The organism is Sphingopyxis witflariensis (genome assembly GCF_002205635.1).
Classification (GTDB): domain Bacteria; phylum Pseudomonadota; class Alphaproteobacteria; order Sphingomonadales; family Sphingomonadaceae; genus Sphingopyxis; species Sphingopyxis witflariensis.
The window spans coordinates 224,085-337,406 of the sequence record NZ_NISJ01000001.1 but is presented as its reverse complement, the minus strand read 5'-3'; the positions used below and the strand labels follow the sequence as shown (position 1 = coordinate 337,406).

Annotated in this window: 108 protein-coding genes, 3 tRNA genes, 1 other RNA gene and 2 pseudogenes (2 of these 114 running past the window's edge); 59 read left to right on the top strand and 55 right to left on the bottom strand. The window is 62.8% G+C overall.

Translation table 11 applies throughout. From position 1 onward, the window contains the following. The 10 genes and pseudogenes from CDQ91_RS01705 to CDQ91_RS01665 form a co-directional block, all read left to right on the top strand. Positions 1–613: the 3' portion of a sensor histidine kinase gene (locus CDQ91_RS01705; RefSeq protein ID WP_201791846.1), read on the top strand. The gene continues 410 nt to the left of window position 1, outside the view; the window shows 613 of its 1,023 coding nt (coding positions 411–1,023); its start codon lies off the left edge, out of view; the stop codon is at positions 611–613. Positions 614–787: 174 nt separating this feature from the next. Then, positions 788–1,513, top strand: coding sequence for a response regulator transcription factor (locus tag CDQ91_RS01700; RefSeq protein WP_088470969.1), 726 nt, complete (start codon positions 788–790; stop codon positions 1,511–1,513). Between the two features lie 202 nt (positions 1,514–1,715). Next, positions 1,716–2,497: pseudogene (locus tag CDQ91_RS01695) on the top strand (IS5 family transposase). Between the two features lie 195 nt (positions 2,498–2,692). Then, a complete protein-coding gene (locus CDQ91_RS21190) occupies positions 2,693–10,204 on the top strand; it encodes a peroxidase family protein (protein ID WP_158213589.1) in 7,512 nt (2,503 codons plus the stop codon). Between the two features lie 77 nt (positions 10,205–10,281). Continuing rightward, a complete protein-coding gene (locus tag CDQ91_RS01685; protein ID WP_088471392.1) occupies positions 10,282–12,039 on the top strand; it encodes a type I secretion system permease/ATPase in 1,758 nt (585 codons plus the stop codon). Then, positions 12,036–13,394 carry an HlyD family type I secretion periplasmic adaptor subunit gene (locus CDQ91_RS01680; RefSeq protein ID WP_088470968.1) on the top strand — a complete coding sequence of 453 codons (1,359 nt, stop codon included), beginning with the start codon at positions 12,036–12,038 and terminating at the stop codon, positions 13,392–13,394. Before CDQ91_RS01685 ends, CDQ91_RS01680 begins: the two co-directional genes overlap by 4 nt. Positions 13,395–13,879: 485 nt before the next feature. Further along, positions 13,880–14,590, top strand: coding sequence for an RNA polymerase sigma factor (locus tag CDQ91_RS21620; RefSeq protein WP_158213588.1), 711 nt, complete (start codon positions 13,880–13,882; stop codon positions 14,588–14,590). Further along, the gene (locus tag CDQ91_RS21615) at positions 14,482–14,898 is read left to right on the top strand and encodes a FecR domain-containing protein (protein ID WP_419722532.1); all 417 of its coding nucleotides are present in this window, start codon (positions 14,482–14,484) and stop codon (positions 14,896–14,898) included. Before CDQ91_RS21620 ends, CDQ91_RS21615 begins: the two co-directional genes overlap by 109 nt. Positions 14,899–15,015: 117 nt before the next feature. After that, complete coding sequence (locus tag CDQ91_RS21610) at positions 15,016–15,387, top strand: FecR family protein (protein ID WP_237245769.1); 372 nt, start codon at positions 15,016–15,018, stop codon at positions 15,385–15,387. Positions 15,388–15,575: 188 nt separating this feature from the next. Then, positions 15,576–16,229 carry an STN domain-containing protein gene (locus CDQ91_RS01665; protein ID WP_144036656.1) on the top strand — a complete coding sequence of 218 codons (654 nt, stop codon included), beginning with the start codon at positions 15,576–15,578 and terminating at the stop codon, positions 16,227–16,229. A gap of 2 nt (positions 16,230–16,231) precedes the next feature. Here CDQ91_RS01665 and CDQ91_RS01660 read toward each other — a convergent pair. The 8 genes and pseudogenes from CDQ91_RS01660 to CDQ91_RS01625 form a co-directional block, all read right to left on the bottom strand. Next, positions 16,232–16,435 (bottom strand): annotated as a pseudogene (locus CDQ91_RS01660) (IS3 family transposase); the annotation flags it as partial. Next, positions 16,436–17,239: an FkbM family methyltransferase gene (locus tag CDQ91_RS01655; RefSeq protein ID WP_088470964.1), complete on the bottom strand. Its 804-nt coding sequence runs from the start codon at positions 17,237–17,239 to the stop codon at positions 16,436–16,438. Beyond that, positions 17,236–18,390, bottom strand: coding sequence for a hypothetical protein (locus CDQ91_RS01650; RefSeq protein ID WP_088470963.1), 1,155 nt, complete (start codon positions 18,388–18,390; stop codon positions 17,236–17,238). The genes CDQ91_RS01655 and CDQ91_RS01650 overlap by 4 nt, the downstream gene beginning before the upstream one ends. A gap of 4 nt (positions 18,391–18,394) precedes the next feature. After that, positions 18,395–19,144 carry an HAD family hydrolase gene (locus CDQ91_RS01645; RefSeq protein ID WP_158213587.1) on the bottom strand — a complete coding sequence of 250 codons (750 nt, stop codon included), beginning with the start codon at positions 19,142–19,144 and terminating at the stop codon, positions 18,395–18,397. A gap of 228 nt (positions 19,145–19,372) precedes the next feature. After that, positions 19,373–21,493 carry a prolyl oligopeptidase family serine peptidase gene (locus CDQ91_RS01640; RefSeq protein WP_174688453.1) on the bottom strand — a complete coding sequence of 707 codons (2,121 nt, stop codon included), beginning with the start codon at positions 21,491–21,493 and terminating at the stop codon, positions 19,373–19,375. Between the two features lie 67 nt (positions 21,494–21,560). After that, on the bottom strand, positions 21,561–21,983 hold the full coding sequence (locus CDQ91_RS01635) for a DUF4112 domain-containing protein (protein ID WP_088470960.1): 423 nt from the start codon (positions 21,981–21,983) through the stop codon (positions 21,561–21,563). A 41-nt stretch (positions 21,984–22,024) separates the two neighbouring features. Then, a complete protein-coding gene (locus CDQ91_RS01630) occupies positions 22,025–23,530 on the bottom strand; it encodes an ABC transporter substrate-binding protein (RefSeq protein WP_088471391.1) in 1,506 nt (501 codons plus the stop codon). 94 nt (positions 23,531–23,624) lie between these two features. Beyond that, positions 23,625–23,711, bottom strand: a tRNA-Leu gene (locus CDQ91_RS01625). Between the two features lie 91 nt (positions 23,712–23,802). Between CDQ91_RS01625 and CDQ91_RS01620 the strand changes: the two genes are divergently transcribed. After that, positions 23,803–24,759 (top strand): ABC transporter ATP-binding protein, encoded by a 957-nt coding sequence (locus CDQ91_RS01620; protein ID WP_088471390.1) that lies wholly within the window; start codon positions 23,803–23,805, stop codon positions 24,757–24,759. Next, positions 24,756–25,523 carry an ABC transporter permease gene (locus CDQ91_RS01615; protein ID WP_088470959.1) on the top strand — a complete coding sequence of 256 codons (768 nt, stop codon included), beginning with the start codon at positions 24,756–24,758 and terminating at the stop codon, positions 25,521–25,523. The genes CDQ91_RS01620 and CDQ91_RS01615 overlap by 4 nt, the downstream gene beginning before the upstream one ends. 155 nt (positions 25,524–25,678) lie before the next feature. Here CDQ91_RS01615 and CDQ91_RS01610 read toward each other — a convergent pair whose 3' ends face one another. From CDQ91_RS01610 to aroA, 5 genes are all read right to left on the bottom strand, one after another. Further along, a complete protein-coding gene (locus CDQ91_RS01610; RefSeq protein ID WP_167836658.1) occupies positions 25,679–25,990 on the bottom strand; it encodes an integration host factor subunit beta in 312 nt (103 codons plus the stop codon). 167 nt (positions 25,991–26,157) lie between these two features. Further along, positions 26,158–27,870 (bottom strand): 30S ribosomal protein S1, encoded by a 1,713-nt coding sequence (gene rpsA, locus CDQ91_RS01605; protein WP_088470958.1) that lies wholly within the window; start codon positions 27,868–27,870, stop codon positions 26,158–26,160. Positions 27,871–28,171: 301 nt separating this feature from the next. Beyond that, positions 28,172–28,801: a (d)CMP kinase gene (locus CDQ91_RS01600; protein WP_088470957.1), complete on the bottom strand. Its 630-nt coding sequence runs from the start codon at positions 28,799–28,801 to the stop codon at positions 28,172–28,174. Continuing rightward, a complete protein-coding gene (locus tag CDQ91_RS01595; RefSeq protein WP_088470956.1) occupies positions 28,798–29,436 on the bottom strand; it encodes a hypothetical protein in 639 nt (212 codons plus the stop codon). The genes CDQ91_RS01600 and CDQ91_RS01595 overlap by 4 nt, the downstream gene beginning before the upstream one ends. Beyond that, positions 29,433–30,773, bottom strand: a complete 1,341-nt coding sequence (aroA, locus tag CDQ91_RS01590; RefSeq protein WP_088470955.1) for a 3-phosphoshikimate 1-carboxyvinyltransferase — start codon at positions 30,771–30,773, stop codon at positions 29,433–29,435. Before aroA ends, CDQ91_RS01595 begins: the two co-directional genes overlap by 4 nt. Positions 30,774–30,897: 124 nt before the next feature. Between aroA and CDQ91_RS01585 the strand changes: the two genes are divergently transcribed. Continuing rightward, the gene (locus CDQ91_RS01585) at positions 30,898–31,224 is read left to right on the top strand and encodes a TIGR02300 family protein (protein ID WP_088470954.1); all 327 of its coding nucleotides are present in this window, start codon (positions 30,898–30,900) and stop codon (positions 31,222–31,224) included. 121 nt (positions 31,225–31,345) lie between these two features. Beyond that, positions 31,346–31,421: transfer RNA gene (locus tag CDQ91_RS01580), tRNA-Ala, on the top strand. Between the two features lie 148 nt (positions 31,422–31,569). Here the strand turns inward: CDQ91_RS01580 and CDQ91_RS01575 are convergent. Continuing rightward, positions 31,570–32,016 carry an RrF2 family transcriptional regulator gene (locus CDQ91_RS01575; protein WP_088470953.1) on the bottom strand — a complete coding sequence of 149 codons (447 nt, stop codon included), beginning with the start codon at positions 32,014–32,016 and terminating at the stop codon, positions 31,570–31,572. Between the two features lie 148 nt (positions 32,017–32,164). On the opposite strand from CDQ91_RS01575, the gene CDQ91_RS01570 reads away from it, so the two are divergent. The 3 genes from CDQ91_RS01570 (at position 32,165) to CDQ91_RS01560 (ending at position 34,111) form a co-directional block, all read left to right on the top strand. Then, the gene (locus tag CDQ91_RS01570) at positions 32,165–32,734 is read left to right on the top strand and encodes a hypothetical protein (RefSeq protein ID WP_237245768.1); all 570 of its coding nucleotides are present in this window, start codon (positions 32,165–32,167) and stop codon (positions 32,732–32,734) included. Continuing rightward, positions 32,718–33,443, top strand: a complete 726-nt coding sequence (locus CDQ91_RS01565) for a COG3904 family protein (protein WP_237245767.1) — start codon at positions 32,718–32,720, stop codon at positions 33,441–33,443. The genes CDQ91_RS01570 and CDQ91_RS01565 overlap by 17 nt, the downstream gene beginning before the upstream one ends. Positions 33,444–33,508: 65 nt before the next feature. Further along, on the top strand, positions 33,509–34,111 hold the full coding sequence (locus CDQ91_RS01560) for an HD domain-containing protein (protein WP_088470952.1): 603 nt from the start codon (positions 33,509–33,511) through the stop codon (positions 34,109–34,111). Between the two features lie 81 nt (positions 34,112–34,192). Here CDQ91_RS01560 and CDQ91_RS01555 read toward each other — a convergent pair whose 3' ends face one another. From CDQ91_RS01555 to CDQ91_RS01540, 4 genes are all read right to left on the bottom strand, one after another. Further along, positions 34,193–34,993: an enoyl-CoA hydratase-related protein gene (locus tag CDQ91_RS01555; RefSeq protein ID WP_088470951.1), complete on the bottom strand. Its 801-nt coding sequence runs from the start codon at positions 34,991–34,993 to the stop codon at positions 34,193–34,195. Positions 34,994–35,313: 320 nt separating this feature from the next. Continuing rightward, a complete protein-coding gene (locus tag CDQ91_RS01550) occupies positions 35,314–38,010 on the bottom strand; it encodes a TonB-dependent receptor plug domain-containing protein (protein WP_088470950.1) in 2,697 nt (898 codons plus the stop codon). A 758-nt stretch (positions 38,011–38,768) separates the two neighbouring features. Continuing rightward, positions 38,769–39,776, bottom strand: coding sequence for a FecR family protein (locus tag CDQ91_RS01545; RefSeq protein WP_088470949.1), 1,008 nt, complete (start codon positions 39,774–39,776; stop codon positions 38,769–38,771). After that, positions 39,773–40,285, bottom strand: a complete 513-nt coding sequence (locus CDQ91_RS01540; protein WP_088470948.1) for an RNA polymerase sigma factor — start codon at positions 40,283–40,285, stop codon at positions 39,773–39,775. The genes CDQ91_RS01545 and CDQ91_RS01540 overlap by 4 nt, the downstream gene beginning before the upstream one ends. Before the next feature lie 334 nt (positions 40,286–40,619). Here CDQ91_RS01540 and CDQ91_RS01535 point away from each other — a divergent pair, with 334 nt between their 5' ends. From CDQ91_RS01535 to CDQ91_RS01525, 3 genes are all read left to right on the top strand, one after another. Continuing rightward, positions 40,620–43,913 (top strand): TonB-dependent receptor, encoded by a 3,294-nt coding sequence (locus CDQ91_RS01535; RefSeq protein WP_088470947.1) that lies wholly within the window; start codon positions 40,620–40,622, stop codon positions 43,911–43,913. Positions 43,914–44,102: 189 nt separating this feature from the next. Continuing rightward, positions 44,103–44,660 (top strand): hypothetical protein, encoded by a 558-nt coding sequence (locus CDQ91_RS01530; protein WP_088470946.1) that lies wholly within the window; start codon positions 44,103–44,105, stop codon positions 44,658–44,660. A 400-nt stretch (positions 44,661–45,060) separates the two neighbouring features. Beyond that, a complete protein-coding gene (locus tag CDQ91_RS01525) occupies positions 45,061–47,592 on the top strand; it encodes a TonB-dependent receptor (protein ID WP_144036655.1) in 2,532 nt (843 codons plus the stop codon). A gap of 31 nt (positions 47,593–47,623) precedes the next feature. Here CDQ91_RS01525 and CDQ91_RS21185 read toward each other — a convergent pair whose 3' ends face one another. Then, positions 47,624–47,782 carry a hypothetical protein gene (locus tag CDQ91_RS21185; RefSeq protein ID WP_158213586.1) on the bottom strand — a complete coding sequence of 53 codons (159 nt, stop codon included), beginning with the start codon at positions 47,780–47,782 and terminating at the stop codon, positions 47,624–47,626. 4 nt (positions 47,783–47,786) lie between these two features. Then, the gene (copC, locus tag CDQ91_RS01520; protein ID WP_088470944.1) at positions 47,787–48,170 is read right to left on the bottom strand and encodes a copper homeostasis periplasmic binding protein CopC; all 384 of its coding nucleotides are present in this window, start codon (positions 48,168–48,170) and stop codon (positions 47,787–47,789) included. Between the two features lie 125 nt (positions 48,171–48,295). Between copC and CDQ91_RS01515 the strand changes: the two genes are divergently transcribed. From CDQ91_RS01515 to CDQ91_RS01490, 6 genes are all read left to right on the top strand, one after another. Next, positions 48,296–48,562 (top strand): hypothetical protein, encoded by a 267-nt coding sequence (locus CDQ91_RS01515; protein WP_088470943.1) that lies wholly within the window; start codon positions 48,296–48,298, stop codon positions 48,560–48,562. A gap of 2 nt (positions 48,563–48,564) precedes the next feature. Continuing rightward, the gene (locus CDQ91_RS01510) at positions 48,565–49,002 is read left to right on the top strand and encodes a Spy/CpxP family protein refolding chaperone (protein ID WP_088470942.1); all 438 of its coding nucleotides are present in this window, start codon (positions 48,565–48,567) and stop codon (positions 49,000–49,002) included. Further along, positions 48,999–49,574, top strand: coding sequence for an RNA polymerase sigma factor (locus CDQ91_RS01505; protein ID WP_088470941.1), 576 nt, complete (start codon positions 48,999–49,001; stop codon positions 49,572–49,574). Before CDQ91_RS01510 ends, CDQ91_RS01505 begins: the two co-directional genes overlap by 4 nt. An 88-nt stretch (positions 49,575–49,662) precedes the next feature. Continuing rightward, complete coding sequence (locus CDQ91_RS01500) at positions 49,663–51,459, top strand: copper resistance system multicopper oxidase (RefSeq protein ID WP_088470940.1); 1,797 nt, start codon at positions 49,663–49,665, stop codon at positions 51,457–51,459. Beyond that, positions 51,456–52,607 (top strand): copper resistance protein B, encoded by a 1,152-nt coding sequence (locus tag CDQ91_RS01495; RefSeq protein ID WP_088470939.1) that lies wholly within the window; start codon positions 51,456–51,458, stop codon positions 52,605–52,607. The genes CDQ91_RS01500 and CDQ91_RS01495 overlap by 4 nt, the downstream gene beginning before the upstream one ends. Beyond that, positions 52,604–53,110, top strand: coding sequence for a DUF411 domain-containing protein (locus CDQ91_RS01490; protein WP_088470938.1), 507 nt, complete (start codon positions 52,604–52,606; stop codon positions 53,108–53,110). The genes CDQ91_RS01495 and CDQ91_RS01490 overlap by 4 nt, the downstream gene beginning before the upstream one ends. Positions 53,111–53,229: 119 nt before the next feature. On the opposite strand, the gene CDQ91_RS01485 is transcribed toward CDQ91_RS01490, so the two are convergent. From CDQ91_RS01485 to hutI, 5 genes are read right to left on the bottom strand one after another with little or no spacing between them, the layout of a single operon-like run. Further along, positions 53,230–53,808 (bottom strand): HutD/Ves family protein, encoded by a 579-nt coding sequence (locus CDQ91_RS01485; RefSeq protein WP_088470937.1) that lies wholly within the window; start codon positions 53,806–53,808, stop codon positions 53,230–53,232. Further along, positions 53,805–55,472, bottom strand: coding sequence for a urocanate hydratase (hutU, locus tag CDQ91_RS01480; protein ID WP_088470936.1), 1,668 nt, complete (start codon positions 55,470–55,472; stop codon positions 53,805–53,807). Before hutU ends, CDQ91_RS01485 begins: the two co-directional genes overlap by 4 nt. A gap of 19 nt (positions 55,473–55,491) precedes the next feature. Next, positions 55,492–56,298 (bottom strand): N-formylglutamate deformylase, encoded by an 807-nt coding sequence (gene hutG / locus CDQ91_RS01475; RefSeq protein WP_088470935.1) that lies wholly within the window; start codon positions 56,296–56,298, stop codon positions 55,492–55,494. Next, positions 56,295–57,824: a histidine ammonia-lyase gene (gene hutH / locus CDQ91_RS01470; RefSeq protein WP_088470934.1), complete on the bottom strand. Its 1,530-nt coding sequence runs from the start codon at positions 57,822–57,824 to the stop codon at positions 56,295–56,297. Before hutH ends, hutG begins: the two co-directional genes overlap by 4 nt. Further along, the gene (hutI, locus tag CDQ91_RS01465; protein WP_164499226.1) at positions 57,821–59,020 is read right to left on the bottom strand and encodes an imidazolonepropionase; all 1,200 of its coding nucleotides are present in this window, start codon (positions 59,018–59,020) and stop codon (positions 57,821–57,823) included. The genes hutH and hutI overlap by 4 nt, the downstream gene beginning before the upstream one ends. Before the next feature lie 90 nt (positions 59,021–59,110). On the opposite strand from hutI, the gene CDQ91_RS01460 reads away from it, so the two are divergent. From CDQ91_RS01460 to CDQ91_RS01440, 5 genes are all read left to right on the top strand, one after another. Beyond that, positions 59,111–60,490, top strand: a complete 1,380-nt coding sequence (locus CDQ91_RS01460) for a formimidoylglutamate deiminase (RefSeq protein ID WP_088470932.1) — start codon at positions 59,111–59,113, stop codon at positions 60,488–60,490. Continuing rightward, complete coding sequence (hutC, locus tag CDQ91_RS01455) at positions 60,487–61,209, top strand: histidine utilization repressor (RefSeq protein ID WP_088470931.1); 723 nt, start codon at positions 60,487–60,489, stop codon at positions 61,207–61,209. Before CDQ91_RS01460 ends, hutC (CDQ91_RS01455) begins: the two co-directional genes overlap by 4 nt. A 254-nt stretch (positions 61,210–61,463) precedes the next feature. Further along, positions 61,464–64,163 (top strand): TonB-dependent receptor, encoded by a 2,700-nt coding sequence (locus tag CDQ91_RS01450; protein WP_088470930.1) that lies wholly within the window; start codon positions 61,464–61,466, stop codon positions 64,161–64,163. A 10-nt stretch (positions 64,164–64,173) separates the two neighbouring features. Further along, positions 64,174–64,878, top strand: a complete 705-nt coding sequence (locus tag CDQ91_RS01445) for a PepSY domain-containing protein (RefSeq protein WP_088470929.1) — start codon at positions 64,174–64,176, stop codon at positions 64,876–64,878. Continuing rightward, positions 64,875–65,609, top strand: a complete 735-nt coding sequence (locus tag CDQ91_RS01440) for a PepSY domain-containing protein (protein WP_088470928.1) — start codon at positions 64,875–64,877, stop codon at positions 65,607–65,609. The genes CDQ91_RS01445 and CDQ91_RS01440 overlap by 4 nt, the downstream gene beginning before the upstream one ends. Positions 65,610–65,615: 6 nt before the next feature. Here CDQ91_RS01440 and hutC (CDQ91_RS01435) read toward each other — a convergent pair whose 3' ends face one another. After that, positions 65,616–66,392 carry a histidine utilization repressor gene (gene hutC / locus CDQ91_RS01435; protein WP_088470927.1) on the bottom strand — a complete coding sequence of 259 codons (777 nt, stop codon included), beginning with the start codon at positions 66,390–66,392 and terminating at the stop codon, positions 65,616–65,618. Between the two features lie 386 nt (positions 66,393–66,778). On the opposite strand from hutC (CDQ91_RS01435), the gene CDQ91_RS01430 reads away from it, so the two are divergent. Then, a complete protein-coding gene (locus CDQ91_RS01430) occupies positions 66,779–67,399 on the top strand; it encodes a PilZ domain-containing protein (protein ID WP_088470926.1) in 621 nt (206 codons plus the stop codon). Between the two features lie 107 nt (positions 67,400–67,506). On the opposite strand, the gene CDQ91_RS01425 is transcribed toward CDQ91_RS01430, so the two are convergent. The 5 genes from CDQ91_RS01425 to CDQ91_RS01405 all read right to left on the bottom strand — a co-directional run bounded on the left by CDQ91_RS01425 (position 67,507) and on the right by CDQ91_RS01405 (position 72,221). After that, on the bottom strand, positions 67,507–68,211 hold the full coding sequence (locus tag CDQ91_RS01425; protein ID WP_088470925.1) for an FABP family protein: 705 nt from the start codon (positions 68,209–68,211) through the stop codon (positions 67,507–67,509). A 22-nt stretch (positions 68,212–68,233) separates the two neighbouring features. Beyond that, positions 68,234–69,085 (bottom strand): N-carbamoylputrescine amidase, encoded by an 852-nt coding sequence (gene aguB, locus CDQ91_RS01420; RefSeq protein WP_088470924.1) that lies wholly within the window; start codon positions 69,083–69,085, stop codon positions 68,234–68,236. A gap of 1 nt (position 69,086) precedes the next feature. Beyond that, positions 69,087–69,440 carry a TonB family protein gene (locus CDQ91_RS01415; protein ID WP_088470923.1) on the bottom strand — a complete coding sequence of 118 codons (354 nt, stop codon included), beginning with the start codon at positions 69,438–69,440 and terminating at the stop codon, positions 69,087–69,089. Next, positions 69,437–70,420, bottom strand: coding sequence for an agmatine deiminase family protein (locus CDQ91_RS01410; RefSeq protein ID WP_088470922.1), 984 nt, complete (start codon positions 70,418–70,420; stop codon positions 69,437–69,439). Before CDQ91_RS01410 ends, CDQ91_RS01415 begins: the two co-directional genes overlap by 4 nt. Positions 70,421–70,532: 112 nt before the next feature. Continuing rightward, the gene (locus CDQ91_RS01405) at positions 70,533–72,221 is read right to left on the bottom strand and encodes a M28 family metallopeptidase (protein WP_088470921.1); all 1,689 of its coding nucleotides are present in this window, start codon (positions 72,219–72,221) and stop codon (positions 70,533–70,535) included. Between the two features lie 244 nt (positions 72,222–72,465). Here CDQ91_RS01405 and CDQ91_RS01400 point away from each other — a divergent pair, with 244 nt between their 5' ends. Next, positions 72,466–74,388 carry an alpha/beta hydrolase family protein gene (locus tag CDQ91_RS01400; protein WP_201791845.1) on the top strand — a complete coding sequence of 641 codons (1,923 nt, stop codon included), beginning with the start codon at positions 72,466–72,468 and terminating at the stop codon, positions 74,386–74,388. A gap of 57 nt (positions 74,389–74,445) precedes the next feature. On the opposite strand, the gene rpsD is transcribed toward CDQ91_RS01400, so the two are convergent. Then, positions 74,446–75,057 (bottom strand): 30S ribosomal protein S4, encoded by a 612-nt coding sequence (rpsD, locus tag CDQ91_RS01395; protein ID WP_088470919.1) that lies wholly within the window; start codon positions 75,055–75,057, stop codon positions 74,446–74,448. Between the two features lie 214 nt (positions 75,058–75,271). Between rpsD and CDQ91_RS01390 the strand changes: the two genes are divergently transcribed. Next, a complete protein-coding gene (locus CDQ91_RS01390) occupies positions 75,272–75,598 on the top strand; it encodes a chorismate mutase (protein WP_088470918.1) in 327 nt (108 codons plus the stop codon). On the opposite strand, the gene CDQ91_RS01385 is transcribed toward CDQ91_RS01390, so the two are convergent. From CDQ91_RS01385 to rpiB, 6 genes are all read right to left on the bottom strand, one after another. Next, on the bottom strand, positions 75,595–76,314 hold the full coding sequence (locus CDQ91_RS01385) for an RNA methyltransferase (RefSeq protein ID WP_088470917.1): 720 nt from the start codon (positions 76,312–76,314) through the stop codon (positions 75,595–75,597). The genes CDQ91_RS01390 and CDQ91_RS01385 overlap by 4 nt on opposite strands. A 52-nt stretch (positions 76,315–76,366) precedes the next feature. Further along, positions 76,367–76,597 (bottom strand): hypothetical protein, encoded by a 231-nt coding sequence (locus tag CDQ91_RS01380; protein WP_088470916.1) that lies wholly within the window; start codon positions 76,595–76,597, stop codon positions 76,367–76,369. A 111-nt stretch (positions 76,598–76,708) separates the two neighbouring features. Further along, complete coding sequence (nrdR, locus tag CDQ91_RS01375) at positions 76,709–77,170, bottom strand: transcriptional regulator NrdR (RefSeq protein ID WP_088470915.1); 462 nt, start codon at positions 77,168–77,170, stop codon at positions 76,709–76,711. A 3-nt stretch (positions 77,171–77,173) separates the two neighbouring features. Further along, positions 77,174–77,392, bottom strand: coding sequence for a hypothetical protein (locus CDQ91_RS01370; protein WP_088470914.1), 219 nt, complete (start codon positions 77,390–77,392; stop codon positions 77,174–77,176). Positions 77,393–77,397: 5 nt separating this feature from the next. After that, positions 77,398–78,705, bottom strand: coding sequence for a serine hydroxymethyltransferase (gene glyA, locus CDQ91_RS01365; RefSeq protein WP_088470913.1), 1,308 nt, complete (start codon positions 78,703–78,705; stop codon positions 77,398–77,400). Beyond that, entirely contained in the window at positions 78,702–79,166 is a 465-nt protein-coding gene (rpiB, locus tag CDQ91_RS01360; RefSeq protein WP_088470912.1) for a ribose 5-phosphate isomerase B, read from the bottom strand. Before rpiB ends, glyA begins: the two co-directional genes overlap by 4 nt. A gap of 112 nt (positions 79,167–79,278) precedes the next feature. Here rpiB and CDQ91_RS21435 point away from each other — a divergent pair, with 112 nt between their 5' ends. Then, positions 79,279–79,443 (top strand): hypothetical protein, encoded by a 165-nt coding sequence (locus CDQ91_RS21435; protein ID WP_164499222.1) that lies wholly within the window; start codon positions 79,279–79,281, stop codon positions 79,441–79,443. A gap of 142 nt (positions 79,444–79,585) precedes the next feature. On the opposite strand, the gene CDQ91_RS01355 is transcribed toward CDQ91_RS21435, so the two are convergent. After that, positions 79,586–80,242 (bottom strand): alpha/beta hydrolase, encoded by a 657-nt coding sequence (locus CDQ91_RS01355; RefSeq protein ID WP_088470911.1) that lies wholly within the window; start codon positions 80,240–80,242, stop codon positions 79,586–79,588. Positions 80,243–80,381: 139 nt separating this feature from the next. Here CDQ91_RS01355 and CDQ91_RS01350 point away from each other — a divergent pair, with 139 nt between their 5' ends. From CDQ91_RS01350 to ffs, 4 genes are all read left to right on the top strand, one after another. Then, positions 80,382–81,467: a cysteine desulfurase family protein gene (locus CDQ91_RS01350; protein ID WP_088470910.1), complete on the top strand. Its 1,086-nt coding sequence runs from the start codon at positions 80,382–80,384 to the stop codon at positions 81,465–81,467. Then, positions 81,464–81,802, top strand: a complete 339-nt coding sequence (locus tag CDQ91_RS01345) for a 2Fe-2S iron-sulfur cluster-binding protein (RefSeq protein WP_088470909.1) — start codon at positions 81,464–81,466, stop codon at positions 81,800–81,802. The genes CDQ91_RS01350 and CDQ91_RS01345 overlap by 4 nt, the downstream gene beginning before the upstream one ends. Further along, on the top strand, positions 81,802–82,689 hold the full coding sequence (gene bla / locus CDQ91_RS01340; protein WP_088470908.1) for a class A beta-lactamase: 888 nt from the start codon (positions 81,802–81,804) through the stop codon (positions 82,687–82,689). Before CDQ91_RS01345 ends, bla begins: the two co-directional genes overlap by 1 nt. 43 nt (positions 82,690–82,732) lie before the next feature. Then, an RNA gene (gene ffs, locus CDQ91_RS01335) (signal recognition particle sRNA small type) lies at positions 82,733–82,830 on the top strand. On the opposite strand, the gene CDQ91_RS01330 is transcribed toward ffs, so the two are convergent. Beyond that, a complete protein-coding gene (locus tag CDQ91_RS01330; RefSeq protein ID WP_158213585.1) occupies positions 82,829–83,278 on the bottom strand; it encodes a hypothetical protein in 450 nt (149 codons plus the stop codon). The two genes, ffs and CDQ91_RS01330, sit on opposite strands and share 2 nt — an antisense overlap. Before the next feature lie 58 nt (positions 83,279–83,336). Here CDQ91_RS01330 and CDQ91_RS01325 point away from each other — a divergent pair, with 58 nt between their 5' ends. From CDQ91_RS01325 to CDQ91_RS01290, 8 genes are all read left to right on the top strand, one after another. Further along, the gene (locus CDQ91_RS01325) at positions 83,337–85,070 is read left to right on the top strand and encodes a DNA polymerase III subunit gamma/tau (protein WP_088470906.1); all 1,734 of its coding nucleotides are present in this window, start codon (positions 83,337–83,339) and stop codon (positions 85,068–85,070) included. Next, positions 85,067–85,402 carry a YbaB/EbfC family nucleoid-associated protein gene (locus CDQ91_RS01320; RefSeq protein WP_088470905.1) on the top strand — a complete coding sequence of 112 codons (336 nt, stop codon included), beginning with the start codon at positions 85,067–85,069 and terminating at the stop codon, positions 85,400–85,402. Before CDQ91_RS01325 ends, CDQ91_RS01320 begins: the two co-directional genes overlap by 4 nt. 159 nt (positions 85,403–85,561) lie before the next feature. Then, a complete protein-coding gene (lon, locus tag CDQ91_RS01315; RefSeq protein ID WP_088470904.1) occupies positions 85,562–87,946 on the top strand; it encodes an endopeptidase La in 2,385 nt (794 codons plus the stop codon). Positions 87,947–88,114: 168 nt separating this feature from the next. Then, positions 88,115–88,387, top strand: coding sequence for an HU family DNA-binding protein (locus CDQ91_RS01310; protein ID WP_088470903.1), 273 nt, complete (start codon positions 88,115–88,117; stop codon positions 88,385–88,387). A gap of 160 nt (positions 88,388–88,547) precedes the next feature. Then, positions 88,548–88,622: transfer RNA gene (locus tag CDQ91_RS01305), tRNA-Val, on the top strand. A gap of 75 nt (positions 88,623–88,697) precedes the next feature. Then, entirely contained in the window at positions 88,698–89,006 is a 309-nt protein-coding gene (locus CDQ91_RS01300) for a hypothetical protein (RefSeq protein WP_088470902.1), read from the top strand. Positions 89,007–89,123: 117 nt separating this feature from the next. Next, on the top strand, positions 89,124–89,789 hold the full coding sequence (locus CDQ91_RS01295; RefSeq protein WP_088470901.1) for a response regulator transcription factor: 666 nt from the start codon (positions 89,124–89,126) through the stop codon (positions 89,787–89,789). Positions 89,790–89,902: 113 nt separating this feature from the next. After that, on the top strand, positions 89,903–91,207 hold the full coding sequence (locus CDQ91_RS01290; protein WP_088471386.1) for a sensor histidine kinase: 1,305 nt from the start codon (positions 89,903–89,905) through the stop codon (positions 91,205–91,207). 326 nt (positions 91,208–91,533) lie between these two features. Here the strand turns inward: CDQ91_RS01290 and CDQ91_RS01285 are convergent, their stop codons facing one another. Next, a complete protein-coding gene (locus tag CDQ91_RS01285; RefSeq protein ID WP_088470900.1) occupies positions 91,534–92,226 on the bottom strand; it encodes a glutathione S-transferase N-terminal domain-containing protein in 693 nt (230 codons plus the stop codon). After that, on the bottom strand, positions 92,223–92,510 hold the full coding sequence (locus tag CDQ91_RS01280) for a chorismate mutase (RefSeq protein WP_088470899.1): 288 nt from the start codon (positions 92,508–92,510) through the stop codon (positions 92,223–92,225). The genes CDQ91_RS01285 and CDQ91_RS01280 overlap by 4 nt, the downstream gene beginning before the upstream one ends. Positions 92,511–92,615: 105 nt before the next feature. On the opposite strand from CDQ91_RS01280, the gene CDQ91_RS01275 reads away from it, so the two are divergent. The 4 genes from CDQ91_RS01275 to CDQ91_RS01260 all read left to right on the top strand — a co-directional run bounded on the left by CDQ91_RS01275 (position 92,616) and on the right by CDQ91_RS01260 (position 96,837). Continuing rightward, the gene (locus tag CDQ91_RS01275) at positions 92,616–93,629 is read left to right on the top strand and encodes a polyprenyl synthetase family protein (protein ID WP_088470898.1); all 1,014 of its coding nucleotides are present in this window, start codon (positions 92,616–92,618) and stop codon (positions 93,627–93,629) included. Between the two features lie 16 nt (positions 93,630–93,645). Then, entirely contained in the window at positions 93,646–94,029 is a 384-nt protein-coding gene (locus CDQ91_RS01270) for a DUF1801 domain-containing protein (protein WP_237245803.1), read from the top strand. Continuing rightward, on the top strand, positions 94,029–96,491 hold the full coding sequence (gene hrpB / locus CDQ91_RS01265) for an ATP-dependent helicase HrpB (RefSeq protein WP_088471385.1): 2,463 nt from the start codon (positions 94,029–94,031) through the stop codon (positions 96,489–96,491). The genes CDQ91_RS01270 and hrpB overlap by 1 nt, the downstream gene beginning before the upstream one ends. Positions 96,492–96,558: 67 nt before the next feature. Further along, positions 96,559–96,837, top strand: a complete 279-nt coding sequence (locus tag CDQ91_RS01260; RefSeq protein WP_088470896.1) for an ETC complex I subunit — start codon at positions 96,559–96,561, stop codon at positions 96,835–96,837. Positions 96,838–96,946: 109 nt separating this feature from the next. Here CDQ91_RS01260 and CDQ91_RS01255 read toward each other — a convergent pair whose 3' ends face one another. From CDQ91_RS01255 to CDQ91_RS01235, 5 genes are all read right to left on the bottom strand, one after another. Further along, positions 96,947–97,162, bottom strand: coding sequence for a DUF4170 domain-containing protein (locus CDQ91_RS01255; RefSeq protein ID WP_088470895.1), 216 nt, complete (start codon positions 97,160–97,162; stop codon positions 96,947–96,949). Between the two features lie 78 nt (positions 97,163–97,240). Next, on the bottom strand, positions 97,241–97,657 hold the full coding sequence (locus CDQ91_RS01250; protein WP_088470894.1) for a hypothetical protein: 417 nt from the start codon (positions 97,655–97,657) through the stop codon (positions 97,241–97,243). Next, positions 97,641–98,030, bottom strand: a complete 390-nt coding sequence (locus CDQ91_RS01245) for a hypothetical protein (protein WP_088470893.1) — start codon at positions 98,028–98,030, stop codon at positions 97,641–97,643. The genes CDQ91_RS01250 and CDQ91_RS01245 overlap by 17 nt, the downstream gene beginning before the upstream one ends. After that, positions 98,027–98,479, bottom strand: coding sequence for a phage holin family protein (locus CDQ91_RS01240; RefSeq protein WP_088470892.1), 453 nt, complete (start codon positions 98,477–98,479; stop codon positions 98,027–98,029). Before CDQ91_RS01240 ends, CDQ91_RS01245 begins: the two co-directional genes overlap by 4 nt. A 15-nt stretch (positions 98,480–98,494) precedes the next feature. Further along, a complete protein-coding gene (locus CDQ91_RS01235) occupies positions 98,495–99,046 on the bottom strand; it encodes a hypothetical protein (RefSeq protein ID WP_088470891.1) in 552 nt (183 codons plus the stop codon). Between the two features lie 204 nt (positions 99,047–99,250). On the opposite strand from CDQ91_RS01235, the gene eno reads away from it, so the two are divergent. From eno to CDQ91_RS01200, 7 genes are all read left to right on the top strand, one after another. Further along, the gene (gene eno / locus CDQ91_RS01230; protein ID WP_088470890.1) at positions 99,251–100,525 is read left to right on the top strand and encodes a phosphopyruvate hydratase; all 1,275 of its coding nucleotides are present in this window, start codon (positions 99,251–99,253) and stop codon (positions 100,523–100,525) included. Positions 100,526–100,746: 221 nt separating this feature from the next. Next, complete coding sequence (locus tag CDQ91_RS01225) at positions 100,747–101,073, top strand: FtsB family cell division protein (RefSeq protein WP_088470889.1); 327 nt, start codon at positions 100,747–100,749, stop codon at positions 101,071–101,073. Between the two features lie 130 nt (positions 101,074–101,203). Then, a complete protein-coding gene (gene pdhA, locus CDQ91_RS01220; protein ID WP_088470888.1) occupies positions 101,204–102,274 on the top strand; it encodes a pyruvate dehydrogenase (acetyl-transferring) E1 component subunit alpha in 1,071 nt (356 codons plus the stop codon). Between the two features lies 1 nt (position 102,275). Further along, positions 102,276–103,664 (top strand): pyruvate dehydrogenase complex E1 component subunit beta, encoded by a 1,389-nt coding sequence (locus CDQ91_RS01215; RefSeq protein ID WP_088470887.1) that lies wholly within the window; start codon positions 102,276–102,278, stop codon positions 103,662–103,664. A gap of 146 nt (positions 103,665–103,810) precedes the next feature. Continuing rightward, positions 103,811–104,455 carry an isoprenoid biosynthesis enzyme family protein gene (locus CDQ91_RS01210; protein WP_088470886.1) on the top strand — a complete coding sequence of 215 codons (645 nt, stop codon included), beginning with the start codon at positions 103,811–103,813 and terminating at the stop codon, positions 104,453–104,455. Between the two features lie 81 nt (positions 104,456–104,536). Further along, positions 104,537–105,259: a serine O-acetyltransferase gene (gene cysE, locus CDQ91_RS01205; protein WP_088470885.1), complete on the top strand. Its 723-nt coding sequence runs from the start codon at positions 104,537–104,539 to the stop codon at positions 105,257–105,259. Next, positions 105,259–105,606 (top strand): DUF2794 domain-containing protein, encoded by a 348-nt coding sequence (locus CDQ91_RS01200; protein ID WP_088470884.1) that lies wholly within the window; start codon positions 105,259–105,261, stop codon positions 105,604–105,606. The genes cysE and CDQ91_RS01200 overlap by 1 nt, the downstream gene beginning before the upstream one ends. On the opposite strand, the gene CDQ91_RS01195 is transcribed toward CDQ91_RS01200, so the two are convergent. From CDQ91_RS01195 to CDQ91_RS01185, 3 genes are all read right to left on the bottom strand, one after another. Next, on the bottom strand, positions 105,584–106,654 hold the full coding sequence (locus CDQ91_RS01195; protein WP_088470883.1) for a hypothetical protein: 1,071 nt from the start codon (positions 106,652–106,654) through the stop codon (positions 105,584–105,586). The two genes, CDQ91_RS01200 and CDQ91_RS01195, sit on opposite strands and share 23 nt — an antisense overlap. 77 nt (positions 106,655–106,731) lie before the next feature. Continuing rightward, on the bottom strand, positions 106,732–107,385 hold the full coding sequence (locus tag CDQ91_RS01190; RefSeq protein ID WP_088470882.1) for a DUF4328 domain-containing protein: 654 nt from the start codon (positions 107,383–107,385) through the stop codon (positions 106,732–106,734). Between the two features lie 60 nt (positions 107,386–107,445). Next, complete coding sequence (locus tag CDQ91_RS01185; RefSeq protein ID WP_088470881.1) at positions 107,446–108,348, bottom strand: SDR family oxidoreductase; 903 nt, start codon at positions 108,346–108,348, stop codon at positions 107,446–107,448. Positions 108,349–108,540: 192 nt separating this feature from the next. Between CDQ91_RS01185 and CDQ91_RS01180 the strand changes: the two genes are divergently transcribed. Then, a complete protein-coding gene (locus CDQ91_RS01180; protein WP_088470880.1) occupies positions 108,541–109,905 on the top strand; it encodes an OprO/OprP family phosphate-selective porin in 1,365 nt (454 codons plus the stop codon). Between the two features lie 242 nt (positions 109,906–110,147). Here the strand turns inward: CDQ91_RS01180 and map are convergent, their stop codons facing one another. From map to pstB, 5 genes are all read right to left on the bottom strand, one after another. Then, entirely contained in the window at positions 110,148–110,927 is a 780-nt protein-coding gene (map, locus tag CDQ91_RS01175; RefSeq protein ID WP_088470879.1) for a type I methionyl aminopeptidase, read from the bottom strand. A 1-nt stretch (position 110,928) separates the two neighbouring features. Then, positions 110,929–111,135, bottom strand: a complete 207-nt coding sequence (locus CDQ91_RS01170) for a ParD-like family protein (RefSeq protein WP_088471384.1) — start codon at positions 111,133–111,135, stop codon at positions 110,929–110,931. Positions 111,136–111,231: 96 nt separating this feature from the next. After that, entirely contained in the window at positions 111,232–111,930 is a 699-nt protein-coding gene (gene phoB, locus CDQ91_RS01165; protein ID WP_088470878.1) for a phosphate regulon transcriptional regulator PhoB, read from the bottom strand. After that, a complete protein-coding gene (gene phoU / locus CDQ91_RS01160; protein ID WP_088470877.1) occupies positions 111,930–112,649 on the bottom strand; it encodes a phosphate signaling complex protein PhoU in 720 nt (239 codons plus the stop codon). Before phoU ends, phoB begins: the two co-directional genes overlap by 1 nt. 25 nt (positions 112,650–112,674) lie before the next feature. Then, positions 112,675–113,322: the 3' portion of a phosphate ABC transporter ATP-binding protein PstB gene (gene pstB / locus CDQ91_RS01155; protein WP_088470876.1), read on the bottom strand. Its footprint extends 135 nt past the window's final position; the window shows 648 of its 783 coding nt (coding positions 136–783); the start codon falls outside the window, past its right edge; it ends in the stop codon at positions 112,675–112,677.

Here is a 113,322-nt window from a genome sequence, read left to right as displayed (position 1 = left end):
CGCCGATGTGGCGCATGAACTCAAGACCCCACTGGCGGTCGCGATGCTCGAACTCGGGAGGCTAAAGAGCGCTGAAGCTGATAGGGTTATCGATGACCTTGCGGCGATGAACCGCCTGATCGAGCAGTTGCTGGTGCTGGCTCAACTCGACGCTTATGCGGCGGCCCCCCAACCTTTCCGGCCTATCGATCTGAAAGATCCGGCGCTGGACGCCATCAAGCTCTGCGCCGTCAATGCCGCACAGAAGGGGGTCGCGCTGGCGTATCGGGAGGAGGGCGGATCGCCCGTCATGGGCCGCGTCGAAGCGGTGACCGCGGCGCTTCGCAATCTCGTCGACAACGCCGTCCGGGTGACCGCGACAGGCGGGGAAGTGGCCATCGTGCGCGGGCCGGGGGCCAAAATCCGGGTGATCGATGGTGGACCCGGCATCGACCGCGAAAGACTGCTGGCCTTGTCGGATCGCTTCCGGCGCGGCGAGCATGCCAGCTATGGCGGCGCCGGGCTCGGGCTGTCGATCGTCGCGCGGATCATGGAAGTCCATGGTGGAGCGATGGGCAGCCATCCCGGCGAGCCATCGATCGAGCTGGACTTCGAACCGGATGTAACGATTTGACACAAGTCCGATACCCGTCAGCTTTCTGTCAGCAAATTCCGCTACCTTGCGAAATGAAGGATCGGTGGGGCCGAGCTTTCCGACGGACTAGCTCAACAGATAAATAGAAAATGGGGAGCAGCTATCCGGCGTTCACAGCGGGTCGCAACCGTTGATGAACTTGGGGGAAATATTTTGTCCGCTGTATCGAGGGCACTGGTTTGGGATCGGCAACTTCTATGCCGAAGCGGTCTCGCTTCCATCATCCGGCGCGAATTTCAGAATGTCGAGGTTGCGATCGCAGAGGATGCCGATCAGGCTCTAGTCTGGCTGGCCGCGACCGGAGCGTTGGGGTTGCTGGTTCTCGACGGTGGGATCGACTTGGCCGCGGTTGCGCCGGGTGGCATTCGCGGATTGCGCCACCGCTATCCACAACTCTGCTTGGTAATTGTCGATTGGCGGCGCGACCGCGGCGCGATGCTCCGGGCGATCGACGAGGGTGCGCATGGCTTTATTCCGAAGGATATGGAGCAGGACGAAATGCTTCAGGCCTTCCGGCAGGTCATGGCCGGCCAGGTCTATGTTCCGCCCCTCGTCAGCTACGTCGATGTGGAAACACTGGACAAGGGCTCCGATCGCTCGCGCCTGGCCTCGATATCCAGCCTGACCGAACGACAGCGCGAAGTGCTGACGCATATGTCGATGGGCAAATCGAACAAGGAAATTGCCCGCTCGCTGCGTATCTCCGAAAGTACGGTAAAAGTCCATGTGGCCGCGGCATTCCGCCTGCTTGGCGTGCATAACCGGGTGGGCGCCGTCGCTGCGCTTCAGAGCCGCGGCGATGCGTCGGCTTCCATGCGCGACCAGCTAGTCAGTCGCGGTCAGCTCGGCGTTGACTTCAGAACGCGCGCGTTCGGCTGAAATTGCCAAAACAGATGTTTGCCGCGCTCGTTTGAGTGCGCAAAACGCGCGTGCTCAAAGCATGTCCAGAAGTACTAGACATTTCGACTGTGGTTATAGAGATGAAGACTCATGGAGTCCCATATCGGACTAGGCCGTGTTGACAAAAGGGATTCCCAAACCCGCCTTGTTCTGATTCAAGACTGCTTTTTGAGGGGCAGTCATGGGTCGCGGGGATTTGTCGGACGCGGAGTGGGATCTGATCGGGCCGCTACTGCCGCCTGAGCGCGGTCGCTGGGCGCGGCCGGCGGGCGATAACCGGCGCTTCCTCAATGGAATGCTTCACGTGCTGCGGGTCGGCTGCCCCTGGCGCGACATGCACGAGCGCTACGGCAAGTGGAACTCGGTCTATGTGCGCTTCCGTCGCTGGGCCGAACAGGGTGTCTGGGATGCCCTGCTGCAAACACTGGTCGATCTGGGTCTGACCGACGACTGGCAACACATGATCGACAGCACCAGCGTTCGCGGCCATGTCTCGGCAGCGGGCGGAAAAGGGGGGCTTGTGCGAACGCTCTTGGTCGATCACGCGGCGGCTTTACGAGCAAAATCCACGCCCGCTGCGACAATCAAGGACTGCCTGTCGGCTTCATCCTCACCGGCGGCGAGGCTTCCGATTACACCGCTGCCGAACCGCTGATGGCGATCCCCGCCGCCACGCCCAAGGCGCTGCTCGCGGACAAGGGTTATGATGGTGATCACTTCCGGGAAAGCCTGCTGACCCGGGGCATCCTGCCGATCATCCCGCCTCGCTCGAACCGCAAGGTGCCAGAGCATCCCGACTATCGCCGCTACAAGGACCGAAACCGCGTCGAGCGCATGTTCGGCAAACTCAAACAGCAACGACGCATCGCAACCCGCTATGACAAAACCCTGCTCTCGTTCGAGAGCTTCCTCAACCTCGCCGCTACGCGCCTATGGCTGAAGTCTTTTGTCAACACGGCCTAGTAACTAAAGCTCAGTCGACTCTTCCTCCCGTTTCAAATTAACTTGTTTTTAAGTCGTACGGGTGAGTCGATTCGATTCGCGATGTCCGACAATGCTGGCGGGGGGCCGCACCAGCGCAATGTTCAACCTTTCATCCGCATGTTTTTGCGGAGCGGTCCGTTGCGCCCTGCGTCACGGACAGACCGGAGACGTGACATGGTGCAGCTGACAAAACACGACCTGACTTTCATCCTCAGCCAGATCAAGATCGCGGAGGCGCACGCTGCAGGCGGCGACCTCGCCACGCTGGTCGCGGGCGATAACGGCAATGACGGGTTCGCGCAGGCGCATCTGCTGCCATACGGCCTGCGGACCGTTGACGGCAGTTACAATAATCTGCTGCCAGGACGCGAAAATTGGGGCGCGTCGGACCAGTCCTTCCCCGGAATCTTTACACCGCAATATATGAACGACGCCGATGGCGATCGCTATGATTTCAACCCCGCTCCTGACGGACCGGGCCTCGACGGCATCATGGGTACGGCCGACGACACGGGGGTGAGCTGGTACACCAATAATAGTTACGCCAACGCCGGTACCCGCACCGGGTCGCTCCCCGGCCCGGGCAGTGGCACCGTGATCGATGCCGACCCGCGCATCATCTCGAACTTGATCGTCGACCAGACGCTGAAGAATCCGGCCGCCATTGCCGCCGCGCTGACGCATGCCGGACTGTCAGGCCAGCCATTGATGACCGCGCTTGCCGAGATCGTCGCCGCCCGGGACGCGCTTGATGCCGCCATCGCAGCGGCCGAAGTGGCCGACGGCACGGTCAGTGGGCTCGCCGCTGCCGTCGCGGCCGCCCAGTCGGCGCTGACCGAGGCTCAGGGCATTGCTGCCACGATCGCGGCGCAGGCCGCGACGGACCAATCCGCCTTTGAGAACGCCGAGGCGGAGGTCGCTCCGGCTCAAGCGGTTCGCGACGCGAACCTCGCCGTTTATACCGCGCTTCTCGGCGACAACATTCCAAATGGTCAGCAACCCGAATTTGCCGCCGCCGAAGAGGCGTATAATATGGCCGAGGCTGCTTATCAGCTGACACTGAGTGCCGCTGACGCGCTTGAAGCCATTGCGACCACGTCTGCAGCCGCATCTGCCGCCGCCGCTGCGGCTGTTCTGACGGCGCAGGCCGCACTGACCGGAGCCGAGACTGCGTTGTCGGATGCGCAGGCGGTCGCCGCATCCGACGACGCTGCCAGCGCTGCGCTCGACGCGGCGCTGGCAGAACATGGCGTGGAAATGGACGGCAACACCGTCTATCTGCCCAACGTCTCACCGGACGAAGGGCTATCGTCGCCGTTCAACGGCTGGATGACGATCTTTGGACAATTCTTCGATCACGGCCTCGATCTGGTCGCGAAGGGCGGCAACGGCACGGTCTATGTGCCGCTGGCGGAGGATGATCCGCTCTATGTTCCCGGCGGCCAGAATTATATCCCGCTCACCCGCGTGTCGGTGAATCCCGGGGTCGACGGCGTCCTCGGCACCGCCGACGATGGTCCCGGACCCAAGAACCTGACCACCCCCTGGGTCGACCAGAACCAGACCTATTCCTCCTCCGCGTCGAAGCAGGTCTTCATGCGCGAATATATCCCGGGGCCGGACGGCAAGCCTGTTTCAAGCGGCCTGCTGCTGGAAGGCAGCAACGGGGGTCTCGCGACCTGGGCCGATATCAAGGCGCAGGCCCGCGCCATGCTGGGGATCGAGCTGACCGACCTCAATGTCGGCAACATCCCGCTGATCGCGACCGATCCTTATGGCAATTTCATCCCCGGCGCGAACGGCTATCCGCAGTTGGTCGCCGGCATGGGTGCCGATGGCCAGCTGGGCACCGCCGACGACGTTCTGCTTGAGGGCAATCCGGCCGCGCCTGTCAGCGCTCAGAACGTCGTGCTGACCGGCCATGCTTTCCTCGACGACATCGCGCATGCTGCTGCGCCAGTCGTTGTTGGCGGTGTGTTGCAGGCAGACGCTGACTCGGCGCTTGGCTATGCCAATGCTGATGGCTCGCCCGGACCGCAGGGTCCGCGCGGTCCGACGGCCTATGACAATGAGTTGCTCGACCGGCATTTTATCGCCGGTGATGGCCGCGCGAACGAGAATATCGCGCTGACGGCGGTCCATCAGGTGTTTCACGCCGAGCATAACCGCATCGTCGAGCACACCAAGGATGTGACGCTTGGGTCGATGGACCGCGCCTTCATCAACGAATGGCTGCTGACCGACCTGACCGATGCGCAGTTCGCGATGCTGACGAGCGGCAATCCGGCGGCGATCGCGACGCTCTCGGAAACGCTGGTGTGGGACGGAGAACGCCTGTTCCAGGTCGGCCGCTTCACCAACGAGATGGAGTATCAGCATCTGGTGTTCGAGGAATTCGGCCGCATGATGCAGCCGGATATCGATATCTTCCTGTTCGAGCCGTCGGCCGACATCAACCCCAGCATCGCCGCCGAATTTGCGCACGTCGTTTACCGTTTCGGGCACTCGATGCTGCGGCAGGATATCGCGGTCATCGAAATGGATGAGGACGGTAATCCGGTTCAGAACGACATTTCGTTGTTCGACGGCTTCCTGAATCCCGTCATGTATGACTCGCTTGGCTCGGCCGAAGAGGCGTCAGGCGCGATCATTCGCGGCATGAGCCGGCAGACGGGCAGCGAGATCGACGAATTCGTTACCGACGTGCTGCGCAACCAGCTGCTCGGTATCCCGCTCGATCTGGCGACGATCAACCTCGCCCGTGGCCGCGACGTCGGCATGCCCTCGCTGCAGACCGCGCGCGAGACATTCTATGATGCGACCGGCGACACGCTGCTGAAGCCCTATGAAAGCTGGGCCGATTTCGCGCTCAACCTTAAAAACCCGGCGTCCGTCATCAATTTCATCGCCGCCTATGGCACGCATGAATCGGTGCTCAATACGCCTGACGACCCGAAGACGGTCGAAGAATTGCGCGAAGCCGCGACGTTGCTCGTGCTCGGTGGGGCGGGAGCGCCGGCGGACCGGCTCGACTTCCTCAATGCCGAGGGCATCTATGCCAATGATGCGAAGCTCGGTGGGCTCAACGATATCGACTTCTGGATCGGCGGCCTCGCTGAAAAGAAGATGGCGTTCGGCGGCATGCTCGGCTCGACGTTCAGCTTCGTGTTCCAGATGACGATGGAAAATCTGCAGGACGCCGACCGTTTCTATTATCTGTCGCGCACCCAGGGGCTCAACCTGCTCAACGAGCTGGAAAACAACAGCTTCGCCGAACTGGTGATGCGCAACACCGATCTGGGCGACGATCATTCGACCGCACTGCCGGGCAACCTCTTCTCGGCGTTCGAGATGCCGCAGCTGGAAATGGACATCAGCAAGCAGCTGGGCGCCGATCCGGTGACCGACGACCCCTTCATCGGCAACTTCACCAGTTTGGTTGAACGCGTCGATGCCGACAATGACGGCGTCGCCGAATATCTCCGCATCAACAGCAACGAGCATTTCGTCGTTGGCGGCACCGAAAACGCCGACCATATCGTCGCGGGCGGCGGCGATGACGCCATCTGGGGCAAGGGCGGCAACGACCGGATCGAGGCGGGTTACGGCGTCGACAAGGTGTTCGGCGGCGAGGGTGACGACATCATCACCAACGCCGGCACCGACATCGGCGAGGCCGATTTCCTTCACGGCAATGAAGGCAACGACGTCATCCACGGCGGATCTGGCCTGTCGCTGCTGTTCGGCAACCAGGGCAGCGATTTCATCATCACCGGCCCCGACGGCAAGGAAGCCTTTGCTGGCACCGGCAATGACTTCGTGCTCGGCGGCACGGGTATCGACTTCCTGCTCGGTAACGAAGGCGACGATTGGCTGGAGGGCGGTCAACGCTTCGACACGCTGGCCGGCGAGAATTCGGAACTCTTCTTCAACTCGTCGATCATCGGCCATGATGTGCTGAACGGCGGCAGCGGCGATACCGATTATGACGCCGAATCCGGCGACGACATCATGTTCCAGAACAATGACGGCATTCAGCGCTCGAACGGGCAGGCCGGTTTCGACTGGGGCATCCACAAGGGTGATGTCACGGCGGCCAATTCGGACCTCGGAATCCCGATCTTCGAGACGCAGGAAGCCTTCATCCTGCGCGACCGCTTTGACCTGGTCGAAGGGCTGTCAGGCTGGAATCTCGACGACACGCTGACGGGGCGCAGCCGCAGCACCAATGCGCGCGGAGAGTTGCAGAACACAGCCGCGATCCCGGGGCCCAACTCCCCGCTCGATTCCTATTCGAATGACCTGCTGGCGAAGAATGTCGATCTGATCGACGGGCTGGGCGCGCTGGTCGCGCATCTTGGCGCGGGTATTCCGGTGACAAGGGTCGTCGACGGGCAGACCGTCCCCGTGCTCGACGAGAATGGCGTGCAGGAACGCATCATCTTCAGCACCTCGGAGGCTGGCGATATTCTGCTCGGCGGCGGCGGCAACGACACCATCAAGGGCCTAGCCGGCAACGACATCATCGACGGCGACCGCTGGCTTAACGTCCGCATCCTTGTCACTCCCAAGGAGGGCGACAGCTGGGCCGCGTTCAGCGTCGACAGCATGACCGAAATCGCCGCGCGCATGGTCGCCGGCGAGATTAATCCCAGCCAGCTGTCGATCGTTCGTGAACTTATCGATGGCGATCTGGCGAATATGAGCACGGACACCGCCGTCTACACCGACGTGCGGGCGAACTATACGATCACCCGCAATGCCGACGGCAGCTTCACGGTCGATCATACCGGCTTCACCGATCCTGGGGACGGCGAGGATGAGAATGGCGAGGATCTCCCCGAGGAGACGATCCAGAACCGACCGCTGTCCGACGGCACCGACCGGCTGTTCAATATTGAAAAGCTGCGGTTCACGGACGGAGAGGTTGATCTGAGAGGGCCGGCGCTTGCGCTGCAAACTCCCAGCGGGCAGTATCAGGACGAATTCACGTCGGCGAGCTTCGGCAATAGCGATGGGCCGACGAACTGGGTTCCGGACTGGATCGAAAGCGGCGATTCGGGCGGGGTAACGACCGGCCAGATCCGCATTGATGACGGTGGTGGCAACGGCAGCAACATATTGCGCTTCATTGGCGGCGGCGGTGCCGATGGCGCCCAGATCAGCCGGACTGTCGACTTGGCCGGCGCGGTGACCGCGACGTTGCGCTTCTCGGCAGACCCCGCCAGTCTGGAAACCGGCGAAAGCGTCATGGTGCAATTCGCTGCCGACGGCGTGAATTTCGTTACGCTGCGGACGATAACCGGCAATGGCCCCGACACCGATTATCAGCACAGCCTGACCGGACCCTTTACCGCCAACGCCGCGATCCGCTTTGTGGCCAGCGCGATGGACCAGACCAATGACGTGGTGACCATCGACGATGTCACGATCGACTTCACCATGCCGCCGGTGCGGGATTTTGAAACGACCTTTACCGAGAATAATGCCGAGGTTGCGATCGCGAGCGGCCCGGTCATCTTCGAGAGCGACGGCCAGCTCGTATCGGCGCGTATCGTGCTGACCAATGCGCAGGCCGACGACCAGTTCGTCATCCCGAATGATCTGCCGGGCAATATCAACAGCCAGGTGGACACATCCGTGCCCGGCCGCATCACCGTCATCCTGACTGGTGCGGAAACGATCGCCAACTATCGGGCGGCGATCCAGGCGGTCGAGTTCGAAAACACCTCCGAAAATCCGAACACGGTCGATCGCGTGGTCGAAGTGACCGTCAACGGCGGCTTCATGGACAGCAATGTTGCGACAACGACGATCAATGTCGTCGCGGTCGATGATGGCGTGAACGCGAACAGCGACAGCATCATCACGAACATCAGCGGGACGAGCATTGTCGTTCCCAAATGGGCGCTGCTGCTGAACGATGTCGATCCGGATAGTCCGATCAGCATAACCGCCGTGAGCGGTGCCAGCAGCCTGACGAGCATCGCGAACAACGCGACGTCGGTCAGCTTCATTGATCCGACCACGGGCGGGGCTGGTGGTTCGTTCACCTATACGGCGACCGGAGCGCCCGGCAACAGCGACAATGCCACCGTTAATGTCACCCGTGATACCGCGGGCACGATCGATGGCACCAACGCAGCGAACATCCTTATCGGTAGCGACGCTGCTAACATCTTCGACGCTGGCACCGGCGACGACATCGTCTTTGCCGGCGGCGGCGATGATACGATCCTGTGGAACGCCAATAGTGCGGCCGCGGCGAGCAACAACAACAGCGACGGCCGCGATTTCGTCGATGGCGGTGCGGGGACCGACGACACGTTCGTCGTCAACGGCAACACGGCGAATAACGTCGCCGAAACCTATCGCATCTATTCGCGTGCCGCGGCGAATGCGGCCGGGCTGACAGTGCGCAATCCCGACACCGAAATCGTGATCACGCGTGGCGGCACGACGAATGCCGCGATCATTGCCGAACTCGACAATATCGAGGAGATCATCGTCAACACCGACAATGGCAATGACACGGTCCAGGTGATCGGCGACTTCGCGCCGACCAGCCTCGCCGTGAACACCATCACGATCAATGGCGGCGCGGGCGACGATACGGTGGACATCAGCGCGCTCCAGTCGGCGCATCGCATTGTTTTCCGATCGAACGGCGGCAATGATGTGATCATCGGCGAGATGCGTGCGCAAGACCGCTTCGAACTGGCCGACGGAAAAACCATTGCCGACTATACGGCCACCGAAAATGACAATGGCAGTACGACGATTGCCACCGCGGGCCACAGCGTAACCTTCTTCGGCTCGTTGTCGAACGCCCAGTCGGCCCCGGGAGCGCATGACGACGACGATGATGATCATGAGGATGATCACGGCAACGACCATGACGATGACGACGCGGTTGTTACGCCGCCTTCCTATGACGACGCGCTGACCGGCACGGCGTCCCGCGATGTTCTGAAAGGCGGATCCGGCGACGATCTCGTGCAGGGACGCGGCGGTGACGACGTGGTGAGCGGTGGCTCGGGTGATGATCAACTCGACGGCGGTGACGGCGACGACACTCTGTCCGGCGGATCGGGAGATGACACGCTGCTGGGCGGTGCGGGCGACGATATGCTGTCGGGCGGTTCTGGCGATGACCGTATCGACGGCGGCGCTGGCGATGACATCATGACGGGTGGCAGCGGTGACGATGTTTTCGTCTTTGGCTCAGGCGATGATCAGGTCGCAGATTTTACGCTTGGCGACGACCTCATAGACCTCAGCGGCCTTGGCGTGACGGCGCAGAGTTTTGCGTCCCGCGTGGTTATCAGCCAGTCGGGGAGCGACACCCTCGTCCGCCTCGATGGACATGTGCTGCGCCTCGATGGCGTTTCAGCCGCCGACATGCAGAAGGCGTCGTTCGTCTTTGCGTCAGGAGGCAGCAACGCGGCGAATGATGGCGCGCTGCCGTTGGAGAGTGGGCCGTTGGGAAGTGGAACGACGCCGAATGTTTCGGCGCCGCAGCCGATCGACCCGGGCGGCGCGGGTTCGGCGTCCGGGCTGCCCGAGTTGGCCCATGATCGCTGGGCCGGAGCATCTCATTTCGACGTCACGCCATGGTGGGAATATTCGCGGTTCGAATCGAATGGCTACCGGGAGATGGTCAGTCATGAATGGGATTTCCGCTAAGTTTCCGTATTTCCCCCGGGGCATCCGGGTCGGCCTTGGCCGACCCGGATGCGACCGAAAACGAAAGTGTCAGGATCATGAAAATAGATCCCGCGATGCCGGACCCGATCAAGCAGGCATTTGCCGCCTGCCGTCAGCATTTTGTGGCTGCCGCAGTTTTCAGTGCGCTCGTCAACATCCTCTATCTCGCGCCTACGATCTATATGATGCAGGTCTATGATCGCGTCGTTCCGACCGGTGGCGTGCTGACGCTCTTCTGGATCACGGTCATTGTCGCCATCGCGATTGCGTGTCTGAGCGCGCTTGATGTGGTCCGGAACCGGTTGATGCTGCGCGCCTCCTTGCGGCTCAATCGCCAGCTCGCAACGCCGATCCTCGACCGTCTGCTCGCGCGCGCCAAGGGCAATGCCGATCCGGCGGCCGCGCAGGCGATGCGCGATTTCGACAGTTTCCGCGGCGCGGTCGCCAGCCCTTCGGCGATTGCCTTGTTCGATATTCCCTGGACACCGCTGTATTTTGCTGTTGCCTTCCTCATTCATCCGCTGCTCGGGATGATGATCCTCGGGGCGGGCATGGTTCTGCTTGGGCTTGCACTCCTCAATGAACGCGCGACCAAAAAGTCGGCGGCAGCGAGCCATAAGGCGATGGCGGCTGCTTATGCCGGGCAAGAGGCGATATTTGCCAAGGCTGAGATCGTCCGCGCGCTCGGCATGCGGCGGGCGCTCGTCGCGCGGCAGATCGGCGACCGCCGCGTCGGTCTCGAAGCCAGCGCGCGCACGCAGCTGACGGCGTCGCGCTACACTGGTCTCGTCAAATTCGCGCGTATGTTCATGCAATCGCTCTCGCTCGGTGTAGGGGCCTGGCTTGCTATCAAAGCCGAAATATCTGTGGGTGCAATCATTGCCGCCTCGGTGCTGCTCGCGCGTGCGCTTCAGCCAATTGAACAGATGGTGCAGGCTTGGCCGGCAATCGGGCAGGCACGGCAGGCGAAGGCGTCGATCGAGGCGCTGTTTCGTTCGACCGACGATCTCGTCGGCGACCGGGTCGCGCTACCGACTCCCGAGGGCTATGTTCAGCTGTCGAATATCCTTCTTCGCACAGCGGACAACAGCGCGCTGATCCTGCGAGGCGTATCGACCTGGCTGATCCCCGGTGAGGTGCTTGGGGTGATCGGCCCGTCGGGTGCCGGCAAGACGACGCTGGCGCGTATCGCGGCGGGAGCGATCCCTCCCGACAGCGGTGAAATCCGGATCGACGAGGCGCAATATGGCGACTGGGATGCTGAACGCCTTGCCGCGCATATCGGTTATCTGCCGCAGGAGCCGACGCTGCTGCCCGGCACCATTGGAGAGAATATTTCGCGCTTTGCGGCGGTGCGCGGCGAACATGCCGCGGACGTCGATGCTCAAGTCACGCGTGCCGCGATCGCTGCGGGTATTCACGACCTGATCCTTCACCTGCCCGGCGGCTATAACGCCCGGATCGGCGACGGCGGCCTGCTTCTTTCGGGCGGACAGGCCCAGCGCATTGCGCTCGCTCGCGCTCTTTACGGCGATCCCAAGCTGCTGATCCTCGACGAACCCAACGCGTCGCTCGACAGCCAGGGCGAAGAGGCGTTGAGCGAAGCTATTGCAAAGGCAAAGGCGCGCGATGCCGCGATCATGATCGTCACGCATCGGCAGTCGGCGCTCCGCTGCGCCGACCGGCTCGCGGTGATGAAGAATGGAATGATCGAGCATCAGGGCCCGCGCGAGGAGGTGCTCGAGTTGCTGCGGCACAGTGCAGCCATGGCGGCCGCGAATGTCGTGAAGATGAAGAGGAATGTGAAACCATGAATGCGACAGGCTTTGACGACGATCTGCATGGCGCTCCTCTTCCGATTGAGACCATTGATTCGCCGAAGCGTGAACTGCGCATGGGCATTTTGATCGCCGGGGCGTTTTTTGCCGGACTTCTCGGTTGGGCTGCGATTACGCCGCTGGATGCCGGGGCGCTTGCCCAAGGGTCGGTCTCGGTTTCGGGCAATCGGCAGGCTGTCCAGCATAAGGACGGCGGCATCGTCACCGCGCTTATGGTAGCGGAGGGGGGAGCGGTACGTCGCGGTGACATCCTGCTCAAAATCTCCGCTTCCGACGTGGTTGCCGCCGAGCGCGGTCTGACCGGTGAGATTGCCGCCTTGCTGGCGCAGCGCGCAAGACTGATTGCCGAGCGTGACGGCTCTTCGCACATAGCCGAACCGGCCGAATTTTCTTCCTATCTGGCCGGCGACCGCGTATTTTCCGATGAAGCGATGCGCGGCCAGCGCCTGCTTTTCGAAGCGCGGCAGCGAGCGAGCGGGACCGAGCGCGGAATGTTGGGCCAGCGGATCGCGCAGCATAATCAGCAGATCGGGGGCTATGGCGCCCAGATGGAATCGAACCGCATTCAGCAGCGATTGATCAATGAAGAACTGGCGGGGCTACGCACGCTTTCCGAGCGCGGTTTCGTCTCCACCAACCGGCTGCGCGCAATGGAGCGTAGCTCGGCGCAACTCGATGGCGACTTTGGCTCGCTGCGTTCCGACGTCGCGCGGCTTCACGAGGCGATCGGCGAATCCCGCCTACAGATGGTGTCCCTCGATCGCCGGATGCTCGAGGAGGTCGCGACCCAGCTTCGCGAGGTTCAGGTTCGGCTCGATGAATTGCAGCCACGCCTGTTCGCCACGCGCGAGCGGTTGACGCAATCGGTGGTGCGGGCCCCGTCAAGCGGTCGGGTCGTCGGGCTGAAGGTCTTTACGGTGGGCGGCGTCGTCGCGCCGGGTGAGATGTTGATGGAAATCGTGCCGCAGGACAAGGCGCTGGTCGTACTGGCAAAGGCGTCACCGAATGATGCCGACGACCTCTCGCCGGGAATGGCAACGCAAGTGCGCTTTTCGGGCATTCAGGAGCGCAGCCTTCCCATTCTGAAAGGGAAGATCAGCAAGGTTTCCGCCGACAGCTTTGAGGACAATCGCACGGGAATGGAATATTTCGAGATCGAAGTCCTGGTCCCGCCCGCCGAAATGAAAAAGATCGCGGTCTTGCGGGGGAACAGCAGCCTGCGCGCCGGGATGCCAGCCGAGATAATGGTGCCGCTGCGCCAGCGGACCGCGCTAGGATATCTGGTGGAGCCGCTTACGCAAACTCTTTGGAAGGCCGGCCGGGAACATTAGAGGCGAACCTCGCATATCGAATAGCATTGATCTTACTGTTCGATACGTCCGCGATGTTCCGCCGTCCCGGGGAAGAGTCTGCCCATATGTTGAAGTTGTCGGAAAGAGGAAACCTGACGCTGACACCTGTCAGAAACTCCGAATCCGCAACGCTGCAGCAACCTGTTCGCGTCCGCTCTCTGCATTCTTCGGTCAAATGCCGAAAATTCGCATTCGGTCGGAAGCCGTCGCTGTTGGTGCCCTCTGTGTTCTCGGGCACACCGACGCTATGACTCACTCTATGCAGCCATTTGAGTTACGGCCGCTCGCAGACTTGGGAGCATCACCCGCCATTCGTGCTTTTTGGGCGGCCCTCGTGCCCAATAATTTTGGCGATGGTAGAGGAAAAATCTCGCTGGTGGCTCTTGGGACGACAAGACGAAAATATCTCGGGAGAGGGAGGGAGGCTCACGACGAAGGGCGTCAAGTTCGAGCGGCGACGCCGCATGGCCGCGTGGGTGACCGAGCATGTCATTCTCCACGAACGCGCCGTGCGTTCCTGGCTGGCCCGCGCCCGCGCCTCGCAAGAGGATATCGACGAATTGATCCAGGAATCTTATTCGCGGCTGGCGGCGCTGGACAGCGTTGATCATATCGATCGCTCCGACGCCTATTTCTTTTCGATCGCCCGCAATCTCCTCATTCGCCGCTTGCGTAGGGCGCAGGTGGTTCCGATCGAGGCGATCGCCGAGATTGACGCCTATCGCGACGATATCCGCCCCTCGCCTGAACGCGAGGCGAGTAGCCGGCTCGACTATCGGCGTCTGCTGGCGCTGATCGACGCTTTGCCCGAGCGCCGTGGCCGGATCGTCCGGATGCGCAAGCTCGAAGGTTATTCGCAGCGCGAGATCGCGGCAGCACTTGGAATCAGCGAAAGCATTGTCGAAAATGAAATCTATCAGGGCGTCCAGGCGGTTCAGCGTGCCTGGCAGGACGGCGAGGCGGTGAGCGCTGCGCGCCTTGTTGCCTTCGAGAGCGGAGGAGGCGGCGCATCACCCAGCGGCGCGCCGGGGACATCGATGCCGAAGCCGCGCGCTATGTCGCGCGGATGGACAGCGACGCCTGGTCCGATGCAGACGAGGAGGAACTTGACGCCTGGTTGGCGCGCGATGCCCTGCATCCGGGGGCCCTGCTGCGCGCACAGACGGCGTGGATGACGCTCGATCGCCCGTTTGCCGCGCATGCCGCGTCGCGCGAGGTCGCCGCGCTTGTGCCCCGGTTCAGTCGCAGGGGGCTGCTAGCGGGCGGCGGCGCGGCGATCGCGGCGTCGATTGCCGGGGGCGTGCTGCTGTTGGGCGGGACCAGCTATGCGACCGCGGTGGGCGAAGTGCGGCGAGTGCCGCTGGACGACGGCTCGATCGTGGCGATCGATACCGCAAGCGCGATCGACGTTCGGCTGGACAAGGCGGACCGCCAGGTGCGCCTCGACCGTGGCGAAGCCTGGTTCCAGGTCTCCAAGGACTAGGACCGGCCGTTCGTCGTCGCTGCGGCGCGCGCGCGTTCGCGCGGTCGGCACCGCCTTCTCGGTGTGGCGCAGTGACGGCGGGGCGCATGTCCTGGTCACCGAAGGCGAGGTCGAGGTGTGGAGCGAGGGCGCCGAGGAGCATCGCGTCCGGTTGACGGCCGGATCGCGCGGCTTCATTGTCGGCAATGCCGCGATCGAGAAGGCGCCTGCTGCGCTATCGTCGATCGACCGCTCGCTCGCTCGCTCGCATGGCGCAACGGCAAGATCTATCTCGCGGGCGACCGCCTTGACGTCGCTGTCGCGGAATTCAACCGCTACAACCGGCGCCAACTCGTCGTTGGCGACGCCGCGATCGCGGGCGAGCGGCTCGACGGCGTGTTCCGGACCGACGATCCGGAGGGTTTCGCAAAGGCGGTCGAGGTCGGCCTGACGGTACCCGTCGATCTGTCCGACCCGGCGCAGATTCGCATCGGAAAGCCTGATAATTGAGGAGACCGGTGCGGCGCGGAAAAGGAAATCGCCAACTTGGGTCTCTTGCTGGTCAGGGGCGAAAAAACGCCTGACAGGGGAGAGACGATATGGGGAATGGAATCGGCCGCGGTGCACTTCTGGCATCGGTCGCGATCGTCTGGGTTGGGGCGGCAAGCCCGGCAGCGGCGCAGAGCAAGACGTTCGCGGTGCCCGCGCAGGCCGCCGCCAGCGGCATCGCCGAACTCGGCAGGCAGGCCGACATCCAGATAGTTGCCGCGCGGCGCTATACGCAGAACAAGCGGGCCAACGCCGTCCGCGGCGCGATGACGGTCGATCGCGCGCTGGTCGTCCTGCTCGACGGCACCGGGCTGGTTGCACGGCGCACAGACCTATTCGGTAGTTCCGGCATCGCCCGCCGCCCAGCCGCGCGAGGGAAATGCAGCTTCAATACCATGCGCGCGAGCGGGATGCTCAACGTGCCGATCACCGACACGCTGGGCATCCGCGTTGCGGGTGCGTGGACCAGTCGCGAAGGCTTCGACTACAATAGTTTCACGCAGCCGCGCGTCAACGGCCGCGACCTTTGGTCGACGCGCGCAACGCTGGCGTGGGAGCCGAGCGACCGGTTCCGCGCCAACGTCATCTGGCAGCATTTCATATCGCTGCATCTGGGGCAATCGACCGTGACCGCCCCCCAAAGTCGACGTCGAATCATCGCACGAGCTCGACAAAAATGCGCGACTGCGATACTTCCATTTCTGATCCCGCTAAACCACCGTTCGATTATTTGGTGCCCACGTTCCGCAAAATGTGGGGGAATATGTGGGGGAGAAATTTTGAGTCGGCGTCCTAAGTGTTGAAATTAAAAGCGAGAATTCTCTCGTTCGATGCAAGCCCTGCCACCAGGGGTTTTCCCCTTGAGCCCCTTGCGGCGCGAGAGGTGTTCGACCCGCTTGCGGTTCACATGCCACTCTGCATTGTGCAGTAAAGTCGTCACACGTCGATAGCCATCACGAGCATGTTGCCGAGTCAGCGCAATTATATCTTCGGTGAGTGCCGGTAAATCTTAGCGTTCGGCCAGCACGTCATAGTGGCGGCCGAAACCGAAGCGCGCGAAGCGGGTGAAGCCCGCGGCGCGCAGATGCGCCTCGATCGCGGCGGCGTCGGTCCAGCGACTGTCGATTTCATAGAAGATTGCGGCGATGCGGCCGAGGTGGGCCGAGGCGACAAGTGCTTCGACGACGGTTTCCTCATGCCCCTCGACATCGATCTTGATCACGAGCGGCAGCGTGCCGGTGAGCATATTGTCGACCTCGGCGATGCCGAGGATGCGGATTTCTTCGGTGCCCGCAGCGCCAGCTTCGCCCGAATCGCGCAGGCTGGCGGTGCCGCTGTGCGCGGCGTCGGTGGCGATCGTTGCGGTGCCCGATTGCAGCGAGACGGCGGCATGGATCGGCTGAATCTTTTCCGACAGCCCGTTGAGCGCGATATTGTCGCTGAGCAGCGCAAAGGTCGCCGCGACGGGTTCAAAGGCGATCGCCGACGCGCAATGGGGATTCTGCGCCGCGAGCAGGCTGTAGAGCCCCTGATTGGCGCCGATGTCGGCGAAGGTGAAGGGGATATCCTGCCGGGCAAGATAGTCCGACAATACGCGGCCATAGGTGGCGTAGCGGCAATATTGGAAGGTGCGGTCGGGCCAGTTTGCGCGCATCTTGACGCCATAGCGCGATGTCACGACCCCCTTCTCGTCAGACTGCTGAAAGGAGGAGGCGAGGCGCGCCGACCATTTGTGCAGCGTCTTCTTAACCCCATAGTCGAGGAAGGCGGCGAGGGGCGATGGCGCGGGCGGGCTGTAGGGCATGACGGTCATTTGCGGTCCAGATATTCGAGGATGGCCTTTGCCGCGCGTTCGGATGAGGGGCGGCTGTCGAGATTGAAGCTGTAGTTGACCAGTTCCTGCTGCCGTTCGCGCAGCGTGTCCGAGAGCAGCGGCGGCTCGGCGAGTTCGGCGGCGAGTTCGTCCATCGTTTCGACCACCGGCCCCGCGGTCCAATGGGTGAAGTCGCGATTGCCTTGCCACGCCAAGTGGCGCGGGTTGAGGAAGATGCACGGCCGCGGACGACGGATGAATTCATACACCTGGCTGCTCGCGTCGCCGAGATAGATGTCGGCGGCGTCGGTGTAGGTCATATCGAGGCTGGCCGGGCTGCCGATGTCGATCAGCATATGATCCTGCGGATATTGATCGGGGCGGGGCGGATTGTTCCAGCCAAGCGCGAAGGGCGACAGTGACGCGGTCACTCGCTTGGCGAACAGCATGATATGCGGCGCGAAGATCAGATTATAGCGGTCGCTGGCGGAAAACCAGTCGAGAATTTGCGGTCCCATGCGATACCAGGAGGACAGTGCGGGCGAGGGGTGCGGATTATAAACCACCGTCGGCCGGTCATTGTCGAACAGGCGGGGCGGTTCGCTGCGCGTGGTGACGTCGAATTTGGGATAGCCGGTGATCGCATAGCCGCCGGGGTTGAGAAGCCCCGCCTCGGCGAGTCGGTCGCGGATCTTCTCGCCCGACAGCAGGACAAGGTCGAACTGCCCGCTCGCCTTGTCGAACCCGATCGCGCGGTCGCCGGCGCCGTGGCGGGTATGGACGATCTTCAGCGATTGGAGGCCGAAGCGGGTCTTCAGCATCAGCGAAGTCTTCTCGGGCACGACAAGCGCGTCGAGATCACGAAACAGGTCGAGATTGCGCCCGAGCGACGAAATGGTGTCGGCGGGGATGGCCCGGCCCGTTGCACGGTGGATCGCACGCGCGAGGGTCGATGCCGGCTGGAGGCGGATGATGTCGGGCGCGGGGCCGTCAAAGGTCGCGGCGAGGCGGCGGACTTCGGCCTCGGTTCCCTCGGCGGTGAAGACGCTGACCCGTGCATCTGGCGCGAGCCGTCGCAGCTGAAACGCGATCGGCAGCGCATGCGCGACCTGATGCCCGCCATGATGGTTGAAGAGAAAGCCGATGTGCATGATGTCAGCGGGCGTCCTTGTCCCAGTCGAGGAGCGACCAGCCGCGCGCCGCCGCGATGGCGCGCAATTTGGACGACGGATTGACCGCAAAAGCCTCGTCGGCAAATTCGAACAAAGGCAGGTCGGAGGCGTGGTCGGAGTAAAAGCGGATATGCGCGGCGGTGCGGTCGATCCCGGCGCTGTCGAGGAATGCGCACAGCATCCTCAGCTTGTCGGCGCCATAGCAGTTGGTGCCGCCGAGTTCAGGGAGCAGTTGGTCATCGCGCCAGCTTGATGCGGTCGCAACGACGTCGTTGATCCCGAGCCGCTCTGCGATCGTAGCAGCATAGAAATGCGGCGCCGCGGTCGCGAGGATGGTACGGCGTCCCGTGGCCTGTTCGGCGGCGATCAGCGCGCGGCCTTCGGCATAGAGGCCATTTTCGAGCAAGCGGTCGGCAAAGCGGTCGGCGAGCGCCTGCGCATCGGCCTTCGGCAGCGCGCCGCCAATCATCAACCGGTGCATCAGCGGCTTCATCGTCCGGCGCGGGATCAGCTTCAGCGCATAGAGCAGCGCGGCGGGGATCAGCAGCGGTGCGAGCAGCAACCGCCACGGCGCACGGGTGCGCGCCGCGAACAGCAGGAAGGGGGTGTAGGTCGGCATGATCGTCAGCGTGCGGTCGAGGTCGAAGACCGACAGCGCGATGGGGCGCGACGCGGCGGCGGGTGCGGGCGCATCCGTCATCACTTGCCACTGTTCCATCATATCGTCTTTCATCGTGGCGCCCGCCGATCGCGGCATGTTCGCCGCGGCCGCACGATTATGAGTTTTTTGCCGTCGCCGCTAGAGCATCACCCACAAATATGATGGCATCCCCGCGCCCGTTCGTGCTGAGCTCGTCGAAGCACCGTCCTTCTTCTGCGGCGCTGAAAAACAGGGCGGCCCTTCGACAAGCTCAGGGTAAACGGATATTCCAGGTCATTTATGGACGCGCGGCGACGAACGTCATTTCGGCTGTGGTTTTTCGACCAGTTCGCGCTGGAGGAAGCCGTGGAGCATCGCGGCGCGTACCGCATCCTCGGCATGGTCCGCGCCGACCGAATGGCCGCCCTCCAGATATTCGTGATAATAGACGCTGTTGCCATATTCCTGCAGCCGCGCGGCAAATTTGCGTGCGTGGCCGGGGTGGACGCGGTCGTCCTTGGTCGACAGATAGAGGAAGATCGGCGGATATTTCACGCCCTTGCGGACATTTTGATAGGGCGAATATTTCGACATGAACGCCCAGTCGGCGGGATTGTCGGGATCGCCATATTCGGCGACCCATGATGCGCCCGCGAGCATCTTGTTATAGCGGCGCATATCCTTGAGCGGCGATCCCGAGATCACCGCGCCATAAAGATCGGGGCGCTGGGTCATCGCCGCGCCGACGAGGACGCCGCCGTTGGAGCGACCCGAAATTGCGATCCTGCCCTTGGCGCTCACCCCGGTCTTCACGATATCCTCTGCCACCGCATGAAGGTCGTCGAAGCTGTTCTGGCGTTTTTCGCGCAGCGCCGCCTGATGCCAGCCGGGGCCATATTCGCCACCGCCCCGGATGCCCGCGAGGACATAGGCGTTGCCGTCCTCGACCCAGAAGAGGCCCAATGGCCCGGCGCGATAGGGCTGGCCGGTGAGATATCCCGGGGTCTGCGCGGCGCGGAACCCGCCATAGGCGTGGACCAACGCGGGCACCCGACCCGTGCTGCCTTTTTCGCGGACGAGGAAATAGGGGACTTGCGTGCCGTCCTTCGATGTCGCGAAACGCTTTTCGACCTGCATGCCCTTGGCGTCGAAGGTCGCGGGCAGGCTCTGCACGCTCTGGGGCGCGCCGCTTTCGCCGACGGCATAGAGCGTCGGCGGCGTCAGCATCGTCTCGGCAGTCGCGAGGACAAGGTCGCGTTTGCCGACCGTGCCGGCGATCTGCACCGTCGCATTGGTGGCGAGCGGGACTTCCTTGCGGCTCCATGTGCCGGTCGCAGCGTCGCGGCGCAGCGCGAACAGCTTGCCCTCGACATCGTCGAGCGCCTTCACCCACAAAATATTGTCGCTCGCCGAGACACTCTCGATCGCCTGCGCCTTGGTGGGCTCCATCACCTTGACGATCGCGACCTTGCGGTCGGCGGACATGTCGGCGAGCGACAGGGAGACCAGCGAGCCTGCGCCGATCCCGGCATAATCCTTGTTGAGGAAGATGATCGCCTGTCCGCCCAGCACATCGCGGAAGTCGGCGGTGTCGGGAATGATCGTGCTGATGTAGCGCGAGCGATCGATGTTCGGGATTTTATAGTCAGTGGTGTAGAAGGTTTTGGCGCGGCTGATCACCGGCCAGCGCGTGTCGCCGTCCATTGCGGCAAAGACGCTCATCCCGACATCTTCGGCTTCGCCCTCGGCCACCGTTTCTGCGGCCGACAGGGGCGTGCCGCGCTTCCAGCGCTTGACGATGCGTGGATAACCCGACGCGGTCATGCTGCCTTCGCCATAATCGGTGGCGACGAGCAGCGTGTCGGCATTTTCCCATGTCACGCTGCTTTTTGCCTGCGGGACGGTGAAGCCGTCCTCCACGAAGCTTTTCGTCGTGCGGTCCCACTCGCGCACGATATCCGAATCGGTGCCACCGGGGCTCAGCGAGACAAGGCAGCGTGTATATTCGGGGGCGAGGCAGTCCGCGCCGTGCCAGACCCAGCTTTGCTTCTCAGTCTTGCCGAGCGCGTCGACGTCGATCAGCGTCGTCCATTCGGGCTTGCCGGCGAGCCAGGCATCGAGCGGGCTCTGCCGCCAAAGCCCGCGCGGGTTGGCGGCATCGCGCCAGACATTGGTGATGGTGTCGCCCATCACCGCATCGGGCATCGCGATCTGCCGGTCGTCGTCGAGGATTTGGCGCGCGCGCTTGCGGTCGGCTTCGAAACCCGGGCGATTGAGCAACAGCTTGTCGGCGGCCGCATTCTCCATTTTCACCCAGCCGAGCGCCTTTGCGCCTTCGATATCCTCCAGCCACAGCCAAGGGTCGTTGTCGTCCTGCGCGGCGACCGAAACGGCGGCGATCGAACAGCTAAGGGCAAGCGCGGCAAGGCTGGCGCGGATCATGTCATTCTCCAAAGGGGTGTCTCGGCGCTGTGCTAGCACCACCGGACACCCCAAGGAAAGCCACAGCCTATTGGTCGATGATGATCGTTCCCGGGTGATGCTTGTCGAGATGCTTCTTGATGATCTTCAGATTGCGGGTGTTCGACCGGAACATGAAGTCGAACGCATCGCCGACCAGCGGGATCGCGCCCAGCGCGGTATCGATACCCAGATTGCCCATCATGCGTATGATTTTCCATTTCGGCATGCCCAGGTTGCGCGCCTCCCAGATCAGATAGGCGCCCATCGCCGCGGTGATCAGGTCGCCGACCACGGGAACGAGCCCGACGATCGCGTCGAGACCGATTGGGCGATTGATGCCGGGGACAATGAAGCTGCGTTCGAGGATGATTTCCAGCATCTCGACGCGCTTGCGCAGCGCGGCGGGATCGTTCCGGTTCTGGATCAATGCGTCGAAAATGGCTTCGGGATTTGGGGACGAAGGGGCCATTCGGGTCCTTTCAGGTGCGGGCCAACGGGCGCGCTTGCCAATTAATTGGGTGCGGCGATCATGCGATTCAATGGGTGGATAGCACGGGGGTTGGCGCGCAGGCCGGTCAGTCGCTGCGCTGCGACCGACCAGCGGAGCGGCGTTGCGAGCGGAATGAAGGGCGCATAGCGCGCCAATATCGCTTCCGCCTCGCCGATCTGCTGCGCACGTTGCCCGGCGTCGACATTGCGGTTTGCGAGGTCGATCAGATTTTGCGCGTCGCGGTTGCACAGCGTGTCGCGCCGGCACGACAGGCGGCGCAGCGCCCAGATGGGGTCGTCGTTGGGCATCACCTCGTCGATCAGCTTGAGGTCGGCGGAGGACGTCATGCCGACGCGGGTGCTGGGGACGCCGATCGCCGACAGATCGGCGGCGACATAGGCGAACAATATGCGCCCGCCGGGTGAATCGGGAACCGCGATGCGCAACGGTTCGATCTCGCGACCTGCGTCGCGCCAGGCATCGACGACGCGCCGCGCCTGCGTCTGCCGCGATACCTCGTCATAATCGGCCCACGCGGGCTGGAGCGGGGCAGGGCCGCCGTCGCGGGTGAAAAGGGTAGGGCGCAATGTCACCTGCGACCGCCACTCGGTCAGGCCAAAGGCCTCGACCAGTCGCTCGCGCCGGATCGCGCGGACCAGCGCGTCACGGTTGCTGTCGGTGGCAAGAAAGCCCTCGGCGCGCACGAAGGCGAGCCCGAACAGCCCCGGGGCGGGATCGACGACCAACCGGTTGCGCCCGATGTTGGAGGCGGCGAAATAGGGCAGCGACGAAAAGCGGCCACCGAGCACGGCGTCGGCATATCCGTTCTTGAAGCGGGCGAGCGCCTTTGCGGCTGTTGCCCCGACGAGTTCGATCGACGCGGCTGGGTCGTTCGCTGCGGCTTCGGCGGCTTCCTGATCCTCGGCGAGCGGATCGGGAACGGGAGAGAGCAGCGCCGCGCGGCCGATCTTGCGCGGCCGCATCGGGCCCCATCCGCGCCCCTTGTTAACGATCGCCATCGATGGCTGTGCCAGCAATTCGAGGATCGCGGGTTGCGGCACCGACAGGCGGATTTCGATGACGCTATCGGTCATCGCGCGGATCGCCTCGACCTCCGGGAAGTCGTCTTTCAGAACGTGGCGGCTGGTGGTGGCGAGGTAGGAGCGCAGGATCGCCGCGACATCTTCGGCCATCACCTTGCGCCCGTCGGTCCATTTGGCCTCGCGGACGCGGAAAATATAGCTGCGCCCGTCGGCGGTGACCGTCCATCGTTCGGCAAGACCGGTGTCGATCTGTCCTTCGCCATCATATCTGACGAGGCCCTGCGACGTTGCATCGAGCAGCGCGGCATTGGCCGCCGACAATTCGCCGTTCATCGGGTTTGCCGAGGCACTCAGCTGGCCGATCGCCGCGACGCGGACCGGGCCGCGCTCGCCGAACAGGCCGCAACTGGTGACCGATAGCACAAGGCCCGCTGCCGCCGCCATTTGCATGGCGGTGCGCCGATATCTGCCTGTTGCCATCATGATGCGCTCAATGTCCTCCGCGTCGCGAATACCGATCATAGCCATCCGCAGCGAAACCGGAAGGGACGATAGCGTCGCGTCGCGCATAAGGGGGTGGTGCGGACGATGGGACTCGAACCCATACACCCAAAAGGATAGCAGATTTTAAGTCTGCTGCGTCTACCGGTTCCGCCACGTCCGCACACCAACGCCCGTCAAGCGGATGGCCGCGAAGAGGTCAAGCGGTGTTTGCGGGCTTCACCGCGCCGCGTCAGTCGGTTAGACCGTCGCGCATGGAAACAGTCCTCAGCATTTCCGGTCTCGGAAAAACCTATAAGAGCGGTCATCAGGCGCTTGTCGGCGTTGACCTCGATATCGCGAAGGGCGAGATTTTCGCGCTGCTCGGGCCCAATGGCGCCGGCAAGACGACGCTGATCAGCATTGTCTGCGGCATTGTGACGGCGAGCAGCGGCACGGTGACCGTCGCCGGGCATGATCACAGCCGTGATTATCGCGCCGCGCGGTCGATGATCGGGCTGGTGCCGCAGGAATTGCACACCGACTCGTTCGAAACCGTGATCGCGACGGTCAGCTTCTCGCGCGGGTTGTTCGGCAAGGCGCGTAACCCTGCCTTTATCGAGCAATTGCTGCGCGACCTGTCGCTGTGGGACAAGCGCGATTCGAAGATCATGGAATTGTCGGGGGGCATGAAGCGCCGCGTGATGATCGCCAAGGCGCTGAGCCATGAGCCCGAAATATTGTTCCTTGATGAGCCGACCGCGGGGGTCGATGTCGAGCTGCGCCGTGACATGTGGAACATGGTGCGCGGCCTTCGCGAGCGCGGGGTCACCATCATCCTGACCACTCATTATATTGAGGAGGCCGAGGAGATGGCCGATCGTGTTGGGGTGATCAGCAAGGGGCAGTTGATCCTGGTCGAGGAGAAGCATGCGCTGATCAAGAAACTGGGGCGCAAGACGCTGACGCTCAATCTGGCCGAGCCGCTTGACGCGATACCCGGCGAACTGGCCGACTGGAGGCTCGAACTGGCGGGGGAGGGGCATGAGCTGGTCTATGAATTCGACAGCCAGGCCGAGGCGACGGGGGTGCCCTCGCTGCTGCGGCGGATGAGCGACATCGGGATCGGGTTCAAGGATCTTCACACGAAGCAAAGTTCGCTCGAGGATATTTTCGTCGGGCTGGTGCATGAAACCAGTTCAAAACAAAATGGGGCGGAGCAGGCTGCATGATTTCGAATATCCGCGGGATCCGCGCAATCTATCTGTTCGAAATGGCGCGCTTTGGCCGGACCTTCTGGACCAGCCTGATGCTGCCCGTGATCACGACCGCGCTCTATTTTGTCGTCTTCGGATCGGCGATCGGAAGCCGCATGACCGAGGTCGGCAGCGTGCCCTATGGTGCGTTTATCGTTCCGGGGCTGATGATGTTAACGATGTTCACGGAAAGCATCAGCAACGCCAGTTTCGGCATTTATATGCCGAAATGGACGGGGACGATTTACGAAATGCTGTCGGCGCCGATGTCGCCGCTCGAACTGTTGATCGCCTATGTCGGGGCCGCCGCGACCAAATCGGTGATTATTGGCGCCATTATATTCGCGACTGCGCATCTGTTCGTCGACATTCAGGTCGCGCACCCGCTGTGGATGGCGGGTTTCATGATGTTAATGGCGATAACATTCTGCCTGTTCGGCTTCATCATCGGCATCTGGGCGCAGAGTTTCGAGCAATTGCAGGTGATCCCGCTGCTCGTCGTCTATCCACTGACCTTCCTGGGTGGCGCTTTCTACTCGCTCGACATGCTGCCCGCGGCGTGGCGGACGGTGACGCTGTTCAACCCCGTCGTCTATCTGATCAGCGGCTTCCGCTGGACCTTCTTTGGCGAGGGCGATGTCGGGATCGGCGTCAGCATGGGCGCGGTGGCGCTGTTCCTGACGCTGTGCCTGGGCGTGATCTTCTGGATGTTCCGGACGGGATATCGGCTCAAGAACTGAGGCTGCTGCAAAGCGGTCATGCCATTGTGACCCGGCGGAAGCCGGGAACGCAATCCCCCGCTATCGGCCCGGCGTCAGGTCGATAGCCGCGGATTGTCGCGTCGCCCCGGAGCAAGTCCGGGGTTCCTCGCAATGTCGGCTCTGAAAGCCGAAATTCAGTCGTTCAGACGCTCGCGCATTTCCTTGCCGGGCTTGAAATAGGGCACGGCCTTCGCCTGCACATCGACCGCCGCCCCCGTGCGCGGATTGCGCCCGGTACGCGACTCACGACTGCGGGTCGAGAACGCCCCAAAGCCGCGCAATTCGACACGCCCCCCGGCGGCGAGTTGCTCGACGATTGAATCAAAGAAGCTGTCGACGATCCGTTCGACCTCTTCCAAGCGCAAATCGCTGTTTTCACTTGCGATCTTCTGAACCAGTTCTGACCGGATCATATGCTTCCCCTGCTTTTCGCGCGCATCCTGCAAATGCTGGCTATCCGGACAATGCCGGCTTTTTTCGCGTGAGGACCCCTCCCACCGCGGAGGCGAGAGTATCACGATTCATTGTATGGTCAAAAATATATCACCCAATGATAAAGGCCCGCAGAGGGACACTCTGCGGGCCTTTATCAGGTGTTAGCCAGGCGAAAGGATTAGTCCTTCTTGCCTGCCTTCAGCGCTTCGCCGAGGATGTCGCCAAGCGACGCACCCGAGTCCGACGAGCCGTACTGAGCGACAGCCTGCTTCTCTTCGGCGATCTGCATCGCCTTGACCGAGAAGTTCGGCTTCTTCGAACGGTCGAAGCCGATGACCATCGCATCGAACTTCTGGCCGACCTGGTAACGCTCTGCGCGCTGCTCGTCGCGGTCGCGGCCAAGGTCGGCGCGCTTGATGAAGCCGGTGGCGCCATCGTCGCCAGCCTGAACTTCGAGGCCATTGTCGCGGACTTCGAGAACGGTGACGGTGACGACGTCGTTCTTCTTCACCGAGCCAGCAGCAGCGGTGCCGCCGCCAACGGCCGGAGCACCCTTTTCAAGCTGCTTGATGCCGAGGCTGATGCGTTCCTTCTCGACGTCAACGTCGAGAACGACGACCTGCACGGCCTCGCCCTTGCGGTGGAGGTGAAGTGCTTCTTCGCCCGAGATGCCCCAAGCGATGTCCGACATGTGAACCATGCCGTCGACGTCGCCCGGCAGGCCAACGAACAGACCGAATTCGGTCGCGTTCTTGACTTCGCCTTCGACGACCGAACCGACCGGATGGGTGTCGGCAAATGCGCCCCAGGGGTTCGACTGAGCCTGCTTGAGGCCCAGCGAGATGCGGCGCTTGTCGCTGTCGACTTCGAGGACGATGACGTCGACTTCCTGGCTGGTCGAAACGATCTTGCCGGGGTGGACGTTCTTCTTGACCCACGACATTTCGCTGACGTGGACCAGGCCTTCGATGCCGGGTTCCAGTTCGACGAACGCACCATAGTCGGTGATGTTCGTGACGGTGCCCGACAGCTTCGCGCCGACGGGATACTTGGCGGCGACGCCTTCCCACGGATCGCTTTCGAGCTGCTTCATGCCAAGGCTGATGCGCTGCGTGTCGCGGTTGATGCGGATGATCTGGACGCGGACGGTGTCACCGATGTTGATGACTTCGCTCGGGTGGTTGACGCGCTTGTAGCTCATGTCGGTGACATGGAGCAGGCCGTCGATGCCGCCGAGGTCAACGAACGCACCATAATCGGTGATGTTCTTGACGGCGCCCTCGATGATCTGACCTTCTTCCAGATTCTGGATCAGGCCCGAACGCTGTTCGGCGCGCGTTTCTTCGAGGATGGCGCGACGCGACACGACGATGTTGCCGCGACGACGATCCATCTTCAGGATCTGGAAAGGCTGCGGCAGGTCCATCAGCGGGCCAACGTCGCGCACGGGGCGGATATCGACCTGCGAACCCGGAAGGAACGCCACGGCGCCGCCGAGGTCGACGGTGAAGCCGCCCTTGACGCGGCCGAAGATGACGCCTTCGACCCGTGCTTCCTTGTTGAATTCTTCTTCCAGGCGGTCCCAGGCGGCTTCGCGGCGGGCGCGATCGCGGGACAGCATGGTTTCGCCATTGGCGTTTTCGACGCGGTCGACATAGACTTCGACTTCGTCACCGACGTTGATGTCGGCCTTCTGGCCCGGCATGGCGAATTCGCGAAGCGGCACGCGGCCTTCGCTCTTCAAACCAATGTCGATAACTGCCAGGTCGTTTTCGATCGCGGTAACGGTGCCCTTGACGACGCGGCCTTCAAAGCCGCCGTCAGCACCACCAAGCGATTCATCGAGCATCGCGGCGAAATCGTCGCGCGTCGGGAAAGCCGTAGTGGCCATAGAGTGTGTTCCTTACTTCATTTGTTCCGGCCAAGCGGTTGGTTCCGCTGGTCTTGTGGCCGATATGCCATGCCCGCCGGATGCGGAGCGCGGCATCCTTCGAACGTCTGTGCGGTCGGGCATGAGTAAAGCAAAAAGCGCGCGACGGGTGCGTCCCGTCACGCCCGGCGCTCGTTTGGAGCGGCGGTCTGTCCATGCCTCAACCGGTGAAAACACCCGTTGGACGCGGCGGCCTATAGTCCAATCGCCACCTGTGAGCAAAGAAAAAAGGGACGCCGCCCGGGCGCCCAAAGCGTCGGTATCAACGGCGCTGCGCGGTGCGTTCGGTGACGAAGGCGATCGCGGCAAGGATGGCGGCGTCCTGATCGAGATTCGTGTTGTCGAGCAGCATGGCATCGGCGGCGCGACGCAGCGGCGCGTCGGCGCGGCCGGTGTCGCGGGTATCGCGCGCATGAATGTCGGCAAGGACGGTCTCGTAAGTCACCTCGACGCCGCGGCCGAGCATTTCCGCATGGCGCCTGCGCGCACGTTCCTCCGGACTGGCGGTAACGAACAGCTTGGCATCGGCGTGCGGCGCGATGACAGTGCCGATATCGCGTCCGTCGAGCACGGCGCCGCCGGGCTGGTTTGCGAAATCGACCTGGCGCTGGAGCAACGCGGCGCGTACCTGCCGGTGGACCGATACGCGGCTGGCGAGGCTGCCCGTGCTTTCATAGCGCAGTGCAGGATCATCGAGCAGGCTGTCGGGAAAGTCGCAAGCGGCGAGGGCGTCGGCGGCGTTATCGGGATCGCCGTGATTGAGCTGCGTTTGATAGCCGACGGCGCGATAGAGCAGCCCGGTGTCGAGGACGGGCAGGCCGAAATGTTCGGCGATCGCTCGTGCGATGGTGCCCTTGCCCGATGCCGTTGGGCCGTCGACCGCGATGATCATATGAATTGATATCCGTCGAAGCGAACGCGCAGCAGATTGCCGTCGAGGTCGAATCCGATCTGGATCCAGCCCGGGTTTAGCGTCGCGCCGCATTCGACAGGGCCGACATTGCCCGACACACGGGCGGGGTCACAGGCGATTTCGACATCCGGAAGAAACCGCCGGACGTTGGCGACAACATCGGCCTGTTTGCGTGCCGTGCCGATGCCGAGCGCTTCGATAGGGCGTCCGGCGAACTCTTTTGCTTCGACTGTCTTGACGACAATGCGCAGGTCTTCGTCGCTGTCGCCCCATGCAAAATGCCGCACGCCGTTGCCGTCGCGCCATTCGCATCCGCTTGATGGATCGCAATTCTCCTCTTCCGTCGGCGCAAGCGCCCCGCGCGCTCCGGCCAAATAGCTGTCGATCGGAAGGGGGGAGAAGCTCGCATCCACGCGAAGCTGGTCGGGGCTGGGGCAATATTCGACATCGCCGTCGCACGACGCATCGACTTCGGGCGCGACCGGCCCCGGAGCGTGAGTGGTCGGGTCGAGCGCTCCCACGGAGTCTGCGGTCTTGGGCAGAGCTGCCGCCGGCTGGCCCAGAGCGAAGGCGGCGAATGAGGCGACCAGCAGGGTAAGGTGGGGCGTCTTCACTGCGCCAGTTCCGTGAGCAGAGCTTCGAAATTCGGAAAGCTTGTCGCCACCGGCGCGATATCGTCGATCGTCACCGGCGCCTTGCTGACGAGCCCGGCAATCGCGAAGCTCATGCAGATGCGGTGGTCGAGGTGTCCTTTGATCGTCGCGTCGCCGGCGAGCGGATCACCGCCGCTTCCATGGATGACCAGGCCGTCTTCGCTCTCTTCGACACGGACGCCGATTGCGGTGAGGCCGGTCGCCATCACTGCGATGCGGTCGCTTTCCTTGACGCGCAATTCGTCGAGGCCGGTGGTGACTGTGCGCCCTTCGGCGAGTGCCGCAGCGACGAACAGGATAGGGAATTCGTCGATCATGCTCGGTGCGACGGCAGGATCGACCGCGATGCCCTTCAAGGCGCTGTGGCGGACGCGGAGGTCAGCGACGGGTTCGCCGCCGACTTCGCGCGGATCGATCAGTTCGATGTTTCCGCCCATCTGGCGCAGCACATCGATCAGCCCGGCGCGGGTCGGGTTGAGCCCGACATTGGCGATGGTGATGTCGGAGCCGGGGACGAGCAGCGCCGCGACGATGAAGAAGGCGGCCGATGACGGGTCGCCGGGGACGGTGATCGTCTGCGGTTTCAGTTCGGCCTCGCCGACAATGCGAATGTGGCGCGTGCCGTCGGTATCGACCTCGACGGTCAGGTCGGCGCCGAAGCCGCGCAGCATCCGCTCGCTATGGTCGCGGGTCGGTACGGGTTCGATGACTTCGGTGATGCCCGGTGTGTTAAGGCCCGCGAGCAGGATCGCGCTCTTCACCTGCGCCGACGCGACGGGGAGGCGATAGGTGAGAGGGGTGGCAGGGGCGAGACCGCGTACCATCAGCGGCAGAGTCTTGGTCCCATTGGCGCCGGGCGAGGCGCTGATGTCGGCGCCCATCTGCGACAGCGGATCGATAACGCGGCCCATCGGGCGGCCCGACAGGCTGGCATCGCCGGTGAAGGTCGTGGTAATCGGGTGGGTGGCGACAAGGCCCATGAGCAGGCGGGTCGAGGTGCCGCTGTTCCCCATGTCGAGCGCTTCGCGCGGCTGGAGCAGTCCGCCGACCCCGACGCCATGGATGCGCCATTCGCCGTCGTCGCGGCGCTCGATCGTCGCACCCATCGCGCGCATCGCGGCAGCGGTGGCGAGCACATCATGTCCCTCGAGCAGTCCGGTGACGCGGCTTTCGCCGACTGCGAGCGCGGAGAGCATCAGCGCGCGATGCGAGATGCTTTTGTCGCCGGGAATGGCGATCTTGCCCTCCAGTGGAGTGGAGGCGGAAAAGCGGCGCGGGGTGGCTGGTTCATGGGTCATGGCGAGCGGCTTTTGACAGCGCCGCTACAATCTGGCAAGGCGCACGCCGATTTGACGGAAAGCTGGACAGCTACCGTCGTCTTCCGATATTTCTATCCTGTTTCCAGAAGGTTACGAGGCTTATATGGTAAAGGCTGAATGGGGCGCCAAGCGCAGCTGCCCGAAATGTGCCACCCGATTCTATGATTTGACCAAGGATGATCCGATTAGCTGCATCAGCTGCGGCTATAGCTGGATCCCGGAATCGGTGCTGAAATCGAAACAGCCGATGCCGTTCGAGGAAGCTGAAAAGCCCGGCAAGGTCGTCAAGGAAGAGGCGGTCGACGATGATCTGGATCTGGACGTCGATGTCGACGAGGACAGCGATTCGCCCGACAACGACGTCGACCTCGGCGGCGATGACGATCTGGGCGTCGCCACGACCGACGATGACAATGAGGTCGAGAGCTGATTTTTTCGCGAGGGGCCAAAAAAAGCATCGCATGATGCATTTGGCCCCTTGCATCGGCCGCCGGCACTGGTAAAGGCGGCCTCCCGATCGCAGCCACCCAGCAGCGATCGTTTGAAGATGTGGGGCCTTAGCTCAGCTGGGAGAGCGCCTGCATGGCATGCAGGAGGTCAGCGGTTCGATCCCGCTAGGCTCCACCACTTCTTCAAAGTCCGGCGCGGACGAACGCTTCTAAAGGCAGATGATCGACCGGCGGTTTGATCCCGCCAAGGCCCTGTGATTTCATCCCAATGGACTGGAAATTTGCAAAGGCGGCCATGCTTGTGCCGCCTTTTTGCTGCACGGTGCTTACTGCGCCGCTTCTTCGGTCTCGAACACCGGCTCCATCGTGATCGGGTCGGCCAGCGAGATGCGATCGAGGATCGACGCGGTGTCGTCGCGGACCTTCAGCATCAGACTGCGCATCCGGCATTCGGCTTCGGGCAGGCAGTTTTTGCAATGCTCGTGCGCGTTGCGCGCAGCGCACGGCACCAGCGCCAGCGAGCCGCGCGTCAGCCGGACAAGGTCGCCATAGCTGATGTCGATGGGCGGCAGCGCCAATTGATAGCCGCCGTCGCGCCCGCGCTGCGAAATGAGCAATCCTTCGCGCGCCATTTCCGACAATATCACGGTCAGAAATTTGGGCGGGATATTCTGCGCCTCCGCAATGTCCGCGAGTTGGACCTGCCCCTTGCCCCAATGATCGGCAAGATGCTGGAAAGCACGGATCGTATAGCGGGTCTTCTGCGAGAGCATGCAGGGTTACTGTGACATATTCAGCCTTAATTCAACCTGTCTGGATGAGATTATCGCGCATGGTTGATGAAAATCACAGCGGGTGGCATGGAGCGAGGATAAAAGGGGCGCGCACGACCTGTTAAGGGCAACCAGAAGGGTGAAGCGGATGATGCGTAAGATATTCGGTGCCCCGGCGATTCTCGCCGCGTGCATGCTGGCGGTTGCGCCAGCACAGGCGCAGTTCGGCGGGCTGTTGCGCAAGGTGACGTCGCCGACCCCGACGCCATCGCCCAGCACCGACAGCGACAATGGCGGCTGTCCCAAGGGCAAAAAGGGCAGCCGCGCCGGGCGCAATATATTGGGCGGCATATTGAACGATGCGATCGGCGACGCTGCGGGCCGGACGGGCTTTGGCAGCTATTTACCAAGCGCCGAGGTTGCCGGAACGCTGACCGACGCCATCGCCTGCCGCCTCGATCCCGCCGAGCAGGTGCAGGCTGCGGCGGCGACCGAAGAGGTTACGCGCGGCGAGGCGGTCGGTGCGACCGCAAACTGGACGAGCGAAACGCGCGAGAATGTCAGCGGATCGTCGACCGTCGTTGCCCGCAACGACGAGAGGGGTGGCCGGCGCTGCATGAGCGTCACCGATGTCGTGATCGTCGAGGGCGAGGAAACCACGGTGTCGAAACGCATGTGCAAGGGGCCGGGGGAAGCGCGTTATGTCATCGCGGCCTGACGGCCGGCGCCTGCTGCGCCCGGCTATGGCGCTCTTCGCCGGACTGGCGCTGCTCGGCGCGACGCCGATGGACCCGGTCAACAAGACCTGCCCGGCGAATCCCGGCTGGTCGCTGAACAAGACGATGCTGCTCACCCCGCGCAAGCAGGGCGATCGCAAGATATTGCTGGCCGAAGGGCGCATCGATGCGGGGCTGCCCGACCGGCTCAATGCCGCGCTGGCGGCCAATCCCGACGTCGAGGAAATCTGGGTGAGCTCGCCCGGCGGCGACGCGCGCGCGGGCAATGCCGCCGGCCGGATCATCCGCCAGCACCCGGGCATGGTGACGCGCATCCCCAAGAATTGGGTCTGCTTCAGCGCGTGCAATTTCGTCTTCATGGGCGGCCAGCTGCGGATCGTCGAACCCGGCGGCATCTTCATGGTCCACATGTTCACCCGCACTGGCGACCGCGGCACGATCGACATGAGCGTCGCGATGGGAACCGATGCGACGACCGAGTTGATCGGCGAGATCGAACAGGATGCCGCGCTCCTCGCCAGCGAGGATAATGATTTCCTGATCCGCATGGGGGTGTCGCGCAAGCTGCTGACCGACGTCATGTACCGGCAGAAGGCCGTCGCGGGGCAGGGCGACGACAAGTCGACCCGCCGCTGCCTGACCCAGGCCGAAGTGCTGCAGTATAATGTCGCGAACGCCTCCGCCGACTAGCGGCACACAAGGTTGCAAACAGAAACGAATGGCGTAGACTGGCCCAAATAACGGGAGAGCTGGCCATGAATGACATGACGCACGAACATGCCACGTTCCGATCGATGATCGACGGAACGCAGCAGGACTGGGACATTATCGCGCGCGAGCAGAAGGCGTTTGCGCCGAATAATGGCAAGCGCATCCTCGACCATCTGAAACTGCTCGGCGGGGATTATGGCGGCTTTCCGGTCGACCGGCTCGAACATTGTCTGCAAACCGCGACCCGCGCGCACCGCGACGGTCGCGACGAGGAATATGTCGTGATGGCGCTGCTCCACGACATTGGCGACACGCTGGGTGCGTTCAATCACCCCGATGTCGCCGCCGCGATTCTCAAGCCTTTTCTGTCAGAAGAAAATCTGTGGATCGTCCAGCATCACGGGATTTTTCAGGGCCATTATTTCTTCCACTATCTGGGCCTCGACCGCGACATGCGCGACCAGTTTCAGGACAGCCCGCATTATGCTGCCTGCGCGCATTTCTGCGAAGCCTATGACGCCCCGGCGTTCGACCCCGACTATGACAGCGAACCGCTGGAATTTTTCGAACCGATGGTGATGCGGGTCTGTTCCTATCCGCGCACGAGCATCTACAAAAAGGTGATGGTCGAAGAGGCGGCGGCGTAAAAAATGCCCCGGCAAACGCCGGGGCAGGTTCCTTAGGTAAGTGGTTGGACCCCGGCACTGGCCGGGGTTCGCGTGTCCGGGTTACTTGCCCTTGAACGCGGTCTTGCGCTTTTCGACGAAGGCCATGATACCTTCGACTGCATCGGCGCTGTTGCCGGCAATGAACTGACCTTTCGCTTCGGCGTCGAGCGTATCTGCATAGCTTTGCGACAGGCCGTCGCGCAGGATCTTGCGCATCGTCCCGAGCGAGACCGTCGGGCCGCTCGCAAGGCGCGTGGCCAGCGCCCGTGCTTCGGCCATCAGCGCATCATCCTCGACGCATTTATAGATCAGCCCCCAGTCGGCCGCCTGCTCGGCGCCGATCTTTTCGCCCAGCATCATCATCTGGGTGGCGCGCGGCAGGCCGATCAGGCGCGGCAGTAGCCACGACGAGCCGCCGTCGGGGACGAGCCCGATGTTGACGAAGGCCTGAAGGAAATAGGCGCTCTTGCCCGCGATGGTGAAATCGCCCGACAGGCCAAAGCTGCATCCGACGCCCGCCGCCGGACCGTTGACCGCGACGACGACGGGAATGTCGAGATTGGCGAGCGCGAGCAGCATCGGGTTATAATGGTTGCGCAGCGCCTTGCGGCTGTTCGCGCCGCCGCCGACGGCCGAGCTACGGTCGCCGCCAAGGTCGGCGCCCGAGCAGAAACCGCGCCCTTCGCCCGTGATCAGCAGCGCGCGCGCACCGAGGCCGGGCAGATGGTCGAGCGCGAGGCGAATATCGTCGGCCATCGCGGGCGGCATCGAATTCAGCCGTTCGGGGCGGTTGAGCGTGATCGTCGCGACATTGTCGGCGACCTCGAGCTTGATGGTGTCAAAGGTCGGGATGCTGGTCATGGGGAAGAAATCCTCTCGCGCTGGCGTTTCGGCTTTACCTTTACGTTCACGTAAAGTTGTGACCGATTTGGAAAGCGAGTGCAAGGGGGAAGGGGTTTCGGCGTGACTGGATTGTTGCGCGCGGCTGGTCGACGGGCATGGGGTAGAAAATCACCACAGTTTCGCAACCTCGTCACTCCCGATCAAGTCGGGGATAACGAAGGGGAAGGCCTGAATTGGCCTCCAAAAAAAAGCCGCCTTTTGGCGGGCAGGCCGCAAACAAAAAGGGGGCGGCGGTGTCATCGACACCGCCGCCCCCCGGGACTACCTGTATATAAGGTTTAGAAGTTCAACTTCACGCCACCCGAAACATAGCGCCCGATGACGTCGTAGTTCGGCGTGATGAAGGGCGTGAGCGGCGGATCGACGTCGAACAGATTGTTGACGTTGCCGAACAGGGTGAATTGCCCGGCCTTGAACTGCAGCCCCAGATCGACATAGGTGCGGCTGCCGTTTTGGTTGTTCGCGGGCGCCTTGGCCGGGGCCGGCGGCGGCACGCTGTAAAGGCCGCCATCGACGTAGCGAACGCGCACATTGGCGCCGAAGTCGGCATTGTCGAAGGCCACCGTTGCGCTGCCGCGCCATTTCGGGGTGGAGAAGGCGGTCTCGCCGCCGACGATGCCTGCGACATCGACCCCATCGACTTCCAGCTGGAAGACGTGATTGGCAAGCGCGCGGAACGTCAGGTTCCCGTTGCCGAGCGCCGTCCGGTACGATGCTTCGATGTCGAGGCCCTGCGTATTGTAATTGGCGAGGTTGCGAACCGTGTTCTGAATCAATTCGATGTCGCCGTTCGGCAGGCGCGTTATGATGCCACCGCAAGTCGGATCAGCCGAGTTTGCTGCGTGGCATCGCAGGAGCAAGGACTGTGCGGGCACCGTTGTGATGACATTGTCGATATTGATATCATAATAGTCGACCGACAGGCGGAAACCCGGAATATAATGGGGCGAATAGGAGCCACCCAAGGTCAGCGTGTGGGAAATTTCGGGGGTCAGATTCTTGTTGCCGCCCGTATAGACGGTAACATTGCTCTGAATCGCGCCGTTCCTGAAGGGATCCTGGACAGTTCCCTGACCAACCGAGCGACCGGTGAAATATTCGGCAATGCTGGGCGACCGAATGTCGCGCGAATAGACAGCGCGCAGCAACAGGTCGTTGACGAGACGCAGGGTGCCGCCAGTCTTCCACGACCAGATGCCACCGCTGGTGCTGTAGTCCGAATAGCGCGCCGCGCCGTTGACTTCGAGGCGCGCCACACCTTCGGCATTAATCAGCGGCACGTTCACTTCGGCAAAGGCTTCCTTGACGTTGAAGCCGCCATTGGTCCGCGACGAGTTCAGCGTGCCGAGCGCGTTCGCCAGCGAGAGCGGGTCGACATAATTGGTGACCTGTTCTTCCCAGCGGAGGTCGGTGCCGATGGCGATGTCGACGGGACCAGCCCAGGTTGCGAAGGGCTGACCCGACAGGCTGGCGCCCGCCGTGTCGAGCTTGATCGTGGCGATCAGATGCGATCCGCCAAAGGCCCATGCAGCGGCTTCGTCCGAGATGTTTCCGTTACCGAGGAGATTGATCGGCACGCAATTGGGATCATTGTTGGCCTGGTTGGCGTCGGCATTGATGCGGCAGGTCGGGGTATTGCCGACGAGCACCGAATCGACGCCATTGGCGAAGTTCGCCTTGATACGCTGGTTGTTGAGCCGGTTGCTGATCCGGACTTCGCCGTGATCATAATAGGCATTATATTTCCAGCCGTCACCGAAGCTGCCCTCGAGGCCGATCGCGCCCTCAAGATTGCGCCGGTTATAGTTGAGCTTCATCATCTTGTCGGGACCGACATCGTCGAGGAAGCGGCCGAGGAGGAACGGGCCGGTGATGCCCGCTGCTGCGAGCTGGTCGCGGTTTGCCTGCGTCAGGAAGGCGTTGTCGGGCATGATCGCGACGGCCGCCGATTCCGGGTAGAGGTTGTAGTTCCCCGTCATGCGGTGAAAGCTGAATTGCGCCCAGACCTTCAGCGAATCGGCCACATCAAAGCTGGCGCGAGCAAAGGTGTTGATGCGCTCATAGGGTGCGCTGACCGCGGTGTAATCGAAGGTGTTCTGGCCGCCGCCGCCGACCGTCGTCAGCCCTTTGGTGGCGCTGCCCAGCGGGAAGGGAACGATGTTCCCATCGCCGTTGAAGACGAAGCCATAGGGGGCGCCGAGGCCGTTGAGGATCGATCCGCCATTATAGACTTGCGTCGAATTGGGGTCTTTCGCGATGATCAGTCCCTCGGTCGGGTGGTCGAACAGCCCCGCTTCGAGGTTCGGACGGCCCTTGCGGCTGAGGATGCCCCGATCCTTCATATAGTCGCCAGCGATCATGAAATGGCCGCGACCGTCAGCGAAATCCGTGCCCCATGCGATATCGGCGCCATAGCGCGCGCCGTCGCCGCGCGACGACACGCCGGTCTGCGCCCCCATGCGCCAGCCGGTGAAATCATCGTCGAGGATGATGTTGACGACACCCGCAACGGCGCCCGAGCCCCAGGCCGCCGATGCGCCGCCGGTCACGACGTCGATCCGCTTGACGAGGCTCTTCGGCACAGTGTTGAGATCGTTGGAGCCCGTGAAGCGGTGCCCGCCCATCAGCGTGAGCGTGCGTACTGCACCAAGCCCGCGCATGTCGGGGGTCGAAACGCCGCTGTTGGTGCCGGCGGCCGTCGTCGTCGGCGTCGATGTGGGGCGGAACTGGGGAGTGTCGTTGAGGACCTGGGCGATGCTCGGGCGGTTGCCCAGCGCGAGCTCGGCCTCGCCAATCACGGTCGTCGGGGTCGGTGCGTCGAAACCCGAGCGCTGAATGCGCGACCCGGTCACGATGATTTCGTCGTTGGAAGTGGCCTCGGCGGCAGCGTCTGCCGACTGTGCATATGCCGGGCTCATGCCGACCAGCATGGAAAGTGCGGTGCCGGCGTACCAGCAGGATTGGTTGATCCTCATAATTATCCCCTTTGCCAATTGGACGGCAAAATTCTGCAGCCCGATGTTCGCTTGTATTCTTAGCCGCGAGGCCCTTGCGCCCTCGTGTTTGCGAATTTCTATAAAGTCGCAATATTTGGAAAAATCAACCCAGATTCTGACATAATTTTCAATTATAGAAAATTTTTGCATCCAGAAATGGGGCAATCCGGCTCGACAAGCCATGAATCACGATGTTTCACCACAATCCATGTTTGGGAAAATCGGGTTCGCCATGGCCCATATTTTGGAATTTCAACAGGTTTCAATTTTCGCTCATGCCATGCGACGTTGCGAGAGGCGGTGCCTGCGAACGGCGCTTGGGCTCAAGGACCTGTGCCCAACTGGTCCAGGCCCCACCGGGGGTGCGTGCATTGCGGGTTTTTGTTCGTCGGCGCTATTCGCGCTCGCCGCGCCGGATAATTTACGCCGAGCGAGCGGCGCGTCATGCAAAAGCAGCGCCTTGTGGAGGCAAACGGTGTCGGCCGCACTGCCGCGATAGTTCCTGGAAGAAGCCCGCGCCGGGGCGGCTACCCGCTTTGCGCGCTAGAGGTCGGCGATGTGATAGCTGTGCCTACGCCCGATCTCACCATATCGCCGGGGCGATTGGCGGCGGATGTGCGGAAGCCGCAGTCGAAACGATCAGCATATCAGCCTGTGACCGCGCGGCTCCGCCTTCGGTTCAGACCGGCATCCAGTTCATGCTCGACAAGCTGCACAACCGGACCCGTCGCCGGCCCCTATTCGTCGCCGACCAGCAAAATCTCGTCACTTGTGGAGGTGGTGCGATGCGCGATGCCCTGAAGCTCTATGGCTTTCACAAAGCCTTCGACATCGCCTGCTTCAAACACGCCGACGATCTGCCTGTCGGGAACTGCGCCGCCTTCGAAGACCAGTTTTCGGGTGGAATAGCGATTGACGTCTGCCACGGCCTTGGACAGCGGATCATGCATGAAAATCAGGCGCCCCTGGGTCCAGCTCGTTTCCTTGGACACGTCGACGCGGCGGAGCGTCCAGTCGAGATCCGATCCCACCACCAGCTGGCGGCCCGGCACCAGGTCGGCGCCGCCGTCCGAACCCGCGTTCGCGCCTTCGACCCGGACCTTGCCCTCGGTCAAAGTCACGACCATGTTTCCACGGTCCAGACTGACCTCGAACGCGGTCCCGATCGCGCGCACTTTTTTGCCGTCGGCATAGACGACGAACGGACGGTTCGGGTTATGCGCGACGCGGAAAAAGGCGCGCCCCTGGATCAGGTCCAGCCGGCGTTCCGCCGCGCTGTTACGAAGGCGCAATTCGGTTTCGGCATCGAGCGTCACCACCGACCCGTCGGGCAGCGTTATGCGGGTGCGTTGCCCGGTCCCGGTTCGGAAGGCCTGTTGCTGGGTGTCCACGGCATGATGGTCGGGCTGGAGGTCGAGGTAGGGAAGGGCTGTCCAGCCGAGCCCGACCACAAGCAGAAGCGATGCCGCGATGGATAAACCGCGCCGGTATCTCGCGAAGATACCAGCTTTCGCCATGCTCTGTTCCTGAACCGTGGGTAACCTCGGATCGCCCGCGACGGCCCGGCTGAGGTTCCATGCCCGATCGACCCGGCGATAGGCTTGGCGATGATCGTCGGACAGGTCGATCCAGGCGCGAAACTCATCTTCGTCGTCGAGAGTCATGTCACCCGACAGCCGAAGATTCAGCCAATGTACGGCCTGGGCGCGCGCCGCAGCCGACAGCTTTTCCGGATCGTCAGTCATGCGTCCACCTCCATCGCCTGCGCGATGTTCAGCAAGGCTCGCTGCATCAGTTCCTTCACAGAATCTTTCGTAATTCCCATATGTTGTGCGATTGCCTGATAAGTTAGATGTTCAAAACGGTGGAGCTGGAACGCTTCGCGTGCGCGGGGTGGGAGGTTTAATATGGCGTCGAGGACGCGCATATATTCCTGTCGCCCGATGGCTATGCGTTCGGGGGAAATCGGGTCGGCCAGCTCATAATGGTCCAGCCATTCGCCGGTAAGCAGCGTCGGCCGCGCCGCCTGTTTGCGATATTGGCTGATCAGCACATTACGCGCTGTCGCGAACAAATAGCCTTCGACATTTTCGATCGGCGCCCCCAGTTGCGCGGCCTGCAGCCGCACGAACACATCCTGCACCAGATCTTCGACATCGGCCTCCGGTACCCGGCGCCGAAAGAAGCTGCGCAGCCCCGGACCATAGGCCGACATCCATGCCGACAGGTCGCGGTCCGGTTGGGCTGCTGTCATGTACAGGCTGTGCCCTGCGGAGGCGGAGGCAGCCCTTTTTCTCGAAAGCCCAACGTCATTTCCCCACCATGATTAAGTCCGCGAAGGTCCACACGCCGATCGCGCCCGAAAGGGTAGACGCACGGCGAGCGGAACAGGGGGGAGTCTTTTTTTTGCGCTGCTGTGGTTTATTGCGTTTCTGGCTATCGTCCAGCGAATATATCCACATTGGACGGGATATTTTCAATCGATACCCCCCCCTTATTTCGAAATCTTGCGTCATCATTTCTGACGTCAATCAAGTGGGGTCAATAAACGGGGAATAACCCCGGTACAGGGACTTGGGAGGGTAAGCATGCGTCTGCGTTCACGCGGTTTGAATCATTTTTTCTTGAGCAGTGTTGCGATCGGTTGTCTGGCTTTGACGGGCGGTGGGGCGCTCGCGCGTGAAACGGTCACAAGTTATCGGATCCCGGCCCAGCCGCTGGCAAAGGCGCTCCGCGACTTCGGTGTTCAGAGCGGCATGACGATCATGGCCGATGGCGCAGTGGTCACCGGAAAGCGGACGAGCGGCTATAGCAAGCGCGCCGATCCGGAAACCGCGCTGCGTACCCTGCTTGAAGGAACCGGGCTCAGCTTCCGCCGCGAAGGCAGCATCTTCGTGGTCACGCCGTCGAAAGCGGCGCCGTCGCCCAGCCCGTCGCCGACCAGCGCAGCGGATCTTCCCAATGATTCCGAAATCGTGGTGACCGCACAGAAGAAGGAAGAGAAGATCAACGACGTGCCGATCGCGATGACGGCACTTTCGTCAGCTGCACTTGACGATCGCAAGATCGAGGGCGGGTCGGAATTGCTGCGTGCAGTACCGAACGTCAATTTCTCCAAGAGCAATTTCAGCATGTACAATTTCTCGATCCGCGGGATCGGGACCAAGGCGGTTTCGGCGTCAAGTGACCCTGCGGTGGCAGTGAGTTTCAATAATACGCCGTTGGTGCGCAATCGTCTGTTCGAGTCCGAATTTTTCGACATGCAACGGGTGGAAGTGCTGCGCGGACCGCAGGGCACGCTCTATGGCCGCAATGCGACTGGTGGGGTGGTCAACCTGATCCCGATGCTCCCCGAACCCGACTTTGGCTTGTTGGCGAAAGTGGAGGTCGGTAATTTCAAGACGATGCGCGTAAACGCGATGTTGAACGTACCAGTCACCGACACGTTGGGTATACGCGTGGCCGGCGCGCTGACCAGCCGCGACGGGTTCGATTACAATACATTCACCCAAAAGCGCGTCAATGGTCGTGAACTATGGTCGACGCGAGCGATTGCCGAATGGCAACCTAGCGATCGGTTCCGCGTGAACGCTATCTGGCAGCATTTTGAGGAGGATGACAATCGTTCGCGCACGGGCAAGAGTCTTTGTACGCGCGATCCCGGGCCTGCAAAAGTGGGCAATGTCACAATTGCCGATCCGCTGACGCGAGGGCGCATGAGTCAGGGTTGCCTTCCTGGCTCGCTCTATGATGATGCAGCTTATGGTGCACCTAACGGTAATGCGCTTTCCTACTACCTTGCTGCCAGCGGAATTTCTCTCGGGCTCAATCCGATTACCCGCCAACCCGTCACGATGATCAAACCCGGCGACCCGTTTAGCGAGGTAGTGCAGTCACGCAACTTGCGGGAGATTGCAACCAGCTACGATCCAGTTTTTCGCGCAAAGAACGATCTTTTCCAGGTCAATATGGAGTTTGAGCCCGCAGATGGGGTGAAATTTGTTTCCCAATCGGCATACGCTCGCGACAGGTACTATTCTTCACAGGATTACAATCGCTTTGTATCAAAGCAGGTATTCAATGATTCATCCCAGAATCTGAACGATATATTCAACCGCCCAATAGACACGGGCCGGTATCCCGGAGTGACGCCAGGTGGCATTTATTGTGACCCGCAGGTCGGATGCTCCGACCGCCTGTTGTCAATCGACATAAGCCGATCACGAAACCGCCAATGGTCTCAAGAATTGAGGCTGCAGTCCGATCTGGATGGACCAGTCAATTTTAACATCGGGGCAAACTACCTCGATTTCAAATCGAGAGATGATTATTATGTTTTCAATAATTTCTTCACTGCTATCGCTGATTATTTTTACAAGGGCATGCGAGGCGCCGGCGGTGAACTGACTACGAATCCCTGCCCACTCGGTTTTGAGGGTCGCGAGTGTATTTACACGGATCCTAATCCGATCGACAGCCTTGATAATCAAGGACATAACTATTTTCTTAGTCAAAATGGTGTCCGGATCAAATCCAAGGCGCTGTTTGGGGAATTGTACTGGAATATTTCTGACAATCTGAAATTGACGATTGGCAGTCGTTACACCAGCGACAAGAAAATTTCGACGCAGATACCGAGCCAGCTATTGCTCGCCGGGGGAACTGAAACAGCATTTCCCGGGCAACAGACAGGGGGGCGTGTTAATAGTGGCTATCCTGCGCTGGATGATATCAGCCAGAAATGGAGTAAATTTACCGGGAGATTCGTTATTGACTGGAAGCCATCCCTTGGCTTCACAGATGACACGCTGGTCTACTTTTCTGCATCTCGCGGCTATAAGGGCGGCGGAACCAACCCGCCCCGCGTGGATATCAACCCCGCGATCGTGCAGTATCAGCCGCTCGACACAACTTTCAAACCTGAATATGTCAACGCGTTGGAGGTTGGAACAAAGAATAGTTTTGCCGGAGGCCGGTTCACATTGAACGCAACGGCATTCTTTTATGACTATAAAGACTATCAGGTTTCACAAATTGTCGACCGTATCGCGTATAATGAAAATTTTGACGCGACAATTTGGGGGGTGGAACTGGAAACCGCTTGGCGCCCCTCCAGGGCGTTCCGCGTCGATGCCAATCTCGGCTATCTGCGGACGCGACTTGATGACGGTGAGCAGTCGATCGACGTGATGGACCGTACGCAAGGGAACCCCGATTGGGTGGTGCTGCGTCCATGGTTGCAAGCTCCTTCTAATTGCGTCGCGCCGCGCGTACTCGTTGAGCGCATTTTGGCCAGTACGCGCACCAACTTGCATCAGTTGGGGCTGACAGCCATGTGCCCCGGCAGCAATCGCATCGGCGACTTCAATCCTGCCACGTCCGGTGGCACGCCCTATCACGCCCTGTTCGGCTTCACTTACGATCCTCTTGCGCCCTACAATCCAGACAACATTGGCCTGAATATCAATCAGGGCGGCAGTGGCGCGCCGAATATGGGGCGAGGCTTCAATGCCGACTTGTCGGGCAATGAATTGCCCAATTCCCCGCGACTGACGTTCAACCTTGGCGCGCAATACACCCTTTTTATTAGCGGTGGGGATTGGGAGCTAACTCTTCGTGGGGACTATTATCGTCAATCGAAGAGCTATGCGAGAATCTATAACACCACTTATGATCGACTGAGGGCTTGGGACAACGCTAATCTGGCGCTGACTCTCAGCCGTCCCGACGATGCTCTGGCGTTTCAACTTTATGTGAAGAATCTCTTCAACGACGCCCCGATCACTGACGCCTTTACCAACGCTGATGATACCGGATTAAGTACGAATGTCTTCACGCTTGATCCACGTATTATCGGTTTCAGTGTTTCCAAGAAATTTTGAATTTTCTCGGTCGTTATCGGATGAATTAAGTAAAAGTTTTATAATATTGTATTGGAGATATGTCTTATGTACAAAAATAACTAATACAATCAATTGACAATAATGAAAATATATTCAATATTTTTATTGCATCGCGAATCGGCGACGCAATAGTGCGATTGATAATAACTCTTATTTGGGAGAATTTTCATGAAGAAGTTAGCAATTTTTGCGACCGCTGCGCTATCTTTGTTGAATGCGCATGCCGCCAGCGCCCAAACTTGGACGCCGGGGCCGGGCACAGCGCCTGTGTGGGTGTGGCAAGGGACTGTCACCGTTCAGAAGGGTGGTTCTCCGGCTTTCCCTTGCACATTGACCGTCGAGATCGTTAATCCTGGTACCGGTTCAGCTACCGTCACGCAGCAGCCTGCCATCACTCCCGGCAACACTGACGGGGTTGAATTTGATGCCGGCTTTTTTGCCTGCCCGGGGATCGTGCCCGTAACCCAGCCCTTTAACGTCGACTATAATAACGCGGGCGGGGCCGAAACCTTTACGATTCGTAACGTGTATGCGTTTACGCCCACCCCCGGCGACTGTGCGGGCGATATCACCGCTGCCTTCAATGACGACAATCCCCCGACGTCGGGCGATAACAGTCTCGACGTTAACGCAGTTATCCCTGAAGTCACTCCGGGTAGCGGCAATTGCACCATCATCGGCAATCTCCGCCTGATCACTCCGGGAGCGCCGGTGGACATCACCTAATCAACATCGTAGCCGTGCTCCCATGAGGGGTGCACAGGCTCCGGATTACGGGCGCGCAATTTGGGTGCGCCCGTTTTTCGGTCGGAGTTGTGCCATGGCTGATCGGGACGAGCCGGGTGATAGCGTACGGGCCTTGTCCTGATGGCAGTGTTGCCGTCAGGCGCTGGGACGCCGCCTGATGACGATGTCGAGCGCGCGAACACCGGCTGGATGAATGAGTAGGCACAAGTTTTTTGTTTGAATAAGAAATTAGATAGTTATGACTATATGAAATGATTCGACGGATTGGATTTATCCCATTTAGCGATACGGACGACTTTAGCCGCCGTCGGCGCGATCCAATCCGGGAGCGGGTCATTCTTTGGAGGTGCGGACAACTGCGAAATGCTGGCGCTTCCCGATGAGACTAATCCGTCTTGCTTTCGTTTCCTCCGTCGCGGTACCCTTAGGTGTCTACCCGGTTGCTAGTGCGCAGGAAAATGTCGGGGGTGTAAGTGCGATCGCGACTTCGCAAGCGAAGGCGTCGCCTGGCGATCCATCGTCCGATGCCGAAATTGTCGTCACCGCCGGTCGGCGGGGCGAAGCCAAGGTGGCGGCCGAAACCGAGTTCGGCGAAGAGGAAATCGCCAGTCATGGCGCGGACAGCATCCAGGAATTGCTGGGACGGCTTGCCCCCTTCATCAACGACGGCGGCGATGTGCCGGTCATCCTGATCAACGGCAAACCCGTGGGCTTCGATCGCTCGATTCTTTCCTATCCCGCCGAGGCGCTCGAGCGACTGGCTGTGCTGAAACCAGAGGCGGCTGCTCAGTATGGCGAGGCTGCACGCAAGCGCGTCGTCAATCTGGTTCTCAAAAAGAATTTTTCGATGCTGAACGTCGATGCGGGCGCGAATTTTGCGACCGCCGGCGGCCAATATGGCGGCAACCTGTCGGCCGGGCGCAGCGCGATCAGCGGCGATACACGCTGGAATGTCCAGGCGCGGATCAGTGGTGACACCGGACTTCGCAAAGATGCGCGAAATATCCCGCAGCCCGCGGGCCGCTTTGACAGCGTCGGCTTTGTTTCCGGCATCAATGGCGGGGAAATCGACCCAGCGTTGAGCCTGGCCGCCGGTGGGCTGGTGACGGTCGCGGGCATCCCGACGGGCGCGATGGCCGGGGGACCGGCGCTGGCGGATTTCGTCACAACCGCAGGCGAGCTTCATGGTGTCGACCCCCATGTCTATGAAACATTTCAGTCGTCCCGGCGCAACATGTCGATGAATGTCGGGGTGACCCGGCCCGTGGGGGATTTTAGCGTTTCACTGAACGTCAATGCGAACAAAAATGGGAGCGATGGATTGCGGGGCCTGCCCATGGCGTCCGTGGTCATCCCGACGGGAAGCCCATGGTCGCCCTTTGCCGAAGATGTCCTGCTCACCCGTCCTTTCGCGGGCGAGCGGGCGCTACGCAGCGACAATAGCAGCAAATCCATTGGTGGGTCGTTGAGTCTGAACGGGTCGATCGGGGGGTGGCAGACCAGTCTGGGCGTCAACTATTCGCGGAACTGGAGTGATAATCTGTTCGAGACGGGCGTCGATGTAGATCGCGTCCAGCAACTGATTGATGCCGCAGACACGGCCTTCAACCCTTATGGTGTCTGGGATGACAGTTTGTTGCGGAGCAATCGCAATCGCACACGCGGAGAAAATCTGAGCGGGCAGATTCGGGTTCAGAAGAGCATCATTGATCTGCCGGCTGGACCGCTGACATCGAGCTTCTCGGTGAATGCGAGCCGCGGCAGCAGCGAAAGCCGGCGGAGCGACAATCGCGGCGGCCCGGCCGAGGTGTACAAGTCGACAAACAGGCAAATGGATGGGCAGCTATCGCTGAGCGTGCCGATATCTCGTCAGGGGGACGCAGAAATCGGGCCGTTGGGGGATCTTTCCGTCGATCTGTCGATGAGCGGTCAGGCAATGTCGAACAGCCCGCTGCAAACACTGTTTAACGGCACCTTGAGCTGGTCGCCCCTGCCGATGGTGCAATTTCGGGCCTCACTAGACTATTCCGAGGTGTCGCCCTCGTTCGAACTGCTCACCGGCCCGATTGTCACGGCGGTGAACCGGATTTTCGATTATGCGCGCGGGGAGGTCGCCGAGCCGGTCTGGATTACCGGGGGCAATCCCGACCTGGGCCGCGGAAGCCGACAGGGGCTGACGCTCGATGCGACCGTCAGGCCACTCGACAATCAGGTCCTGTCGCTCAACATTGGCTATCGGCAAGCGGTGGCAAAAGGTGCGGTGTCTTCCTTTCCCGAACTGACGCCCGTGATCGAAGCGGCGTTTCCCGAAAGGGTGACGCGCGACGCGGCGGGGCGGCTGATCGCGGTCGATGCCCGCTCGATCAACCTGGCGCGCGATACGGACGCGGGTCTGAGCTCTGGCATCGCGCTCCGACTTCCCGGCCGCGGAGGAGGCAAGGTCGCGCCTGAAAACGCCCTGCAATTTTCCGTCGCGCTCAATCACAGCATGCGGATAAAAAGCCAATTGCAGACCCGCGCCGGGGTTCCTGTCATTGACCGGTTGGAGGGCAGCGGCCAGTCCCGTCACACGCTTTCGATGCAGGTCACCGTCGGAAAGCGAGGTCTCGGCACCAGTTTGAACGGAAGCTGGAGCAGTCCAGCCCGGGTGTCCAACGCCGATCGGCCATTCCGTTTCAAGCCACCGATGATCTTCAATGCCTCGATGTTTTTTGAACCCGACCATATATTCGGTCAGCCCAAAAAGGGTGGGCTGATCAGCAATCTCAAGCTTTCATTCGACGTCCAGAATCTCTTCAACGGCTATCGGCGGGTTACGCTGGACGATGGCAGCGTTCCCGCGGGCTACAGCCGCGAGGAGATTGACCCGCTTGGTCGCGTCGTGCGGATGACGGTGCGCAAACGATTTTAGATGTGCGCTCAGAAGCGGTAGTCGGCGCCGATCACCATGCCTCCTGGTTGAGGCAAGCAAAGGCGAACACGCAAAGCCATCGCTCCGTCCGCCCGAAGTGCGCGGTGAGGAGAAAGCCCGCCAGCCCCACGACGAGCATCAGGTCGGCGAAGAGCGCGAACCTGATGCCGACGAGGAGAAGGTCGGGCATTGCCCTATTTCACGGTAAAGCTGAACTCGCTGCCCATGCGATGCGTGTCGGCGCCGGCGGCCGACCATTTGACCTTGTAGGTGCCGGGGACGAGGACGCGCTTGAGCAGCAGCGTCATCGACTTGCCGTCTTTCCCCATCTGGGCTGTCGTCGGCATTTTCATCGGGGCATGGTTGGCCATGCCGGGCATACCGGTCATCACCAGTTCGGCCTTGACGGTCGAGGCGATCAGTTTTTCGTTAAAGGTCAGTTTGACCGAGGTCACTTTCGACACGGTCGCATTTGCGGTCGGGCTCGACGCCACGAGCTTTGCATGCGCGTGTGCCGCGGTCGGCATCAGCATCAGGGCGAAGGCGGCCGCAGCAGAGGGGAGAAAAGACTTGAACATAATATCTCCAAATATTTGTCTGTCCTGCTAATACGCATATTGTTCCTGCCGCCCTCATTTTTCATCTTTTGAGGGGGGCGGCGCGCGGGTGCGTATGGGCATTGAAGGAATTGCAGGAAAGTCCAATGGACGAACAGCTTCAAATATTGAAAGCAGTTGACCTGCCCGAGGGGCTGGAGATGCTGGACGAGCGGATTTTGCACGCGCTGGCCGGTCGTCAGCGTGAAGCGTTCGCGACGCGGCGGCTGATGGCGCTTGCCGCCTTTGTCTCGCTCGGCGGCGGAATAATTGCGGGCAGTGCGGTATCGGCGCCTGCCGTCGCTGCGAGCCCGATCTCTCCTCTGGGTCCGGTGAACGTGCTGGCGCCGTCTACCCTGCTGGATACCCATTGAGGATGCCGTCGCGCCGCTTGTTGCTGGTCGGGCTCGTTGCGTTCATCGCTGCGTTGGCTGGCGTCTTTGTTGGCCGGGAGGTTTTCGACGCGCCCCGGGCGAGCGAGACCGAACTGCACGCGCTGCTTCACAGTCAGCTGGAACTGACAGATGGTCAGCATGCGAAGATCGAGCAAATCGAAACCCAGTTCGCCGCGCGACGCAAGGCGCGCGAGCAGGAGATGCGCGCCGCCAATGTCCGGCTAGCGCAGGCGATCGAGGCCGAACATGGCTATGGACCCCAGGTCACCGAGGCGATCGATCACACGCATGAGGTGATGGGGACGCTGCAGAAGGAAACGCTGGAGCATCTGTTCGCGATGCGCGGGGTGCTCAACCCCGAACAGGCGGAGATGTTCGACAAAAGCGTGGTCAAGGCGCTGACCGCCGATGCGCGGTGACCCCCGACCTATCGCAGATTAGCGACCGCGAACTGGCGGCGCTGGCGAAAGCTGGCCGGCAGGATGCGTATCGGGAATTTCTGGCACGCTACAAAGCACCGACCTTTCGCCTTATCTATCGCAATATTGGCGATGCCGATGAGGCGATGGACCTGACGCAAGAGGCGTTTGTTTCGGGTTTTGCCGCGCTCGACCGCTATGAAGCAGACCGCCCGTTCAAGGTGTGGATCGCCCGCATCGCGCTCAACAAATGCCGTGACTGGGCGCGGCGCCGCAAGGTCCGCTCTTTTTTCTCGCGCGCGCTGCCACTTGACAGCGCGCATGACGTGGCCAGCGACGTTCCCGCGCCCGACGCCGAAGTGGCCGGACGCGCCGAAATGGCGCGGGTCCGTGCCGCAATGGCCGAGCTGCCGGTCAAGCTGCGCGAAGTGCTGGTGCTGCGCGGGCTGGAAGAGCTGAGCCAGGTTGAGGCCGCTGACATGCTGCAAGTCAGCGAAAAGACGATCGAAACGCGCCTCTATCGCGCGCGCGCGCGGCTCAAGGAACTGCTGGCCGTCGGTGCCCCGGAATAGGCGCTGCGGCGGATTTTGCTGCGAGGGTGAGGGGCGCTCGGGTCGGGCGCGTATGGAAATGTGAACAAGAAGGAACAGTTGAACCAATATGCGTATGAACAGGCGTCATTTTGTCAGCGGAGCTTTGGGTGGAGGGACCGTGGCCGGGCTGGCCGCATGGTTCCCGGCGTGGGCGCAGCCCGTCTCGACGGGGATCGTCGCGTCGCTTCCGACCGTATCGGGCAATGACATCACGCTGCGTATTGCGCGCCAGACGATGCGCGTCGACGGCAAGGTCAGCCGTGCGATCGGAATCAACGGCACCGTCCCGGCACCGCTGGTTCGCCTGAAGGAGGGGCAGACGGCAAAGCTCACCGTCGTCAACGACCTCGACGAGGACAGCTCGATCCATTGGCACGGCCTGATCCTGCCGTTCCAGATGGACGGCGTTCCGGGGGTCAGCTTCCCCGGCATCAAGCCGCGCTCGACCTTCGTCTATGAATTTCCGGTCGTTCAGTCGGGCACCTATTGGTACCACAGCCATTCGGGGCTGCAGGAACAGATCGGTCATTATGGCCCGATCGTCATCGATCCCGCGGGGGCCGATCCGGTCGCGCACGACCGCGAGCATGTGATCGTGCTGTCGGACCACAGCCGGATTTCGCCCGAGGAGATTTTCCGCAAGCTGAAGGTCAATCCTGGCCATTTCAACATGCAGCGCCAGACGCTCGGCGGGCTGCTCGCGGGCAAGGATCAGCCGCTCAAGGACCGTGTCGAATGGGGCGCGATGCGTATGGACCCGACCGATGTCGCGGACGTCAACGGGTCGACCTACACCTTCCTCGTCAATGGCTATGGCCCGCGCGACAATTGGACCGCGCTGTTCACGCCGGGCGAGCGCGTCCGCCTGCGCATCATCAACGCGTCGGCGATGTCGATTTTCAACGTCCGTATTCCAGGGCTGCGGATGACCGTGGTGCAGTCCGATGGCTTGAACGTCGTGCCGGTCGAAATCGACGAGTTCCAGATCGGCGTCGCCGAAACCTATGACGTCATCGTCACCCCGACCGACGATCGCGCCTATACGTTCGTCGCCGAGGTCAACGACCGTTCGGGCATGGCGCGCGCGACACTGGCGCCGCGCGCCGGGATGGCGGCCGAGGTTCCGCCACTGCGCAAGCGTCCGCTCGCGACGATGACCGACATGGGCATGGGCGCGATGGCGGGCGGCGCGGCGGGCGATGCCGCCTGCACCCCCGAACATGCTGCAATGGGTCATTGCACCCCCGCCGCCGATGCCGGGGCGGCCGACCACTCCGCCCATGGCGCGGCTGCTGGCGGCGCCATGAACCACAGCATGCGCGACTTCAGCGTCGCGCCGCAGGTCAAGCGCGACCCCAGCGTCCAGTCGATTTCGCCGATGCCGATCAACCGGATGGGCGAACCGGGGCAGGGGCTGGAAGATGTCGGCCACAAGGTGCTGACCTATCACGACCTGAAATCGCTCGACCGCAACCCCGATGTCCGCGCGCCCGAACGCTCGCTCGACATCCATCTGACCGGCAATATGGAACGCTTCATGTGGTCGTTCGACGGCGTGAAAATGTCCGATCATCACGAGCCCATCCCGTTCCTTGAGGGCGAGCGGGTGCGCGTCAATCTGATCAACGATTCGATGATGGTCCACCCCATCCACCTGCACGGCCATTTCTTTGAACTGGTGACGGGCAAGGGCGACCATTCGCCGCGCAAGCACACGGTGATCGTCCAGCCGGGCGGCATCGCGACCTTCGACTTCACCGCCGACGCGCTCGGCGACTGGGCGTTCCACTGCCATCTTCTCTATCATATGCACGCGGGGATGATGCGTGTTGTCAGCGTCCGCCCGCGCGGAGACGCCGCATGACCCGCGTCTGGACCCTGCTCGTCGGTCTGTCGGCGATTGCTTTCGCGGCCCCCGCAGCGGCGCAGTCGGCGCATGATGGCCATGCGCCGGCGAAGCCCGCCGCCGATGCCGGTTGCACGCCCGAACATGCCGCGATGGGGCACTGCATCCTTGAGGGTGAGGGCACCACGACCAGCGCGCATGGCGAGCAGATGCCCGCGCCTGCCGAGGGTGATGCCGGCTGTACCCCCGAACATGCGGCGATGGGCCATTGCAGGCTGAAGGACGATCCCGCCCCCACGGCGCATGGCGATCATACGCCTGCGCCAGTGGCGAGCGACCCGGATTGCGCGCCCGAGCATGCCGCCATGGGGCATTGCACGCCCAAGGCGGCGGCTCCTGCGGTTGGCGCGGTCGGCACCGATCTACCCGCGGGCGACGCTCCCGCCCCGGCACCGCCCAGCGACTGGTACGCCGACCGCATTTTCCCTAAGGCCGAAATGGAGCATGCCCGCCACGCGATGATGGTCGAAAGCGGCGGCCTGTTGATCGGCTACACCAGCTTCGACCTCGAATATCAGTCGCGCAAGGGGCATGACGGCTACAGCTGGAATGGCGAAGTCTGGTATGGCGGCGACATCAACCGGCTGACGATCAAGAACGAGGGCGAAGGAGCCTTTGGTGAGGGGCTGGAGGGCACCGAAACGCAATTGCTTTATAGCCGCGCGATCGGTCCCTATTTCAACGCGCAGGCCGGTGTCCGTCAGGACTTTGGCCCCGGCGCCGATCGCACCTATGCAACGATCGGCTTCGAAGGGCTCGCGCCCTATTGGTTCGAGGTCGAGGGCGCTTTGTTCCTGTCGGACAAGGGCGACCTGCTCGGCCGGTTCGAGGCCGAATATGACCAGCGGATCACCCAGAAGCTGGTTTTGCAGCCCGCGGCCGAGGTGAGCTTCGCGCTGCAGGATGTTCCTGAAAGCGGGATCGGATCGGGCGTGTCCGACGTCGAACTCGGGCTGCGTCTGCGCTACGAGATCGTCAAGGAATTCGCGCCCTATGTCGGCGTCGCATGGAGCCGCAAGCTCGGCGACACCGCGCGCTTTGCCCGCACGGCGGGTGAGGGTGTCGAAAGCACGAGCCTGGTGATCGGCGTAAGGACCTGGTTTTGACGGCGGCGCGATATAGCCGGCGCAGCCTGCTTGGCCTGATCGCGGCAGCGGGCGGGGTCGCGCTCGCGGGATGCAACAGCGCGCCCGCGGCGCCGGTTGCCGACAAGGCGACCGAAGCGCTGCCTGCGGCGAAAAAGATGCTCGTTTATCGCGATCCCGAATGCGGTTGTTGCACCGCCTGGGCCGAGATCGCGCAAAAGGCGGGCTATGAGGTGACGGTCGAAAGCCGCCCCGACATGCCTGAGATCAAGGTTCGCCATGGCGTGCCTGCCGAACTCGCGTCCTGTCACACGGTGATCGTCGCGGGCTATGTACTCGAAGGCCATGTGCCGATGCGGCATATCGACAAGCTGCTGCGCGACAAGCCGCGCGATATCGTCGGGCTGGCAGTGCCGGGCATGCCGCGCGGTTCGCCGGGAATGGAAATGCCCGATGGCAGCGTCGATGCGTTCGACGTGATGGCGTTCGATGCCAAGGGGTTGGCGGTCGTTTATACGGCTTAGAGTGGCGTGCGTTAAATCCGCTCCACCCTAAACCCCGTTTGTGCTGAGCTTGTCGAAGCACTGTCCTTCTGCGCCGCCGAAAGAAAGAACGGCCCTTCGACAAGCTCAGGGCGAACGGTTTAGATTTGCGCGAATTGCTCTGCGCCGCTGAATATCTCGGCGACAATGACGGGGTGGTCGAAGGTGAGTCCGGTCACCTCTTTCGGCGTGAGCAGCAAGGCATCCTCAGCGGCCAGATTGATGGATTGGCCGTTTAGCCCGATTGTCGTCGCACTCTCTGCCAGCAACAACAACTGATCGGCCTTACTTAGGCGCCCGGTCGTCCAGCGCTCAAGCATAATGCGTGCGTCCCCGCGCCGCGCCATGAGGTTGAGGACGATGCACGCGCCGCCGCAAGGGCGGGCGGAAACCGCTTCCTCGCCTGCGAAAGCCTGCGCCGGGTCGCCCGCTTCGAGATCCCGTTCGTCGTCCCCGACTGCAAGCGTCAGTTTGCCGTGCAGCAACATGAGCGCGCGATCGACGCCGGGCCAGGGCGAAAAAGGACCGTCGGCGGCGATCGTCGCGATGCTCGCGCGCCACAGGAAATCTTCATCGCCGGCGCCCTCGGGGAACAGCGCGACGTCACGCGTGACGCCGCCGCCGTTCCGCCACGCGCGGGCGATGCGCGCCTCCGCCGGCAGGTGCCGGACCGAAGTCACCCCGTGATGCCGGGCAGGTCGAGGCCTTTTTCGCGCGCGCAATCGAGCGCGATGTCATAGCCTGCGTCGGCGTGGCGCATCACCCCGGTCGCGGGGTCGTTCCACAACACGCGCTCGAGCCGCGCTGCGGCTTCGGGGGTGCCGTCGGCGACGATCACCATGCCGCTGTGCTGCGAAAAGCCCATGCCGACTCCGCCGCCATGGTGGAGCGACACCCACGTCGCGCCGCTCGCGGTGTTGAGCAGGGCGTTGAGCAGCGGCCAGTCCGAAACCGCATCGCTGCCGTCACGCATCGCTTCGGTCTCGCGGTTGGGCGAGGCGACCGAGCCGGAGTCGAGATGGTCGCGGCCGATCACGACGGGCGCCTTGAGTTCGCCGTTCGCGACCATCTCGTTGAACGCGAGGCCAAGCCGGTGGCGATCTCCGAGGCCGACCCAGCATATGCGCGCGGGCATCCCCTGAAACTGGATCTTCTCGCGCGCCATGTCGAGCCAGCGGTGGAGATGCGCGTTGTCGGGGAGCAGTTCCTTCACCTTGGCATCGGTCTTGTAGATATCCTCGGGATCGCCCGACAGTGCGGCCCAGCGGAACGGCCCGACGCCGCGGCAGAAGAGTGGGCGGATATAGGCGGGGACGAAGCCCGGGAAGTCGAAGGCATTTTCGACGCCCTCATCCTTCGCGACCTGGCGGATATTATTGCCGTAATCGGTGGTCGGAACCCCGGCAGCCTGGAAATCGAGCATCGCGCGGACGTGGACGGCCATCGATGCCTTGGCGGCTTTGGCGACCGCGGCGGGATCGCTTTCGCGTTTGTCGATCCATTCGGCGACGGTCCAGCCTGCCGGTAGATAGCCATTCACCGGATCATGCGCGCTCGTCTGGTCGGTGAGCAGGTCGGGGCGGATGCCGCGGCGATAAAGTTCGGGCAGAAGTTCGGCGGCATTGCCGAGCAGGCCGACCGATATCGGCTTTTTGTCGGCGCAGCTCTTTTCGATCAGCGCCATCGCTTCCTCGATCGTCGAGGCGGCGGCGTCGAGATAGCCGGTGCGCAGGCGCATTTCGATGCGGCTCGGCTGACACTCAATCGCGAGGCACGACGCGCCCGCCATCACCGCTGCGAGCGGCTGCGCGCCGCCCATGCCGCCGAGGCCTGCGGTAAGCAGCCATTTGCCCGCGAGGCTGCCGCCATGATGCTGGCGGCCCATTTCGACGAAGGTTTCATAGGTGCCCTGAACGATGCCCTGCGTGCCGATATAGATCCACGACCCGGCGGTCATCTGGCCGTACATCGCGAGGCCGCGCTTATCGAGTTCGTTGAAATGATCCCAATTCGCCCAATGCGGGACGAGATTCGAGTTGGCGATCAGCACGCGCGGCGCATTTTCATGGGTGCGGAACACGCCGACGGGCTTGCCCGACTGGACAAGCAGGGTTTCGTCGCCTTCCAGCCGCCGCAGCGTATCGACGATCTTGTCATAGCTTTCCCAGTCGCGCGCGGCGCGGCCGATGCCGCCATAGACGACGAGTTCCTCGGGCCGCTCGGCGACGTCGGGGTGGAGATTGTTCATCAGCATGCGCAGCGGGGCTTCGGTCAGCCAGCCTTTGGCCGACAATTCGGTTCCGGTAGCGGCCTTGATGATGCGGCTGTTGTCGAGACGGGTCATGTTGGTCCTTCCTGGTGGATCAAGCGGCGGCAAAGGCGATGCACGCCCGCAGCACGTCTTTCAAAATAGGGGTCAGATTGTTGGCGCGCGCCGGGGCGAGCAGCGCGGGCCAGTTGGTTTCGTTGACGTCGGCGGGCTCGTCGAGATAGCCGCGCATGGCGAGTTCCATCTGGATCGCATGCACACCGCTCCCCGGGCGGCCATAGTGGCGCGTCGTCCAACCGCCCTTGAAGCGGCCGTCGAGAATATGACTGCGACCGCTGGCCGCGCAAATGGCTTCGATCGCCGACGCCAGCGCCGGGTCGCAGGTCTGCCCATCGTTGGTGCCAATGTTGAACTGCGGCAATTCGCCGTCGAACAGCCGGGGGACATGGCTGCGGATCGAATGCGCGTCATAGACGATGACGCGCGGGTGGATCACGCGCAGCCGCGCAATCTCGGCTTCGATTGCGGCATGATAGGGGGTGAACCACAGCGACCGCCGCCGGGCGATTTCAGCCTCGTCGGGACCGGCGTCGCGATAGAGCGGTTCGCCGTCAAAGGTCGTCGTCGGGCAGAGCTCGGTCGTTGCCTGTCCGGGGTAGAGCGAGGCCCCCGACGGGTCGCGATTGACGTCGATCACGCTGCGCGAAATGTCGGTGCGGATCGTCGTTGCGCCGAGCTCGGTTGCAAAACCATAAAGCCGGTCGACCCACCAGTCGGCGTCGCGGCGCGCGATCCATTCGCAGCGAAACGCGCCGCCGGTGTCGGCAAGGTCGGTCCCGGTGTGCGGGAAGGCCACCACCAGCGGCGCTTCGCCGCGCTTTATGTCGAGCCAGCCGGTCATGCGACCCCGGGAAGCAGGTCGCCTGCGGTCGCCGCCAGCGCACCCGACCGGACGAGGGCGTTCGCTGCCTCGATATCGGGGTGGAAGTGCCGGTCGTCGGCGAGCGTCGGGACGGCGTCGCGGAGCAGGCGATGCGCGCGTTCGAGCGTCGGGCTCGATTGCAGCGGCGCGTGGAAATCGACGCCCTGCGCCGCGGCGAGCCATTCGATCGCGATCACGGCGAGGGCGTTGGCGGCCATCGCGTGCAGACGCCGCGCGCCGTGTGCCGCCATCGATACATGATCTTCCTGATTGGCCGAGGTCGGGATGGAGTCGACGCTTGCGGGATAGGCGCATTGCTTATTCTCGCTGACCAGCGCCGCGGCGGTGACCTGCGGTATCATGAAGCCCGAATTGAGCCCGGGCTTCGGCGTCAGGAAGGCCGGAAGCCCCGACAGCGCGGGGTCGACGAGCATCGCGATGCGGCGTTCGGAAATCGACCCGATTTCGCAGATCGCGAGCGCGATCATGTCGGCCGCGAAGGCGACGGGCTCGGCGTGGAAATTGCCGCCTGACAGCGCTTCGTCGGTGTCGGGGAAAATCAGCGGATTGTCCGAAACGCAGTTTGCTTCGATTTCCAGCGTCGTTGCGGCCTGGCGCAGCACGTCGAGCGCGGCGCCCATCACCTGCGGCTGGCAGCGCAGGCAATAAGGATCCTGTACGCGGGTGTCATTTTCCAGGTGGCTGGCGCGGATCGGCGACCCTTCCATCATCGAACGCAGCGCGCCTGCGACCTCGATCTGGCCGCGATGGCGGCGCAGGTCATGGATGCGCGGATCGAAAGGCGTGTCGGATCCCTTGGCAGCTTCGGTCGACAGCGCGCCGGTGACGAGCGCGGACTGGAACAGCAATTCGGCCTCGAACAGCCCGGCGAGCGCGTTGGCGGTCGAGAATTGCGTGCCGTTGAGCAGCGCGAGGCCTTCCTTGGCGGCGAGCTCGATCGGCGCGATGCCAGTGCGCGCGAGCGCATCGGCGGCGGGCAGGCGTTCGTCGCCGAGGAAAATCTCGCCCATGCCGATCATCGTCACCGCCATGTGCGACAACGGGGCAAGGTCGCCGCTCGCGCCGACCGAGCCCTGCGCCGGGATCACCGGGGTCAGGCCGTGGACGAGCATCGCTTCGAGCAGCGCGACGGTTTCGGGGCGGACGCCCGAGGCGCCCTGCGCGAGACTGGCGAGCTTCAGCGCCATCATCAGGCGGATGACCGGCACCGGCGACGGATCGCCAATTCCAGCCGCATGGCTGAGTACGATGTTGCGCTGGAGCGTCGCGAGGTCGGCGTCGTCGATACGGACGCTGGCGAGCTTTCCAAAGCCGGTGTTGATGCCATAAACCGGCTCGCCGCGCGCGAGGATGCGGCTAACTGCTGCGGCACTTTCAGCGATGCGCGGCGCCGACGCCGGGTCGAGCCGGGGGATCGCGCCGCGATAAATGGCGCGCCAATCGGCAAGCGATGCGGTGCCGGGGGTAAGCATGATATCGGTCATCGACCACTCCAGATACGGGCATGGAGCGGGTTGAGCCCCATGCGATAGACAAGTTCGGCGGGACGTTCGATGTCCCAGATGGCGAGGTCGCAGCGCTTGCCGGCTTCCAGTGTCCCGATGCGATCGGACACGCCGAGCGCCCGCGCGGCGTTGCGCGTGACTCCGGTCAGACATTCGGCGACGGTCAGGTGGAACAGCGTTGCCCCCATGTTCATCGCGAGAAGTAGCGAGGTGAGCGGCGAGGTGCCGGGGTTGCAGTCGGTCGCGAGCGCGATCGGGACGCCGGCAAGACGGAGTGCGTCGATCGGCGGCAGATGCGTCTCACGCATGAAATAATAGGCGCCGGGGAGCAAAGTCGCGACGGTGCCCGACGCGGCCATCGCCGCGATCCCGGCGTTATCGAGATATTCGAGATGGTCGGCCGACAGCGCGCCATGGCGCGCGGCGAGCGCCGCGCCATGCTGGTTCGATAGCTGTTCGGCGTGGAGCTTGACCGGCAGGCCGGCACGCTTTGCGGCTTCGAAGACAAGTTCGGTCTGCGCAGGCGTGAAACCGATGCCTTCGCAAAAGGCATCAACCGCATCGGCGAGGCCGAGCCGCGAGACTTCGGGCAGCATCTCATCGACCAGCATTGCGATATAGGAGTCGGCATCGCCGGCATATTCGGGCGGCAGCGCGTGGGCGCCGAGGAAGGTGGTGGCGATCTGCACCGGCCGTTCGGTCCCCAACCGCCGCGCGGCGCGGAGCATGCGGATCTCGCTGGCGGTGTCGAGGCCATAGCCCGATTTGACCTCGACCGTCGTGACACCTTCGGCGATCAGCGCGTCGAGGCGGGGCAGGGCGGCCCTGACCAGGTCGTCCTCGCTGGCCTCGCGGGTTGCGCGCATCGTCGACACGATGCCACCGCCGGCGCGGGCAATCTCTTCATAGGAGGCGCCGTCGAGACGCATTTCAAACTCGCGGGCGCGGTCGCCGGCGTGGATCAGGTGGGTGTGGCAATCGATCAGCCCGGGGGTGATCCAGCGTCCGTCGCACGCAACGCTTTCGGCGGCGTCGAAGGTCGGGGCGTCGGCTGCGGGGCCGGCATAGAGGATGGCGCCGTTAGCGGCAGCCACTAGCCCTTGTTCGACCACGCCGAGGTCGTTCCCGACCATCGTGGCGAGCCTTGCATCTTTCCACAGCGTGTCGCAGCGCATGCCCATCGACCCTCATCATTTTGCGATGGCCAAAGATTGCACCAATCGCTCATTAATGTATAGACATAATTTCAGATCGGGAGGAAATTTATGGCATCGGCGCAGAAAACAGGCGATCGGAACCTCTTCTTCGACCGGCTTTTGCTGAATGGCGGCTGGGCGCGGAATGTCCGGCTGACGGTAAGTTCGGGTGTCATTGCCACCATCGAAAGCAATGCGGCGGCGCAGCCCGATGAGGAACGCCACGGCTGCGGCCTTCCTGGCATGCCGAACCTGCACAGCCATGCGTTTCAGCGCGGCATGGCGGGACTCGCCGAGCGGCGCGGGCCGTCGGGCGACAGCTTCTGGACATGGCGTGAGGTCATGTATCGCTTCCTCGATCGCATGACCCCCGACGACGTGCGCGCGATCGCCTCGCTCGCTTATCTGGAGATGCTGGAGGGCGGCTTCACCCGCGTTGGTGAATTCCATTATCTGCACCATGATCGCGGCGGACAAGCCTATGCCGACCCCGCCGAAATGAGCCGCGCGATCGTCGATGCGGCCGCCACGAGCGGCATCGGTCTGACGTTGTTGCCCGTCCTCTATTCCTATGCAGGCTTCGGTGCGCAATCGCCGCAGCCTGCGCAGATGCGTTTCATCATGGACATCGACCGCTATGCGCGGCTGATTGACGCCGCCGACGCGGCGAGCCGGGACTTGCCAGACGCCATCGTCGGGGTCGCGCCACACAGCCTGCGCGCCGTATCGCCCGAGCAACTTGACGCACTCGGGGGTATCGGCGCGAATCGCCCCGTCCATATTCATATCGCCGAGCAGGTGAAGGAGGTCGACGACTGCCTCGCGTGGAGCGGCCAGCGCCCGGTCGAATGGCTGTTGAACCACGCCGCAGTCGATGATCGCTGGTGTCTCGTCCATGCGACGCATATGACGCCCGCAGAAACGGCGGCACTTGCAGGAACGGGCGCAGTCGCCGGGCTTTGCCCGATCACCGAGGCCAATCTGGGCGACGGGCTGTTTCCCGCCGAAGCCTTTCTGGCGGCGGGCGGGCGTTATGGCGTGGGGAGTGATTCAAACGTGCTGATCGATGCGAGCGAAGAGCTGCGCCTGCTCGAATATGGCCAGCGGCTGATGCGGCGGGGTCGCAATATGCTCGCGGGCGGCGAGGGGCGGTCGACCGGCGCCGATATCTATGCCGCGTCGGTCGATGGCGGCGCGGCGGCGCTGGGAGTGACGGGCGGTCTCGCGGTCGGTGCTGCGGCCGATATCGTCAGCCTCGACCTTGGGCATCCTTCGCTCGCGGGAAAGCGGGATGACGAACTCCTCGACGCCTATATCTTCGCGGCGGGGCGCAGCGCGCTCGACGGCGTATGGCGCCGCGGCGAGCAGGTGGTGAGCCGGGGCCGGCACAAGGATCGCGCAGCGATCGTCGCGGGCTATGTCGCGACGCTCGAAAGGCTGACCGCGTGAAGCAGCCGCTCCACGAACGGATCCGATCCGATTTCGAGGCGCGCATATTGTCGGGCGAACTCCTTCCCGGTGCGCGCCTGCCGACCGAGCTTGAACTCATGCGCGACTATGATTGCGCGCGGATGACGGTCAGCAAGGCGCTGTCGGCACTTGTCGCGGCGGGGCTGATCGACCGGCGCAAGCGCGCGGGTACTTTTGTCGCGCGCCCGCGCGTCCATTCGATGGTGCTCGACATCCCCGATCTGGAGCAGGAGGTGCTTCAGCGCGGCCAGCGTTACCACTTTGAACTTTTCAACCGCGAGGTGCGCACGCCCGATCCCGCGCATCCCGACGAGGCCGCGCTGGCTGGCGAGGGCGAACTCATCCTGCTGGAGGGCGTGCATTTCGCTGACGATGTGCCGCTCGCCGTCGAAGCGCGTCTGATCAGCCTGTCCGCAGTGCCTGACATTGCGGCCTCGGCATTTCAGGGCGCGTCGCCGGGGGCGTGGCTGCTCAAGCATGTCCCGTGGACCGAAGCCGAAACGCGAATCGCTGCGGTTCCGGCGGATCGCAATGTGGCGGCGCGGCTCCATTTGGCGCTTGGCTCGGCATGCCTGTTCGTTGAACGACGGACTTGGCGCGGCGACGAGGGGATTACGCTCGTCCGCCAGCATTTCGTCGGATCGGCCTATGATCTGATCGCGCGTTTCGGTTCGGCCCGGAGGCCATCCGACGGTTGAGGCCATTGGCCTTCCACAAGAAAATTGCCGGTGCCTTGGACTGGCCGCAATGCGGGGCCATTCGGCGCGCCCGATGCTGAATAAAAAAATCGTCGAGAGGTGAGGGGTGTTCCCCGACGCTGCGTATTCTAATTGCCAGTTATGTTCCCCGGAAATGACATTAAGATACTGATATTCAACAGATTTTTCTGTTGACCTGTATATACATTTGATGCTTTCTGGGGACAACAACGCAACCAACAGGGGGTTTCGCTATGAGAATCAGAACATCTTTGCTTGCGGGGGTCGCGGCGATTGCCAGCATCTCCGTCCCAGCCGCCGCGCAAACGGACGCGGCGCCGCAATCCGCCGAGGGCGCCAGCTCGGGAAGCGACATTGTTGTCACCGGATCGCGCATCCGTCGTCAGGACCTCGCGGGCGTCGGCCCGGCTACGGTCGTCTCGGCCGAGCAGATCGAGAACACCGGCCTCGTCAACATCGAACAGGTTCTTCAGCGGCTTCCCGCCAATGCGGGCTTCGCGGGCAATCAGAGCTCGGCCTATTGGACCAACAACGGTTATGGCACCGCGCAGGTCAATCTTCGCGGCCTGGGCATCAAGCGCACGCTCGTGCTGCTCAACAACCGCCGCCTCGTGGCCGGCGGCACCGGCGCCAACTCTTCGCCCGATCTGAACATGATCCCGGTTGTCGCGCTTGCGCGCACCGACGTCCTCAAGGACGGCGCCTCGGCGATCTATGGCGCCGATGCGATGGCGGGCGTCGTCAACCTCGTCACCCGCACCGATTATGAAGGCCTGGGCGTGAGCGCACGCTATGGCGTCACCGAGCGCGGCGACGGCGGCGATTTCACCGCCGACCTGATCTGGGGCGCACGCAATGATCGCGGCGGCATTATGGTGGCGGCGACTTATCAGAAGACCGATGCGGTCAATATGGCGAGCCGCGCGCCTTGCTCGCTGGCGGAAGTGACGCCGGGCTCGCTGTCGTGCACCAACAGCACCTCGACGATCGGCGGCCGCGCCGTGCTGCCGAACGGCCAGCAGATCAACTTCAACCAGACCCCCGGCGGCGATGGCGATTTCTTTGAGCCGTATAATGGCGCGAAGCATAACAACAATGTCCAGCGCTATCTGAACGCGGTCAGCCCGATCGAGCGTATCAGCACCGCGGTGTTCGGCGATTATCAGATCACCGACGGCGTCCAGATTTTCGGTGAGTTCCTCTACACCCACCGCAAGAGCGACCAGCTCGCGACTCCGGGTACGCTCCGCAACATCTCGATTTCGGCGACGAACCCGACCAACCCGACGGGGCAGGACCTGCTGCTCGTGCGCCGGATGCTCGTCGAGGGCGGGCCGCGCGAATTCTTCCAGAAGACCGAAACCTGGCAGGGCACCGTCGGCTTCCGCGGCAAGCTCGCCAATGACTGGGCCTGGGAAGTCGCGGGTGCGTTCGGCCGCAACACCGCGGTCGATGGCTCGACCAACGTCGCCAACCTCGCCAATGTCGCCAACACGCTCGATCGTACCAAGTGCAGCGTCACGGCGGGTGCGGCTATCCCCTGCGCCGATTATCTTGGTGCGGGCGACGTCACCCCGGCGGTTCTCGACTATATCAACTTCACCTCGCGCGATCATGGCGGCAATGAGCTGGCGACGGTCACGGCCGACCTGACGGGCAGCCTGTTCACCTTGCCGGCCGGGCCGGTTTCCTTCGCGACGGGTGCGGTTTACCGCAAGGAAAAGGGCTGGCGCGATCCAGATCCGTTGACGGTGCTGGGCGTTGCCAACACCAATCAGCAGGATCCGATCTCGGGTTCGACCGCCACCAAGGAAGCCTATCTTGAGCTTTCGGTGCCGGTGCTCGCCGACACGCCTTTCTTCAAGGCGCTGACGATCGACGGCGCGGTGCGCTTTTCGGATTATGACCTGTTCGGCAGCGACTGGAACTACAAGTTCGGTGTCGACTGGCGGATCAACGAGGACATCCGCCTGCGCGGCACCTATGGGACGGGTTTCCGCATCCCCAACGTGCCCGAGCTTTACGGCGGCGTGTCGGAAGGCAATCTGACGACCACCGATCCGTGCAGCCGCTATGCACAGAGCGGCAATGCGACGCTGATCGCCAACTGCCAGGCATCGGGCGTGCCCGCCAACTATGTCCAGTTGGGCAGTACGATCCTGACCACCGTTGGCGGAAACGAAAATCTGAAGCCCGAAAGCTCGACGACCTGGACGGTCGGTACGGTGATCCAGCCGAAGGGTATCGTCCCCGGCCTGTCGCTGACCGCCGACTGGTTCAACATCGACATCAAGGACGCGATCCGCGCAATCCCGGGGTCGACCAAGCTCTCGATCTGCTACGCCAGCCAGAATCTGTCGCATCCCTTCTGCGACGATTTCACGCGCAGCCAGTTGACGGGTGAGGTCAATTACCTGTCCGCGCAGCCGATCAATACCGGCCGTGAAAAGATGAGCGGTCTCGATCTGGGTCTCGTCTACAACCGCATGATCGGTGACGTGTCGCTTTCGTTCGATGCCAATGTTACCTGGCTCAACGATTACACCATCTATCCGTTCGAGGGCGGCGCTCCGATCGTGTTCGACGGCCATATTGGCGGCGGCAACGGCGGCTATCCGAAGTGGCGCGGCTATGGCGTACTGACCGCTGAAAAGGACGGCATCAGCGCGACCTGGTCGACCCAGTGGATCGGCAAGGCGACCGACTTTAACGCGGCACCCGATGAAATCGGCTATCGCGCGCCGGCCGTCTTCTACCACAATATCCAGCTCGCTTTCGAAGTGAATGAAAAGACGCGCTTCCAGCTGGGTGTCGACAATCTGTTCGATCGCAAGGCTCCCTATATCCAGAGCTTTACCGATGCGAACACCGACACGATGACCTATGACCTGCTCGGCCGGCGTGTTTACGTCGGTTTCCGGACCGCTTTCTAAGGCCCCGAGCATGACGATCCGCTGGCCACTGGTCATTCGCCGTTTCCACAAGTGGCTGGCATTGCTGGTCGGCGTCCAGGTTCTACTCTGGACGCTGACCGGGTTCTACATGGTGGTGGTCCATATCGATACCATCCATGGCGATCATCTGGTGCGCAGCCCGGTGGTCAAGCCTTTCGATCTTGCCGGGCTGGCGTCACCGTCACAGATTGTGGCGGCCGTCCCCGGCGCGTCGGAAATCCGTTTGCAGCGTCATTTCGACACGCCGGTCTGGCGCGCCGAAACCCCCGACGGCCCGCGTCTGTTCGACGCGGCGTCGGGGCGGCTGCTGGCCGATCCGACCGAGGCGCAAATTCGTGCACTGGCGCAGCGCATCTATACCGGCGACGGCAAGATCGTGTCGGTGCAATTGCTCACCACCGCGCCGCAGGAAATGCAGTCACGCAAGCCGCCGTTCTGGCAGGTCGAGTTCGAAGGCTGGAACCGCCCGACGCTCTATCTGTCGCCCAAGACCGGCGAACTCATCTCGCGCCGCCACGCCTTGTGGCGCGTCTTCGACATCGCGTGGATGCTCCACATCATGGATTATGAGGAGCGCACCGACGTCAACAATCCGCTGCTGCGCATCGCGACGTGGAGCGCCTTCGCCATGGCGATCAGCGGCGCATGGCTGCTGGTCTGGTCATTCAAGCGCCGAAAGAAGAAAAAGGCATGAAGAAGATCCGCCTGACGCCGCTGTTCTTCCGGCGCATCCACAAATGGGTCGGCCTGATCCTTGGCCTGCAATTCGTTCTCTGGACGCTCAGCGGCTCGGTGATGGCGCTGCTCGACAAGGACGAGGTCGCCGCGCACGACCACAGCATGGGGCACGCGCATCCGCTGCCCGAGGGGGCTTATTTCGATGTCGCCGCCCTGTCGAAGGGCGAGCCTGTGCAGGGGGTCGTGCTGCGCGACCTCGGCACACGGCCGGTCTATGAGGTGCGAACCGAAAAGGGCGTCCGACTGGTCGATGCGACCGACGGCGCGGCGATTTCGGTCGATGAAGGGCTCGCCCGCGAGGTCGCATCGATGATGAACGAGGCGCCGATCCGGCAGGTCAGCCTGCTGCCCAAATCGACCCTTGAAACGCGCGATCATGAAGGCCGGATGTGGCGCGTCGATTTTTCGGATGCGGAGAATAGCAGCGCCTATGTTGCGGCCGACACCGCGCGCTTCATCGTGATGCGCGGCGACACATGGCGGACCTGGGATTTCTTCTGGATGCTCCATAATATGGATTATCTGGAGCGGAAGAGCTTCAACCATCCGCTGATCATCTTCGTCGCCTTTGGCACATTGTGGCTGTCGGGGACGGGTTTTTACCTGCTGTTCAAAAGCTTCAGCCGCGCCGATTTCCGCTGGTTGCGGCGGCGGAAGAAGCCGGTTGTACGGACGTTGACCAACTAAGCTTCGTCAGTCGTCGATCGAAAAGGCGGCTGATAGTTCGAACCGGGTGCCGGGGTGCGTTAGCCACGCGTGAGACACCAGTCGCCCGCGGCTCCAGGTTCGCCGCGTCATCCGCAGTACCGGCTCACCGTCGGACAGGCCCAGCAGGCTGTGCGTGCGCTCGTCGGGCATGGTGGCCGAAACCCGGTGCTCGACGCGCTCAAGCGGCGCGGTACGGCTCAGATATTCATTGGGCGTCATCTGCGTGAAATCGCGCGTGCCATATTCGGGCGCGACCGAGGCAAGCACGAAGCGTTCCTCAAGCTGGATCGGAAATTCGGCCTCATGATGAACGATCACCGAATGAAATAATTTCGTTCCGACCACCACTTCGAGCAGCGGCGCGGTCTCTGTATTGGCGCGAATTTCCTGATTCAGCACGACGCGGGCGCGATATTCATGGCCGCGTTCGCGGACTTCTTCGGCAATATTGCGGATCTCGATCATCTGGCCGATCGGCCGTGGTTCGGCGATGAACGACCCGCTTCCGGCGCGGCGGACGAGGACGCCCGCGGCCTGAAGCTCGCGCAGCGCGCGGTTGGCGGTCATCCGTGATACGTCGAACTGCTTCACCAGCTCGGATTCGGACGGGACGCGGTCACCCGGTTTGAGATGGCCGTCGCGGACGGCGTCGCATATGCTCTGTTTGATCGCCGCATAGCGCGGGGGTGATGAGTCCGGATTCGTCCCGGCAACCTTCGATGTTTCAGCCGCTTTTGCGGGCGCGCGCGAAATGAAATCCATCACCCGTCTATACAGCTGAGGGTGGTTACATTCCAATGGCGTCTGAGAAAAAACGGATGGCGGGTCGCGCGCGCGGTGGTGGCCAATCCGGCACGCAGATGGCTATGTGCCGTTGCCGTGGGTCGAGCCGGAAATTTACTCGTTTTCCGCGCTTAATGCGGCCGTTTCGAAGCCGTTAAATTGTTCACAAAGAGAAATTTGTTCATCGGGACGGGCGCAGAAAACCGATGGTTGCGCCAGATATTGAACTTTTATTAGCCTCTGATGTCAGGACTGTTGTTAAATTGCCAAATTTCGCGTATTTTCATGTAATTATATGCCAACGCTCCTGTGTCTTGATGACGGTGCCGACCCGTCGGAGCGCTGTTTGGAATGAGGAGGATTGAATGAACAATCCACACCTGTCTGGCGCTGCGGACGAACCGGCAGCCGGCGATGAGAGCGATCGTCGCGGTGCCGATCGATACCGCACCGTGTGGCGCATCGCAAAGGTCAAGCGCGATGGCGACTTCGGTCTGTGGAGAGTTCGTAATATCTCTGATCGCGGCATGATGCTTGCGGCCGATGTCCCGATCGCGGTCGGCGAGCGGCTGGAGGTCGCGCTGTCCGACACGGTGGTGATCCGGGGGCGGGTCGTATGGTCCGAAGAGGGGCGGTGCGGCGTCGCGTTCGACGAAGAAGTCGATGTCGCGAGCGTGTTGAAGCAATTGGCCGCCGAACAACGCGCGGGTGATTTTCGCCAGCCGCGCCTGCCGGTGCGGACCCAGGCGCAGGCGGTGACCGACGAAGGGGCGAGCCAGATCGAACTGGTCGACCTGTCGCAGAATGGCGCGGGTTTCGTTCATGACGGGCATTGGGAGGTCGGCAAGGAGTTTGAACTGGTGCTGGCCGGCGATATCAGGCGCAAAGCGATCGTCCGCTGGTCGCGTGGCGGGCGTGGCGGGCTGTGGCTGACCCAGCCGCTCGAACGCAGCGATCTGGAAAGCATCAGCCGCTTTCAGAGCTGAGATCGTATGATCTCAACCTAAACCCGTTCGCATCGAGCGAAGTCGAGATGCCGTGAGGTTATACACCCACGACGGGCATCTCGACTTCGCTCGATGCGAACGGGTATTTAGGCGACGCTATTTCCGGGGTTGGGTACCGTTTCGCCCCTTGGAGATTGCGTAGAGGATAGGCCCGCGCCGCGAACGATCTTTGCCCAGGGATTGAGGTCGGGTTCGGCGACCTTCACCAGCCTGTTGCGGTCGCGGTGGAGGAATGGCTCGCCCTGGCCTTTGACCATCAAAATCGTGTCGGAAACATAGCTCCACGACCCATCATCGTGAAAGCTTACGTCGAGCTGATAGCTGTCGGTGCGAAAGGCCCGTTCGAGGAAGGTCGTCGAACAAATGCCATATTCGGTTTGCCCGCGTTCGGCCTTCACCACCAGCCTGTTATCGGCGGGCTTCGCATGCCCCGCCGCGATCGCGATCTGCCCGCGCGGGATCGCCAGCGTCTGGAGGATCAGCCCCGTCGCGCGTTCATAGAGCCAGTAGCCAACCTGATCGTGGAAGGTGATATCCTCATCGGGCGCGTTGATATGGACATGATAGCGCAGCCCGTAAAAAAGCTGCGGGCCGTTCGCTTGCGGGTCGATCGGCTGCATTTCGATCCGCTCGATATATTCACGCGTTTCGGGGCCATCGGCTTTGGGGTTGATATCGACCCCGCGCTTTCCCTCCCAGATACCGGCGAGGCGGCGCAGCGGGCCAAGGTTGGCCAGCGTCTCGGGATCGACGTCCTCGGGTTCGGTAAAAATGTCGTCGGGTAATTCCATGGCGCTGCCCCCAAAGCTGCGTTCAGATATCTTCGGCCAGCCGCCCGTAAAGCTGCGGCCGTCGGTCGCGGAAGAAACCCATGCCCGCACGATGCTTTGCCGCACGGTCGAGGTCGATCGTCTCGATCAGCACGCCGGTCTCGCTGGCGCCATATTCCTGCGTCAAATCGCCCCATTCGTTGCTGATGAAGCTGTGGCCATAGAAATTGGCATTGCCCTCGGCCCCGATGCGGTTCGCGGCGATCACCGGCATGCAGTTCGATACCGCATGGCCCTGCATCGCGCGGCGCCACATGCGGCTGGTGTCGAGGTCGGCGTCATAGGGTTCGCTGCCGATCGCGGTCGGATAGAAGAGCAGTTCGGCGCCCATCAGCGCCATCGCACGGGCACATTCGGGATACCATTGATCCCAGCACACCCCGACACCGATCCGCGTGCCGAAGACGTCCCAGACCTTGAAACCGGTGTTGCCGGGCCGGAAATAATATTTCTCTTCATAGCCGGGGCCATCGGGAATGTGGCTCTTGCGATATGTCCCCATGATCGCGCCATCGGGGCCGACCATCGCGAGCGTGTTGTAATAATGCGGCCCGTCTTTCTCGAAGAAGCTCGTCGGGATTGCGACCTTTAGCTTCGCGGCGAGCGCCTGCATCGCGATGACGCTCGGATGCTCGGCGGTCGGGCGTGCGTTGGCGAAAAGCTCTTCCTCTTCGACCTGACAGAAATAGGGGCCTTCGAAGAGTTCGGGGGGCAGGATGACCTGCGCGCCCTTCGCGGCGGCGTCTTCGACGAGCGCGGTGACCGCGTCGATATTGGGCTGAACGGGGCCGGGCAGGGGAAGCTGCAACGCGGCGACGGCGATGGTGCGGGTCATGCTATTCACTCTTCGATATTTTTGATTCGTCGGGAATTCGCCAACGAACTTGGTTCGTATAAGTGAACTCGACCGGTTTGCCTGCTTCATCTCGTTTGGGATGAAATCTGCCACGTTGCATCATGAGTTCGCATGTTGAGGTATCTAGATCGGGATGGCCGGTGGATTCGGTAATCCGGCAACTTTTTGGCCGACCGTCTTTTCCAACGAGTATTTCGTATCTCGCCGTACCTTGTGCACCCGCTGCCAGAGCTGCGGCCGGATAGTCCCCATACGTCTGAAACTTAGACTGCGCGTAGGCAGCGTTGCTCGTGGCGAAGAAGAGGCCGAACAAAATGATTGAACGGTTGATCATATCGGCACTTGCTGGCTCGAGCAATGGAAGCTGCCACCACCAATGAGGATGCCGCGCGCGGACACGCCGACCGCGCGGCGTTCGGGGAAGAGCGCGGCGAGGGCGTCGATCGCGGCCTGATCGTTCGCGACGCCATAGGTCGGCACCACGACGACACTGTTGCCGATGTAGAAGTTCATATAGCTCGCCGCCGCCAGCTCGCCGTCGATCTCGAAGCGACCGGGCGAGGGGAGGTCGACTATCTCGACCTCGCCAAACGCCGCGGTGCGCGCCCGCGCGTCGGCATAGATTTCTGCATTAGGATCGTCATTGTCCGCCGCAACCGGGATCGCCAGCCGGCCTTCGCCGACGAAGCGCGCCAGATTGTCAACATGACCGTCGGTATGGTCGCCGAGCAGCCCCTTGCCGAGCCACAACAAGCGGTCGATGCCGAGCGACTGGTGGAGCCGCACCGATATGTCTTCGCGCGTGAGCGTCGGGTTGCGGTTGATATTAAGCAGGCATTCCTCGGTCGTGACGCAGAGCCCCGTGCCATCGACGTCGATGCCGCCGCCTTCGAGCACCCAATATTGATCGTCGACCGGAAGACCACTCCCGGCCGCAAGCGCCGCGCCGACTTCCTTGTCGCCCGGCATGACGAATTTCTCGCCCCACCAGTTGAATTCGAAGTTGCGCGCGCGCCGCGCCGCGCCGGTGCCGGCAATGATCGGCCCGGTATCGCGCAACCAGATATCGCCGAGCGGCTGGACGAGGATACGGACCCCCGCATCGACCAGCTTTGCAGCGATGTCCGCCTGCGCATCGTCGTTGACGACCAGCCGCACCTCTTCGCCGCGCCCGCCGTCATGGACGGCGTTGGCAAAGGCCGCGACATCGGCCCGCGCGGCGTCGATTGCGCCCGCCCATTCTTCGGCGAGGTGCGGAAAGCCGATCCATACGGCTTCGTGCGGAGCCCATTCGGCGGGCATTTTAAGTGACATGTGGCTCAAATCCTCTTTCGTCATTGCGAGCGAAGCGAAGCAATCCAGGACGGTTTACGCCACTCTGGATTGCCGCGTCACTTCGCTCCTCGCAATGACGAAGATGCGGCTACTACTTCTGCGCAGCGCTGCGCGACTTGTCGCGGGCAGCGCGGAATTCGTCGCCCTTGACCCAGTTCGGCCACGCATCGGTCATCGCCAACATCCGTCCCGCCGCATAGTAAAGCCGCAGGTCGGCGATCATGCCGTCCCAGTTGGTGATCGCGTCATATTCGTCGCCGGGCGCATGGTAGCGGTTCTTTTCATAATCTTCCGCTGCCTTTTTGCCGGCTTCGATCCCGCCGTTGATCAGGTCATCGCCGCTGCCGAAATTGAACATCGGGACGCCCAGCTTGGCAAAGCTGAAATGGTCCGAACGATAATAGAAACCCTTTTCGGGGGTCGGTTCGTCCTTGATCACCCGCTTTTCCAACTGGGCGAGTTTGGCGACATAGGCGTCGAGTTCGGACTTGCCGCGACCAACGACGACAATGTCCTTCGTCGGGCCGATCGCGTTCAGCGCGTCCATATTCACGCCGCCGACGGTCTGCGCGAGCGGGAAGACCGGGTTTTCGGCATAATATTTCGAACCCAGCAGCCCGGACTCTTCGGCGGTGACCGCGAGGAACACGACGCTGCGGTCGGGCGCGCCAGCCTTTTTATAGGCCTCCGCCATCGTCACGAGCCCTGCGATGCCGCTCGCATTATCGACCGCGCCGTTGCAGATGTCGTCGCCGGCAACGGGCGTGCAGCGGCCAAGATGGTCCCAATGGCCGGTGTAGAGAACATATTCGTTGGGCCGCTTGGTGCCCGGCAATATGCCGATGACGTTGCGCGACATTTTCTTGCTGATCTGGTTGTCGAAGCCGAAGTTCGCTTTCACGCCGGTCAAGGCGACGGGCTTGAACCCCTTCTTCTTCGCGGCTTCGCGCAGCTTGTCGAAGTCCTGTCCGGCGCTCGCGAACAATTCCTTCGCCTTGGGAAGCTGGATCCAGCCGTTGGCGAGGGTCTGGTCGGCGCCGCCATTCTTGCTCTCGGCCAGATATTGGGTGCCGGTGTTGCTCGATTCGACGACGTTCCAGCCATAGGCGGCGGGTTCGGTGTCGTGGACGATCAGCACGGCCGCGGCGCCCTGTCGCGCGGCTTCCTCATATTTATACGACCAGCGACCGTAATAGGTCATCGCGCGGCCGTTGAATTCGCCCTTGGCTTCCTTCGTCTGCCAGTCGGGGTCGTTGACGAGAACGACAACGGTCTTCCCCTTGACGTCGAGCCCGGCATAGTCGTTCCAGCCCTTTTCAGGGGCATTGATGCCATAGCCCACAAAGACGACGTCACTGTCCTTGACTTCGGTCTTAGGCTGTACGCGATAGCTGAAGGCGACATAATCGCTGGCATATTGCGCAGTCACTGGCGTCTTGCCGCCAGTGAAGGTCAGCGGCGTGGCATTTTTCGCGGTGATCTCCACCAGCGGCACGTCCTGCGTCCAGCTGCCATTGTTGCCGGGCTTCAGCCCCGCCGCTTCATATTGCTTGATGATATAGGCGACGGTTTTTTCTTCGCCTGCGGTACCGGGCGCGCGGCCTTCAAAAGCGTCGGACGACAATTCCTTCGTCACCGCCTGCAGGGTCGAAAGCGACAGGTCGGGGAGGGCAACGTCGGGCAAAGCGGCGGCGGCGGTCTTCGATGCATCGCCGCTGCCGTTGCAGGCGGCGAGGGACAGAAGCGCAGCGAGCGCCAGCGGGGTGGACAAGCGGGACATGAGCAATCCTTGCTGATTTCGGAATGGCCGGGGTTGTGCCAGCAGCGGGGCGTGGATGCAAGGAAGGCCGTGCGCGGGGGCGCCGGAGAAGAGAAAACAGTATTTCTGCCAATGCGCCAAAATTGCTTGAAAAATCGGTGACTATCGGCAGGTTGTGAAAAGAAAATTCCGGGGAGGGTGTTAAGTGATCTGTCGTGTTGCATTGTCTGCGTCACTATCTGTCATGGCGCTGGCGTTGTCAGGGTTGGCGAGTGCGAGTGCGAAGGAGCCGGCGGACAACGCCGCCCGGTTTGGCGCGCTCGAATCAATTCAGGACGTCAGCCTGTCGCCAGATGGCAATCGGTTGGCGTTCATCGAACAGGGGCCCAACCGGACGCGCCGTCTGCTTGTTGTCGAGACGGCGGAAGGGGCCAAGCCGCGCCAGATTCTCACCAGCGATGGGAGTGGTGGCGGTAATCTCAGCTGGTGCGGCTGGGTAACCAACGCGCGGCTCGCCTGCCAGACCTTTGTCCGGGACAATGTCGAAGGCGATATTCTGGCGGCGACGACCATCATCGCGCTCGATGCCACGGGCGGTAATATGCGCATACTCAGCAATCGCCGCAGTTTGCGTTCGCTCTATGCCGATTTTCGGGGTGGCAGTGTCATCGACTGGTCATCGAGCGACAATGGCTCGCTGCTCATGTCGCGCAGTTATGTTCCCGAAGGCGATGTGCGCACGCGCATCGTGAGCCGCGCCGAAGGGCTCGGCGTCGATCGCGTCGATTCGGTCACCGGCGCCGCGCGCCGCGTCGAGGCCGCCAATCGCGACGCCCGTTATTATCTGTCCGACGGCCACGGCAATATTCGCATCATGGCAACGCAGGGCTATTTGAGCAGCACCGGGCAGTTTGAGCCGACGGTCCGCTTTTTCTATCGACCCAAGGATGGTGGGGGGTGGAAGCCGCTGGCGCAAAATGATGTTGTCACCGATAGCGGCTTCCAGCCAGACACCGTCGATGCCGCCACAAATCGCGTTTATGGTTTTCAGAAAATAGACGGGCGCATGGCGGTCGTGGCGATGGCGCTCGACGGCACCGGTGCAGTCAGCACCATCTATGCGCATCCCGAGGTGGACGTCGACGACATCATGCGTGTCGGCCGAAACGGCCGGATCGTGGGCATCTCCTATGTAACCGATCAGCGCGAGGCGGCGATGACCGATCCTGGCATTGCGAAGATGACGGGCGCGCTGTCCAAGACATTGGGCGGCAAGCAGATCGTGATCGTCGACGCATCGGCCGATGAGGGCCGCTATCTGGTTCGCGCCGAATCCGATATCGATCCAGGCGCCTATTATCTGTACACTCCAAAGGCGAGAGAGTTGCGCCCGCTGCTGGTGCCGCGCGAACCGCTGTTGGATGTGGCTTTGTCGCCCGTAAAGGCGATCACTTATCCCGCGGCGGACGGCACCATGATCCCGGGCTATCTGACGCTGCCCCCGGGGCGGAGCGACGCGCGCGGGCTGCCCGCGATCGTTATGCCGCATGGCGGGCCTTCGTCGCGCGATGAATGGGGTTTTGACTGGCTCGCGCAATATTTTGCGCAATCGGGCTATGCCGTTCTTCAGCCCAATTATCGCGGATCGTCGGGCTATGGCGATGTCTGGTACAAGAATAATGGCTTTCAGTCGTGGAAAACGGCTTTGGGTGACGTCACCGACGGTGGGCGGTGGCTGCTGTCATCGCAGGGTGTCGATGCGAAAAAACTGTCGATCGTCGGCTGGTCCTATGGCGGTTATGCGGCGCTGCAGTCTGGTGTCGTGGCGCCCGATCTCTTTCAGGCGATTGTCGCCATCGCCCCCGTGACCGACCTCGCGCAGTTGAAAGCGGAAGAATCGAAATTTGGCGGTGGCACGATAAACGACAGGTTTATCGGAAGCGGGCCGCATATCCGCGAAGGCTCGCCTGCCCAAAATGCCGAGGCCATCAAGGCGCCGGTCCTGATGTTCCACGGTAGTTTCGATCAGAATGTCGATATCGCACAGGCCCGGACGATGCGCCGCGCGCTGGAGGGCAAGGGCAAGCGTGTCGAGTTGGTCGAATATCCCGAACTCGCGCACAGCCTCGAAACCAGCGAAGCGCGCACCGACATGCTGCGCCGGATTTCGGCGTTTCTGCCGCACTAAACGAAAAGGGGCGGCCCGTTGCTGGACCGCCCCTTTGCTGTTCGATATCGAACTGGATCAGCGCGAATAGAATTCGACGACCAGGTTCGGTTCCATCTTCACCGGATAGGGAACTTCGTCGAGCGTCGGGACGCGGACGTAGGTTGCCTTGGTGCCGTCGATGGCGAGATATTCAGGCAGGTCGCGCTCGGGCAGGCTCTGGGCTTCGGCGACCAGCGCCATTTCCTGTGCCTTCTTGCCGAGGGTGATTTCGTCACCCGGCTTCACGAGACGGCTGGCGATGTTGCACTTCACGCCGTTCACATAGACGTGACCGTGGCTGACGAGCTGACGCGCCGAGAAGATCGTCGGGGTGAACTTCGAGCGGTAAACGACCGCGTCGAGGCGGCGTTCGAGCAGACCGATCAGGTTCTGGCCGGTGTCGCCCTTCATGCGCGATGCTTCGAAATAGTTCTTCTTGAACTGCTTTTCGGTGATGTCGCCGTAATAGCCCTTCAACTTCTGCTTCGCGCGCAGTTGGATGCCGAAATCCGACACCTTGCTCTTGCGGCGCTGACCGTGCTGGCCGGGGCCATATTCGCGACGGTTGACGGGGCTCTTCGGGCGACCCCAGATGTTTTCACCCATCCGGCGGTCGAGTTTATACTTGGCGCTATGGCGCTTCGACATATGTCGTCTCCAACTTGCTGTGTGCCGAAGGATTTCGGCGTTTCCCGGGTCGCACCACATGAACTATAAGCCATGTGCGACCGCCGCTTCACCGGGGTGCGGGGTCCATTGCGAAGGCGCGCGACTAGACGGCGAGGGGGCGAAAGTCAAGCATCGCGGTTCCAAGTCGGGCGTGCGCCTCGACAGGGCGAAAAAAGCCGCTAATGCAGCGCGCATGACGTCCGCCAAATCGCCCGAACCCAAATCGCCCGAACAATGCCAGACGATGATCGAAGTCCGTGCCGGGGTCGACGAAACCGACCGCGCGCTGGTCGCGCTGCTCGTCCGCCGTTTCGGCTATATGGATGCTGCGGCGCGGATCAAGCCCGACCGGGCGGCGGTTCGCGATGAGGCGCGCAAGGCGCAGGTGATCGACAATGTCGCGCGCGAAGCGGAAGCGGTGGGGCTCGATCCCGACCGGTTGCGCGCGGTGTGGGACGTGCTCGTCGAACAGTCGATCGCGCATGAACTCGATCGCTGGGACAACACCCGCACCGATTAAGTGCGGTCTCTGCGCTTCCGACCGAGCATCGTGACGATGCCATGCATCATACGGACATCATTGTGCGACCAGCCGGTCTTGGTCAGCGTGGTGCGCAGGGTGCGCAGCGTCGACGCACGGCGATCGGCCGGAAAGAAATAGCCGGCTTCGTCGAGGTCGCGGACGAAATGCTGGATCAGCTCTTCCATTTCCTCATGCGGGGCGGGCGGGGCGAGCGGCACGTCAGGCGGGCTCGCCAGCGCCTGGCCCTTCGACCATTCATAGGCGAGCAGAATGACGGCCTGCGCGAGGTTCAGCGACCCGAATTCGGGATTGATCGGCACGGTGATGATATTGTGCGCGACCGCGACATCGTCGGTCTCGAGCCCCGATCGTTCGGGGCCGAAAACGAAGGCGGACCGGCCCGCCGAGGCATGAACCGCCTTGGCGGCCGCTTCGGGGGTCAAGACCGGCTTGCTGACCCCGCGTTTGCGGACCGTGGTCGCATAAATATGGGTGCAATCGGTGACCGCATCGGCGAGGCTGTCGAAAACCTGCGCATTGGCCAGCACGATATCGGCGCCCGACGCCGCCGGACCCGCATCGGGGTTCGGCCAGCCGTCGCGCGGAGCGACAAGGCGCAGCTCGGTCAGCCCGAAATTGAGCATCGCGCGCGCTGCCTTGCCGATATTCTCGCCAAGCTGCGGACGGACGAGGATGATCAGCGGCGGATTCATGAAGCAAATCCGTCACTGATTTTTGCGGAGGATTGCCGCGGGTGGAAACCGCTTAGCGTATGCTGCGGCGATTGTCCTGCGCCCGGCGCATGTCGCTTTCCGCCTTGCGCTGGGATTCGGTCTGACACACGCGCTCCGTCGAGAGGCGCGAACCCAGCACCGGCCTGTTGGTGCAGATCAGTTTTTCCTTTTGCGCGGGTGCGGTTTCGGTAGCGTCCGATGCCGCTGCCGTCGCGTCGGGTGACGCGGTTGATGCCAGCAACGCGAAGAAATACATGATCATAGGAAACCTCGAGACAAGAACAGGCCAAATTACTCAATTCTCTTTTTCCTATGCAGTTTGTCGAGCTATTTCAAGCGGTCAATGCGGTTCGATAGTGGCGGCGCAGTCGTGCTAGCCCTTGCCGAGGCCGCCGACCTGGCTTGCGAAATCTTCGAAATCCTTGGCTTCGGTGAAGTCGCGATAGACGCTGGCGAAGCGGATATAGGCGACATTGTCGAAGCCCTTGAGCGCCTCCATCACCATCGCGCCAATCTGCTCGGCCTTGACCTCGCTCTCGCCCGAAGTTTCGAGCTGGCGCTGGATGCCCGACACCAGCCGTTCGATACGCGCGCCGTCGATCGGCCGCTTGCGGCACGCGATCTGGACGCTGCGCATCAGTTTTTCGCGGTCGAACGGCTCGCGGCGGCCATCGGCCTTTGACACGCCGACCTCGCGCAGTTGGATGCGCTCAAAGGTGGTGAAACGCGCGCCGCAATCTTCGCACTGCCGTCGCCGACGAATGGCAGCGCCATCCTCGGTCGGACGGCTGTCCTTCACCTGACTGTCTTCATGGCCGCAATAGGGACAGCGCATCGGTCAGCGCTTGACCCGCACGAGAAGCGCGATGAGCGCGCCCGCGAACAGGCCGAAAGGCCAGCTGACGGCGTCGAGCATCAGCCCGATCGCCGCCCCAACCCCGCCGCCGATCAGCACCGGGCGCGTCGAGGGATGATTCATCCCCTGCTTGCCCATCGCCTTAACCTCTTCGATCGCCAGTTCGGCCAGCGTCGGCTCTTCAGGGTTGGGGCGGGCCACTACCCTCAGCCTTGATAAATGGGGAAGCGTTCGCACAGCGCGCGGACCCGGCCACGAACATTCGCCTCGACATCGGCGTCGCCATGCTCGCCCTTGTCGCGAAGCGCTTCGAGCACGTCGGCGACCATGTCACCGATTTCCTCGAATTCGGCGATGCCGAAACCGCGCGTCGTGCCGGCGGGCGACCCGACGCGGATGCCGCTGGTTTTGATCGGGGGCAGCGGATCGAAGGGGATGCCATTCTTGTTGCAGGTGATCGCCGAGCGTTCGAGTGCCTCATCGGCGTCGCGGCCGGTGACGCCGAGCGGGCGCAGGTCGACCAGCGCGAGGTGCGTATCGGTGCCGCCTGCAACGATGTCTGCGCCGCGTGCTTTCAGCCGGCCCGCCAGCGCCTGTGCGTTGGCGACGGTGGCCTTGGCGTAATCCTTGAACTCGGGACGCAGCGCTTCGCCGAACGCGACCGCCTTGGCGGCGATGACGTGCATCAGCGGTCCGCCCTGAAGTCCGGGGAAGACCGCCGAGTTGATGCGCTTGGCGATCGCTTCGTCATTGGTCAGGATCATGCCGCCGCGCGGACCGCGCAGTGTCTTGTGGGTCGTGGTGGTGACGACATGGGCATGCTCCATCGGCGATGCGTGAACGCCGCCGGCGACGAGACCGGCGAAATGCGCCATATCGACCATGAAAAGCGCGCCAACGTCATCGGCGATCGCACGGAAACGCGCGAAGTCGAGGGTGCGCGGATAGGCCGAGCCGCCCGCGATGATCAGCGCAGGGCGATGTTCCTTGGCCAGCGCCTCGACCTGGTCGAAATCGACAAGATGGTCGTCGGGACGAACGCCATATTGCACAGCATTGAACCATTTTCCCGACATCGCGGGCGCCGCACCGTGGGTCAGGTGGCCGCCGGCGTCGAGGCTCATCCCCAGGATCGTCGCGCCCGGCTTGGTCAGCGCCAGCATCACCGCGCCGTTCGCCTGCGCGCCCGAGTGCGGCTGGACGTTGGCATAGCCGCAGTCGAACAGCTGCTTCGCACGGTCGATCGCGAGGGTTTCGACCTCGTCCGACGGCGCGCAGCCCTGATAATAGCGGCGGCCCGGATAACCTTCGGCATATTTGTTGGTAAAGACCGAGCCCTGCGCTTCGAGCACTGCCTTTGAGACGATGTTTTCGCTCGCGATCAGTTCGATCTGGTGGCGCTCGCGCTCCAGTTCATGCTTCATCGCCGCGGCGACCGCGGGATCGACCTTGTCGACGCCGTCGGTGAAATAGCCAGCCGATTTGATGGGTTTGTTGAGCGTGTCTGTGGTCATCGGCTGGTCTCCAGTTGGGCCAAGTCTTTTGGGGGATTGGAAAGCTTGTCGACGCGGCGCGCATGGCGGTCGCCGGCGAAGTCGGTGGCGAGAAAAGCGGTGAGGCAGGCCTTGGCCATGTCGATGCCGGTCAGGCGCGCGCCCATCGCGATAACGTTCGCGTCATTATGTTCGCGGGCGAGCTTAGCCGACAGCGGTTCGCCGACGAGTGCGCAGCGGGCCGCGGGGTTGCGATTGACCGAAATCGAAATGCCGATCCCCGATCCGCAGAGCGCGACGCCGCGTTCGGCGCTGCCGTCGGCGATGGCGGCGGCCAGGGCGTAGCCGAAGTCGGGATAGTCGACGCTGTCGGGTCCATTGGTGCCGAGGTCGGCAACCTCGTGGCCAGCGTCGCGGAGCCAGTCGGCGAGCTCGGCTTTCAGCTCATAGGCGGCGTGGTCAGAGGCTATGGCGATGCGCATGGTGCGGCTCCCGCTGGGGTCAAGGGAATCGATGAGCGCCCTTTAGGCGAAGCGACCCGACTTGGCCATAAGCGAGGTGGCAAATTTGTGACGCGGGCGATAAAGCCGCCCCATGACCGATACGATCATCTCTATACTGGTGCTGACCGGTATCGTCCTGACCGGCGGTGCGGCTTTTGTTTTTCGCAAGGGTGACCGGCGCCGCGCGCTGCTGATGCTCGTCGCGGCGCTGGTGATGTTCGCCAATGTGGCGATCTGGCTGGTACCGACGAAATAGGGAAAATCCTCCCTGCCGCGTAGCGGTGGGGAGGGGGACCGTTCGCGAAGCGAATGGTGGAGGGGTTGGCGTCAGAGCCCCTCCGTCAGCGGCTGTCGCCGCTGCCACCTCCCCATGGCCGGGCCACAGGGAGGATCATTCGTCAGCGGATCGGCGAATCCGGCGCGAGCCGCATATCCAGGTAATTGTCGAGCGACTTCATCAACTGCGGCAGTTCATGTTCGAAGAAATGGTTCGCGCGCGGGATCTCGTCGTGATGGATGGTGATGCCCTTTTGCGTGCGAAGCTTGTCGACCAGCTTTTGCACCGCGCTCGGCGGGACGATTTCGTCCTGCGCGCCCGCGACGATGATGCCCGACGAAGGGCAGGGGGCCAGGAAGCTGAAGTCATACATGTTCGCCGGCGGTGCAACCGACAGGAAGCCGCGGATTTCGGGACGGCGCATCAAAAGCTGCATACCGATCCACGCGCCAAAGCTGAAGCCCGCGATCCACGTCGTCTGTGCTTCGGGATGGATCGACTGGACCCAATCGAGCGCCGACGCGGCATCGGAGAGTTCGCCAATGCCATTGTCGAACGTGCCCTGGCTGCGGCCGACGCCGCGAAAGTTGAAGCGCAGCACGGCAAAGCCGCGCGCGACGAAACTTTTGTACATCGCCTGGGTGATGCGATCGTTCATCGTGCCGCCGCCCTGTGGATGCGGGTGAAGGATCATCGCCAGCGGTGCACGCGGGCGCGGCGGCGGCGAGAAGCGGCCTTCGAGGCGGCCTTCGGGGCCGGTGAAAATGACGTCGGGCATGGGAGCACCTCTTATATTTTGGCTGACCGCCGAATCGCCGGGCTTGGCAGGGTGGCGGAGCGAAGGCGCGGCCTATATAGAAATTGCGTAGCAAGTTGCAACTTTTGCGAATCGCTCGCAATAAGGACCGTCTCTCTCCATGATTTACTTCGACTATCAGGCCACCACGCCGCTCGCTCCCGAAGCGCGTGAGACGATGCTGCGCTGGATGGGTAATGAGGGCGATAGTTTCGCCAACCCGTCGAGCACCCACAAGGCGGGCCGCGCCGCGGCGGCGGCGGTGGAGGTCGCGCGCGATCAGGTCGCGGCGCTGCTTCCCAAGGGAGGGCGTGTTTTCTTCACGTCGGGGGCGACAGAGGCGCTCAACTGGGCGCTGCTGCGCGGCGCCGAGGCGATGCCGGGCGGCGTCGCGGGGCTCAGCATTGAACATGCAGCGTCGCTCCAATGCCTCGAAAAGCTGAATGCCAATATCCTGCCGGTCGATGCGGAGGGGGTGGCGTTATCGCCTGACGACGCGCTGATCCCTGAAAAAGGCATTGTCGCGGTGATGCTGGTGAACAATGAGGTCGGTACGATCCAACCTGTCGCCGATTTCGCTGCCGCCGCGCATGCGAAGAGCAGCCTGCTGCTCTGCGACGCGGTGCAGGGCTATGGCCGCGTCGCGATCCCCGGCAGCGCCGATCTGATCGCGATCTCGGCCCACAAGATCCATGGGCCTAAGGGCATTGGCGCATTATGGGTGAAGGATGGCGTCGACCTGCCGCCCTTCATGCTCGGCGGCGCACAGGAGCAGGGGATGCGCTCGGGCACCGTCTCGCCCGCGCTCTGCGCCGGCTTCGGCGCCGCGGCGGCGCTGGCGGCCGAGCGCTTCGAGAAAGACGCCGAACATGTCGAGCGGCTGTGGTCGCTCGCCTTGGACATGCTCCCGGAATGGACGCTCAACGGCGCCGCGAACTCACGCTATCACGGCAATCTCAATGTTCGGCGCGAGGGCGTAAACGGGCTGCGCCTGATGTCCGACGCGCGCGATGTCGCCTTTTCGCTCGGCAGCGCGTGCGGCAGCGGGTCGGGCAAGGTCAGCCATGTGCTGCGCGCGATGGGTGTCAGCGAAACCGATGCGCGCGCCTCGATCCGTCTCGGCTGGGGGCGCTATACGTCCGAAACAGCATTGCGCGACGGGTTGAACGCGATCAGGCAGGCCGCACGTTTGCAGGGAGTGAATTGATGCGCGTCACCTTCGTACACGCCGACGGCAAGGGCCGCACCGAAGTCGAGGCCGAGCCGGGCAGCATCCTGCTCGATGTCGCGCAGGCGCATCTGATGCCGCTCGAAGGGACGTGTGAGGGCCAGATGGCCTGCTCGACCTGCCATGTCATCGTCGCCAAAGAGGATTTCGATCGCCTGCCGCCCGCGAGTGAGATGGAGGAGGATATGCTCGATCTTGCCGCCGGGGTGCGCCGGACAAGCCGCCTGTCGTGCCAGATATCGCTGACCGCGGAAATGGGCGCACTGACCGTGCATATCCCTTCGGAGAGCCGAAACATGCAGGGGCCGCGCTGATGAAGAAGATGTTTGCTGTCGCTGCGCTGTTGGCTGTTGCAGCCTGCGCGACATCGCCCGAAGTCGGCCCGCGTGAACCAACGGGCGATAGCGTCATCCTTTTCAAACAGATTGCGGAGATTGAAAAGCGCAGCGGCGGCCGGCTGGGCGTGGCAGTGACCGATAGCCAAGGCGATCTGCTCTTCGGCCACCGCGCCGACGAACGTTTTGCCATGTGCTCGACCTTCAAACTGCTGCTCGCCGGACAGGTGCTCGAACGCGCCGCCGATGGCGTCTCGCTGCGCACTCCGTTGTCCTTCACCCGCGCCGACCTGATTGCCCATTCGCCGGGGACGGAAAAATTGCTCGGCGCCGACGGCAAGGGCGAGCAACGGCTGGGCGCCGCCGCACGCGATGCGGTGGTACTCAGCGACAATGCTGCGGCGAACCTGATCCTGACGCAAATGGGCGGCCCGGCCGTTTTTACCGCAGCGCTCCGCGGGGCGGGTGATGATGTGACGCGGCTCGACCGGATCGAACCCGAGCTCAACGAAAACGCCCCCGGCGACCCGCGCGACACGAGCAGTCCCGCGGCGATGGCCAAAAGCGCCGCCGCCTATGTGTATGGCAATCGGTTGACGGGCGACTATCGCAAACAATTGCGCGACTGGCTGATCGAAAGCGAGACGGGCCTCGCGCGCATTCGCGGCGGGCTGCCCACTGGCTGGCTGTCCGGCGACAAGACCGGGACGTGCGGCACCGCCTATAATGACGTCGCGTTCGTCGAGGAGCCTGGCGGCGCCAAATATATGATTGCCGTCTATCTCGATCGGCCGGCGGTTAAGGGCGACGCCGCCAACGCTGCGATTGCCGATGTCGCGCGCGCGGTGGCCAGGGATTTGCCCTGACCGCACCGCGCTTGCATTTCGCCTTCACCCCCGCCATATGCGCCCCGGGAGTCGGGCGGACGCAGTCTTCGCCAACCCGGTCAGGTCCGGAAGGAAGCAGCCGCAACGAATTCGCTGCGGGTCGTTCCGGCTCCCACCCTCACCACATTTCGCTATCGCGGCCCAGTTTGCGGTCGCGTTTATACGCGGGGCGGAGGCGCCCGATTGATCGGAGCCGTCGATGCGGGAGTCGCGTCGCGAATTTTCCCAACTCGAAGGCCTCATCGTCATAGCCCAGACGCGCCGCGCGGCGCAGCCAGCGACGGTAGCCCTGCAGGTCGTTGGACGCGAAACAGTTCATCGCCATATGCTGAGCCGCCAATGCGCTGCGGTTGCGCCACGCTTTGCGGTACCAATAGGCGGCAAAGGCGGGATGCGTGCAGGGGCCCTTGTCCTTCAAGAAATTGCACGCCAGCAAGGCTTGTCCGTTGCTGTGATTTCGAACCGCGAGAGCGCGGAATATCGGTTGGCAAAAGCCGGGGGCAAGACCGTCCATGATACGCACTGCGCGGTCATAAAGTCCGTCGAGTTTTTCCTGATCGCGAAACATCGCAGTGGGATGCATCTTGCTTTCGACAAAGGCAAGTCGACCCCCTAAGACGGGGCCCATGAGCGATTCCGCCGACGACGAACCCACGATGCTGGGAATGGACCTGCCCGATGCCGCGCCGCAGCCGTCTAGCGGCCCGTACCGCGTCCTCGCCCGCAAATACCGCCCGCAAACCTTTGCCGAACTCATCGGACAGGACGCGATGGTGCGCACGCTGGGCAATGCGATCGCGCGCGACCGGCTGGCGCACGCCTTTCTGATGACCGGGGTGCGCGGGGTCGGCAAGACGTCGACCGCGCGCCTGATCGCCAAGGCGCTTAACTGCATCGGGCCGGACGGGCAGGGCGGGCCGACGATCGATCCGTGCGGGGTGTGCGAACCGTGCCGTGCGATCACCGAAGGACGCCATATTGACGTCATCGAAATGGACGCCGCGTCGAACACCGGCGTCGATGACGTGCGCGAGATTATCGAGGCGGTGCGTTATGCCGCCGTGTCGGCGCGCTACAAAATCTATATCATCGACGAAGTGCACATGTTGTCGCGTAACGCCTTCAATGCGCTTCTGAAAACGCTCGAAGAGCCGCCGCCGCACGTCAAATTCCTGTTCGCGACCACCGAGGTTAACAAGGTGCCGGTGACGGTGCTGTCGCGCTGTCAGCGTTTCGACCTTCGTCGCATCACCCCCGACATGCTGTTCGCGCATTTTAGCGCGATCCTGCAAAAGGAAGGCGTCGAGGCCGAGGCGCCCGCAATCTGGCTGATCGCCAATGCCGCCGAGGGATCTGTGCGCGACGGCCTCTCGATCCTCGACCAGGCGATTGCGCACGCCGATCTCGATGGCGGCGGGAAAGTCAGCGCCGATCAGGTGCGCGCGATGCTCGGCCTGTCCGATCGTTCGTCGATTGCGCAGCTGATGGCGACGATATTGGAAGGCGACGCCGGCGCCGCGATCGACCTAGCCCGCGCGCAATATGCGCTGGGAATCGAACCCGTCGCGATGGTCCGCGGACTGATGGACCTCACGCATGCCGTGACGCTCGCCAAAGTGTCGCGCCACGACGATCCCGCACTGGCCGAGGCGGATCGCGAACGCATCGGCGAATGGGCGAAAAAGCTGGGCTTCGCACCGCTCAATCGCCTTTGGCAGCTGTTGCTCAAGGGGCATGACGAGGTGCTGCGCGCGAACAATCCGCTCGAGCATCTGGAAATGCTGTTGCTGCGCGTCATCTATGCCGCATCGATGCCCGACCCGGGCGAGTTGGCGAAGCTGCTCCAGTCGGGCGGGGTGCCGATGGCGATGGCCGCGATGCCCGCGCCGACCGGCGGGCAGGGCGATACAGTCTCCACTATCACCGCAGCGCCGCCACCCGTCGAAGCTGAAGTGGCTGCGCCTGCCCGCGCCGAGCCACCTGCCTCGGCGCTCACTGTCGCGCAAATTCATCAGCTACTCGAAAGTACGGGAAATCATCGGCTTGCGGTCGATGTTTATGATCATATGCGAATCGTCGAGCTGGAACCGGGAAGTCTTGTCTTCGCGCCGGTGCCGGCGCTCGACGGAAGTTTCGCCCGCGACCTTGGCGACGCGTTGCTTACCGCAACGGGCAGCCGCTGGCACGTCCGCGCGGGCGATGGCAAGGCGCGCCCGAGTCTGAAGGATGTTCAGGACGCCAAGGGCGCGGACAATGATCAGCGCATCCGCGAATTGCCCGTGGTGAAGGCCGCTTTGGCAGCTTTTCCCGACGCAACGCTTGTCGAAGGCGACGACACACGTCATAAGTCCGCGCCATGAAATCGATCGAAGACATGATGAAGGCGGCTCAGGAAGCCGCCGCGACCGTTCAGGCCCAGATGCAGGAGGCGCAGGCAAAGCTCGACAGCATCGAGGTTGAAGGCGTTTCGGGTGGCGGTCTGGTGCGGATTCGCGCCAGCGCCAAGGGTCGGATCAAGGCGATCGCGATCGACGACAGTCTGATGGTCCCCGCCGACAAGCAGATGCTCGAAGACCTGCTCGCCGCTGCGTTCAATGATGCGCGTGAAAAGGCAGACCAGGTCAGCAACGAAGAAATGGGCAAGATGACCAGCGGCCTGCCGCTGCCCCCGGGCTTTAAATTGCCTTTCTGATCGGGTCCTTCTCATATTCTTCGGAGATGAGAACAGTCGTGATCCCCGCCGCCATTCAGCATTGCGACATTGAATGCGCGGCAGGTTACGCCATATTAGACAAGATGACCCTATAAGAAGGGCGGCGCGTCCGGTGCGGACGCCTGCCCAGGAGCTGTAATGACGCAATCTTTTCCTCTGCTGCCGCTGCGCGACATCGTCGTTTTCCCGCACATGATCGTGCCGCTGTTCGTCGGCCGCGACCGTTCGGTCGCCGCGCTCGAAACGGCGATGGAATCCGACAAGGAAATCTTCCTCGTCGCCCAGCTCGATCCGGGCGAAGATGATCCGCAGCGCGACGATCTTTATGATGTGGGCGTGATCGCGACCGTTTTGCAGCTTCTCAAGCTGCCCGATGGCACCGTGCGTGTGCTCGTCGAGGGCAAGGAGCGCGCGAAGCTGGTTGCGCTCCAGACCGAAGACAAGACGGTGATGGCGAGCGTGAAGGCGATTGCCGACAGCGCCGACGATAGCGTCGATACCGCGGCGCTGATGCGTTCGGTCGTCGATCAGTTTGAAAATTACGCCAAGCTCAACAAGAAGATGCCTGCCGAAACCGCGGTGCAGCTGTCGCAGATCGACGACGCTTCGCGCCTCGCCGATTCGGTTGCCGGCAATCTCAATATCAAGGTATCTGACAAGCAGGCCCTGCTCGTTGAAGGTGCGCCGGCCAAGCGGCTGGAGATGGTCTTTGCCTTCATGGAAGGCGAGCTCGGCGTGCTGCAGGTCGAAAAGAAGATCCGCGGCCGCGTGAAGCGCCAGATGGAAAAGAGCCAGCGCGAATATTATCTCAATGAGCAGCTGAAGGCGATTCAGCGCGAACTCGGCAATGACAATGGCGAGGGCGGCGACGATCTGGCCGAACTCGCGGCCAAAATCGATAGCATGAAGCTGTCGAAGGAAGCCAAGGCGAAGGCGCAGGCGGAGCTCAAGAAGCTGCGCGGCATGGCGCCTATGTCGGCCGAGGCGACCGTGGTGCGCAACTATCTCGACACGCTGCTCGGCCTGCCGTGGGGCAAGAAGTCGAAGCTCAAGAAAGACCTCGCTGTTGCGCAGGCCGTGCTCGATGACGACCATTACGCGCTCGAAAAGGTCAAGGACCGGATCGTCGAATATCTGGCGGTCCAGGCGCGCACCAACAAGCTGAAGGGCCCGATCCTGTGCCTCGTCGGGCCTCCGGGCGTCGGCAAGACCAGCCTCGGCAAGTCGATCGCCAAGGCGACGGGGCGCGAGTTCATCCGCCAGTCGCTGGGCGGCGTGCGCGACGAGGCCGAAATTCGCGGTCACCGCCGCACCTATATCGGCTCGCTGCCGGGCAAGATCGTGACGAACCTCAAAAAGGCCGGCACGATGAACCCGCTGTTCCTGCTCGACGAGATCGACAAGCTGGGTCAGGATTTCCGCGGCGATCCGGCGTCGGCGCTGCTCGAAGTGCTCGACCCCGAACAGAATGGCAAATTCCAGGACCATTATCTGGAGGTCGACGTCGACCTGTCGGACATCATGTTCGTCACCACCGCCAACTCGCTGAACCTGCCGCAGGCGCTGCTCGACCGGATGGAGATCATCCGGCTCGAAGGTTACACCGAGGATGAGAAGGTCGAGATCGCCAAGCTCCACCTGATTGCCAAGCAGATCGAGGCGCATGGGCTGAAGGAGGGCGAGTTCGAACTGACCGAAGAGGCGCTGCGCGACCTGATCCGTTATTACACCCGCGAGGCCGGCGTGCGAACGCTGGAGCGCGAGATCGCCAAGCTCGCCCGCAAGGCGCTCCGCCGTATCCTCGAAGGCAAGATGGAAAGCGTCATCGTGACGCCCGACAATCTCGCCGACTATTCGGGCGTGCGCAAATATCGCCACGGCATGGGCGACCTTGAGGATCAGATCGGCGCCGTCACCGGCCTCGCCTGGACCGAAGTCGGCGGCGAATTGCTGACGATCGAGGCGGTTACCGTGACCGGAAAGGGTCAGATTCGCACCACCGGCAAGCTCGGCGAAGTGATGACCGAATCGGTGCAGGCCGCGCTGTCGTTCGTGAAGGCGCGCGCGCCCAGCTATGGCATCAAGCCCAGCCTGTTCGCGCGCAAGGATATCCACATCCATCTGCCCGAAGGCGCCGTCCCCAAGGATGGCCCTTCGGCGGGTGTCGGCATGGTGACCGCGATGATTTCGACGCTGACCGGGATTGCGGTGCGCCGCGATGTCGCGATGACCGGCGAGGTTACGCTGCGCGGCCGCGTGCTGGCGATCGGCGGGCTCAAGGAAAAGCTTCTCGCGGCGCTGCGCGGCGGGATCACGACCGTTCTCATTCCCGAAGAGAATGAGAAAGATCTGGTCGAAATTCCGGCGAACATCACCAGCGGGCTGAAGATCATTCCAGTGAGTCACGTCGATCAAGTATTGGCCGAAGCATTGGTGTCGCCGGTGGTTCCGATCGAGTGGACCGAGGCCGACGAACTCGCCGTATCGCCGCCAATCGCACCCGAAACGACGATTCGGCACTGACCCAAAAGGCTTTGGGCCGGTGCCGCGTCGGCTTTTCGTCGCAAAATCGTCATTTTATGCCGTTTTGCGCCATTTTTTGCTTTGACAAGGTGGGGCGAAAAAGCGTTAGTGACGCGCCATGGCACGGCCATGAATCACTCATTCAACCATAATAGGGGTTCCTTAGGCATGAACAAACAAGACCTGATCGCCACCGTCGCTGACTCGAGCGGCCTGACCAAGGCTGATGCAAGCAAGGCGGTTGAAGCCGTTTTCGACGCAATCACCGCGTCGCTGAAGAAGGGCGGCGAAGTCCGTCTCGTCGGCTTCGGGACGTTCTCGGTCAGCCAGCGCAAGGCATCGACCGGTCGCAACCCGCGCACCGGCGAAACGATGACCATCGCTGCGTCAAACCAGCCCAAGTTCAAGGCCGGCAAGGCCCTGAAGGACGCCTGCAACTAATTGCAGGCGCCTTTTGGTGAAAAACATTTCGGGCCGCGACGAAAGTCGTGGCCCGTTTTGTATCTGCTCTCGCTTCGGGTGCAAAAGCCCGTTGCAATCACCGCCGCAGCGGCTATGGACGTCCAACTTTCGAAGGTTGCTGGTTCAGCGATATCCGAAAGGGCGCGTAGCTCAGTGGTAGAGCACACCCTTCACACGGGTGGGGTCGCAGGTTCAATCCCTGCCGCGCCCACCATGGTCCATGTGATGAAACCCCGGCTGACCGGGTCATTCATCGCCTATTCAATGCATTGGCATTAGGGTCCCGGGCATGATCCGCATTTTCACCATATCGCTCCTTTCCGCTCTGCTGCTTTCAGCGGGCGTTCCGGTTGCAGCACGCGGAGACCGCGACCAGAATAACCTGCGCGACGCGGCGGCGCAGGGGCAGGTGATCCCCCTCAATCGGCTGGTCGCCGAGGTGCGATCGCGCGCGCCCTATAATGAGATGACCTATTTGGGTGGGCCACAGTTCGATGCGCAGCGGATGATCTACGCCCTCAAATTCATGGATGGCAGCCAGGTCGTCGTCGTCTATGTTGACGCCCGCAGCGGCCGGATCGTCGGCCGCAAGCCCTGACACTCCCCAGCATGGACGTTTCTGCGCAACGACATTTTGCGATGATCGTCCGGACTTGATACATAGTCGAAACATGGCGGCCGGCCCTTGGGCTGACCGTATAGGAAAGGTGCCCGAATGCGGATTTTGATTGTCGAAGACGAGCCCACGCTGGGTCCGCAGCTCAAGGCAACGCTGGAGGGGGCGGGCTATGCCGTCGATCTCGCGACCGATGGCGAGGACGGCCATTTCCTCGGTGCGACCGAAAATTACGACGCCGCGATCCTCGATCTCGGGCTGCCCGAGATCGACGGCCTGACGGTGCTCGACCGCTGGCGCCGCGAAAAGCGCAATTTCCCGGTGCTCGTCCTGACCGCGCGCGATAGCTGGTCGGACAAGGTCGCTGGCCTCGACGCCGGCGCCGACGATTATCTGGCCAAACCATTCCAGACCGAGGAATTGATTGCCCGCCTGCGCGCTCTGATCCGCCGCGCCGCGGGCAATGCGTCGAGCGAGTTGATTGCGGGCGACGTGCGCCTCGACACCCGCTCGGGCCGCGTCACGCTTGCGGGCGAACCGGTCAAGCTGACCGCGCAGGAATATAAGCTCCTGTCCTATCTGCTCCACCACAAGGGCAAGGTCGTGTCGCGGACCGAGTTGATCGAGCATATTTACGATCAGGACTTCGATCGTGATTCGAACACGATCGAGGTGTTCGTGACGCGCATCCGCAAGAAACTGGGCGCCGACATCATCACGACCATCCGCGGCCTCGGGTACCAGCTCGACGATCCGCAGGGTTGAGTTCGCCGGGCATCTCCGACGCAGAGGTCGCCCCGGCGGACATCGGTGATCCGGCGGAGGCGGCCCGACCCGCCGCGCTGACGAGCCGGATCACCGGCTCGCTCGCGCGGCGCATGATCGCGATCGCGACCTTGTGGATTTCGGTGCTGCTGATCGGCGGGGGCTTCGCGCTCGACCGCGTGCTGACCGACTCGCTCGCGCGCAATTTCGATTCGGGCCTCGAATATGTGCTACGGGCGATGATCCGCTCTTCCGAAATCGGCCCCGATGGGGAGGTTCGGTTGATCGAGCCGCTGGGCGACCAGCGTTTCCTCGAACCCTATAGCGGCCTTTACTGGCAGATCAGCGGTGGCGAGCAGGAGCCCTATCGCTCGCGCTCGCTGTGGGAACGCAGCCTGCGCGTCGATAAGGGGCATGTCGATGACCAGCTTCACAGCTATGACAGCCGTCAATTCCCCGACGAGGAATTGCGTGTGCTCGAACGCAATGTCCTGTTGCCCGGCAGCAAGGTCAGCTGGCATTTCCAGATCGCTCAGTCGCGTGAAGCGCTCGATGTCCAGATCAGGGCGGTGCGTGGAACGCTGATCCCCGGTCTTGTCCTGCTCGGTGTCGGGCTGATCGTTCTTGCGGCGCTCCAGACCTTTTACGGCCTCTGGCCGCTCCGTCATATCCGCCGCGCGATCGCCGCGATGCGCGGTGGGCAGCAGGGCCGTGTCACCGCGCCATTTCCGCTTGAGGTGCAGCCGATGGTTGACGAACTCAACGCGTTGCTGGCGCACAATGAGAAGCAGGCGGAGGAGGCGCGGCTCCATGCCGGCAATCTCGCCCATGCGCTGAAGACGCCGCTCACCGTGCTGGTCAACAGCGCGACCAGCTCGAATTCGGAACTCGCCGAAACCGTGCGCCGCGAGGCTGCGACGATGCAGCGCCAGGTCGACCATCACCTCGCCCGCGCGCGCGCCGTCGGACGCCGCGGCGCCGCGCAGGCGCGGGCGGTCGTGTGGGACAGCGTGGGCAGCGTCTCGCGCGCGGTCGCGGCGCTCTATCCCGACGTGCGGCTCGATGCGACCGGCGACAAGACGCTGGTCGCGCGGGTCGAGCGGCAGGACTTGGACGAACTGGTCGGAAACCTGCTCGAAAATGCCGCCAAATATGGCGGCGGCAGCATCTTTGTGACGATCCAGCGCGACGGAAATATGGCCGAAATTCTCGTCGAAGACGACGGCCCCGGCATTTCACCCGCCGACCGGGTCCGCGTCATCGATCGCGGCGTGCGCCTCGACAGCGGCAAACCCGGCACCGGCCTCGGCCTCGCGATCGTCCGCGACGTAGCCGAAATCTACGGCGGCAGCCTTGCGCTCGAAGAGAGCGAGGATCTGGGCGGGGTGCTGGTGCGGCTGAGATTGCCGGCGGGGTAGGGCGTTAGCTCCTCAACCGTCGTCACCCCGGACTCGATCCGGGGTCCAGAAGGCGAGGGTCGCCATGGATCCCGGATCAAGTCCGGGATGACGAAGAGAGAATGTCTGAATTGGGGTGGGAAGCTGACATGAAGATCCTCCCTGTCGCGAAGCGATGGGGAGGGGGATCGCCGCCGCAGGCGGTGGTGGAGGGGCAGCGACGGTGCGCCATGGCCCCTCCGTCAGCCCTTCGGGCTGCCACCTCCCCATGCCTGCGGCACAGGGAGGATCGAAAGGCGACAACTAGGTCGTTTCCCGCCATGCGAGCGCATTATGCGCTTCGTAGCTTAGGCCGCCGTAACTTCCAACCCGCGTTGCACCGCCGGTCGTGCGAGGCCCACATCCAGCCAGCGTGCGACATGCGCGAACCGATCGAACCCGACAACCTCGCGCGCTTCGTAAAAGCCGATCAGATTGCGGACCCAGCCGAGCAGTGAAATATCGGCGATGCTGTAGTCGTCGCCCATCACCCAAGCCCGCTGCGCCAGCCGGTGATCCAGAACACCCAGAAGCCGCGCCGATTCCGCCGCATATCGATCGCGCGGACGCTTGTCCTCGATCTCGCGGCCCGCGAATTTGTGGAAGAAGCCAAGTTGGCCGAACATCGGTCCGACCCCGCCCATCTGCCACATCACCCACTGGATCGTCTCATAGCGCGTGTTCGGATCGGCCGACAGAAGCTGCCCCGTTTTGTCGGCCAGATAGATCAGGATCGCGCCCGATTCGAACAGCGCCAGCGGCGTGCCGCTCGGACCATCGGGATCATAGATCGCCGGAATCTTGCCATTGGGGTTCAGTGCGAGAAAGGCCGGGTCGTGGCTCTCATCCGCCATGATGTCGATGCGGTGTGCTTCATAGGGCAGGCCACATTCCTCCAGCATGATGCCGACCTTCACCCCGTTGGGCGTCGGCGCCGAAAACAGCTGGAGCCGGTCAGGATGCTGGGCGGGCCAGCGGGCAAAGACCGGATGCTCGCTCATACCGCGCTGTCCTGTTTCGCCTGCTGGTGATGGCGGATCACCTCTTCGATAATGAAGCGCAGGAATTTTTCGCTGAATTCGGGGTCGAGGTTGGCTTCGCGCGCCAGATTGCGCAGCCGTTCGATCTGGCGCGCCTCGCGGTCGGGGTCGGCGGCGGGCAGGTCGATCGTTGCCTTCAACTCGCCGACCGCCTTGGTCACCTTGAACCGTTCGGCGAGCATATAGACGAGCGCGGCGTCGATATTGTCGATGCTTTGACGGTAACGGCTCAACTGGTCGTCCATGCGCGGCTCCTCTTCGTGCCGGGCACGCTTGGCACTGGCGGGGGGCTGCTGGCAAGCCGAAAGTCATTGCAAAATCACCCCCACACGGCCAAGGGTCGCCGCGTCATGACTGCCGAAATTCACCAGCTTCATGGGGAAAACCCACCCTCGCTCGACCCGATGATGGCGCTCGTCGCCGCCGATATGAACGAGGTCAATTCGGTCATCCTCGACCGGATGCAGTCCGAAGTCCCGCTGATCCCCGAACTCGCGGGTCATTTGATTGCCGGCGGCGGCAAGCGGATGCGGCCGATGCTGACGCTGGCTTGCGGGAAATTGCTCGACTATCCGGGGCGCCGCCATTGCAAATTGGCCGCTGCGGTCGAATTCATCCACACCGCGACCCTGCTCCACGACGATGTTGTCGATGGTTCGGGCCTTCGTCGCGGCCGCAAGACCGCGAACGTCATCTGGGGCAACAGTGCCTCGGTTCTTGTCGGCGATTTCCTGTTCGCCCGCGCTTTCGAAGTGATGGTCGAGGATGGATCGCTGAAGGTTCTCAAAATTCTCTCCCACGCCTCGGCGGTGATCGCGGAGGGTGAGGTCAATCAGCTTTCGGCGCAGCGCCGGATCGAGACGAGCGAAGACCAGTATCTCGCGATCATCAACGCCAAGACCGCCGAACTGTTCGCCGCCGCGTGCAAGATCGCCGCGGTCGTCGCCGAGCGCGACGAGGCGACCGAGGCCGCGCTCGACACCTATGGCCGCAACCTGGGCATCGCTTTCCAGCTTGTCGACGATGCGATCGACTATGTCTCCGACGCCGAAACCATGGGCAAGGGGGTCGGCGACGACTTCCGCGACGGCAAGGTCACCTTGCCCGTCATCCTCGCCTATGCGCGCGGGACGGCGGAAGAACGCGAATTCTGGAAGCTGGCGATCACCGGCCACCGCACCTCGGATGAAGATCTGACGCACGCCACCAGTCTGCTCCACAAGCATGGCACGATCACCGACACGCTGACCCGCGCGCGCCATTATGGCCAGCGCGCGGTCGACGCGATCGGCGGTTTCCGTGCCAGCCAGGCCAAGTCGGCGCTGACCGAGGCGGTCGCCTTCGCGGTCGCCCGCGCCTATTGAGGAGCGCGCGGTGGCGATGGGAATGGGCCCTGCGGCAGACAATCCCGACGCCTATATCGCGGCACTTTCCGGCTGGCAGCGGGAGCGCGCCGAAATGATGCGCGCGGCGATCATGGGCGCCGCTCCCTTCGAAGAGACGATCAAATGGACCAACCTCGTCTTCATGGCTTATGGTCCGTGCATCCTGATCCGTGCTGAGGAACATCGCGTCCTGCTCGGCTTCTGGCGCGGCAAGCGGCTGCGCGAGCTCGAACCGCGGATCAAGGCGAGCGGTAAATATGAACTGGGCAATCTGGAGATGACCGAGGCGACCGAGGTCACACCCGATATCGTCGCGACGCTCGCCGCCGAAGCTTTCCGCCTCAACGCCGAACTCGGCAATCCTGCGGCGCGACCATGATGCAGACGCTGCCGATCGACGTCGTGCTGCCCGATATCATGGCGGCGCTGCTACTCAAGCCCAACGCCGTCGTCGTCGCACCGCCCGGTGCGGGCAAGACGACGCGCGTTGCGCCCGCGCTGCTCGATCAGCCCTGGTGCAAGGGCGCGGTGTGGCTGCTCTCGCCCCGGCGCCTCGCCGCGCGCGCCGCCGCCGAGCGGATCGCCGAGGAGATGGGCGAGGTGGTCGGCGGGATCGTCGGCTATGCGACGCGCCTCGACAGCAAGCAGTCGGCGAAGACGCGGCTGCTGGTGATGACCCCCGGCCTGTTCCGCAACCGCATTCTCGCCGATCCCGAGCTTGCCGGCGTGTCGGCGGTGCTGTTCGACGAGGTCCATGAACGCAGCCTCGACGGCGACTTCGCGCTCGCGCTGGCGATCGATGCCCAGCAGGGACTGCGCGACGAACTGCGGCTGATCGCGATGTCGGCGACGCTCGACGGCGCGCGCTTCGGGGCGCTGCTCGGTGACGCTCCGGTGCTGAAGAGCGAGGGCAAGATCTGGCCGCTCGAACTCCGCCACATCGGCCGCCGCGCCGAGGAACGGCTGGAGGCGTCGGTGCTCGCCGCAGTCCGGCAGGCGCTCGCCGACGAACCCGCGGGCGACATGCTCACCTTCCTGCCCGGCGCCGCCGATATCGACCGCGCGGCGACGGCGGTCGAGGATGCGCGCCTGCCACTGGTCGTCCACCGCCTGCACGGGCAGATTGACCCGGCGCTGCAGCGCAAGGCGCTCGTTCGCGATCCGGAGGGGCGCCGCAAGCTGATCCTCGCGACGAGCATCGCCGAAACCAGTCTGACGATCGAGGGCGTTCGCATTGTGATCGACGCCGGCCTGTCGCGCCGCCCGCGCTTCGACAAGGCCGCCGGCATCGCGCGGCTCGTCACCGAACGCGCGAGCCAGGCGTCGGCGACCCAGCGGGCAGGGCGCGCGGCGCGTCAGGGGCCTGGGGTTGCCTATCGCTTGTGGGAGGCCGCCGCGACGGCGGGGATGCCGCCCTTCGATCCGCCCGAAATCCACGAAAATGACCTGATGCCCGTCGTGCTCGATTGCGCGAGCTGGGGCATCATCGATCCGCGCCAGCTCGGCTGGCTCGATCCGCCGTCGCCCGCCGCGATCGCCGAAGCCAAATCGCGGTTGCAGGCGATCGGCGCGCTGGGGGCCGATGGGCGGATCACCACGAGCGGCAAAGCGCTCGCCTCGGTCCCGCTGCCGGTGCCGCTCGCGCATATGCTGATCGAGGCGGCGCGGGCAGGGGAGGCCGAGCTGGCGGCGCGGCTCGCGGTGCTGCTCACCGAAATGGGTCTTGGCGGACGCGGCGTCGATGTCGAAGCGCGGCTGGGCCGCTGGCGCGGGCAGCGGGGTGAGCGTTCCGAAGGCGCGATCCGTCTCGCGCGACGGCTCGCGGGTATCGGCGAGAGGCTGGCGACGGGAACGTCGGACACGGGCACGCGCTCGATCGGCGGCTGGATCGCCACCGCCTGGCCCGATCGTGTCGCGCGCCAGCGGGCGGGGCAACGCGGCGAATATCTGAGCGTTGGCGGCCGCGCCTATCGCATCGATCCCGTCGAGCCACTTGCGGGCAGCGAATGGCTCGCGATCGCCGACGCGCAGGGCCATGCGGCGGGGGTGCGAATCCTCAGCGCCGCGCCGATCACGCTCGCCGAGGTGGAGGCGATTTTCGGCGACCGGATTATCACCCGATCGGCGAGCAGCTATGACGCCGCCAACGACCGCGTCGATCATCGCCGCGAACGGCGGCTCGGCGCGATCGCGCTGGCGAGTGGGAAGGCGCCGCGCAGCGACGGCGCCGAGGATGATGTTGCGGTGCGGATGGCCGCAGTGCAGGGCAAGGGGCTCGGGCTGATCGACTGGGGGCCGGTGTCGCAGGCGTTGCGCCAGCGCGCGTCCTTCGCGGGCATTGATGCGTTGTCGGAGGCCGCGCTCGCCGATAGCGCCGATATGTGGCTTGCGCCTCTGCTCGCACGGTGCCGCGGCCTTCGCGATATCGGCGATGGCAGGCTGGCCGATGCGTTGATGGGGATGCTCGACTGGCCCGCGCGCCAGCGCCTCGAGAAATTCGTGCCCGCCGATTACACCACCCCGGCGGGCAGCCGCCATGCGATCGACTATGGCGCCGACGGCGGGCCGACGGTCAGCCTGCGCGTGCAGGAAATGTTCGGGCTCGCCCGCCATCCGACGATCGGCGATCCGCCGGTTCCGCTCATCCTCGCGCTGACCTCACCCGCGCACCGCCCGATTCAAACGAGCCGCGACTTGCCCTCCTTCTGGAGTGGCAGCTGGTATGAAGTCGCGAAAGAGATGCGCGGCCGCTATCCTCGGCATAGCTGGCCCGACGATCCGGCGACCGCGCGCCCGACATTGATGACAAAAGCAGCGCAGGCACGGCGCGACGCGCAATAAGCCCTCTTTCCGGGCGCGCATCGACGGGCTAAGGCGGCGGCATTGGCACAATATGAGGACGGCCCAAATGAAAGCGCGTATTTTCCAGAAACCCAAAAATGCGATGCAGTCCGGCCGGGCCGGGACGCAGCGCTGGATGCTGGAATTTGCGCCTGCCGAAGCGCGCAAGGCCGATCCGCTGATGGGCTGGGCCGGCAGCGGCGATACGCAGCGCCAGCTGCGTCTGGGCTTTGCGAGCCGCGACGAGGCGCTGGCCTATGCCGAACGCAACGGTATCGACGCCGAGGTCATTGCGACGCCCGAACGCCGGTTGAAGATTCAGGCCTACGCCGACAATTTCCGGTAATTAAAAACGTCATTGCGAGCGGAGCGAAGCAATCTCCAGCTATCGTCCATAGCGAAAGGCCGATAGCTGGAGATTGCTTCGTTGCTGCGCGCCTCGCAATGACGGGTCGTTATTCGGCTTCCGGCTGCAGGAACTTGTGCAGGTGGACGACCACATATTTCATTTCGGCATCGTCGACGGTGCGCTGCGCGGCGGCGCGCCATGCCTTTTCGGCCGACGCATAGTCGGGAAACAGGCCGACGATATCGAGTGCGGTCGGGTCGGTGAAATCGAGAGTTTGCGGATCGCTGACGCGCCCGCCAAAAACCAGGTGCAGTTTGCTCATTGTTGCTTTCCTTGCCGGTAAGCGCTGGGGAGGGGAGGAGGCGGCCCCTACCAGCGCAGCGCCGCTACGGCAAGCCGGTCAGTCGTTGTTGCGCTTGGGGAGCAGCGAGCCGATCAGCGCGCCGAGCGCCACCGCGCCCGCGACGAGCGCCAGCGGTTGTTCCTGCGCGACGTCTTTCAGCTTGCTGTTCGCGCGCTTCGCCTGAACCTTGCCCTTTGCAATCGCCTGTTCGGCGACGTCGCGCGCGACTTCGGCCTGTTCGCGGCCCTTCGCGGCGAGCTCGCTCGTTGCGGCGCGTGTGCGGTCGGCAAGTTCGCTCGTTGCGGCACGCGTGCGGTCGGCCAGTTCGTCGGTTGCGGCGCGCGCGCGGCCATAGCCGTCCTGAATGCGCGCCTTGGCGGCCTCGGCGGTCAGGCGAGCATTTTCGGCGGTTTTCTCGGCAAGTTCACTCGCTTTCGCACGCGTGTCGCGGGCGGCTTCACTGAACGGCTTCATTGTCTTCCTCCATGGGTTCGATTGCTTCTTCGGCCTCGGCGTCCCCGGTGGGGCGCAGCCGATCGACGACCGCTGTCGCCATATCCTGAATCTTGCGGCTGATGCGCGGCGCATATTCCTTGATCGGTTCGCGGAACATCCACGCGACCCCCGCCACCGCGGCAATCGTGATCGGCAGGCGATTGTCGCGAAATTCCTGCCGCACGACATGTGCGGCATCGTCGACCGCTTCGCCGACCCGATATTTGCCGCGACTGACCAGCGCCGCCGGTTTGAACGCATCGCGCGCGACACCGACCTTGCGCTGCAACTGGGCGCGCTGGAGCATCGAATGTCGGACCGCGTTGATCAGGCGGGTGCGCGAACCGTTCATGCGTCTTCGCCTTCGTGCATCAGGTCGTTGCGCAGCGCCGTCCGCACATCGCGCCAGCCGAGATGCGCTCGCCAACCCGCAAAGGCGGCAACCGTGAGCAGGGCGACGAAGACGATCAGCGTTGCGAGCAACGGTCCGACCTGCGGTGACAACACCATAATCCCGCCAAAGGCGAGCGCGAGCATCGCGACGAGCAAGGCGCAGGCCGCGACAAAGCCCCAGCCTGACATCCATTTGAAACCCTCCCAGCCATAGGCGCGACGCGCATCGAGCAGCGCCAGCTCGGCCTTGGCCGTTGCTGACAGATTCTCGATGACGTCGCGCACGATGTCATCCAGCGGCACCGGTGGCGGCGCTGGTGCGGGTCCGTCGGGCGCAAAGCCGTGGCTGACACGGTCAAAGCTGCGCGGTTCGGACGCGGGCGGGGTTTCGGGCTGGGTGTTCGGCATAAAGGTGACCGGCGATCAGCCGTTGTTCGACCCACCCTTCAACATACGGGCGAGGACGAAACCGATCACTGTGGCGGCGCCGACGGCGATTGCCGGGTTCTTTTTGACCATGTCGCGGGTCGAAGCGGCGAGTTCGTCGAGATCCTTCTTGTCGAGCGTCGTGGCGAGGCCGGCGACGGTCGTTGCGGCCGAGCGGGCATAGTCGCCATATTGCTTGCCGAATTTGCTGTCGACGGTGCCGGCGCTGTCCTCGAGCATCCTGGCGAGGTTGCCGACGGCTTCGGCGGCCTTATCCTTGCCCTTGGTCGCGGCTTCGCGCGCCTTGGTCGAGGCCTGGTTGGCGAGCGTCGAGGCTTCATCCTTCAACGAGGCGGCCTTTTTCGAAGCTTCGGTCTTGATGGTGTCGCGGGTCGCGGCGATCTGGTCGCGGATCGGATGATCCTTTGCATTGGTCTTTGCGGCGACGGGCTTGCGCGCGGGCGCCGCCTTGGTCGCGGCGGCTTTCACGGGCGCCTTGGGACGGGGAGCGGCAACTTTCTTGGTCGCGGGAGTAGCGGCTTTGGCCATGGGCGTTGTCCTCTTCTTCTTGTGTCGGGCGCCGCACCGGCGAACGTCCCCTTTGGTCTTGTATCAATATATAGCAAGGCGGGGCTAATGGTTCCATAGTTCTGCAAAATTCCTCTGCGGTGGTTGCACTAGCGGCAAGGCGCCGATAACAGGCGGGCGCTCTATTCCACCGGCCTGTCTATGGCCGCCAGCAGGACATATCTCATGACCGCCATCATCGACATTCACGGCCGCGAAATTCTCGACAGCCGCGGCAACCCCACCGTCGAAGTCGATGTTCTGCTGGAAGATGGCAGCTTCGGCCGCGCCGCGGTGCCCTCGGGCGCGTCGACCGGCGCGCATGAAGCCGTTGAACTGCGCGACGGCGACAAGAGCCGTTATCTCGGCAAGGGCGTGCTCAAGGCCGTCGCAGCCGTAAACGGCGACATCGCCGACGCGCTGATCGGCCTCGATGCCGAAGACCAGCGCGAACTCGACATGGCGATGATCGACCTCGACGGCACGGCGAACAAGAGCCGCCTCGGCGCCAACGCGATCCTCGGCGTCAGCCTTGCTGCTGCCAAGGCTGCGGCCGATGCGCGCGGCCTGCCGCTCTATCGCTATGTCGGCGGCGTCTCGGCGCGCACCTTGCCGGTGCCGATGATGAACATCATCAATGGCGGCGAACATGCCGACAATCCGATCGACGTGCAGGAATTCATGATCATGCCCGTCGGCGCCGGCAGCATCGCCGAAGCCGTGCGCTGGGGCAGCGAAATCTTCCACACGCTGAAGAAGGGCCTGTCTGCCAAGGGCCTTGCGACCGCTGTCGGCGACGAAGGCGGCTTCGCCCCGAACCTCGCTTCGACCCGCGACGCGCTCGACTTCATCGCCGCATCGGTCGAGCAGGCGGGCTTCAAGCTCGGCACCGACGTCGTCCTCGCGCTCGATTGCGCCGCGACCGAATTCTTCAAGAACGGCAAATATGAAATCAGCGGCGAGAAATTGTCGCTGAGCCCCGAGCAGATGGCCGAATATCTCGCCGCTCTGGTCAACGACTACCCGATCCTGTCGATCGAGGACGGGATGAGCGAAGATGATTTTGTGGGCTGGAAAGCGCTCACCGACCTCGTCGGCGACAAGTGCCAGCTCGTCGGCGACGATCTGTTCGTCACCAACCCGCTGCGCCTCGAGCAGGGCATCAAGGACGGCCTCGCCAACTCGCTGCTGGTCAAGGTTAACCAGATCGGCACGCTGTCCGAAACCCTCGAAGCGGTCGATATGGCGCACCGCGCGCGCTACACCGCGGTCATGTCGCACCGTTCGGGTGAAACCGAGGATGCGACGATCGCCGACCTCGCGGTCGCAACCAACTGCGGCCAGATCAAGACCGGCAGCCTCGCGCGCTCGGACCGGCTCGCGAAATACAACCAGCTGATCCGCATCGAGGAAGAGTTGGGCAATATGGCGCGTTATCCCGGGATGGCGATTTTCGCATAAGGCTTCCTCCTTCGAAGGGGGAGGGCCGCAGAAGATGGCTCAGTTGCTTAGCCTTGGAGCCGTCTCAGTTTTTTCGTCATGCTGAACTTGTTTCAGCATCCATGGTCCGACATCGCGGCCTTTGACCATGGACCCTGAAACAAGTTCAGGGTGACGAACAGTGTGGAAAACGCCCGAATCCGCGCTTGACGCCGCGAATCAACTCTGATTCAAGGGCAGGAATGACGCAGCGCCACAAATTCCGTAAATCGATGAACCGGGCCGTCGGTCCCGCCATTGCCGTGATCGCGGTGCTGGCGATGATCGGCTATGGCATTTTCGGGCCGACCGGGCTCTACGCCTGGGGCGAATATGGTCAGTCGGTCGAGAAAAAGCGCATTGTGCTGACCGAATTGGCCAAGCGGCAGCATGAGCTTCAGAACCGCGTCAACCTGCTCGACCGCCAGCGCGTCGATCCCGACCTGGCCGAGGAATATGTCCGCGAGAAGCTGGGCGCCTATCACCCCGATGAGGTGATCATTCCGATGGAACCCGACGCGAAGCCCTGACGGGTCTTTGCTGCACCCATGCTGCATACGTAAGGCAAGCATGCGCGCCTCCCAAGGGGGCGTTGCCAAAGGGGTTGTGGCGCTCCTATAGGGGGCCTTGCCGTTACGGCTAACTGCAAAGGAACCCGCCTTGGCCAAAGCTCCCGCGCGCACCAACGCCGCGCCAAAAAAGACTGCATCCACCCCAGCGCCCGCGACCAATCGCGACCAGCCGCGTGACCCCGCGCCCTATAACGCGAGCCCGGAAGAGCTCGAGAAATTCTACCGCGAAATGCTGCTCATTCGCCGTTTCGAGGAAAAGGCGGGCCAGCTTTACGGCCTCGGCCTGATCGGCGGCTTCTGTCACCTTTACATCGGCCAGGAAGCCGTTGCGGTCGGGTTGCAGAGCGCGCTCGACGGCGACAAGGACAGCGTCATCACCGGATATCGCGACCATGGCCACATGCTGGCTTATGGTATCGACCCGAAGGTCATCATGGCCGAGCTGACCGGCCGCGCCGCCGGCATTTCGCGCGGCAAGGGCGGCTCGATGCACATGTTCAGCGTCGAGCATAAATTTTACGGCGGTCATGGCATCGTCGGCGCGCAGGTGTCGCTCGGCACCGGCCTTGCCTTCGCGCACAAATATCGCGGCGACGGCGGCATCGCCATGTCCTATTTCGGCGACGGCGCATCGAACCAGGGCCAGGTTTACGAGAGCTTCAACATGGCCGAGCTGTGGAAGCTGCCGATCATCTTTGTGATCGAGAATAACCAATATGCCATGGGCACCTCTGTCAACCGCTCGTCGGCCGAAGACCAGCTTTATCGCCGCGGTGAAAGCTTCCGTATCCCCGGCATGCAGGTCGACGGCATGGACGTGCTCGCGGTACGCGGCGCGGCCGAAGCCGCGATCGAATGGGTGCGCGCGGGCAAGGGGCCGGTTTTGATGGAACTCAAAACCTATCGCTATCGCGGTCACTCGATGTCCGACCCCGCCAAATATCGCAGCCGCGAGGAAGTGCAGGCGGTGCGCGACAAGTCCGATGCGATCGAACATCTGAAAAAGCTGATGCTCGATGCGGGCGTCACCGAGGACAAGATCAAGGATATCGACAAGGAAATCCGTGCGATCGTGGCCGAATCCGCCGACTTTGCGGAAAGCGCGCCCGAACCCGATCTTCCCGAACTTTATACCGACGTGCTGGTGGAGCAATATTGAGATGGCCATCGAATTGAAGATGCCGGCGCTGTCGCCGACGATGGAAGAAGGCACGCTGGCGAAATGGCTGGTCAAGGAAGGCGACACGGTCAAATCGGGCGACATCCTCGCCGAAATCGAAACCGACAAGGCGACGATGGAATATGAAGCGATCGACGAAGGCACGATCGCGCAGATTCTGGTCGCCGAGGGCACCGACAATGTGAAGGTCGGCACCGTGATCGCGACGATCACGGGCGAGGGTGAAGAGGCGAGTGCGGCTCCGGCCGCCGCGCCTGCCGCCGCCGCCGCGGCACCCGAAGCCAAGGCCGAGGCTCCGGCACCCGCGCCCGCCGCGGCGCCGACTGCTGCAGCACCGGCACCCACCGAACGCGCATCCGACCCCGCGATCCCGGCGGGCACCGCAATGGTTCGCCTCACCGTTCGCGAAGCCTTGCGCGACGCGATGGCCGAGGAAATGCGTGCCGACGACCGCGTGTTCGTGATGGGCGAGGAAGTCGCCGAATATCAGGGCGCGTACAAGGTCACACAGGGCCTGCTCGAGGAGTTTGGCGACCGCCGTGTCGTCGATACCCCGATCACCGAATATGGATTTGCCGGTCTCGGCACGGGCGCCGCGATGGGCGGTCTGCGGCCGATCATCGAGTTCATGACCTTCAACTTCGCGATGCAGGCGATCGACCACATCATCAACTCGGCGGCGAAGACCAACTATATGTCGGGCGGTCAGATGCGCTGCCCGATCGTGTTCCGCGGCCCGAATGGCGCGGCGTCGCGCGTCGGCGCGCAGCACAGCCAGAACTTCGCACCCTGGTACGCCAGCGTCCCCGGCCTGATCGTGATCGCGCCCTATGACGCCGCCGATGCCAAGGGGTTGATGAAGGCGGCGATCCGCAGCCCAGATCCGGTCGTTTTCCTCGAGAATGAACTTCTCTATGGCCGTAGCTTCGACGTTCCCGATGTCGCCGACTTCGTCCTGCCGATCGGCAAGGCGCGGATCATGCGCGAGGGTGGCGACGTTACGATCGTCAGCTATTCGATCGGCGTCGGGCTTGCGCTCGAAGCCGCCGATGCTCTGGCGGGTGAGGGAATCGAGGCCGAAGTGATCGATCTGCGCACGCTGCGCCCGCTCGACACCGCGACCGTACTCGCCAGCCTCAAGAAGACCAACCGTCTGGTCGTCGTCGAGGAAGGCTGGCCGACCTGCTCGATCGCCAGCGAAATTGCGATGGTCGCGATGGAACAGGGCTTCGACGATCTCGACGCGCCGGTAATGCGCGTGTGCAACGAAGATGTGCCGCTGCCCTACGCCGCCAACCTCGAAAAGTTGGCGCTGATCGACACTCCGCGTGTGATCGCGGCGGTGGAGGCGGTCTGCAACCGGGGCTGAGGCTACAAGACTCCTGATATTGCCGTTCGCGCTGAGCTTGTCGAAGCACCGTCCTTCCTTTGGTTTCAAAGAAGAATAGGGCGGCCCTTCGACAGGCTCGGGGCGAACGGTTTATATTTTGCACCCGCTGCTCTAACGCTGCCCGCATGACCACCGAAACCGATCCCGACGCGCCGCACGAGGGCGCCTGGCCCGATATACGCGACCCGCGCTTGATGGTCGCGGTGCCGCACGCGCGGCGACCGGCGATGACGGCGCTGTGGGCGCTCGCGGCGCGGCTGACGCGGCTGCTGATCGAAGCACGCGAACCACTGATCGCGCAGATCAAGCTGGCCTGGTGGCGCGACATGGCGGCGTTGATCGCCAGTGATCCCGATGCGCTGCCCAAAGGTGAGCCTTTGCTCGCCGAATTGCATGCGACATGGGGCGGGCAGGTGGGTCTCGAAACGCTGGTCGACGCGGCGGAAGCCGTGCTTCTTGCCGAGGATGACGGTCAGCGGCGCGATGCGGCAGCTGCGTTTGGCGCGCAATTGTTTCGCTTGTCGGGCGGCGGCGGGGGCGATTGCTGGGGGCTGCTCTGGGGCGCCAGCGTGCAGGAGGGCGAGCATGAGGCGCTTCAGCTCATCGCCGATGCGCACGCCATCCCTACTGCTCCCCGCACAGTTTACGCCGGAAATCGGGCGTTGTTGATGCTCGACCGCTGGGCGCGCGCAATCGCTACACATGATGGCGAGCGGCACTGGCGCAGCGAAGGGCTGCTGCTGTTCCGCATCGGCTTGCTGGGCCGCTGACGATAAAAAGCCTGCGGGGCTGGAAATGGCGTCCCCGAACATCTATCTTGCTGCGAACAAGTGGGTCGCAGGGGACAGTATATGTTCAACGGGCTGATTGCCTATCTCGATTCGATCAAGGCGCGCGATCCGGCGCCGCGGTCGCGTTGGGAAATCCTTCTCTACCCCGGCCTGCTTGCGGTCGGCATGCACCGCATTGCGCATTGGCTGTTCGAAGCGCGGCTGTTTTTCCTCGCGCGCTTCGTCAATCATTTCTCGCGTTTTCTGACCGCGATCGACATTCATCCCGGCGCGACGATCGGCCGCCACTTGTTCATCGACCATGGCTTTGGTGTCGTGATCGGCGAAACCGCCGAGATCGGCGACAATGTCTCCATCTATCAGGGCGTGACGCTGGGCGGCACCGATCCCGCGAACGGCATCGGGGGCAAGCGCCATCCGACGCTGGCCGATGATGTCATCGTCGGCTCTGGCGCACAGATTTTGGGTCCGATCACCGTCAGCATGCGCGCGCGCGTCGGCGCCAATGCCGTGGTGACCAAGGATGTCCCCGAGGGCGCGGTGATGGTCGGTATCCCGGCGCGCTCGACTTTGATCGATGCCACCGAATATGCGCGCGAATTCGTGCCCTATGGCACGCAATGCAGCGAGAATTTCGATCCGGCGACGCAGAAGGTCGAGATACTCCAGTGCCAGCTCGAGCTGTTGCAGAAGCAGTTGCAGTCGCTGCTCAACGATCGCGATGCCGCCGCAGGTGACGAGGATGAGGCCCCGCGCCGCAAAGGGAGCCGGAAAAGCGCCTGATGGGGACAGTGACGCCCTTGCCGTTTGCAACCAGGGCGGCACCGCAACAGACCGGCTTCGAGCGCCCCGAATTGATGCGCATCCTTGATCTCTACGGCCGGATGGTCGCGGCGGGACATTGGCGTGACTATGCGATGGATTTCCACCGCGACGCCGCGATCTTCTCGGCCTTTCGCCGCGCTTCCGAGCGCCCCGAATATCGCATCGAAAAGCGCCCCGCCTTGCGGAGCCGCCAGGGCATGTGGGCGCTGGTCTCCGAAGCGGGGGCGATTTTGAAGCGGGGGGACGAGCTTGCGAATGTGCTCGCCCCCGTCGAACGCAAACTTATGAAGCTGGTATCGGACTGACCGGCCGCACCGTCGCCGGCAGCTGGTTCGCGAGATTGGCGGGCAGCAAGCCGACCACTGCCGCGCGGGCATTTTGCCAAAAGGCCGACAGCAGCAGCAACGCCGATCCGATAACGAATGCCGTCAGCGCGACATTGAGCTCGACCGCACCGAACTCGCGGAACAACTGCGTCATCGCGAACAACACATAGGCGAGCGCCGAGACAAGCAGCGCACGGCGGTCGATCGCGAGTGCGATCAGCCCGAACAGCACATAGATGCCGACGACCATCACCGCCGCACCGCTGGTGATATTGTCGCCCTGGGTGACGCCGAGCAGGTGAAAGATCGGGTGTGCGATCATCGGGGCGGCGAGCAGGTGGAGCCAGAAGGCGACGTCGCTGCGCCGCGTCTGGCGTACCCGGTCGCTGCGGTCCCACCACATGGCGAGCGTGAAGACGCCGAGGCCGGCGATCAGCACCAATATCATCACGAGGTTGGGTGAGGTGGCGACGCCGACGATCGACAAGACCAGCGCGACCGCGGTTGCGGCGAGCGCCGCAGTGCCTGCCGCTACCGTAATCGGCACCATGAAGCGCTTCCAGTGCGCCCACGTCGCTGCGGCCGTGACCAGCGCCATCGACCCGATGAGGATCGCGCCGGTGGTTTCGTCGAGCCTGCTGCCGAAAATATCCTCGCCATGTTGGAAGAGAAAGCCGGCCATTGTTGCAAAGATTCCGCCCGAAAAGGCGAGGACGAGGATGATGCTGGGCAGCGCCATGCGGCGCTGCCGCGTGAAATATTCGGCGAGGAACCACGCCGATACGGCGACGAAGGCGCCGCCGAGCGCGGGGTGGACCGATGCGCCGATCCACGCGACCGCCATGAGCAGAATCACCGCGGCAATGCTGACGAAAATATCGTTGAATCCGGTGATGAGGCGAAAATGCTCCTCATCGGCACCGGGAGCGGAACGTGCCGATGCGATGTGCGCCCGAAAGGCCGCAGCGGCCTCCGGCGTCAGTACCTTTGCATCGACCGCAGCTTGCAGGTCGGTTTCACTATACATCGGGGTCGTCCTTCTGTCCGATCCCCTTGCCCCGCGCCGCTTCTAACATTGGTGTGTTGGTGATGCAATACGATATGTCAGGCGAAGATGTTCGCGGCGTTGAGGCGCTCCTGTTGCGCCTGCGTGATCCGCCGGACCAGCAGAAAGGCCAGCGGATAGAGGATGAAGCTGACGACGGTCGCAAAGAGATCGATTTCGAGGCCGGTCCGGATTTCTTCGGGCGTGTTGGCGCGCAGGCTGAGCCGGAAGGAAATATTGCCCGCGATGCTTACGACCAGCCATGCCGCCCACCACGACCGTAGCAGCCAGTCCCCTTCGTTCAGCGCATTGACCGGGCGGCCATGGCTGGCGTTGTCGATCTGGCGCATCGCGGCATAAGGTTTGAATAGATTGGCGATCGGGATGAACAGCCAACCCACTGCCCATCCTGCGCTATACTCGAAGCCGTCCGCCTGCGCGGTGACGACATTCGCGGCGGCACGATAAATCCACATGCCGAAAAGAATATAGGTGCCGATCAACAACAGGAGATAGGCGATGGCGGTGAAGCCATAAAGCATCGCGAACGGAGTGAACTCTTCGCCCTCAAGGCTGATGGTGCCGTTGAGTTCGGCGATTTGCCCGGCCATCATTGCGACGCTCAGGAGCAAGCCGCCGACCAGCACCGCCTGCAGGATCTTGCCTCGCCGTCGCAGCAGGTCGATCCCGTCGGTCAAATTCATCTCTGCCATATGTGCCCCCGCATAGAGGACGCCGCCCCGGCGCTCTCTATGCGGAAACTTGTATCAGGCTCAGCTCAGCGCCTGCAACGCCTTCATCACGGCCATCGACTGTTCGCTGCCCGACTGCGGCACGGTTTCGCCGGCACGGTCAATGATCTTGTCCCAAGCCGCAGCGACGCCTTCGGGGGTGCGCTCACCCTCGGGCAGCGCAACGCCGGGGGTCATGGTGACATAGGCGGCGTGGAATGCGCCGGCGCCCGCACCGATGATCATGTTGGTCGGCGCATCTTCGCTGACCAGATAGAGCGCAGCGGGGACGACATTTTCCGGCGTGAACTTCTCGAACAGCTCGGCAGGGAAGATGTCTTCGGTCATCCGTGTCCCCGCGACCGGCGCGATGGTGTTGCAGCGGATGTTATATTTCGCGCCTTCGAGGTGGAGCGTCTTGGTCAGTCCCGCGAGGCCGAGTTTCGCCGCGCCATAATTGGCCTGGCCGAAATTGCCGTAGAGGCCGGTCGACGATGCGGTCATCAGCAGGCGGCCATAGGCCTGCTCGCGCATGATATCCCACACCGCCTTGGTGACATTGGCGCTGCCGCTGACATGGACCTTCAGCACCAGGTCGAAATCGTCAGGCGTCATCTTGGCGAAGCTCTTGTCGCGCAGGATGCCGGCATTGTTGATGACGATGTGGACGCCGCCCCATTCTTCCTTCGCTTTCGCGACCATTTCGACCATCTGGTCATATTCGGTGACGCTGCCGCCGTTCGACATGGCGGTGCCGCCTGCCGCGCGGATTTCCTCGACGACCGCAAGCGCGGCGTCCGAATGGCCGGTGCCGTCGCGCGATCCGCCAAGGTCGTTGACGACGACTTTGGCGCCGCGCCGCGCGAGTTCGAGGGCATAGGCGCGGCCAAGGCCGCCGCCGGCGCCAGTGACAATAGCAACGCGTCCGTCAAATTTGATCGTCATGATGATCTCCTGAAAAGCCGTCAGAAAAAGTTGCTCAAAAAAACTGGGATGTCCTTAGCCGTTCGGGGCGGGCAGGCAAGCATCGAGTGAAAAGCGTCCCTGAAACAAAAATGTCATCCAATTGACGTGCATCTGTCATTCTTCGGTCATAACAGCGCCTCCAGATTGTCACCTTTCGCTACGGAGCAAGTCATGCGCCCCTTTCTGATCGCCGCCCTGCTGGGCACCACGATGCTCAGCCTGCCGGGCACGGCACATGCGCAGGCAATGACCGCCGACGAAGCCGCCGCACTGCGCGCCGAACTCGCGACGTTGAAGGCGCAGGTGCAAACGCTCGAAACCCGGCTCGATGCGGCGACACTGGCACCGCCCGTGGCCGCCCCCGCACCGACTGTGCCCGCCGCGCCTCCGGTCACGGCAAAGCCCGCGACCGAAATCAGCTGGAAGGGCGCACCTGAAATCAAGACTGCCGACGGCTGGAGCTTCAAGCCGCGCGGGCGGGTGCAGGTCGATGTGGCCGGTGTCGATACCCCGGCAGGCGTGACCGGCGCGCGCGGCGGTATGAAGACCGAGTTTCGCCGCGTCTATCTGGGCGTCGACGGCAAGATCCCCGGCGGTGTCTCCTATCGCGTCGAGGCCGATATCGCGAACAGTTCGGTCGAACTCACCGACGTCTATTTCACCTATGGCACCGGGCCGCTGTCGGTCACGGTCGGGCAGATCAAGCCTTTCTGGTCGCTCGATGAAATGACGAGCGACCTGTTCACCAGCTTCATGGAACGCGCGGCCTTTGCCCAGGCGTTCGGGTTCGAACGTAAGGTCGGACTGTCCGCACAATATAAGGGCGGCGACCTGCTGGTGCAGGCGGGCGTGTTCGGCGACAATGCCAACGACCTGCTCGACGACAGCAACAACAGCATCGGCGCCGATGGCCGCATCGTGTGGATGCCAAAGCTCGGCAACACCCAGCTTCATCTCGGTGGATCGGTTCACTGGCGCGACTTCAACGATCCCGCCGCGACGATCCGCTATCGTGCAAGACCTTTCGCCCACACCACCGACGTCCGGCTGGTCGACACCCGGCTGCTCGACGCGAGCGGCGAGCGCGGTATGGGAGTCGAGGCCGCAGTGATTTCCGGCCCGTTCCATGCGGCGGGCGAAGGCTTTTGGCAGACCGCGAAACGCCCCGGCCTCGCCGACCCGACCTTCTTCGGGGGTTATGCCGAGGTCGGCATGGTGCTGACTCCCGGCGATGCGCGTGGATATAAGGATGGCGGCTTCGACCGACTGAAGCCGTCGAAGCCGATCACCGAAGGCGGGATTGGCGCGTTCGAGGTCAATGCACGTTACGACCATCTCGACCTCAACGATGCGGGCATCATCGGCGGGCGCCAGCGCACGATGCTGGTGGGGCTGGTCTGGGCGCCGATCGACTATATTCGTCTGACTGCCAATTATGGCCGGGTGAAGATCACCGATGCGGCGATCGCGACGGCAACGGGCGATCGCGACTATTCGGCGGATACGTTCGGGCTGCGCACGCAGATCGACTTCTGATTGCGGCGCGGCTTCTAACCCTCGTCACCCCGGACTTGATCCGGGGTCCAGAAGGCGAGGGCGGTCATGGATCCCGGATCAAGTCCGGGATGACGAAAGGTGAGGTTGAGATCCACCCTGTCGCGAAGCGATGGGGAGGTGGCAGTCGCCGTAGGCGGCTGACGGAGGGGCAGGGACGCCTCGGCCCCTCCACCTCCGCTTCGCGACAGGAAGGAGCAAACCTCCGCAGCCGTCCGAAAACGCTACCCCGCGCGTTCGAGCATCGGTGCCTCATCGCTACGCAGGGTCAGGACTTCGACGCCATCTCCCGTAACCGCGACAGTATGTTCAAATTGCGCCGATAATTTCCGGTCATTCGTCATCACCGTCCATCCGTCACTCGCGGTCGATACCTTGCGGGTGCCCTGATTGACCATCGGTTCGATCGTGAAGACCATGCCTTCGCGCAATCTCAGGCCCGATCCCCGCCGCCCGAAATTGAGCACTGACGGCTCCTCGTGCATCTCGCGGCCGATGCCGTGGCCGCAATATTCGCGCACGACCGAATAATTGTTCTTTTTGGCATGTTGTTCGATCGCGAAGCCGATGTCGCCCAGATGCGCGCCGGGGCGCACCTGCCTTATGCCCTTCCACATCGCCTCCTGGGCGACCTGCACCAGTCGGCGCGCGGCGGGCGCGACATTGCCGACCATATAGGTCTTGCTGGAATCGGCGATGAAGCCGTTTTTCTCGAGCGTGATGTCGAGGTTGATGATGTCGCCGTCGCGGACAATCTCGTCGGCATCGGGGACGCCGTGGCACACGACATGGTTGATCGAGCAGTTCAGGACATATTTAAAGCCATATTGCCCCTTGCTCGCCGGGCGGGCGGCAAGATCCTTCGTGATGAAATGATCGACCAGATCGTTGATCGCCATGGTCGACATGCCCGCGAGTTGCTGCCCGTCGAGCATTTCGAACACCGACGCCAGCAGCTTGCCCGATATGCGCATCAGCGCCAGTTCGTCGGGGGTTTTTACCATGTCAGGCGGCGGCCAGATCGACGCGGCTCACCCGTGCCGCGCCGAGCTGCATCTTCACGATATCGTTGAACGACAGCGTCGGATTGGCTTCGGCAAGCTGGCCGATCTTCATCCAATATTCGGCCTGCGCGTTGATCGATCGGCACATGACCGTGCTGGCCCGGCGGGCCTCTTCATGCAGCTCGTCGTCAATTTTGATAAGGCCCACGTCTATTCCTTCGAGGTCAATGAATATACGGACCATATATGATCCGTATATTCATTGGTCAATCGAAGACCAGACGGTCGCGCGAAGCGTCGGTTTCTAGATGCTCTTTCCCGAATCCAGCGCATAACCTGCCGACCGCACGGTGCGGATGATGTCCGTCGTGCCCGGCAGGTTGATCGCCTTGCGCAGGCGGCGGATATGGACGTCGACGGTGCGTAGCTCGATGTCGCTGTCCTGCCCCCACACGCTGTCGAGCAATTGCCCGCGCGAGAAGACGCGGCCGGGATGCTCCATGAAGTGGCGCAGCAGGCGAAATTCGGTCGGCCCCATCGCGACGATCTGGCCGTTCCGCACCACCTTGTGCGCAACCGAATCGAGCTCGATATCGGCATAGCTCAGCATCTCGCCGGCGAGCGCGGGGCGCAGGCGGCGCAGCACCGCCTGGACGCGCGCGACCAGTTCGCGCGGGCTGAACGGCTTGGTGACATAATCGTCGGCGCCGGTTTCCAGCCCGCGAATACGATCCTCTTCCTCGCCGCGCGCGGTGAGCATGATGATCGGGACGTTGGCCGATTTCGGGTTGCGGCGCAGGCGTCGGCACACTTCGATGCCGGGCAGGCTCTCGATCATCCAGTCGAGCAGGACGATGTCGGGGACGCGTTCCTCGACAAGGATCAGCGCCTGTTCGCCGTCGGGCGTCTGCCGGACCGAGAAACCTTCGCGGGCGAAATGCCAGACGATGAGTTCGGCGATCGCCTCGTCATCCTCGATCAGCAGCAGGTCGGGCTGCGGCATCAGCCTTGCTCCTGTTCCGCGGCGCCATCTTCGGGCTGTTCGCCGCGCTCGCGTTCCTCCATCCGCTCGCCGGTCACGACATAATAGACCATCTCGGCGATGTTGGTCGCATGGTCGCCCATGCGCTCGAGGTTCTTGGCGACGAACAGCAGATGCGCGCTTTCCGAAATATATTTCGGATTTTCCATCATGAAGGTGACGAGGGTGCGGAAGATGCTGTTGTAGAAATCATCGACATTCTTGTCGCGCACCGTGACCCGCACCGCGAGTTCGGCGTCGCGCGCGGCGAAGCTGTCGAGCGCGTCGTGGATCAGCTCGGCGACAATCGACGACATCGACATCAGCACCGGGATCGCCTCGATCGAGCGCGTCTGATCCATCAGCGCGACGCGCTTGGCGATATTCTTCGCATAATCGCCGATGCGTTCGACGACCGAGACGATCTTCAGCGCCGCGATCATTTCGCGCAGGTCATCGGCCATCGGGGCACGAAGTGCGATCGTCTGGACCGCGAGCTGTTCGACCTCGGCCTCCAGCGCGTCGATCTTCTTGTCGTCGCGCACGACCTGCGCCGCAAGGTCGAGGTCGCCATTGTTGAGCGCATTCATCGCCTGGAGCAGCGCCTGTTCGGCGCGGCCGCCCATTTCGCTGATCAGGCCGCGCAGGCGGTTCAGATCTTCGTCGAAGGCTTTGACGGTATGATCGTTGGTAAGTGCCATCACTCTTGTCCTTTTGCGCTGCGACTTAACCGTAGCGGCCGGTGATATAGTCCTTGGTGCGTTCCTGCTTCGGGTTGGTGAAAATGTCGGTGGTCTTGCCGTACTCTACCAAGGTCCCGAGGTGGAAAAAGGCGGTGCGCTGCGACACGCGGGCCGCCTGCTGCATATTATGCGTGACGATCACGATCGCATATTTGCCGCGCAATTCGTGGATCAGCTCCTCGATTTTCGCGGTTGCGATCGGGTCGAGCGCCGAGCAGGGCTCGTCCATCAAAATGACTTCGGGGTCGACCGCGATCGCGCGCGCGATGCACAGGCGCTGTTGCTGGCCGCCCGACAGGGCGGTGCCGCTTTCGGCGAGCCGATCCTTGACCTCGTCCCACAGACCGGCGCGCACCAGCGCGCGTTCGACGACGACGTCGAGGTCGGCCTTGCTCGGCGCGAGGCCATGGATGCGCGGGCCATAGCCGACATTGTCATAGATCGACTTGGGGAAGGGGTTCGGCTTCTGGAACACCATGCCGACGCGCGCGCGCAGCTGCACGACGTCCATCGACGGGGCGTAAATATCCTCGCCATCAAGTTCGATCCGGCCCGTCACCTTCGCGCTCGCCACCGTGTCGTTCATGCGGTTCAGCGAGCGCAGGAAGGTTGACTTGCCGCAGCCCGACGG

What these genes read in the sequence shown, in the direction of transcription:
- CDQ91_RS01310 (WP_088470903.1), top strand. Translation starts at nt 88,115, where the DNA reads ATGAACAAACAAGACCTGATCGCCACCGTCGCTGACTCGAGCGGCCTG.
- CDQ91_RS01570 (WP_237245768.1), top strand. Translation starts at nt 32,165, where the DNA reads ATGATGCGTAAGATATTCGGTGCCCCGGCGATTCTCGCCGCGTGCATG.
- CDQ91_RS01255 (WP_088470895.1), bottom strand. Translation starts at nt 97,162, where the DNA reads ATGAGCAAACTGCACCTGGTTTTTGGCGGGCGCGTCAGCGATCCGCAA.
- CDQ91_RS01290 (WP_088471386.1), top strand. Translation starts at nt 89,903, where the DNA reads ATGATCGCGATCGCGACCTTGTGGATTTCGGTGCTGCTGATCGGCGGG.
- CDQ91_RS01650 (WP_088470963.1), bottom strand. Translation starts at nt 18,390, where the DNA reads ATGCACATCGGCTTTCTCTTCAACCATCATGGCGGGCATCAGGTCGCG.
- CDQ91_RS01685 (WP_088471392.1), top strand. Translation starts at nt 10,282, where the DNA reads ATGAAAATAGATCCCGCGATGCCGGACCCGATCAAGCAGGCATTTGCC.
- CDQ91_RS21435 (WP_164499222.1), top strand. Translation starts at nt 79,279, where the DNA reads ATGACCGATACGATCATCTCTATACTGGTGCTGACCGGTATCGTCCTG.
- CDQ91_RS01390 (WP_088470918.1), top strand. Translation starts at nt 75,272, where the DNA reads ATGACGTCCGCCAAATCGCCCGAACCCAAATCGCCCGAACAATGCCAG.
- CDQ91_RS01630 (WP_088471391.1), bottom strand. Translation starts at nt 23,530, where the DNA reads ATGATGGCAACAGGCAGATATCGGCGCACCGCCATGCAAATGGCGGCG.
- CDQ91_RS01245 (WP_088470893.1), bottom strand. Translation starts at nt 98,030, where the DNA reads ATGAACGGTTCGCGCACCCGCCTGATCAACGCGGTCCGACATTCGATG.
- CDQ91_RS01185 (WP_088470881.1), bottom strand. Translation starts at nt 108,348, where the DNA reads ATGACGATCAAATTTGACGGACGCGTTGCTATTGTCACTGGCGCCGGC.
- aroA (WP_088470955.1), bottom strand. Translation starts at nt 30,773, where the DNA reads ATGACCCATGAACCAGCCACCCCGCGCCGCTTTTCCGCCTCCACTCCA.
- CDQ91_RS01585 (WP_088470954.1), top strand. Translation starts at nt 30,898, where the DNA reads ATGGTAAAGGCTGAATGGGGCGCCAAGCGCAGCTGCCCGAAATGTGCC.
- CDQ91_RS01275 (WP_088470898.1), top strand. Translation starts at nt 92,616, where the DNA reads ATGACTGCCGAAATTCACCAGCTTCATGGGGAAAACCCACCCTCGCTC.
- CDQ91_RS01285 (WP_088470900.1), bottom strand. Translation starts at nt 92,226, where the DNA reads ATGAGCGAGCATCCGGTCTTTGCCCGCTGGCCCGCCCAGCATCCTGAC.
- CDQ91_RS01380 (WP_088470916.1), bottom strand. Translation starts at nt 76,597, where the DNA reads ATGATCATGTATTTCTTCGCGTTGCTGGCATCAACCGCGTCACCCGAC.
- cysE (WP_088470885.1), top strand. Translation starts at nt 104,537, where the DNA reads ATGTTCAACGGGCTGATTGCCTATCTCGATTCGATCAAGGCGCGCGAT.
- CDQ91_RS01575 (WP_088470953.1), bottom strand. Translation starts at nt 32,016, where the DNA reads ATGCTCTCGCAGAAGACCCGCTATACGATCCGTGCTTTCCAGCATCTT.
- map (WP_088470879.1), bottom strand. Translation starts at nt 110,927, where the DNA reads ATGGTAAAAACCCCCGACGAACTGGCGCTGATGCGCATATCGGGCAAG.
- CDQ91_RS01530 (WP_088470946.1), top strand. Translation starts at nt 44,103, where the DNA reads ATGAAGAAGTTAGCAATTTTTGCGACCGCTGCGCTATCTTTGTTGAAT.
- CDQ91_RS01460 (WP_088470932.1), top strand. Translation starts at nt 59,111, where the DNA reads ATGGCATCGGCGCAGAAAACAGGCGATCGGAACCTCTTCTTCGACCGG.
- hutG (WP_088470935.1), bottom strand. Translation starts at nt 56,298, where the DNA reads ATGACCGGCTGGCTCGACATAAAGCGCGGCGAAGCGCCGCTGGTGGTG.
- CDQ91_RS01450 (WP_088470930.1), top strand. Translation starts at nt 61,464, where the DNA reads ATGAGAATCAGAACATCTTTGCTTGCGGGGGTCGCGGCGATTGCCAGC.
- copC (WP_088470944.1), bottom strand. Translation starts at nt 48,170, where the DNA reads ATGTTCAAGTCTTTTCTCCCCTCTGCTGCGGCCGCCTTCGCCCTGATG.
- CDQ91_RS01280 (WP_088470899.1), bottom strand. Translation starts at nt 92,510, where the DNA reads ATGGACGACCAGTTGAGCCGTTACCGTCAAAGCATCGACAATATCGAC.
- CDQ91_RS01260 (WP_088470896.1), top strand. Translation starts at nt 96,559, where the DNA reads ATGAAAGCGCGTATTTTCCAGAAACCCAAAAATGCGATGCAGTCCGGC.
- CDQ91_RS01640 (WP_174688453.1), bottom strand. Translation starts at nt 21,493, where the DNA reads ATGATCCGCGCCAGCCTTGCCGCGCTTGCCCTTAGCTGTTCGATCGCC.
- eno (WP_088470890.1), top strand. Translation starts at nt 99,251, where the DNA reads ATGACCGCCATCATCGACATTCACGGCCGCGAAATTCTCGACAGCCGC.
- CDQ91_RS01545 (WP_088470949.1), bottom strand. Translation starts at nt 39,776, where the DNA reads ATGACTGACGATCCGGAAAAGCTGTCGGCTGCGGCGCGCGCCCAGGCC.
- nrdR (WP_088470915.1), bottom strand. Translation starts at nt 77,170, where the DNA reads ATGCGCTGTCCCTATTGCGGCCATGAAGACAGTCAGGTGAAGGACAGC.
- CDQ91_RS01325 (WP_088470906.1), top strand. Translation starts at nt 83,337, where the DNA reads ATGAGCGATTCCGCCGACGACGAACCCACGATGCTGGGAATGGACCTG.
- hutU (WP_088470936.1), bottom strand. Translation starts at nt 55,472, where the DNA reads ATGACCCGTCTCGACAACAGCCGCATCATCAAGGCCGCTACCGGAACC.
- CDQ91_RS21185 (WP_158213586.1), bottom strand. Translation starts at nt 47,782, where the DNA reads ATGCCCGACCTTCTCCTCGTCGGCATCAGGTTCGCGCTCTTCGCCGAC.
- CDQ91_RS01355 (WP_088470911.1), bottom strand. Translation starts at nt 80,242, where the DNA reads ATGCCCGACGTCATTTTCACCGGCCCCGAAGGCCGCCTCGAAGGCCGC.
- CDQ91_RS01645 (WP_158213587.1), bottom strand. Translation starts at nt 19,144, where the DNA reads ATGAAAGACGATATGATGGAACAGTGGCAAGTGATGACGGATGCGCCC.
- CDQ91_RS01270 (WP_237245803.1), top strand. Translation starts at nt 93,646, where the DNA reads ATGGGAATGGGCCCTGCGGCAGACAATCCCGACGCCTATATCGCGGCA.
- phoU (WP_088470877.1), bottom strand. Translation starts at nt 112,649, where the DNA reads ATGGCACTTACCAACGATCATACCGTCAAAGCCTTCGACGAAGATCTG.
- CDQ91_RS21190 (WP_158213589.1), top strand. Translation starts at nt 2,693, where the DNA reads ATGGTGCAGCTGACAAAACACGACCTGACTTTCATCCTCAGCCAGATC.
- glyA (WP_088470913.1), bottom strand. Translation starts at nt 78,705, where the DNA reads ATGACCACAGACACGCTCAACAAACCCATCAAATCGGCTGGCTATTTC.
- CDQ91_RS01320 (WP_088470905.1), top strand. Translation starts at nt 85,067, where the DNA reads ATGAAATCGATCGAAGACATGATGAAGGCGGCTCAGGAAGCCGCCGCG.
- CDQ91_RS01350 (WP_088470910.1), top strand. Translation starts at nt 80,382, where the DNA reads ATGATTTACTTCGACTATCAGGCCACCACGCCGCTCGCTCCCGAAGCG.
- CDQ91_RS01240 (WP_088470892.1), bottom strand. Translation starts at nt 98,479, where the DNA reads ATGCCGAACACCCAGCCCGAAACCCCGCCCGCGTCCGAACCGCGCAGC.
- CDQ91_RS01510 (WP_088470942.1), top strand. Translation starts at nt 48,565, where the DNA reads ATGCCGTCGCGCCGCTTGTTGCTGGTCGGGCTCGTTGCGTTCATCGCT.
- rpsA (WP_088470958.1), bottom strand. Translation starts at nt 27,870, where the DNA reads ATGGCCACTACGGCTTTCCCGACGCGCGACGATTTCGCCGCGATGCTC.
- CDQ91_RS01600 (WP_088470957.1), bottom strand. Translation starts at nt 28,801, where the DNA reads ATGATCATCGCGGTCGACGGCCCAACGGCATCGGGCAAGGGCACCATC.
- CDQ91_RS01200 (WP_088470884.1), top strand. Translation starts at nt 105,259, where the DNA reads ATGGGGACAGTGACGCCCTTGCCGTTTGCAACCAGGGCGGCACCGCAA.
- CDQ91_RS01210 (WP_088470886.1), top strand. Translation starts at nt 103,811, where the DNA reads ATGACCACCGAAACCGATCCCGACGCGCCGCACGAGGGCGCCTGGCCC.
- CDQ91_RS01300 (WP_088470902.1), top strand. Translation starts at nt 88,698, where the DNA reads ATGATCCGCATTTTCACCATATCGCTCCTTTCCGCTCTGCTGCTTTCA.
- CDQ91_RS01680 (WP_088470968.1), top strand. Translation starts at nt 12,036, where the DNA reads ATGAATGCGACAGGCTTTGACGACGATCTGCATGGCGCTCCTCTTCCG.
- CDQ91_RS01190 (WP_088470882.1), bottom strand. Translation starts at nt 107,385, where the DNA reads ATGGCAGAGATGAATTTGACCGACGGGATCGACCTGCTGCGACGGCGA.
- CDQ91_RS01225 (WP_088470889.1), top strand. Translation starts at nt 100,747, where the DNA reads ATGACGCAGCGCCACAAATTCCGTAAATCGATGAACCGGGCCGTCGGT.
- hrpB (WP_088471385.1), top strand. Translation starts at nt 94,029, where the DNA reads ATGCAGACGCTGCCGATCGACGTCGTGCTGCCCGATATCATGGCGGCG.
- aguB (WP_088470924.1), bottom strand. Translation starts at nt 69,085, where the DNA reads ATGACCCGCACCATCGCCGTCGCCGCGTTGCAGCTTCCCCTGCCCGGC.
- CDQ91_RS01550 (WP_088470950.1), bottom strand. Translation starts at nt 38,010, where the DNA reads ATGAGGATCAACCAATCCTGCTGGTACGCCGGCACCGCACTTTCCATG.
- CDQ91_RS01565 (WP_237245767.1), top strand. Translation starts at nt 32,718, where the DNA reads ATGTCATCGCGGCCTGACGGCCGGCGCCTGCTGCGCCCGGCTATGGCG.
- CDQ91_RS01500 (WP_088470940.1), top strand. Translation starts at nt 49,663, where the DNA reads ATGCGTATGAACAGGCGTCATTTTGTCAGCGGAGCTTTGGGTGGAGGG.
- CDQ91_RS01195 (WP_088470883.1), bottom strand. Translation starts at nt 106,654, where the DNA reads ATGTATAGTGAAACCGACCTGCAAGCTGCGGTCGATGCAAAGGTACTG.
- CDQ91_RS01215 (WP_088470887.1), top strand. Translation starts at nt 102,276, where the DNA reads ATGGCCATCGAATTGAAGATGCCGGCGCTGTCGCCGACGATGGAAGAA.
- CDQ91_RS01180 (WP_088470880.1), top strand. Translation starts at nt 108,541, where the DNA reads ATGCGCCCCTTTCTGATCGCCGCCCTGCTGGGCACCACGATGCTCAGC.
- CDQ91_RS01495 (WP_088470939.1), top strand. Translation starts at nt 51,456, where the DNA reads ATGACCCGCGTCTGGACCCTGCTCGTCGGTCTGTCGGCGATTGCTTTC.
- hutH (WP_088470934.1), bottom strand. Translation starts at nt 57,824, where the DNA reads ATGACCGATATCATGCTTACCCCCGGCACCGCATCGCTTGCCGATTGG.
- rpiB (WP_088470912.1), bottom strand. Translation starts at nt 79,166, where the DNA reads ATGCGCATCGCCATAGCCTCTGACCACGCCGCCTATGAGCTGAAAGCC.
- CDQ91_RS01560 (WP_088470952.1), top strand. Translation starts at nt 33,509, where the DNA reads ATGAATGACATGACGCACGAACATGCCACGTTCCGATCGATGATCGAC.
- CDQ91_RS21615 (WP_419722532.1), top strand. Translation starts at nt 14,482, where the DNA reads ATGGACAGCGACGCCTGGTCCGATGCAGACGAGGAGGAACTTGACGCC.
- CDQ91_RS01535 (WP_088470947.1), top strand. Translation starts at nt 40,620, where the DNA reads ATGCGTCTGCGTTCACGCGGTTTGAATCATTTTTTCTTGAGCAGTGTT.
- CDQ91_RS01615 (WP_088470959.1), top strand. Translation starts at nt 24,756, where the DNA reads ATGATTTCGAATATCCGCGGGATCCGCGCAATCTATCTGTTCGAAATG.
- CDQ91_RS01655 (WP_088470964.1), bottom strand. Translation starts at nt 17,239, where the DNA reads ATGACCGTCATGCCCTACAGCCCGCCCGCGCCATCGCCCCTCGCCGCC.
- CDQ91_RS01620 (WP_088471390.1), top strand. Translation starts at nt 23,803, where the DNA reads ATGGAAACAGTCCTCAGCATTTCCGGTCTCGGAAAAACCTATAAGAGC.
- CDQ91_RS01425 (WP_088470925.1), bottom strand. Translation starts at nt 68,211, where the DNA reads ATGGAATTACCCGACGACATTTTTACCGAACCCGAGGACGTCGATCCC.
- rpsD (WP_088470919.1), bottom strand. Translation starts at nt 75,057, where the DNA reads ATGTCGAAGCGCCATAGCGCCAAGTATAAACTCGACCGCCGGATGGGT.
- CDQ91_RS01295 (WP_088470901.1), top strand. Translation starts at nt 89,124, where the DNA reads ATGCGGATTTTGATTGTCGAAGACGAGCCCACGCTGGGTCCGCAGCTC.
- CDQ91_RS01445 (WP_088470929.1), top strand. Translation starts at nt 64,174, where the DNA reads ATGACGATCCGCTGGCCACTGGTCATTCGCCGTTTCCACAAGTGGCTG.
- CDQ91_RS01235 (WP_088470891.1), bottom strand. Translation starts at nt 99,046, where the DNA reads ATGGCCAAAGCCGCTACTCCCGCGACCAAGAAAGTTGCCGCTCCCCGT.
- CDQ91_RS01415 (WP_088470923.1), bottom strand. Translation starts at nt 69,440, where the DNA reads ATGATCAACCGTTCAATCATTTTGTTCGGCCTCTTCTTCGCCACGAGC.
- hutI (WP_164499226.1), bottom strand. Translation starts at nt 59,020, where the DNA reads ATGCGCTGCGACACGCTGTGGAAAGATGCAAGGCTCGCCACGATGGTC.
- CDQ91_RS01440 (WP_088470928.1), top strand. Translation starts at nt 64,875, where the DNA reads ATGAAGAAGATCCGCCTGACGCCGCTGTTCTTCCGGCGCATCCACAAA.
- CDQ91_RS01250 (WP_088470894.1), bottom strand. Translation starts at nt 97,657, where the DNA reads ATGAAGCCGTTCAGTGAAGCCGCCCGCGACACGCGTGCGAAAGCGAGT.
- CDQ91_RS01635 (WP_088470960.1), bottom strand. Translation starts at nt 21,983, where the DNA reads ATGGCCCCTTCGTCCCCAAATCCCGAAGCCATTTTCGACGCATTGATC.
- CDQ91_RS01385 (WP_088470917.1), bottom strand. Translation starts at nt 76,314, where the DNA reads ATGAATCCGCCGCTGATCATCCTCGTCCGTCCGCAGCTTGGCGAGAAT.
- bla (WP_088470908.1), top strand. Translation starts at nt 81,802, where the DNA reads ATGAAGAAGATGTTTGCTGTCGCTGCGCTGTTGGCTGTTGCAGCCTGC.
- CDQ91_RS01330 (WP_158213585.1), bottom strand. Translation starts at nt 83,278, where the DNA reads ATGTTTCGCGATCAGGAAAAACTCGACGGACTTTATGACCGCGCAGTG.
- CDQ91_RS21620 (WP_158213588.1), top strand. Translation starts at nt 13,880, where the DNA reads ATGGCCGCGTGGGTGACCGAGCATGTCATTCTCCACGAACGCGCCGTG.
- CDQ91_RS01525 (WP_144036655.1), top strand. Translation starts at nt 45,061, where the DNA reads ATGAGACTAATCCGTCTTGCTTTCGTTTCCTCCGTCGCGGTACCCTTA.
- CDQ91_RS01405 (WP_088470921.1), bottom strand. Translation starts at nt 72,221, where the DNA reads ATGTCCCGCTTGTCCACCCCGCTGGCGCTCGCTGCGCTTCTGTCCCTC.
- CDQ91_RS01515 (WP_088470943.1), top strand. Translation starts at nt 48,296, where the DNA reads ATGGACGAACAGCTTCAAATATTGAAAGCAGTTGACCTGCCCGAGGGG.
- lon (WP_088470904.1), top strand. Translation starts at nt 85,562, where the DNA reads ATGACGCAATCTTTTCCTCTGCTGCCGCTGCGCGACATCGTCGTTTTC.
- CDQ91_RS01410 (WP_088470922.1), bottom strand. Translation starts at nt 70,420, where the DNA reads ATGTCACTTAAAATGCCCGCCGAATGGGCTCCGCACGAAGCCGTATGG.
- phoB (WP_088470878.1), bottom strand. Translation starts at nt 111,930, where the DNA reads ATGCCGCAGCCCGACCTGCTGCTGATCGAGGATGACGAGGCGATCGCC.
- CDQ91_RS01540 (WP_088470948.1), bottom strand. Translation starts at nt 40,285, where the DNA reads ATGACAGCAGCCCAACCGGACCGCGACCTGTCGGCATGGATGTCGGCC.
- CDQ91_RS01430 (WP_088470926.1), top strand. Translation starts at nt 66,779, where the DNA reads ATGAACAATCCACACCTGTCTGGCGCTGCGGACGAACCGGCAGCCGGC.
- CDQ91_RS01555 (WP_088470951.1), bottom strand. Translation starts at nt 34,993, where the DNA reads ATGACCAGCATCCCGACCTTTGACACCATCAAGCTCGAGGTCGCCGAC.
- hutC (WP_088470927.1), bottom strand. Translation starts at nt 66,392, where the DNA reads ATGGATTTCATTTCGCGCGCGCCCGCAAAAGCGGCTGAAACATCGAAG.